The following is a 115,343-nucleotide window of genomic DNA, read 5'->3' as shown; positions in this document are numbered from 1 at the left end:
ACACCACGTCCACGGACTGCCTGCCCCACGACCACCGAGCCAGCTCGCCCTTGTTGTCCGGCCGCAACAGCTTCCTCAACTCCCGTCCGTCCCCGGCTCGTTCGCTGACGAAGCGCAGCAGATCCGGCGTGACGCGTGTGATGTCCAGCTGTCGGAGAAGGGCATCCTCGAAGGCCATCTCGCCGACACCCGTTATCTCGACGGGAGTCGGTCCGTGAACTCCTGTGACGTCCAGCCATTCGGCCACGAGGCGGGCCGAGTTGACGGGCCGGACACCGAGCGCGTCGCCCGCCTCGTACGTCAGCGGGGCCTCGCTCTCCCGGGTGTCGAAGGTGAACCGGCGGACTTCCTTGCCGGCGCCCGGCAGGCTGAGCAGCCGGTTGCCGGTGAGCCGGGCGGTGCCGGCGGCAGGCCCGGACCGGGGCGCTCGGCCCGACTTCGACGTCTCCTCGTCATCGCCGCGAGCGGACTCCGCCCGCGCGCCGGGAGTGGGCTCCGGTCCCGCGCCGGGTCCGGACTCCGCCCCGGCGGCGGCTCCTTGGTGTGACCCCGCGTCGGGTGCCGGGGCCGCCCTAGGGCCGGGCCCGGTGGGTGCCCCCGCGCCGAGTGCGGTGAGGATCCGCTCCAGCCAGGCGTCCGCGGACGGTTCGTACTCCGGTTCGCAGTCCGTACGGGGAGCCAGCCGCAGGGCGCCCAACTCGTCGAGCCGTGCGTCCAGTCGACGGCCGTGCCCGCAGAAGTCGTCGTACGAGGAGTCGCCGAGCGCCAGCACCGCGTAGCGCACCCCGTCCAGGCGCGGGGCCTGTCGCCCGGACAGCGTGTCCCACAGGCCGGACCCGTTGTCGGGAGCGTCGCCGTCCCCGAACGTGCTGGTGACGAAGAGCAGATCGGCGCCGCGGGTGAGGGAGCCGACGTCCGCGTCGTCCATGCCGACCAGTCGTGCCCGGTGCCCGTGCGCGCCGAGGCGCTCGGCGGCGGACGCGGCGCAGTCCTCCGCGTTCCCGGTCTGCGAGGCCCACAGCACGACGACCTCACGGCCTGCCGACCCCGACCCCGATGCCTGCGTCGGGGCAGCCGACGCCGATGCCGACGCAGGGGGCGGCACCGGTGCCGGTGTGGGGGCGGCCAAGGGCGCGGAGCGGGAGTACATCCCGGCGAGCGCGCCGTTGATCCAGAGCGCGTGCTCGGGCGTGAGGGGAGCGTCCGGCGGGAGGACGGGTACGCCGGGCAGGCCGGAGCCGAGTCCGGCCAGGAACCCGGTGAGGTAGTGACGTTCGGCGGAGGACAGGACGGGCGGCGGCGCGGGCTCCAGGCCGATGTCGCGCGGCGAGACCTCCCGGGGGAAGGCGCCCGGGGGAGAGACGGCGGGACTCGCGCGCACGCCGGCATCCCCGTCCTCGACCGGCTCCGCGGGCTTCCCTGCCGGATCCCCATGGACCTCGGCGGGATCCCTCGGCAGCTCGGCGGGATTCCCCGGCTTTACGAGGGGATCGCCCACCCCCACGTCGGCCGCGGCACGCGTCCGCGTCAGCGACACCGCGCACACCTTGAACTCCGGCTGGAACGACACCGGATCCACCGCGTCGCCGGTCACCGCGTTGATGCTCAGGTACTCCCCGAACAGGTCGTTCCAGTGGAAGGGCGCGAACACGCACCCCGGCAGGACCCGATCCGTCACCACCGCCGGGAGCACCGCCCGCCCGCGCCGGGACGCGACCTCCACCGGGTCGCCCTCCGCGATCCCGAGGGACTCCGCGTCCCGCGGGTGCAGTTCGACGAACGGGCCGGGATTCAGCCTGTTGAGCTTCGCCACCTTCCCCGTCTTGGTCAGCGTGTGCCACTGGTGCGGCAGCCGTCCGGTGTTGAGAACGAACGGAAAGTCGTCGTCGGGCATCTCGGCGGCGGGCAGATGCGGCCGGGCGTGGAACACCGCCCGCCCGCTCGCGGTGGGAAACGACAGCCGCCCGTCCTGCCGGTACCGGACCGGACTGCGCCGCGGTCCGTCCGTCCGGGCGACGGGCCACTGCACGGGCCCGCCCCGCAGCCGCTCGTACGACGCGCCCCGCAGATCCCAGCCGGTCCTCGGGTTCCAGGCCCGCTTGATCTCCTCGAAGACCTGCTCGGCGCTCTCGTACGTGAACCCCTCCTCGTAGCCCATCGCCCGGGCGACGGCCGCGATGATGCGCCAGTCCGCCATCGCGTCGCCGGGTGGGTCGACGGCCTGCCTGGCCAGGGTGAGCGTGCGTTCGCTGTTGACGAGGACGCCCTCCGCCTCCGTCCACAGCGCGCCGGGCAGGACGACATCGGCGTACGCGTTGGTCTCGGTCTCGGCGAACACGTCCTGGGTGACGACGAATTCGGCGGTCTCCAGTGCCTCGACGACCGTGCGGCGGTTGGCGACGGAGGCGACCGGGTTGGTGCAGATGATCCAGCAGGCCTTGATGTCACCGTCGGCCATCCTCCGGAACATCTCGACGGTGCCCCGCCCCACCCCGTCCTCGCGGATGGTCCCCTCGGGCAGCCCCCACAGTTCCTCGACGAAGGCCCGCTCGTCGTCCACCAGGACCGATCGCTGGCCGGGCAGCCCCGGCCCCATGTACCCCATCTCGCGCCCGCCCATGGCGTTGGGCTGCCCGGTGAGGGAGAACGGCCCGCTTCCCGGACGGCATATGGCACCCGTCGCGAGGTGCAGGTTGACCAGGGCGTTGGTGTTCCAGGTGCCGTGCGTGGACTGGTTGAGCCCCATCGTCCAGCAGCTCGTCCACTCGCCGGCCTCGCCGATCAGCCGCGCCGCCGTCCGGATGTCCTCCTCGGGGATGCCGGTGATCCCGGCGACCACGGCGGGCGGATAGCCGGCGAGGAACGCGGGCATCGCCTCCCAGCCCTCGGTGTGCCGGGCGATGAACGCCTCGTCCGTGTGCCCGCCCTCGTGCAGCACGTACAGCAGACCGTTGAGCAGCGCGAGGTCGGTGCCCGGCCGGATCCGCAGGAACAGATCGGCCTTCGCGGCGGTCGTCGTGCGCCGCGGGTCGACGACGATCAGCCGGGCGCCCGCCTTGACACGCTCCATGAGCCGCAGGAAGAGGACGGGGTGACAGTCGGCCATGTTCGAGCCGATGACCAGGAAGACGTCGGCGCGGTCGAGATCGTCGTACGACCCCGGAGGGCCGTCGGCGCCGAGGGACAGTTTGTATCCGGCGCCCGCGCTCGCCATGCACAGCCGGGAGTTCGACTCGATCTGGTTCGTCCGTACGAAGCCCTTGGCCAGCTTGTTCGCCAGGTACTGCGCCTCCAGGCTCATCTGCCCGGAGACGTAGAACGCGACCGCGTCCGGCCCGTGTTCGTCGATGATCGCGCGCAGCCGCCGCGCGGTCTCGGCGAGCGCCGCGTCGACGGGCACGGGCTTCGGCTCCTCCCCTCGCCGCGCCCGCGCGAGCGCCGTGGTCAGCCGTCCGGGAGCGGCGAGCATGTCGGCCGTCGTCGCGCCCTTGGTGCACAGCCGGCCCGCGTTGGCGGGGTGCGCCTTGTCGCCGGACGCCTTCAGGACCGTACGCCGTCCGTCAGGACCCGCGCCGATGTCGAGGACCAGACCACAGCCGACACCGCAGTACGAGCAGACGGTCCGCACCCGCGCGGTGCCGGCCTGCGGACCCTGTGCCGCCACGGACGGCCCCTCTCGTCTCTCGCCGGTTCGCGCTACGTCTCTTGCCGTTGCGCGATGCGTCTCTCGCCGGTTCGCGTTGCGGCCGAGCGTACGAATTGCCCGTTACGTCGATGTCACGGCCCTTGATCGCGAGGGGTTACGCGCGCTGCACAGCGGGACGACGGGCCTTGTGAGGGCCCGGAAATGACGGCCGGCTGAGTGGCGGACCGTGTCGCTGTTGGGCCGAACGGGTGACCATGCGTAAGAATTGCCCGGTGCAGACAATGAGTGCGAGCCAGGACGGGGTGGGCCAGTGAGCGGCCACGACGTCACCGACGAACAGTGGGAGGGGCTCGCCCAGGTCGTTCCGTTGCGGGGGCGGGACGCCTGGCCCTCGGCGGTGGGCCACCGGTCGATGCCCGAGGCCGCGACCGAGACGCGCCGCCGTTTCGTGGTCCTGCGGGTCAACGTGTTCGCGGACGCCCGCGACGTCGCCGAGACACTGATGTCCGGCATCCCCGTCCTGCTGGACCTGACCGGCGCCGAGACCGAAGTGGCCAAACGGGTCCTGGACTTCAGCACCGGAGTCGTCTTCGGGCTCGCGAGCGGGATGCACCGGGTCGACCGGAACGTGTTCCTGCTGACACCGCCCGGCACCGAGGTGCGGGGGCTGATGGAGGGCACGGGCGTTCCCGGGATCTGAGCCGGGCGATGCGGAGGACGCGGTTCCCTCGATCGTAGGAAGGTCGTCGGGGTGTAACGGTTCCCCTGGGAACGGGGTCCTACCGTCCACATATGACCCTGTCATCCCTGGCGGCCGAGGCCCCCGCGCGGGCCGCGTCGCCCCACGCCCAGCCCGAGCCGTACGGCGCGCCCGCCGCGTCGCCTCCCGACCGGCCCGGCGCCACCGAGCTGCGGCTCGCGGCCTTCGCGGCGCACCGGCGCGCCCGGTTCCCGCTCGGACCGCTCACAGTGTTCGCGGGACCCAGTGGCAGTGGCAAGTCCACCGTCCTGCGCGCGTACGAGGCACTGGCGCGCCTCGGCGGCGGCGCCGAACTGGGCGAGGTGTTCCCGGACCCGGTCGCCTGCGTGCCCGAGCGGGCCCGGCCCGACGCCCAGCACCGCCGCGGCTTCCGCATCGGCTGCACGGCGGACGGCCCGCTGGGACCCGTACGCCTCGACGTCGCCGTACAGGCCGAGCCCGAACTGCGCATCGTCGGCGAACGGCTGTCCGCCGGCGGGCTGACCCTGCTGGAGACGGCGCTGCGGGACCCGGGGCGCCCCGTGGTCCAGGCGGCCTGGCACACGGCGGGCTCGTCCGCGGTCACCCGGGCCCCGCTCCCCGACGACCGACTCGGCACCGCACTGCTGCCGCTGCGCCTCGCGGGCCGTACCGAGGGCGAGCGCCAAGTCCTCGCCGCCGCCGAGCAGATGGTCGTCGCCCTGCGGTCCGTGTACGCCTGCGACCCGAGCCCCCGGCGGATGCGGGCCGCCACCCCGCTCGGCGCGGGCCGGCTGCTCCGTGGCTGCGACAACCTCGCCGACGTCCTGTGGCGGACCCGCTCGGAGTGCGGCCACCGGTACGCGCACCTGGTCGCCGCGGTCCGGGCCGGATGCGCGGGCCCCGTCGCGGACGTCCTGGCCGAGCGGCTCGGCGACGGTACGGTTCGCGCCCTCCTCGACCGCGGTGACGGTGTCCGTACGCACCTGGGGCTGCTCGGGGACGGCGAGTTGAGGTATCTGGCGCTGGCCCTGGTGCTGCTCACGGGCCCCGGGGTGCTGGAGGTCGACGCGGTGGGGGAGGTCCCGGCCGCGCTGCAGACGCTGACCGTGCTGGCCGACGGACTCGATCGCGGGCTGGACGTCCGGCAGACCGGTGAACTGGTCCGGCTGGCGGCGCGGATGTGCGAGCGGGGGCACATCCGGCTGGTGGGCGCGGTGAGCGATGCCGTGCGGGTGTGCGGGGCCGATGGGCTGGACGGGGTGGAGGGCGTCACGGTGGTAGACCTGACGCCGTGAGTGAAAGTGAGAGCGGGAACGGGAATCCGGGTGCGGGTGCGGGTGCGGGTGCGGATGAGGGCGTGGGTGCGGGACTCGGTGCCGGTGCCGGTCCTGGTGTCGGAGTCGGTGGGCTGGACGTGCCGAAACTCCAGCGGCGGCTGGCCGCCTTCGCGGCCGCGCGGCACTGGGAGCAGTACCACACCCCGAAGAACCTGGTCGCCGCGCTGAGTGTGGAGGCGTCCGAACTCGTCGAGATCTTCCAGTGGTTGACGCCCGAGGAGTCGGGCCGGGTCATGGACGACGCGGACACCGCGCACCGCGTCAAGGACGAGGTGGCGGACGTCCTGGCCTATCTCCTTCAGCTGTGCGAGGTGCTCGGCATCGACGCGCTGGCGGCGCTCGACGCGAAGATCGACCGGAACGAGCGGAGGTTTCCGGCGCCCGAGGGGCCGTAGCCGCGTGGCCTCGGCGGGAGCCCGCGGCGGGCGCGATGCCTCCGGGGGACGGATTCCGGCGGAGCGTCACGCCGAATGTCACTCTCCGGAGTCGTTGAGTTGTCTACATTCGATTCTCTGTCCACAGATTTCGGGCTTCCTCTGGCTTTTCGTCGCGCGAGAACTCACTCTGGGTAGTGGACAAGGGAGTTCGGGCGGACGTGCGACGAGCACGTCGCGACAGACGGGGGCAGCGCATGGAAGCGGTGCGGCTCATCGTGGCGAGCAGACGTGCCCTGGCCGGGACCGGGGACACGGACGAGGTGGTTGCGGAGGCGTGGCAGGCGCAGGCCCTCGCCCAGGCCATAGGCAGTCGCTTCGCCGTCTCGGGGCCACCCGAGCTGCGGGGCGAGGCCCTCGGGCTGACCGAGCTGGCGGGGCGGGGGTGCGGCGTCCTCGACGCGGCGCCGCGCGACATCGCCGATCTGCGCGCCGCCCGGCTCACCGAGCTGGGTGATGCCCGCGAGGCGCTTCTGTGCCTCGCGGGACTTCTGGCCGAGGTCGGCATCGCCCTCGTGGGTGTCGCCTGCGCGGCGGACGAACAGGGGACGTACTGGCAGTGCATGGAGGCGATCGACGCGGCGGACGAGTCCCGGGACCGGGTCCTGGAGATGCTGAGACGGCTGGCCGACCGGGATCAGGGGGTGGTGGAGCGAGGGTGGGCGACGGGGTAGGGTCTCGGCCCCGCCGCCCCTACGGACTCTCACCTCACCTGCGGCATCACCGCGGACGCGATCAGCTCCAGGTGGTCCAGGTCGTCGAGGTCGAGCATCTGGAGATACATCCGCTGCGAACCGACGCCCTGGAACTCGGCGATCCTCTCGACGACCTCCGCGGGTGAACCCGCGAGACCGTTCGCCTTCAGCTCCTCGACGTCACGCCCGATGGCGTCCGCCCGACGCTTCACCTCCAGGTCGGTCCTGCCGACGCAGGCGACGAGCGCGTTGGAGTACACCAGGTCGTCCCCCTCGCGCCCGGCCCGCTCGGCCGCCGCCCGCACCCGCTGGAACTGCTGCTCTGTGTCCGCGAGGGAGGCGAAGGGGATGTTGAACTCGTCGGCGTACCGCGCCGCCAGTGCCGGCGTCCGCTTGGCCCCGTGTCCGCCGATCAGGACCGGCACCTTCGACTGCGCGGGCTTCGGCAGCGCGGGGGAGTCCTTGAGCTGGTAGAACTCCCCCTCGTAGGTGAACTTCTCACCGACCGGCGTGTTCCACAGGCCGGTGACGACGGCGAGTTGCTCCTCCAGCCGGCCGAACTTCTCCTTGGGGAAAGGAATCCCGTACGCCTCGTGCTCGGCCCCGTACCAGCCCGAGCCGAGTCCGAGCTCCACCCGCCCGCCCGACATCTGGTCGACCTGTGCCACCTGGATGGCGAGGACACCGGGGAGGCGGAAGGTGCCGGCCGTCATGAGGGTGCCCAGGCGGATCCGGTCCGTCTCACGTGCGAGGCCGGCCAGCGTGATCCACGCGTCGGTGGGCCCGGGGAGCCCGTCGGCCGACCCCATGTGCAAGTAGTGGTCGGAGCGGAAGAAGGCTCCGTAGTGGAGGTCTTCGGCGGCCTTGGCGACGCGGAGCAGCGTCTCGTAGGTCGCCCCTTGCTGCGGTTCTGTGAACACTCGAAGATCCATGTATCCATCATGCACCGGTCACATCAACCGTCCCACCTTGAACCGCTGTCACTCCTGTGACCGACCGTGCCGATCCGGACACGGGATGCCGTGACCGTCGGACCGCTGCTGGCCCCCGCGGCCCGCCCTGGGTCGCCACCAGCGGAAATTCCCGGCTCCGTCCGAGACGTTCGCTGTAGGTTGGGCAGGCGCGCCGAGGCACGGGACGGCGCGCTCTTCCCCCGCCGCGGTCCACCGGTGTCCGGCACCGGACACCGGGAGCACCCGCACCCGGAGCACGTGTTCCCGGAGTGCGCGGTCATGCCCGTACGGAAGCTCCGCGGCTCAGATGACGTTTCGAGGCAGACCCAAGTGTTTCTGACGATCAGCACCACAGGCGACCCGGAACGCCCCGCGACCGACCTCGGATTCCTGCTGCACAAGCACCCCGACAAGGCGCAGGTGTTCTCGACCTCCTACGGCACGGCACACGTCCTCTACCCCGAGGCGTCCGCCGAGCGGTGCACGGCCGCGCTGTTGCTGGAGGTCGACGCGGTGGCGCTGGTCCGGCGGGGCAAGGGCAAGGGCCGCGGCGGCGCACCCGACGCCGCGCTCGCGCAGTATGTCAACGACCGCCCGTACGCGGCCTCCTCCCTGCTCGCCGTGGCGCTGAGCGCGGTGTTCTCCAGCGCGATGAAGGGCCGGTGCGCCGCGAAGCCCGACCTTCCCGCGCGGGTGCTGCCCCTGCGGATCGAGGTGCCCGCGCTTCCCGCGCGAGGCGGCGCGGACCTCGTGCACCAGTTGTTCGAGCCGCTCGGCTGGACCGTGGAGGTCGAGGCCGTGGCGCTGGACGCCCGGTTCCCCGAGTGGGGTGCGTCGCGCTACGTCCGTCTCGTCCTGGAGTCGGCCCGGCTGACGCTCGCCGAGGCGCTGCGCCACCTCTACGTCCTGCTCCCGGTGCTCGACGACGCCAAGCACTACTGGGTGTCGTCCGACGAGGTCGACAAGCTGCTGCGGGCGGGCGAGGGCTGGCTGCCGGACCACCCCGAGCAGAAGCTGATCACCAGCCGGTATCTGTCCCGGCGCTGGTCGCTGACCCGTGAGGCGATGGAGCGGCTGGAGCTCGTCCGGCTCGCCGAGACCGACGACACCGGGGTCGAGGACGTCGACAACGCCGTCGACGAGGAGACCGACACCGAGGACAGGCCGGTGCCGCTCGCCGTGCTGCGCCGGGACGCGATCCTCGCCGCGCTGCACGACCGAGGCGCCGGGCGTGTCCTCGACCTCGGCTGCGGACAGGGGCAGTTGGTACAGGCGCTGCTCAAGGACGTGCGGTTCACCGAGATCGTCGGCGTGGACGTGTCGATGCGCGCGCTCACCATCGCCGCGCGCCGGCTCAAGCTGGACCGGATGGGCGAGCGGCAGGCGGCACGCGTACACCTTCTGCAGGGCTCGCTCGCCTACACCGACAAGCGGCTCAAGGGGTACGACGCCGCCGTGCTCAGCGAGGTCGTCGAACACGTCGACCTGCCCAGGCTGTCGGCCCTGGAGTACGCGGTGTTCGGCTCCGCGCGCCCCGGGACCGTCCTGGTGACCACCCCGAACGTCGAGTACAACGTCCGCTGGGAGAGCCTCCCGGCCGGACACACCCGGCACGGCGACCACCGCTTCGAGTGGACCCGCGAGGAGTTCCGGAGCTGGGCGCGCGGGGTGGCCGAACGGCACGGATACGAGGTGGAGTTCACACCCGTGGGTCCCGACGACCCCGAGGTGGGGCCGCCGACCCAGATGGCCACCTTCTCCCTGACCACGACCACCGCGGACACGATCACCCCAGCCGAAACCACCCCTGACGCGAAGGAGGAGGCCGCATGAGCACCGACGACACCACCCAGGGACGGGTCCTGCCCGTCACCGACCTCTCCCTCGTGGTCCTGATCGGCGCGTCCGGCTCGGGCAAGTCGACCTTCGCACGCAGGCACTTCAAGCCGACCGAGGTCATCTCCAGCGACTTCTGCCGCGGTCTCGTCGCCGACGACGAGAACGACCAGAGCGCCAGCGGTGACGCCTTCGACGTCCTCCACTACATCGCGGGCAAGCGGCTCGCGTCGGGCCGGCGCACGGTCGTGGACGCGACGAACGTCCAGCAGGAGAGCCGGCGTCAGCTGATCGACCTCGCGAGGAAGCACGACGTGCTGCCCATCGCGATCGTCCTCGACGTGCCCGAGGAGGTGTGCGCCTGGCGCAACGCGTCCCGGACCGACCGGGCCGACATGCCGCGGCGTGTCATCCAGCGGCACATCCGCGAACTCCGGCGCTCCCTGCGGAGCCTGGAGCGTGAGGGCTTCCGCAAGGTGCACGTGCTGCGCGGCGAGGCCGAGATCGAGGACGCCGCTGTCCGCACCGAACGGCGCTTCAACGACCTGACCCATCTGACCGGCCCCTTCGACATCGTGGGCGACATCCACGGCTGCGCCTCGGAACTGGAGATCTTGCTCGGCAAGTTGGGCTATAACGACGGTGTGCACCCGCAGGGCCGTACGGCCGTCTTCGTCGGCGACCTCGTCGACCGGGGACCGGACACGCCCGGCGTGCTGCGCCGCGTGATGTCCATGGTCGGGTCGGGCAACGCCCTGTGCGTGCCCGGCAACCACGAGAACAAGCTCGGCCGTCACCTCAAGGGCCGCAAGGTCCAGCACACCCACGGACTCGCCGAGACCGTGGCGCAGTTGGCGGGGGAGAGCGAGGAGTTCCGAGCACAGGTACGGGAGTTCGTCGACGGTCTGGTCAGCCACTACGTCCTGGACGGCGGACGGCTCGTCGTCTGCCACGCCGGTCTGCCCGAGCGGTACCACGGCCGCACCTCGGGCCGGGTGCGTTCGCACGCGCTGTACGGGGACACGACCGGGGAGACGGACGAGTTCGGCCTGCCGGTGCGGTACCCGTGGGCGGAGGACTACCGCGGTCGCGCGGTGGTCGTCTACGGCCACACTCCGGTGCCGCAGGCGACCTGGCTGAACAACACCCTGTGCGTCGACACCGGTGCCGTCTTCGGCGGCAAGCTCACCGCGCTGCGCTGGCCGGAGCGCGAACTGGTCGACGTACCCGCGGAGCGGGTCTGGTACGAGCCCGCCAGACCGCTGGCCTCCGAGGCGCCCGGCGGACACGAGGGGCGGCCGCTCGACCTCGCGGACGTGCACGGCCGGCGTGCCGTGGAGACCCGGTACGCGGGGCGGGTGGCGGTGCGCGAGGAGAACGCGGCGGCGGCCCTGGAGGTCATGAGCCGTTTCGCGGTCGACCCGCGGCTGCTGCCCTACCTCCCGCCGACGATGGCGCCGACCGCGACATCCCGGACGGAGGGGTATCTGGAGCACCCCGCGGAGGCCTTCGCCCAGTACCGGGAGGACGGGGTCGGCCGCGTCGTGTGCGAGGAGAAGCACATGGGTTCGCGGGCCGTGGCGCTGGTCTGCCGGGACGCCGGGGTCGCGCGCGAGCGGTTCGGGGTGGCCGGCGGTCCCACCGGGTCGCTGTACACCCGTACCGGCAGGCCCTTCTTCACCGACGCCGCGGTCACCGAGGAGATCCTCGGACGGCTGCGGGACGCCGCGGAGGAGGCGGGTCTGTGGGAGGAACTGCGGACGGACTGGCTGCTGCTCGACGCCGAGCTGATGCCGTGGTCGCTCAAGGCGTCCGGGCTGCTGCGGACGCAGTACGCGGCGGTCGGCGCCGCGTCCGGGGCGGTGTTCCCGGGGGCGCTGGCCGCGCTCGAAGGGGCGGCGGCGCGCGGTGTCGACGTGCGGGAACTGCTGGACCGGCAGCGGGAACGGGCCTCCGACGCGACGGCGTTCACCGACGCCTACCGGCGGTACTGCTGGACGACGGACGGCCTGGAAGGGGTGCGGCTCGCGCCCTTCCAGATCCTGGCGGTGCGAGGGCGCAGCCTGGCCGGGCTCCCGCACGACGAGCAGCTCGCGCTGCTCGACCGGCTGGTCGAGCACGACGGGAGCGGGCTGCTGCGCACGACCCGCAGGCTGTTCGTGGACACCGGGGACGCGGAGTCCGTGCGGGCCGGCGTGGACTGGTGGCTGGAGATGACCGGGCGCGGCGGTGAGGGCATGGTCGTCAAGCCCGTGGAGGCGGTCGTCCGGGACGCGCGGGGTCGGCTGGTGCAGCCCGGCATCAAGTGCCGGGGGCGGGAGTACCTGCGGATCATCTACGGACCGGAGTACACCCGGCCCGAGAACCTGGCGCGGCTGCGGGGGCGGTTCCTCAACCACAAGCGGTCGCTCGCGATCCGGGAGTACGCGCTGGGACTGGAGGCGTTGGAGCGGCTGGCCGAGGGGGAGCCGTTGTGGCGGGTGCACGAGGCGGTGTTCGGCGTCCTGGCACTGGAGTCCGAACCGGTGGACCCGCGTCTGTAGGGTTTTCGCCCCCGCCGCCCTCACCCGTCCCGTCCCTGGGGCTCCGCCCCGGACCCCGCCGGGAGCGCTGTGCTCCCAGGTACGGATGGGACGGCTGAGGGCGGCGGGGGCGAGACCCCTCAGGTCAGCAGCCGCAACCGGACCCCCGCCACCCCCACCCGCACCGTCTGCCCCCACACCAACTCCACCGCGTCCCCCTCCATCCCGTCCCCGAACGCGATCAGCCGATCGGACTCGACGGTGAGCGACAACCGGCCGGACCCCCCGAGCTCGCCGGCCACGAGCGACGTACCGGTGACCGGCGACGGCCAGGCCTCGCGGACGAACCAGATCAGCCGCTCGTCGGTGGGGCGGGGCAGCGGCAACTCGCCGCCCCGCCCCTGCCACACCGAGCGGAGCCACCCGCTCGCCCCCGTCCCGGTGCCCACCAGCACCCCGGACGAGGCCTGGGACTCGACGGCACCCCCGTACTCGTCGAGCCCCAGCCGATAGCGGGCCGTCTGATGGCCCACGGCTCCCAGATAGATCTCGTTGAGCGCCAGCAGCCGCTGCGTGTCGTCCGCGACCGCCTCGACCATGGTCAGCTCCTCGGCCCGGCCCCCGTGCGCCGACGCGAGCAACGCGGCCGTGTCACGGGGCCGGTGCCGCACCAGCACCCCGGGATTGCGCCCGGGATCGGTGTCGATCCCGATCACCGGCTGCCCGGACAGGTACTTGGCGACATTGGCGACGAGCCCGTCCTGGCCCACCACGACCACGACGTCCTCGGGGCCGAACAGGAACCGGTCCAGGTCGCCGCGCTCGACCCTGGCCTGACGCCACGTCAGAGGCACCGCCGAGGCGACCTCCGCCAGCGCCCGCCGGTTGCGGCGGCCGCGCTCCGCGACCTCCTCGATGTCCCGGCCGCGTGAGGTGAGGAAGAACGCGGCCTGCCCGTGCGTCCCGTGCCGCGCGACCAACTCCTCGTACTCCGTGGTGCGATGGACGAGCACGACCCGCGGGGCGAGACTCACGCCGGCTCTCCCGGCGCCCCGCCGAGCCGCGAGAGCAGGCCGGTCAGGACGTCGGGCGACACGGTGACGCTGTCGATGCGCGGCAGGTTCTCGGCGAGCCGCGTGCCCGTCAGGGCGTGCAGCGTGGCCACGTCCACGTCCGAGTGGACCCGCAGCCAGGCGGCCTGGGCCACCGCCCGCGCCTCGCCGATCTCGCGCGCGGCCTGCGCCTCGGCCTCGGCCAGCCGCACCACGCGGGTGCCCTCGGCGTCCGCGAGGCGCACCGTCCGCGCCGCCTCCGCCCCGGCCCGTACCGCGTCCGCCGCCGCGTGCTCCTCCGCCTCACGCCGCGCGTTCGTGCCGCGCTGGTCGACCAACTGCTCCTCGCGCCGGGCGAGTTCGATCTGACTGGCGAGCTCGTTCTCGGCGATCGCGCGCTCCCGCTCGACCGCGACGGCCCGCCGTTCGTACGTCGCCCGGTCCGCCTCCTGCTGGATCTGCTCGCGGGCCGGGGTGCGCAGGGCCCGCTCCACCTCGGGCTCGGGGCGCAGCGCCACGACACGTACGGCCACGACCTCGATCCCCGTGGAGGGGAGCCGGGGTTCGGCGGCCAGGCCGCCCGCGATCCGCTCGCGCACCGAGGCGACACCGTCCACCAGGGCCGCCGCCAGGGGCGTACGGGCGAGTACGTCCAGGGCGTGCTGCTGAGCCGTCTCGGTCAGCAGCGTCCCCAGCTGTTCGAGGGGGGTGCCGCGCCAGACGCCCGTGTCGGGGTCGATGGAGAAGTCCAGGCGCGCTGCCGCGATCCCCGGGTCGCTGATGCGGTAGGTGACGGTGGCCTGCACCGCGACGTCCTGGAAGTCGGACGTACGGGCGTGGAAGGTCATCGCCAACTCGCGGTCGTCGACCGGTACTTCGGAGAGAGCTGCGGTCAGGGAGCGGTACCAGAAGCTGAGCCCGGGGCCGTCGTGCACGAGTCGGCCCGACCGGTGGTGGCGGATGTGGGCGGTCGGCGCCCCGCGCAGATGGCGCCGGCCGAGGCGCCGGGTGATGTCGGCCATGGGGACCCCCTTGTCGCCGGGCGTTCCCGGCGACCCTTCGTTCGTCATTGTCGTCAGTAAGACGATAATCGGTCCTCCGGTTATCGTCAAGGGGACGAAATCAAGTGGTCCGCGTCGGCTCGAACCGTGGGTGAACAGGCGTCCGGATGGTCAGGATGGAGACATGGGATTCCATGTCGACTCCGAGGCCGGGCGGCTGCGCCGCGTCATCCTGCACAGGCCTGATCTGGAGCTCAAAAGGCTCACGCCCAGCAACAAGGACGCGCTGCTCTTCGACGACGTGCTGTGGGTGCGCCGGGCCCGTGCGGAGCACGACGGGTTCGCGGACGTGCTGCGCGACCGGGGGGTCACCGTCCACCTCTTCGGTGACCTGCTCGCCGAGGCGCTGGAGATCCCGGCCGCCAGGTCGCTCGTCCTGGACCGGGTCTTCGACGAGAAGGAGTACGGGCCGCTGGCGACCGACCACCTGCGGGCCTCCTTCGAGACGCTGCCCGCCGACGAGTTGGCCGCCGCGCTCGTCGGCGGCATGACCAAGCGGGAGTTCCTGGACGCCCATCTGGAACCCACGTCCGTGCGCTTCCACGTCATGGACCTGGACGACTTCCTGCTCGGTCCGCTGCCGAACCACCTCTTCACCCGGGACACCTCCGCCTGGATCTACGACGGGGTCTCCATCAACGCCATGCGGTGGCCGGCCCGGCAGCGCGAGACCGTGCACTTCGAGGCGATCTACCGGCATCACCCGCTCTTCCGGGACGAGTCGTTCCACCTCTGGTCGGAGGGGCAGGCTGACTACCCGTCGACCATCGAGGGCGGTGACGTCCTGGTCATCGGCAACGGCGCGGTCCTCATCGGCATGAGCGAGCGGACCACCCCCCAGGCCGTCGAGATGCTCGCGCACAAGCTGTTCGCCGCCGGCTCGGCCCGCACCATCGTGGCGCTCGACATGCCCAAGCGGCGGGCCTTCATGCACCTCGACACCGTGATGACGATGGTGGACGCGGACACCTTCACCCAGTACGCGGGGCTCGGCATGCTGCGCTCGTACACCATCGAGCCGGGCGTGGGGGAGAAGGAACTGAAGGTCACCGACCACCCCCCGGAGCACATGCACCGCGCGATCGCCGCGGCGCTCGGGCTCACCGCGATCCGCGTCCTGACCGCCACGCAGGACGTGCACGCCGCCGAGCGCGAGCAGTGGGACGACGGATGCAACGTCCTCGCCGTCGAGCCGGGTGTCGTGGTCGCCTACGAACGGAACGCGACCACCAACACGCATCTGCGCAAGCAGGGCATCGAGGTCATAGAGATCCCGGGCAGTGAGCTCGGCCGCGGCCGGGGCGGACCCCGCTGTATGAGCTGTCCGGTCGAACGGGCGGCCGTATAGGCTCCGGCACCGCTCCTCGCTCCCTCGGCCGCGTCGGCTCCGTATAGAAATGTTGGGCATCGTATAGAATTCCAAAAGTCCCCGCCCGCGTGACCCCTTTTCGTCCCACAGCCCCCAGGAGCGCCCCCATGGCGACAGTCCCGACCGCCCTCGCCGGCCGCCACCTCCTCAAGGAGCTGGACCTCACCGGAGAGGAGTTCCGGGGTCTGATCGAGCTGGCCGCCGAGCTGAAGGCGGCCAAGAAGGCCGGGACCGAGACCCCGTACCTGCGCGGGCGGAACATCGCGCTGATCTTCGAGAAGACCTCGACCCGGACGCGCTGTGCCTTCGAGGTCGCCGCAGCGGACCAGGGCGCCTCGACGACCTGCCTGGACCCGTCCGGCTCGCAGATAGGCCACAAGGAGTCCGTGAAGGACACCGCGCGCGTCCTCGGCCGGATGTTCGACGCGATCGAGTACCGGGGCGACAGCCAGGCCTCGGTCGAGGAGCTCGCCGCGTACGCCGGTGTGCCCGTCTACAACGGTCTGACCGACGACTGGCACCCCACCCAGATGCTCGCGGACGTACTCACGATGACCGAGCACTGCGCCAAGCCGCTCGGCGGGATCGCCTTCGCCTACCTCGGTGACGCCCGTTTCAACATGGGCAACTCCTACCTGGTCACCGGCGCGCTCCTCGGGATGGACGTCCGCGTCGTCGCCCCGCGGGCCTACTGGCCGGCCGACGAGATCATCGCGAGGGCCCGCGGACTCGCCGAGACCACCGGTGGCCGCGTCACCCTCACCGAGGACGTGGGCGAGGGCGTCCGGGGAGCCGACTTCGTCGCCACCGACGTCTGGGTGTCCATGGGTGAGCCCAAGGAGGTGTGGGACGAGCGCATCGCCGCCCTGTCCCCGTACGCGGTGACCATGGACGTGCTGCGCGCCACCGGCAATCCGGACGTGAGGTTCCTCCACTGCCTGCCGGCCTTCCACGACCTCGGCACCAAGGTCGGCCGCGAGATCCACGCCACCCACGGCCTCGACTCGCTCGAAGTGACCGACGAAGTGTTCGAGTCGGCCCACTCGGTCGTCTTCGACGAGGCGGAGAACCGGCTGCACACCATCAAGGCTGTCCTGGTCGCGACCCTGGCCTGACCGGCGTCGCCGCAGGCCATCTCCCGACCGGCGGTGCGGAGCCACCCCTTCCGCGGCCGCCACGTGACGGGCTGGACGACCTGCTCCAGTTCGCGGCGTTCTTGCCGGCCGGAGTCATCGTGTACGCCCTCTACGGACGCCGTCGCTCGCTGCTCGCCCGGCCGGGGCTACGCGGGCCGCCGCTGAGCCGGCACCACGGGAAGCCTGAACCAGACCGCCTTGCCGGAGTCGGTCGGGCGGTGGCCGCAGGACGAGCTGAGGGTGCGGATCAGCAGGAGGCCGCGCCCGTGCTCCTGCCAGGGGTCCGGCGGCTCGACCGGCCCGGGGACGGTGAGATTGCCCGGCGGTGCCGGGTCGGGGTCGTGCACCTCGACCTGGCACCCGGTCGCCATCAGTTCCACGACCAGCTCTATGGGACCGTCCCCGGCGGTGTGCTCCACGGCGTTGGCCACCAGCTCCGCGGTGAGCAGTTCCGCGGTGTCGCTGTCGGCCGAGTGCTCCAGCTCGGCCATCGCCGTGCGGACCAGGGCGCGCGCGACGGGCACGGCCGCGGCGGTGTGCGGCAGCGCGATGCGCCAGGAGGCGGGGGCGGGGGTGTCGTGCAAGGTGGGTCCGTTCATGGAGCAGGCTGTCCTGCTTTCAACTTTACGAATGGTACGGCGCGGCCGGGCAGAGGCGCTCGGCGGGCGCTGCGCGGGACGTTCGGCAGGGTCCTCCCGGGACGTTCGGCCGGCATGAGGGTGCTACCCAGGTCGACGGCTCGTCTCCCGTCGAACGCTCCTGTCGTTACGGGCCCATCGAGGTTCCGTTACTCGGTGACGGGCGGGGGACGGAGGCGGCGGCCGACGACCGGTTCACGCCCGGGTTATCGCGCACTCGTGACGACAGTCACAGACAGGTGATAACTTCGTGAGGGAGCGCGGGCGGTCCCGCCGCGCAGACCGCCGCCCCGCCCGAGGAGGCCGTCCGTCATGAGTCCCTTCACCGGCTCAGCCGCCCGCACCTCCGACTGGCGCCACCTGAGGTACGAGGTCGCCGACGGGGTCGCCACGGTCACCCTGGCCCGGCCCGAGAAACTCAACGCCCTCACCTTCGGCGCCTACGCCGACCTGCGTGACCTGCTCGCCGAGCTCTCCCGGGAACGGTCGGTGCGGGCCCTGGTACTGGCCGGTGAGGGCCGCGGCTTCTGCTCGGGCGGCGACGTCGACGAGATCATCGGCGCCACACTCTCCATGGACACCGCCCAGCTCCTCGACTTCAACCGGATGACCGGACAGGTCGTGCGCGCCGTACGGGAGTGCCCCTTCCCGGTGATCGCGGCGGTGCACGGCGTGGCCGCCGGCGCCGGAGCGGTGCTCGCGCTGGCCGCCGACTTCCGGGTGGCCGACCCCAGCGCCCGCTTCGCCTTCCTCTTCACCCGTGTCGGACTGTCCGGCGGCGACATGGGCGCCGCGTATCTGCTGCCCCGCGTCGTCGGGCTCGGCCACGCGACCAGGCTGCTGATGCTCGGCGACCCCGTGCGCGCGCCCGAGGCCGAGCGGATCGGCCTGATCAGCGAGCTGACCGAGGAGGGGCACGCCGACGAGGCCGCGCGGGCACTGGCCCACCGCCTGGCGGCCGGACCGGCCCTCGCGCACGCCCAGACGAAGGCGCTGCTCACCGCCGAACTGGACATGCCGCTCGCCGCCTCCGTCGAACTCGACGCCTCGGCACAGGCCCTGCTGATGAACGGCGAGGACTACGCGGAGTTCCACGCCGCCTTCACCGAGAAGCGGGCGCCGAAGTGGCGGGGGCGATAGCCGTGCGCGCCCCCCGCGATCCGGGCGACCCGCAACCGGCCGGCGCCGCCCCGCCGCACCCGGGCACCACGCCGCCCTCGCCGACCGCGGCCGCGAGGCCCGGCGCACCCCTGCGTGTCGCCGTCGTCGGCGGCGGCCCCGGCGGACTGTACGCCGCGGCCCTCCTCAAACGGCTCGACCCCGGCCGTGAGATCACCGTGTGGGAGCGCAACGCCCCCGACGACACCTTCGGCTTCGGCGTCGTCCTGTCCGACGAGACGCTCGGCGGCATCGAGCACGCCGACCCGGTGGTGTACGCGGCGCTCCAGGACGAGTTCGTACGCTGGGACGACATCGACATCGTGCACCGAGGTGTCCACCACACCTCCGGCGGCCACGGCTTCGCGGCGCTCGGCCGGCGCCGGCTGCTGGAGATCCTGCACGAGCGGTGCCGCTCGCTCGGTGTGGAGCTGTGTTTTCGGGCCGAGGCCCCGGACCCGGCCGAGCTGACCCGGACGTACGACCTGGTCGTCGCCGCCGACGGGGTGCGCAGCCCGACGCGGGAGGCGTACGCGGACGTGTTCGGGCCGTCCGTCGAGGAGCACCGGTGCCGCTACATCTGGCTGGCGGCCGACTTCGCCCTGGACGCCTTCCGCTTCGAGATCGCCGGTACCGAGCACGGGGTGATGCAACTGCACGCCTACCCGTACGCGGCCGACGCCTCCACCGTCATCGTCGAGATGCGCGAGGAGGTGTGGCGGGCCGCCGGGTTCGAGGACCTCGACGCGCGGGAGTCCGTCGAGCGGTGCGCCAAGATCTTCTCCGACGCCCTCGGCGGACGGCCGCTGCGGTCCAACAAGTCGGCCTGGACCACCTTCCGCACGGTCGTCAACGACCGCTGGTCGCACGGCAATCTGGTGCTCCTGGGCGACGCCGCGCACACCGCGCACTTCTCCATAGGCTCGGGCACGAAGCTCGCCGTCGAGGACGCGCTCGCGCTCGCCGCCTGTCTCCAGGAGCGGCCCACGCTCGACGAGGCCCTCGCCGCCTACGAGCGGGAGCGGCGCCCGGTGGTCGCGTCCACCCAGCGCGCGGCCCGCGCGAGCCTGGAGTGGTTCGAGAACGTGGGTCTGTACGTCGGCCAGCACCCACGCCAGTTCGCCTTCAACCTCCTCACCCGCAGCCGCCGGGTCACACACGACAACCTGCGGCTGCGCGACGCGCACTTCACGGCCGCCGTCGAGCGGGAGTTCGGCTGCCCGCCCGGTACACCCCCGATGTTCACACCGTTCCGGCTGCGCGGACTGACCCTGCGCAACCGGGTCGTGGTCTCCCCGATGGACATGTACTCGGCCGTGGACGGCGTCCCCGGGGACTTCCACCTCGTGCACCTGGGAGCGCGGGCGCTCGGCGGCGCCGGCCTGGTGATGACGGAGATGGTGTGCGTGAGCGCCGAGGGCCGGATCACGCCGGGCTGCGCGGGGCTCTACACGCACCGCCAGGCCGAGTCCTGGCGGCGGATCACCGACTTCGTGCGCGCCCAGGCGCCCGGCACCGCCATCGGCGTGCAGCTCGGCCACTCCGGCCGCAAGGGCTCCACGAAGCTGATGTGGGAGGGCATCGACGAACCGCTGGAGGAGGGCGGCTGGCCCCTGGTGGCCGCGTCCCCGATCCCGTACGGGCCGGCCAGTCAGTCACCCCGTCACCTCTCGCGCGCCCAACTGACCGATATTCGGGAACAGTTCGCGTCCGCCGCCTGGCGCGCCGCACGCTGCGGCTTCGACCTCCTCGAACTGCACTGCGCCCACGGCTATCTGCTGTCCGGCTTCCTCTCGCCCCTGACCAACCGGCGCACCGACGCCTACGGCGGCTCCCTGGAACGCCGACTGCGCTTCCCGCTGGAGGTCTTCGACGCCGTACGGGCGGTATGGCCGGAGGAACGCCCCATGACCGTCCGTATCTCCGCCACCGACTGGGCCGAGGGCGGCACCACCGGGGACGACGCGGTCGCCGTCGCGCGGGCCTTCGCCGCACACGGCGCGGACGCGGTGGACGTGTCGACGGGCCAGGTGGTGGCGGACGAGCAGCCCGAGTACGGACGCTCGTACCAGACGCCGTACGCCGACCGGATCCGCCACGAGACCGGCCTGCCGGTGATCGCCGTCGGCGCGATCTCGTCCTGGGACGACGTCAACTCGCTGATCCTGGCCGGGCGCACGGACCTGTGCGCACTCGCCAGGCCACACCTCTACGACCCGCACTGGACCCTGCACGCGGCGGCCGAGCAGGGTTACGAGGGACCGGGCGTCGCCTGGCCGAAGCCCTACCGTGCGGGTAGCAGACGCCCGCAGACCGGGCGCACCGACGCTCCCAGACCCCGTCTCTCACTCGGGAGTCGAGAGCAGCCGAGCACAACCCCGGTGAAGCCCGCGTGAGTTACGCGGGTACCTCGGTGAAGCCCGCCCCCGCGTCGCGCAACCGCTCGTGCAGAGCCCGGAAGACGGCGGCCGAACGGGCGCCCGGCCAGCCCGGGGGCAGCAGCGCGCCGGGAAGTCCCGGGTCGGCGTACGGGAGGTGGCGCCAGGTGTCCAGGGCCAGCAGGTAGTCGCGGTACGCGTCCTCGGGAGGGGTGTCCGCGCGCCGCTCCCAGGCGCGCAGCACGGGCGCGTGCCGGTCGAGGAACTCCTCGTGCTCCTTGGCGATCGAGCCCAGGTCCCACCAGCGCGCGACCGCGTCCGCCGTCGCCGCGAAGCCCAGGTGCTCCCCGCGGAACAGCTCCACGTACGGATCGAGCCGCAGCCGCGCGAGGGTGTGCCGTGTCTCCTCGTACAGCCGGGCCGGAGCGAGCCACACCCCCGGTGCGGCCGTCCCGAAGCCGAGGCCGGCCAGTCGCGAGCGCAGCACGTGCCGCTTCTGGCGTTCCGACTCCGGCACGGAGAAGACGGCGAGCACCCAGCCGTCGTCCTCGGGAGGAGCCGTCGCGTACACCCGCCGGTCGCCGTCGTCGAGGAGCTGGCGCGCGTCGGGCGACAGCCCGTACCCCGCCGCGCCCGCCGGGGTGCGGGCCGGTTCGAGCAGCCCCCGGCGCTTGAGCCGGGAGACCGACGAACGCACGGAGGGCGCGTCGACACCGACAGCGGCGAGCAGCCGGATCAGCTCGGCCACCGGCACGGGACCGGGCATGAAACGGCCGTACGCGCCGTAGAACGTGACGATGAGGGACCGGGGGGCGCGCTGCTCTGACACATTGATCACTCTAGTGCTCGAAGATCACTTGGATCCGCCGCCGGTGGACAACTCGCCTCCGGGGGACACCTCACCCCCGGTGGGCGGCTCGTCCCCGGCGGCGCCCTGTACGGGGACGGCCGTGCGCAGCCGGAAGCGCTGCAGCTTCCCCGTCGCCGTGCGCGGCAGCACGTCCAGGAAGACGAACTCGCGGGGGCACTTGTACGGCGCGAGCTCGGACTTGAGGAAGACCCGCAGCGCCTCCGGGTCCCGTGGCGCGCCCGTGCGCAGGACCGCGTACGCCACCACGACCTGGCCGCGCGCCTCGTCGGGGCGGCCCACGACCGCCGTCTCGACGACATCCGGATGGCGCAGCAGGGCGTCCTCGACCTCCGGCCCCGCGATGTTGTACCCGGCCGAGACGATCATGTCGTCGGCGCGGGCGACATAGCGGAAGTAGCCGTCGGCGTCGCGGACATAGGTGTCACCGGTGATGTTCCAGCCGTCGCGCACGTACTCCCGCTGCCGCGGGTCGGCGAGATAGCGGCAGCCCACCGGGCCGCGTACGGCGAGCAGGCCGGGTTCGCCGTCCGGGACCGGATCCCCGCCGGGGCCGACCACGCGTGCCTGCCAGCCGGGGACGGGCAGGCCCGTGGTGCCGGGTCTGATCCGCTCGTCGGCCGCCGAGATGAAGATGTGCAGCAGCTCGGTGGCGCCGATGCCGTTGATGATGCGCAGCCCGGTGCGGGCGTGCCAGGCCTGCCAGGTCGCGGCGGGCAGGTTCTCGCCGGCCGACACACAGCGCCGCAGCGACGTCGTGTCATACCCGTCCAGTTCCGTCAGCATCGCCCGGTACGCGGTCGGCGCGGTGAACAGCACGGAGACACGGTGCTCCGCGATCGCGGGCAACAGCTGCCTGGGGCCCGCCTGTTCGAGCAGCAGGGAGCAGGCGCCCGCGCGCATGGGGAAGATGACGAGTCCACCGAGCCCGAAGGTGAATCCCAGCGGGGGGCTGCCGGTGAAGACGTCGTCCTCGTGCGGCCTCAGTACATGGCGGGAGAAGGTGTCCGCCGTCGCCAGCACATCGCGGTGGAAGTGCACACAGCCCTTGGGGCGGCCGGTCGTGCCCGAGGTGAACGCGATCAGCGCGACGTCGTCGGCGGCCGTGTCCACGGCGGTGAAGGGCTCGTCGGGCGCGCCCGTGATCCGCAGCAGCAGATCGTCGGACGCGTCACCGCCGTACGTCGTGATCCGCAGCCCCGGGATGTCCGCGGCGGCCAGGTCGTCGACCGACCGTATGTCGCACAGGGCGTGGGTCACCCGGGCGATCGTGCCCATCGTGGTCAGCTCGTGCGGGCGCTGCTGGGCGAGCACGGTGACGGCGATCGCGCCCGCCTTCAGGACCGCCAGCCAGCACGCGGCGAGCCAGGGCGTGGTGGGCCCGCGCAGCATGACCCGGTTTCCGGGCACCACGCCCAGCTCGGTGGTCAGCACATGGGCGATGCGGTCGACGCGCGCGAGGAGTTGTCCGTACGTCCACAGGTCGCCGGACGGCGTGCGGAAGGCGGGGCGCTGCGGATCCCGGCCGTCGAGGAGCTCGGCCGCGCAGTTGAGCCGGTCCGGATAGCGCAACTCGGGCAGATCGAAGGGGAGTCGGGGCCACTGTTCCGGGGGCGGGAGGTGGTCGCGGGCGAAGGTGTCGAGGTGGGCCGAGATCGTCGGCTCCAGGGTGTCGCCGGGGTCCATGGAGGTTCGCCCCCTTGTCGTGGTGGGCTCGCGGCTCTCAACCCGCGGCTTGTGGCGCGTGGTTGATGGCACATGGTGCGCGGTGCGTGGCACGTGGTGCGCGGTGCTTGGCGCATCGTGCGCGGTCGGTGGCTCAGCTCTCGGTTGCGCACAAGGAGCGTATCGTGTTGGTGACGACAGTCAACGTCCCGCGATAACCTGAAGTCCTCAAGGGAGAGGGGACCGGCCGTGACCGTTTTCTCGCTCGACACGGCGCAGACCGCCTGGTGCGCCGAGCTGCGCACGCTCGCCGCGGAGCGGCTGCGCCCGCTGGCCGAGAAGGGCGAGCCTGGCCACGTCAACCGCCCCCTCGTCGCCGAGCTGGGCCGACTGGGTCTGCTCACGCGGCTGTTCACCTCCGGCGCGCTCGACCTGTGCCTGATGCGGGAGTCCCTGGCACAGGTCTGTACGGAGGCCGAGACCGCGCTCGCCCTCCAAGGTCTCGGCGCGCATCCGGTGCACGCGTACGGCACCCGGGCCCAGCGCGCGTACTGGCTCCCGCGCGTCTCGGACGGCACCGCGGTGGCCGCCTTCGCGCTCAGCGAGCCGGCCGCGGGCTCCGACGCGGCGGCGTTGGCCCTGCGCGCGGACCGGGCCGCCCCGCACACGCCGGGCCCACCGCCGGGCACCGCGCCCGGCGCGGATTCCGGGACGCTCGCGGCCGAGCGGGCCGGGGCGCCGGCGGTCGCGGAGACCGGGATGCCCGCCGAAGCCGCGCCCGCGGGTTCGCCGGTGTCCGGGGCGGAGGTCCGGGCCCTGCCCGCCGACGAGGCCGGCACCGGGGCCGTCGCCGAGGCCGACGGCGCCGGGCGCTGGCGGCTCACCGGGGAGAAGTGCTGGATCTCCAACGCGCCCGAGGCCGACTTCTACACCGTCTTCGCGCGGACCACGGCGGGCGCGGGCGCCCGGGGTGTCACCGCGTTCCTCGTCCCCGCCGACCGGCCCGGCCTCACCGGGGCCCCGCTCGACATGCTCTCGCCGCACCCGATCGGGAACCTCGCCTTCGACGGCGTACCGGTCACCGCGGACGACGTGCTCGGTGAACCCGACCGCGGCTTCCGGGTCGCGATGGGCACCCTCAATCTCTTCCGCCCGAGCGTGGGCGCCTTCGCGGTCGGTATGGCGGGAGCGGCCCTGGAGGCGGCCCTCGCGCACACCGCCCGGCGAGAGGCGTTCGGAGGGAAGCTGAAGGACCTGCAGACGGTGGCCCACCAGGTCGCCGAGATGGCGCTGCGCACGGAGGCGGCCCGGCTCATGGTGTACGCGGCCGCGGCGGCGTACGACGAGGGGGCCCCGGACGTGCCCCGCCGTGCGGCGATGGCGAAGCTGCTGGCGACCGAGACGGCCCAGTACGTGGTCGACGCGGCGGTCCAACTGCACGGCGCCCGTGCCCTGCGCCGCGGTCATCTCCTCGAACACCTCTACCGGGAGGTCCGCGCCCCCCGTGTCTACGAGGGCGCGAGCGAGGTCCAACGGGCGATCATCGCCAAGGAGTTGTACGCGTCGTGGGAGGCATCGTGAGCACCGAGCGTCTCAATCCGCCCGAACTCTCCCCGCCCGCGGGGTTCTCGCACGCCGTCGTCGCCACCGGCACCCGCGTCGTCTTCCTGGCGGGTCAGACCTCGCTCGACACGGACGGGAAGGTGGTCGGCGAGAGCCTTCCGGAGCAGTTCGAGCGGGCGCTGGCCAACCTGCTCACCGCGCTGCGGGCCGCGGGGGGAACCCCGGCCGACCTCGCGCGGGTCACCGTCTACGCCACCGACGTCGCGGACTATCGCGCTCACGCCGCCGAACTCGGGCGCGTCTGGCGGCGGTTGGCGGGGCGCGACTATCCCGCCATGGCCGTCGTCGGCGCCGTGCGCCTGTGGGACGAACGCGCCCTGGTCGAACTCGACGGCTTCGCGGTCCTGGCGTAGCGCGATGCCGGCGCGGCAGGGGCGGTGGTCAGGCGGCGACGGTGAGCCGCTCCGCGAACACCCGGTGCGGAGCGATCACGCTGCCGTCGGGGAGCAGCTCGCCGCTGTCGTCGAAGACGATCGCGCCGTTGCACAGCAGGCTCCACCCCTGCTCGTGGTGGGCCGACACCACGTGCGGAAGCCTGGAGTCCGCGGACGGGCACAGAGCCTGGTGGGAACACATGGCGCACCTCCACGTCGGATGCGATGAGTGCCTGCGGCGCTGTCGCCGCCTCGCATGGTTAAGACCATGCTCCCGCGGCGAACTCATCGGAACCGCCGGTCGAGAAGCGTGACAACACACGGACAACTCTCGAACGTTCCCATGACGCCTGGGGCGGACTCGCCACCAAAGGGGTGACGATCACCGTCCCGGGCGCGCGGGGCCGGTACCTGTGGAGCCTTCCACGTTTCAGGAGGTACTTCCATGTCCTTGCGCCAGGTCATCGGCGCGGCCACCGGCGCCGCGTTCCTGCTGCTCGTGCCGCCCGCCGTCGCCGCGTCCGCCGCCGGTCTGTCGGACCCGTACGAGACCGTCACCGTCGACTCCACCGGTCATCTCGCGACGGACGGCACCATCACGCTCTCCGGCACCTACCGGTGTCTGACGGGCACCGGTCCGGTGCTCGTGTCCTCGTCGGTGTGGCAGCGCGACTCCACGGCGCGGCAGGGCATCGGAGGCACCTCGGCCGTCTGCGACGGAGCGGCGCACCGCTGGAACAATTCGGAGAAGCGCGAGCCCGGCACCCTCCGGCCGGGAGCCGCCCATGTCGAGGCCACGCTGATGGAACTGAGCCCCGGCGCGGGCGGCCTGCCGCTGCCGAAGTTCCACGCGGTGCGGCAGCAGGACATCACGCTCATGGAGAGCTGAGCCCGCCCACGGGACGGCACACGACGGGGCCCGCCGGCCGACGCGAGGGCGTCCTTTGGCGGGCCCCTACGGCCGTGCGGGGGATCAGATGTCCCGGAACGTCTCGATCTGCGCCCCGAGTGAGTTGAGCCGCTCGGCCAGGTCCTCGTAGCCGCGGTTGATGACGTACACGTTGCGCAGCACGGACGTACCGTCGGCGGCCATCATCGCCAGCAGGACGACCACGGCGGGCCGCAGCGCGGGCGGGCACATCATCTCGGCGGCGCGCCAGCGGGTCGGGCCCTCCACCAGCACCCGGTGCGGGTCGAGGAGCTGGAGACGCCCGCCGAGGCGGTTGAGGTCCGTGAGATAGATGGCCCGGTTGTCGTACACCCAGTCGTGGATCAGCGTCTTGCCCTGCGCGGAGGCCGCGATGGCCGCGAAGAACGGGACGTTGTCGATGTTCAGGCCCGGGAAGGGCATCGGGTGGATCTTGTCGATCGGCGCCTCCAGCTTGGAGGGCCGGACCGTCAGGTCCACCAGCCGCGTGCGGCCGTTGTCGGCGAAGTACTCCGCCGTGCGGTCGTGGTCGAGGCCCATCTCCTCCAGGACCGCGAGCTCGATCTCCAGGAACTCGATGGGCACCCGGCGCACCGTCAGCTCCGACTCGGTGACGACCGCGGCGGCGAGCAGGCTCATCGCCTCGACCGGGTCCTCCGAGGGCGAGTAGTCCACGTCCACGTCGATGGTGGGCACGCCGTGCACGGTGAGCGTCGTGGTGCCGATGCCCTCCACCCGTACGCCCAGGGCCTCCAGGAAGAAGCACAGGTCCTGGACCATGTAGTTGGAGGAGGCGTTGCGGATGACGGTCACGCCGTCGTGGCGGGCGGCGGCGAGCAGCGCGTTCTCGGTCACCGTGTCGCCGCGCTCGGTCAGGACGATCGGGCGGGCGGGGGAGACCGAGCGGTCCACCCGGGCGTGGTAGAGGCCCTCGGTGGCGGCGATGTCGAGACCGAAGCGGCGCAGCGCGATCATGTGCGGCTCGATGGTCCTGGTGCCCAGGTCGCAACCGCCCGCGTACGGCAGCTTGAACTGGTCCATGCGGTGCAGCAGCGGGCCGAGGAACATGATGATGGACCGCGTGCGGCGGGCCGCCTCGGCGTCGATGGCCTCCATGTCCAGCTGGGCCGGGGGCACGATCTCCAGGTCGACGCCGTCGTTGATCCACCGGGTGCGGACGCCGATCGAGCCGAGCACCTCCAGCAGGCGGTAGACCTCTTCGATCCGGGCGACCCGGCGCAGCACCGTGCGGCCCTTGTTGAGGAGGGTCGCGCACAGCAGCGCGACACAGGCGTTCTTGCTGGTCTTCACGTCGATCGAGCCGGACAGCCGCCGTCCGCCGACCACGCGCAGATGCATCGGACCCGCGTAGCCCAGGGACACGATCTCGCTGTCCAGGGCTTCGCCTATACGGGCGATCATCTCAAGGCTGATGTTCTGATTGCCGCGCTCGATGCGATTGACGGCACTCTGGCTGGTGCCGAGAGCCTCGGCGAGTTGCGACTGGGTCCAGCCCCGGTGCTGACGGGCGTCACGGATGAGCTTGCCGATGCGTACGAGGTAGTCGTCTGCCATGGCGCGACCGTATATCTCATGTGAGATAAAGAGAAATGGAGTACGCCCAATCGGGTGATGGTGGTCAGCGGGGCAGACTCGCAAGGGAGTTCGGGCGGTCGGGCGTCCGCCTCGCTCGCGGCCCGGGGTGGTTCGGGCCGTCTCGCGGAGAAAGGTGGAGTGTGGCCGCCTTGCTGGATTCTCCCGTCATGCCCGTCTCGTCCGTCTCACCTGTCTCGTCTCTGTCTCCTACCTCATATGCCTTTCGTATCTGTCGTGCTCTTTCTGCCCTTACGTCCCGCTCGCGTGCGCGGGACAGTTCGAGGACGCGGCACGCCGGCCGCCGTGAGCGTCAGTGCCGTCACGGCGGCCGACCGGCGTGCTCTCCCCTTCACGGGGGTGGGAGCGGACCGGTGGGGTCAGTGGTCCCGCCGCCGCGTGGTGCGGCGCCAGCCGAAGGGGCCCGGCAGGTCCATCGACGTGGTCTTGCGTCCGGTGCTGCTGTGCGTCTGCCGCGGCCCGTGCCGTCCGCCGGTGGTGATCGACCACGAGTGCCGGTTGATGTTCAGCCGCACCCCGGGAAGGATGCGGAAGCTCTTGCGGAAGGTGATTGCCATCGAGGGCCCCCTGGAGGCGGTTCGCGACGCCGGGCGGGTCCCGGCTGGGACACCGTGTACCCCGTAATCGGCCCTTGGCCGCCTGTGGACCCGCGATATCCGTGAAAACGCCACCTCGGCTGAACGGCCTTGCGCGCCGGTCCCGTTCAGGCCAGGGTCTGGGTGCCGACCACACCGAGCAGCGCGACCCGTTCGGCGTCCTGTGTGCCTGGTTCGGCCGTGTAGACCATGATGCGCAGATCGCTTCCGGCGACGCTGAGGATGTCGCAGTCCAGTGTGAGGGGGCCCAGTTGGGGGTGGTCGACGGTCTTGCGCGAGGCCTCCTGGCGGCCCACGGCTCCGGCGTCCCACAGCTCGGCGAACCGGCGGCTGTCCGACCGCAGTTCGGCGACCAGCCGTCGCACCCGACGGTCGGCCGGATACCGGGTCGCGGTCGCACGCAGGTCGCTCACGAGCGCGGTCTCCAGCGTCCGCCGGGACTGCGGTGTGTGCCGGACCCGGCCGGCCGGACCGAGGAAGGCACGCCACACCCCGTTGCGCTCCTGGCCGCGCCACCCCGAGGGGTCGCCCAGCAGGGCCGCGTACAGCGGGTTGGCCACCATCAGCGTCCACGCGGCGTCGTAGGCCGCCACGGGGGTCCCGGTCAGGCGGTCCAGCAGTCGCTGCACGCTCGGTGTGAGGTAGCCGGGTACGGTGCCCCGCCCCGGCGGGACCAGCCCGGCGGCGTGGAAGAGATGCTCGCGCTCGATGCCGGACAGCCGCAGGGCCCGGCCGAGCGCCTCGACGACCTGCTCGGACGGGTGGGCGGCCCGGCCCTGTTCGAGGCGGGTGACGTAGTCGACCGAGATCCCGGCCAGCAGGGCGAGTTCCTCGCGGCGCAGACCGACCGCCCTGCGCTGTCCGCCGACAGGCAGCCCGGCCGCCTCCGGAGGGACCCGGTCACGCCAGCGCCGTACCGTCCGCCCGAACTCCGTGCTCGCCATGCCTCCACTGTGCACCGCGCGGCGCGGACCTGCCTGGTACCAGGAGTCCCAGGAAGACGGGACTCCTGGCTGACCGCGCCGCCCCGCCGCAACCTGGAGCCATGACGACCACACTGATCACCGGAGCGAACAAAGGTCTCGGCTTCGAGACCGCCCGCCGCCTCGTCGCCGCGGGCCACACCGTCTACCTGGGCAGCCGGGACCCGGAACGCGGCCGCCGGGCAGCCGGGGAGCTGGGGGCGCGCGCGGTCGTCCTCGACGTCACCGACGACGCCTCCGTCGCCGCCGCGGCGAAGGCCATCGAGGCCGACGGCGGGCTCGACGTACTGATCAACAACGCCGGCGTCGAGGGGCGCACGCCGGAGGGAGGTGTCATCGGCGCCGCGGACCTGACCGCCGACATGATGCGGTCGATCTTCGAGACGAACGTCTTCGGGGTCGTCCGCGTCACCCACGCCTTCCTGCCCCTGCTGCGGCGCTCCGCGGCCCCGGTCGTGGTGAACGTGAGCAGCGGACTGGCGTCGCTGACCCGGGTCAGCACCCCCGACACGCCCACGTACGCCTACCCCGGGGTCGCCTACCCGGCGTCGAAGGCCACGGTCAACATGATCACCGTGCAGTTCGCGAAGGCCTTCCCGGAGATCCGTGTCAACGCGGTGGAGCCCGGCTACACCGCGACGGACCTGAACGGGCACACGGGCACGCAGACCGTCCAGGAGGGCGCGGAGATCATCGTCCGGACCGCCCAGCTGGGCCCGGAGGGCCCGACCGGCGGCTACTTCGACATCGAGGGTCCCCTTCCCTGGTGACCGGGGCCCCGGTCACCGCCGGGCGCAGCGCCCTCCTCCCCGTCGCCCCCGCCGGTTTACCGGCGGTCGGTCGGAGGCGTCTCCCCGGCCGGAGCGGGGCCCGTCCGGGTGCGCGCGGACGTCACGGGCAGGCCGGGCATGACCAGCCCGCCCCCATGTACTAGAGTTATCTCGACATCGAGATATCTGCCGAGGCGCACCGCAGCCGCCACCTCGGTAAGGCTTGCCTAACTTAGCCTCACCTTAGCGGATCGGCCAAGACGTCGTGGCGGCAGGATGCGGTGGGAACGCGCACATCAATGAAGGAGACTGTCGTGTCGGCGAACAGCTTCGACGCCCGCAGCACGCTGCAGGTGGGCGACGAGTCGTACGAGATCTTCCGGCTGGACAAGGTGGAAGGCTCGGCTCGCCTTCCGTACAGCCTGAAGGTGCTGCTGGAGAACCTGCTCCGCACCGAGGACGGCGCGAACATCACCGCCGGCCACATCCGGGCCCTCGGCGGCTGGGACTCCCAGGCGCAGCCCAGCCAGGAGATCCAGTTCACGCCGGCGCGCGTGATCATGCAGGACTTCACCGGCGTGCCCTGCGTCGTCGACCTCGCCACCATGCGCGAGGCCGTCAAGGAGCTCGGCGGTGACCCGGCGAAGATCAACCCGCTGGCCCCGGCCGAGCTGGTCATCGACCACTCCGTCATCGCCGACAAGTTCGGCACGCACGACGCCTTCGCGCAGAACGTCGAGCTGGAGTACGGCCGCAACAAGGAGCGCTACCAGTTCCTGCGCTGGGGCCAGACCGCGTTCGACGAGTTCAAGGTCGTCCCGCCGGGCACCGGCATCGTCCACCAGGTGAACATCGAGCACCTGGCCCGCACGGTCATGGTCCGAGGCGGCCAGGCGTACCCCGACACCCTCGTCGGCACCGACTCGCACACCACCATGGTCAACGGCCTCGGTGTGCTCGGCTGGGGCGTCGGCGGCATCGAGGCCGAGGCCGCGATGCTCGGCCAGCCGGTCTCCATGCTCATCCCGCGCGTCGTCGGCTTCAAGCTGACCGGTGAGCTCACCCCGGGCACCACCGCCACCGACCTGGTGCTCACGATCACCGAGATGCTGCGCAAGCACGGCGTCGTCGGCAAGTTCGTCGAGTTCTACGGTGAGGGTGTGGCCGCCACCTCGCTGGCCAACCGCGCCACCATCGGCAACATGTCGCCGGAGTTCGGCTCCACCGCCGCGATCTTCCCGATCGACGACGAGACCATCAAGTACCTGAAGCTGACCGGCCGTTCCGAGCAGCAGCTCGCGCTCGTCGAGGCGTACGCCAAGGCGCAGGGCCTCTGGCTCGACCCGGCCGCCGAGCCCGACTTCTCCGAGAAGCTGGAGCTCGACCTCTCCACGGTCGTCCCCTCGATCGCCGGCCCGAAGCGCCCGCAGGACCGGATCGTCCTCGCGAACGCCGCCGAGCAGTTCACGGTCGACGTGCGCAACTACGTCGACACCGACGACGAGGCGGGCAAGGAGTCCTTCCCGGCCTCCGACTCCCCGGCCGCCGCCAACGGCGTGCCCTCCAACCCGGTCACGGTCACGGCCCCCGACGGCTCGACCTACGAGATCGACCACGGCGCGGTGACGGTCGCGGCCATCACCTCCTGCACCAACACCTCGAACCCGTACGTCATGGTCGCCGCCGCGCTCGTCGCGAAGAAGGCCGTGGAGAAGGGCCTGACCCGCAAGCCGTGGGTCAAGACCACCCTCGCCCCGGGCTCCAAGGTCGTCACCGACTACTTCGACAAGGCCGGGCTCACCCCCTACCTCGACAAGGTCGGCTTCAACCTCGTCGGCTACGGCTGCACCACCTGCATCGGCAACTCCGGCCCGCTGCCGGACGAGGTCTCCAAGGCCGTCAACGACCACGACCTCGCGGTCACCTCGGTCCTCTCCGGCAACCGGAACTTCGAGGGCCGCATCAACCCCGACGTCAAGATGAACTACCTGGCCTCCCCGCCGCTGGTCGTCGCCTACGCCCTCGCGGGTTCCATGAAGGTGGACATCACCCGCGACGCGCTCGGCACCGACACCGAGGGCAAGCCGGTCTTCCTGGCCGACATCTGGCCCTCCGAGGCCGAGGTCAACGACGTCGTGGCGAACGCCATCGGCGAGGACATGTTCAACAAGTCCTACCAGGACGTCTTCGCTGGCGACGCCCAGTGGCAGGCGCTGCCGGTCCCCGAGGGCAACACCTTCGAGTGGGACCCGCAGTCGACGTACGTCCGCAAGCCCCCTTACTTCGAGGGCATGACGATGGAGACCACCCCGGTCTCCGACATCGCCGGCGCGCGCGTCCTCGCCAAGCTCGGCGACTCGGTCACCACCGACCACATCTCCCCGGCCGGTGCGATCAAGGCCGACACCCCCGGAGGCAAGTACCTCACGGAGCACGGTGTCGAGCGTCGTGACTTCAACAGCTACGGTTCCCGCCGCGGCAACCACGAGGTCATGATCCGCGGCACGTTCGCCAACATCCGCCTGCGCAACCAGATCGCGCCGGGCACCGAGGGCGGCTACACCCGCGACTTCACGCAGGCCGACGCGCCGGTGGCGTTCATCTACGACGCCTCGCGCAACTACATCGAGCAGGGCATCCCGCTGGTCATCCTGGCCGGCAAGGAGTACGGCTCCGGCTCGTCCCGCGACTGGGCCGCCAAGGGCACCGCGCTGCTCGGCGTCAAGGCCGTCATCGCCGAGTCCTACGAGCGCATCCACCGCTCGAACCTCATCGGCATGGGCGTCCTGCCCCTCCAGTTCCCGGAGGGCGCCACGGCGGAGTCCCTCGGCTTGACCGGCGAGGAGACCTTCTCCTTCACCGGTGTCGAGGAGCTCAACAACGGCAGCACGCCGCGCACGGTGAAGGTCACCACCGACAGCGGCGTCGAGTTCGACGCGGTCGTCCGCATCGACACCCCCGGCGAGGCGGACTACTACCGCAACGGCGGCATCATGCAGTACGTGCTGCGCAACCTGATCGCCAAGTAGCCCCCGCGGCTGGCGATCCGGCAGACCGGTCGGGCCGCACTCCTCACCACGAGGAGTGCGGCCCTTCGCCGTTTCGGCCTCTTGCGCGCGGAACTTCCGCGGTCGTCCCGGCCGACGGCCCTCGCGGACAAGGGAATCGGGAAACGCCGCACCCGCACGGCAGGGGTCGCGGCCGTCGTACGGACAGGGACACGGCCCCCGCGTCGCACGTGGGCACGGAGGGCCCGCGCGCTGTCCGGGCGCCAAGTCCCGTTACGACGGCCGGATGTGATCGCCGAACGCGACGGCCGGGCGCGACGTCCCGGGTCCCGGGCGGTGATCACTCCACCACGCTCGTGCCCGCCGGGCCGGCCGATCCGCTCAGGGCGGACCGGGTGGCTGTTGGGAGGCTCACCCGGTCCGCGAGCCCGGACCGGCGGGGGGAGTGCCGGCCCGGGATGGTGCGTGGCTTGTGACGACCATGGCGTGCGACAACGTTGTCTGATGGTCTGCACCCGACTCTACCGTCTCAACAGACAACGATGTCAAGCATGTTGACCCTGCGAAGCTGGTATCGGGCGGGGTCGGCGGGCAGATCGCCGGCTGGGCCGGCGGGGTGGGGGCCGTGCGCGCCTGCCGCGTCGGACGCGGTCTTCCGTGGTACGGGTGGCGCACGTTACTGTCCCTGCGGCTTGTGCGACCCGTGGTGCGCGACCCGTCCGAAGGAGGAGGGGCCGCGTCATGCGTTTCCGTCCGTCATCCGTTCTGTTCGCCGTCGTCCTGGCGGCCGGCGGGATCACCCCCGCGGTGGCCGCCACCGCCGCGCCGCCCGACCTGGTCCGGGATCCCACCACCTACGTCGATCCGCTCATCGGCACCAAGAACGGCGGCAACGTCTTCCCCGGCGCCGTCGTGCCCTTCGGGATGCTCTCCTGGAGCCCGGAGAACACCCGCGGGGACGCCACCCGCACGGCCGCGCCCGGCGGCTACCAGTACGACGCCACCCGCGTCCGGGGCTTCAGCCTCACCCACATGTCCGGCACGGGCTGCGCGGGCGGCAGCGGCGACATCCCCTTCTTCCCGTACGCGGGCGAGGTCACCTCCTCCCCGGCGAGCGACACCAAGGACGCGGTGTACGCCGCCGACTTCGCGCACGCGGACGAGACCGCCGAGCCCGGCCACTACAAGGTCGGTCTCTCCTCCGGCGTCACCGCCGACCTCACGGCGACCGCGCGGACCGGCTCGGGCCGTTTCACCTTCCCGTCCGACAAGCCGGCCTCGCTGCTGATCCGCACCGCCAACTCCGAAGTGGGCTCGACGGCGTCGGACGTGCGCATCGACCCGGCGACCCGGACGGTCTCGGGCTCCGTGACCTCCGGGAACTTCTGCGGCTACCTCGATCCGGAGGGTCAACGCGCCTACTACACCCTGTACTTCACCGCCCGTTTCGACCGCGCGTTCAAGGCGGCCGGCACCTGGCAGGACGACCGGCTGAGCCCGGGATCCACCCGGGCGAGTGGCGGTACCGGCGGCTTCTCCGACGGCGGCCGTCCCGCCGCGGGCAAGGGAGCCGGTGGCTACGTGGAGTTCGCGCCCGGCACCGACCCGGTGAACGTCAAGGTCGGTATCTCGTACGTGAGCCGGGCGGGCGCCGCCGCCAACCTCGCGGCCGAGAACCCGCCGTCCCGTTCCTTCGGCGCCGTCCGGTCCGCCGCCCACCGCGCCTGGCAGGACCGGCTCGGCGCGATCCGGGTCGGCGGTGGCGGCGACACCGACCGCACCACGTTCTACACCGCGCTCTATCACGCCCTCCTGCACCCCAACGTCATCAGTGACGCCGACCGCAGATACCGGGGAAGCGACGACAAGGTCCATGTCGTCGGCCGCGGCCACCGGGCGCAGTACGGCACCTTCTCGGGCTGGGACGTCTACCGTTCCCAGGTCCAGCTGCTCACCCTCCTCAGCCCGGACACCGGCTCCGACATCGCCCAGTCACTGCTCGAACTGGCCCGGCAGAACGGGGGAGTCTGGGACCGCTGGCTGCACGGCGCGAGCGGCACCCACGTCATGAACGGCGACCCCTCACCGACCGCGCTCGCCGGCATCCGGGCCTTCGGCGGCACCGGCTTCGATCTGCGCGGCGCGCTGAAGTCGCTGGTCGAGGCGGCGACCGTGCCGACCGAGCAGGACCTGTCCTCGTCGGGCAAGCCGGTCCTGTCCGTGGGCCAGCGCCCGTCGCTCGACAAGTACCTCCAGCAGCACTACATGCCGTCCGTGTCCAACGCCTGGGGCGGCGCCGCCGAGACCCTGGAGATGTCCGGGGCGGACTTCGCCCTCTCCCAACTGGCCACGGCGGCGGGGGAGAAGCGGACGGCCGCGGACTTCGCCGCACGCTCCCAGTGGTGGCAGAACAACTTCAACATCGCGGCCGACCGGACCGGTGGCTACATCGCCAACCGCAAGGCCGACGGCAGCTGGGTCACCGGCTTCACCCCGGCCACCGGCAACGGTTTCGTCGAGGGCACAGCGGCCCAGTACACCTGGATGGTCCAGCACAACCCGGCCGGGCTCTTCGCGGCCATGGGAGGCCGTGACAAGGCACTCGACCGCCTCGACACCTTCTTCCACGACGCGGACGGCGGCTGGGCGTTCACGGGCAGCGGCGGCGACAAGTCGGAGCTGGACAACGAGCCGTCGATCAACGTCCCCTACCTCTACGACTACGCGGGCGCGCCCTACAAGGCGCAGGAGACCGTCCGCGCGGCGATGAGCCGGCTGTGGTCGACGCAGCCCGGCGGCATCCCCGGCAACGACGACCTCGGCGAGATGTCGTCCTGGTACGTCTTCTCCGCGCTCGGTATGTACCCGCAGGTTCCCTCCCGAGCCGAACTCGTCCTCTCCTCACCCCTGTTCAGCCGCGTCAAGATCGACCGTCCGGGCGGCAACGACATCGAGATCCGTGCGGCCGGCGCGGCGGCGGACGCCCCGTACGTGCAGTCACTCAAGGTCAACGGGCGTACCAGCGGGCGCCCTTGGCTCCCGGCCTCCTTCGTCCGCGACGGCGGCACACTCGACTACACGCTCTCCGGCACCCCCAACCACAGCTGGGGGAGCGATCCGGCCGCGGCTCCGCCGTCCTTCCGCGACGGTGAGCAGCCCTATCAGATCGGCGTCGGCCCCACCGCGGCGACGCTCGCACCGGGCGGCAGTACACGGATCGACATCCGCGCGCTGTCGCTGAGCGGCGGCACGGGTCCCGAGGTCCGCTTCCACGTGGACACGCCCGACGGAGTGACCGCGACCCCCGCGGAGGGGACGGTGACCGACGGCTCCCGGTCGATCACCCTGGCCGCGGGCGACACGGCGCGGCAGGGCTTCTACGACGCCAAGGTCACCGTGACGTCGGGGAGCACCTCGTACGAGCAGCCGGTGGCGCTGACCGTCGCGGCTCCCGGGTCCCTGCTGGCCGGCTACAACAACACCGGCGTCTCGGACGACGCCGGGGACCACGACGAGGCCGACTACGACGGAGGCGGCTGGAGCTACTCCCGGCAGGCCCTCGCGGACGCGGGCCTGACCCCGGGCGGCCAGGGCACCGTGGACGGGCTCACCTACACCTGGCCCGACTCGCCCGCGGGCCGTCCGGACAACGCCGCGGCGACCGGCCAGGTCATCGAACTCACGCGTCCGGCGTCCCAGTTGTCGTTCATCGGCAGCGCGGTCAACGGAAACCAGCGGGCCGCGGCCACCGTCACCTACACCGACGGCAGCACCGACCAGGTCGACCTCTCCTTCACCGACTGGACGGTCGGCGGTGGCGGCGGCACGGTCCAGTACGGCAACGAGACCGTCGCCAGGGCCGCGTACCGCAACGTCGCGGGCGCGGACAAGGACCCCGTCGCCACCTACGTCTTCGCGACGAAGCCCTTCGCGGCCCCGGCCGGCAAGACCGTCAAGAGCGTGAAACTGCCCGGCAACGCGGATCTGCACGTCTTCACCCTCGCGGTGGACTGAGCGCACGAGGAGGGCGGCCGCCGGGCAGCGGGTCCGGCGGCCGCCGTGTGTCCGGGGCCCGGTGCCGGCGTTCCCGGCCGCTCCGGGTTCCACGTCCACGGAACGGTCGGGAACGCCGGGCCGGGACGGCGGAGCGGGCGCGGAGAGTGATCTCCGCGCCCGCTCCCGTGTGCGATGTTGCGTCAGGCCAGGAGTTCCACCTCCGCGAGCGTCGCCGAGCCGTCGAGGACCAGTCGGTAGTGCGCGTACGAGCCCGGATGCGCCACCGAGAACGCCCGGGTCTGCTTGTCCCAGGCGAAGGACTCGCCGGAGCGCCGGTCGAGGTCTGTCCACGTGGTGCCGTCGGACGAGCCCTGCAGGACCCAGCCGGCCGGAGCCTTCGTGTGGTCCCCGGACGACGTCAGGGTGTACTGGAGGCCCTTGGCGGAGGCGGCCGTGGGCAGATCCACCGTCGTGACGGTGGCGTCCGTCGCCGAGGTGTTGTCGAAGAGCGCGCCCTCACCCTTCAGGACGTCGGCGCGCGGCGTGGGCGCCTTGTCGTCCTTGGTGATCGACACGGGCGCCGCGTTCTTGCCGCTGCCCCACGAGGACGGCTTGGAACCCATGTCGAACTCCAGCACACCGCCACGGGAGATGAGCGAGTGCGGGAGCGAAGTGGAGTTCCACTTCTTGCCGTTGAACCGCACGCCCTGCACGTACACGTTCTTCGCGCTGTTCCTGGGTGCCTTGACGACCAGGTCCCGGCCGTTCTCCAGGTGGACCGTCGCCTTGGTGAACAGCGGCGAGCCGATGGCGTATTCGCCGCTGCCCATCACCAGCGGGTAGAAGCCGAGCGAGGAGAAGAGGTACCAGGCCGACTGCTCGCCGTTGTCCTCGTCGCCGTGGTAGCCCTGCCCGATCTCACTGCCGGTGTAGAGCCGGGAGAGGACCTCACGGACGTCCTTCTGCGTCTTCCACGGCTGGCCGGCCGCGTCGTACATGTAGGTGACGTGGTGGGCCACCTGGTTGGAGTGCCCGTACATGCCCATCCGTACGTCGCGGGCCTCGGTCATCTCGTGGATGACCCCGCCGTAGGAGCCCACGACGTCCTGCGAGGCCGTCTCGGGAGTGGCGAAGTAGGTGTCGAGCTTCTGGCCCAGCGCGTCCTGGCCGCCGTACAGATTGGCCAGGCCCCGCGAGTCCTGGGGTGCGGTGAACGCGTAGCCCCAGCCGTTCGTCTCGGTGTAGTCGTACCCCCACACGCGCGGGTCGTACTTCGCCGAGTCGACGCGCCAGTTGCCCTGCGCGTCGCGGCCCTGGAAGAACCCGGCCTTCTTGTCGAACAGGTTCACGTAGTCCTGGGCGCGGTTGAGGAAGTACGCGGACTCCTCCTTGTAGCGCTTCTTGCCGGTCTTCTTGTAGAGGGCCTCGCCCATCTTGGCGATGCCGTAGTCGTTGACGTAGCCCTCCATGGCCCACGAGAAGCCCTCGCCCGTCGCCGTGGACGTGTAGCCGAGGAAGGGCGAGGTCGTCATGCCCTTGCGGCCCACACCGGAGGCCGGCGGGACGACCGTGGCGTTCTTCACGGCCGCGTCGTAGGCCGCCGTCGCGTCGAAGTGCACGCCCTTCACGTACGCGTCCGCGAACGCCACGTCGGAGGAGGTGCCGGTCATCAGGTCCGCGTACCCGGGGGAGGACCAGCGCGAGGTCCAGCCGCCGTCCTTGTACTGCTGCACGAACCCGTCGACCATCTCACCTGCCTGACCGGGCGTCAGGAGGGAGTACGCCGGCCAGGTCGTCCGATAGGTGTCCCAGAAGCCGTTGTTGACGTAGACCTTGCCGTCGACGATCTTCGCCCCGGTGTGGGTCGGGGTGTCGGGACCAGGCATCGCGGAGAACGGCGACGCGTACTGGTACTTCGAACCCACCTTCTCGGAGCCGGAGTTGGGGTACAGGTAGAGCCGGTACATGCTGGAGTACAGCGTCGTGAGCTGGTCCGGCGTGGCGCCCTGGACCTCGACCTTGCCCAGCAGCTTGTCCCACTGCTTCTGGGCCCGCGCCTTGACGGTGCCGAAGGACATGCCGTCGGGGATCTCCTGGCGCAGGTTGTCCTTGGCCTGGTCGACGCTGATGAGTGAGGTGGCCAGACGCAGCGTGACACTGTGGTCGGCGCCGGGCTCGAACTTCAGATAGCCCTTGACCCCGGACGAGGAGCCTTCCGTCACCGGCGCGTCGAAGACCCCGTAGACGAAGAGCCGGGTCGCACCGGTCGACAGCCCCGACTTCACGTCGGAGTAGCCGGTGACCACCCCGTTCTCCTTGTCGAGGGTCAGTCCCGCCTGCTCGGTCACGTTGTCGAAGAGCACGCTCGCGTCCGCGCCCGGATAGGTGAAGCGCAGGGCCGCCGCGTGGTCCGTCGGGGCCATCTCCGCCTTGAGCCCGTTCTCGAACGTCACCCCGTAGTAGTACGGGCGCGCGGTCTCGTTCTCGTGCTTGAAGGCCAGCGCGCGGGCGGTGCGCGAGGTGTCCGGGGTGCCGGACGCGGCCGAGGGCATCACCTGGAAGGTCTGCCGGTCGCCCATCCACGGGCTGGGCTCATGGCTGGCGCTGAACGCCTGGATGGTCGGCAGGTTGTCCGTGTTGTTCGCACGTGCGTAGTCGTACAGCCAGCTGAGCGAACCCGCGTTGGTGACCGGGGTCCAGAAGTTGAAGCCGTGCGGCACGGCCGTCGCCGGGAAGTTGTTGCCGCGCGAGAACCCGCCGCTGGAGTTGGTGCCACGGGTGGTCAGCGCGTAGTCCGACAGATGCGCCGCGGGCTTCTCGCGCGCGACGGTCCGGAGCGAGACGTCGTCCAGCCAGCCACGGAACTTGGCCGGGCCCTTCGCGGAGTCGTAGCCCAGCAGGATCCGGTCGACCGTCTTCCCGGCGGCGACGGAGCCGATCCGCGAGGCGACGCTGTTCCACTGGTTGACGTAGAGGATCTTGGCCGCGCCCTGCCCCTGGGGCGTGAGCGAGAACCCGTGCCGGTCCAGCGGGTTCAAGTCGCTCAGATAGGTGCCGTCCGTGAACGCCAGGTCCACCGACACGTTCGTGGCGTCGTAGTCCCGGTCACCGTCCGCCATGGACGGGAAGATCTTGTACGCCAGTTCGGTGTCGCGCCCGACGGCCACGTTCACGTCGAAGATCTTGTTGTACGAGTAGGCCCGGCCGTCCCCCTGGTGCGTACCCGCGTAGCGCAGGGCCCGCTTGCCGGTGAAGCCGGCGCCCGCCTTCGCGGTGGGGGAGCCGCTCGGCCCGCGGTCCACGAGCGAGAGCATGTCCTTGGGGGTCGGGTCGTCGGAACCGCCCGTCGAGAACTGGACATCGGCGAGCTGGAGTATGTCCGCCCCGTTGTTCTTCGTGATGTCGAGCCGGAAGTGCTGGTACTCGACGGGGCTCGCGATGTCGTACGACTTGGTCTGGAACCGCTCGCCGAACGACTCGCCGGAGCGGGTGTCCAGGGTCTTCCAGTCCTTGCCGTCCGTGGAGCCCTGCAGGGTCCAGGCGCTGGGGTCGCGTTCGGCGAAGTCGTTGGCCGACGTCAGCGCGTAGGTGACCGCCTTGACGGGTGCGTCGAGGTCGAACTCCACCCAGCCGGTGGGCTCGAAGGTCAGCCACTTGCTGCTCGACTCGCCGTCGACGAGGTTCTCCTTGACCTCGCCGGAGCCGGAGTTCTCGGCGCTGGCGCGGACGTCCGTGACGTGGTCGGTGACGTTGCCGGGGATGCCGGTGCTGAACCCTCCGTCGACACCGGACGACCGCTTCTTCCCGTCAGGTCCCGTGTCTACGGTATTGATCCAGTCCGGTGCGGGATCACCCGATTCGAATGAGGAGGCGAACTGCCTCTCTGCGGTGACCGTCCGGGCCGGAAGGGCAACCGCGGTGCCCTGCGAGGCCACGATCAGAGAAAGCGCTGCCACCCCCATTGTCGTCGAGGAACTCCACCTCGGCCGGGCCGAGGAACTCCGTCTGAAACGAGCTCCGTACTGCATCCGCGAGGACCCTCCCTGCTGTATTGGCGCGTTCACCTCCGGGGCGCTCCAGCCGGATTCGGGAGTGCGGCGCCGTGGGCCCTCCAGGCCCGCGTGCACTCGCTCTTCCGAAACCCGCGCGCCCCTTCGGCTCACTCGCATGCGCGTGGACAACGTTGTCAATTCTGCTGCGCAAGGACCAGTAGGGAGTCAAGTTGTCAGCGGTGTCAAGGGTGTTGGATGCGGCATCCGGGGAGAATGTCACATGGTGAGGTGCGCATTACTCCCAAGGCGGGAGAATGACGCCGTGTCGATCTTCTGCCGGGGAGGGGTTGGTCGCCCCATATTTCCGGGAGGTCTCAACTCGGAAAAGACCCGCGGGCAAACCTGCATTCGATCTTGCTCCGCTGGCGGGAAGTGGACTATACCTGTCGGCATCCGCCCGGTCGTTCGACGGCCGCGGACAGGCATGTACCAGGGGGAATCGGGCGTCGGCGGCTGTTTACAAGGGCAGGGATCGCCGCGTTGACCCACTGAATCCCCCATGCACGACCCCAGCTTGACCTAACTGCGGTGCCGGGGAGGATCCGGTTCACCGCCTGAGTCCTGGAGAAGGCGAGGACTTGAGCATGGGATCCACTTCCGCCGAGAACAGCAGTGCTGAAGGTGTCGGCCGGCGCGATCTGATCAAGCGGTCGGCCGCACTCGGTCTGATCTCCGTACCCACGATGAGCTTCCTGTCCGCGTGTGCGAGCGGCGGAGGTGACGACAGCTCCGGTGACAAGGGCAAGGACAAGGGCAAGGGCAAGACCAGCAAGACCAACCCCTTCGGCGTGGAAAAGGGCGGAAAGCTCGACGTCGTCGTCTTCAAGGGCGGCTACGGCGACGACTACGCCAAGGCCTGGGAAGCCTCCTTCGACAAGAAGTGGGGCACCACCAGCGCCCACACCGGCACCCAGGAGATCACCGGCAAGCTCCAGCCGCGCTTCAACGGCGGCAACCCGCCGGACATCGTCGACGACTCCGGCGCCCAGCAGATCAAGCTGGACGTGCTCTTCAAGAACGGCAACCTGCTCGACCTGGCCGCCGTCCTCGACGCGCCGTCGATCGACGACCCGGCCAAGAAGGTCCGCGACACCCTGATCCCGGGCACGCTCGACCCGGGCCTGCAGGGCGGCAAGGTCGTGGCCCTCAACTACATCTACACGGTGTGGGGTCTGTGGTACTCCGGCAAGCTCTTCAAGGAGAAGGGCTGGGAGGTTCCGAAGACCTGGGACGACTTCCTCGCGATCTGCAAGGACGCCAAGTCGCAGGGCATCGGCGGCCTCGCGCACCAGGGCAAGTACCCGTACTACATCAACGTCGCCATCATGGACCTGATCGCCAAGCAGGGCGGCCTGGACGCCATGAAGGCGATCGACAACCTCGACCCCAAGGCGTTCGTCGGCAGCGACGCGGCCGCGGCGGCCATCGACGCGATCTACGAGGTCGTCGAGAAGGGGTACCTGATGCCGGGTACCAACGCCCTGACCCACACCGAGTCCCAGACCCGCTGGAACCAGTACAAGGCCGCGTTCATCACCTGTGGCTCCTGGCTGGAGAACGAGCAGCTGAAGCAGACCCCGACCGACTTCGACATGAAGTTCATGCCGATGCCGAGCCTGTCCGGGGACAAGCTGCCGTTCGAGGCGATCCGGGCCGGCTCGGGCGAGCCCTTCATCATCCCCGCGAAGGCCGGAAACCTGCCTGGCGCGCAGGAGTTCATGCGCTCCATGCTCTCCAAGGAGTGGTCGACGCTCTTCGCGCAGAAGGCCAACTCGCTCACCATCCTCAAGGACGGCGTGAGCGACGGCGTGCAGCTGCGCCCCGGCACGCAGTCCACCGTGGACGCCTCCAAGGCGGCGGGCGACAACACCTTCAACTACCTGTACCCCAACTGGTACAGCGAGATGGACGTCTCCATTCAGAACGCGTCCAACGAGCTGATGTCCAAGCGAATTCAGCCGAAGGAATGGCTGAAGCGGGCCCAGGCGGCCGTCGACAAGGCGGCCAAGGACCCGGCGTCCAAGAAGAACCACCGCGACTGATCACGCACACCCGGAACACCAGGGGCAGGATGCCATGCGAAAAGGGCAGTACCGGTTCGTCGCGGGGTTTCTCCTCGCACCTTTGGCGCTGTATCTGATCTTCGTGATCTGGCCTTACGTACAGACCATCGGTTACTCCTTCACCGACTGGAAGGGCCAGTCCCAGACGTTCAGTTTCGTCGGCCTGGACAATTACAAGGCGTTGTTCCAGGACGACGTGTTCATGGGCGCCATCTGGCACAACATCCTGTTCCTGGTGTTCATCCCGGTGATCACCATTCTGCTCGCCCTCTTCTTCGCCTTCATGGTGAACGCGGGCGGCCGGGGCCGCGCCGGCGGTGTGCAGGGGGTCGCCGGATCCGGCTTCTACAAGATCGTCTATTTCTTCCCGCAGGTCCTGTCGCTCGCGATCGTCGCGGTGCTCTTCGGGGCCCTCTACCGCAGTGACAGCGGAGGTCTGCTCAACGGCATCCTGATCAAGCTCGGGCTGGTCGACGCGGACAATCCGATCGAATGGATGAACGAGCCCCATCTGGTGCTCTGGTGCCTGATGGCGGTCGTCGTCTGGCACGGCGTCGGCTTCTACCTGGTGCTGTTCTCCGCGGCCATGCAGTCCGTCCCGAGGGACATCTACGAGGCCGCACTGCTGGACGGCGCGAGCCGCACCCACACCTTCTTCCGGGTCACCCTGCCGCTGCTGTGGGACACCGTGCAGACCGCCTGGGTCTATCTCGGGATCATCGCGATGGACATGTTCGTCCTGGTCTCGACCATGACCCAGGGCACGGGGTACGGCGGCGGACCCGACCACCACAGCGAGGTCATGGCGAACGTCATGATGCGCAACTTCCTCTACTACGGGAAGAGCGGCTACGCCTGCGCCATGGGCGTCATCATGCTCCTTCTCACCCTGGTCCTGTCCGTGGTCACGCTGCGCGCCACCCGCCGCGAGCGCATCGAGTTCTGAGCGGGAGACAGACGACTATGAGCGCACCCATCACCGAGCCGACGAAGGTCGGCGGCGCCGGCGTACCCCCGCAGCGGGCGGTCGGGAAGACACCCCCGCGCCCGGGCGACCGGCGCAGCGAGGGCCTGACCCTCAACGTGTTCTCGCACGGGTTCCTGGTCCTGTGGGCCGTGCTGATCATCCTGCCGCTGCTCTGGCTGGTCCTGAGCTCCTTCAAGACCGACGCGCAGATCGGCGGTTCGGCCCTGGGCTGGCCCTCGCACTGGCAGTTCGACGTCTTCCAGCGGGCCTGGAGCAAGGGCATCGGCGACTACTTCGCGAACACCCTGATCGTGCTGGTGTTCTCGGTCCCGCTGACCATGCTCCTGGGCTCCATGGCGGCGTACGTCCTGGCCCGCTACGAGTTCCCGGGCAACCGGCTCGTGTACTACTTCTTCGTCGGCGGGGCCATGTTCCCCGTCTTCCTCGCCCTGGTCCCGCTGTTCTTCATGGTCAAGCGTCTCGACATGTTGAACACGTACCAGGGGCTGATCCTGGTGTACGTCGCCTACTCGATGCCGTTCACCGTCTTCTTCATGCACTCGTTCTTCCGCACGCTGCCCACGGCGGTCTTCGAGGCGGCGGTGCTCGACGGGGCCTCGCACTCCCGGGCGTTCTTCCAGGTCATGCTGCCGATGGCCAAGCCGGGCCTGCTCAGCGTCGGCATCTTCAACGTGCTGGGCCAGTGGAACCAGTACATCCTGCCGTCCGTGCTGATGCAGCCACAGACCAGCTCGGATCCCGAGCGGTACGTCCTGACCCAGGGGCTCATCCAGCTCCAGCAGCAGCAGGGGTACGCGACCGACCTGCCCGTGCTCTTCGCGGGCGTGACCATCGCGATGGTGCCCATGCTGATCGTGTACCTGTCCTTCCAGCGTCAGGTCCAGGCGGGTCTCACCTCGGCCACGCTCAAGTAACGATCCGGTCCCTTCGCGCACCCGCCACCTCCGACTCGGGGGTGGCGGGTGCGTGTCGGGGTGGTAACGGAAACGGAACGGGGCTTGTCGTCCCGGATTTCCCTCAAGGACTTGACTGCGGTAACCCGTTCAGCGGAGCTTGGAGTTCACAACTTGTAAGTGACCCGGGTTCCGTTGCTGTGACCCGGATCACACGGGCGGCATCGGGGCCGTCCGGCTGAGGGCAGGAGTGGATGAGTCGATGGAGACTCCGGGGTCGCAGTCGTCGCTGCACCGAGCCAATCTGGAGCGCGTCGTGCGAGCGGTGCGCCTTGCCGGATCGCTCACGCAGGCGGAGATCGCGAGGACGACGGGCCTGTCCGCCGCGACCGTTTCCAATATCGTCCGGGAGCTGAAGGACAGCGGAACGGTCGAGGTCACACCCACCTCGGCGGGTGGCCGCAGGGCCCGCAGCGTGTCGCTGAGCGGCGACGCCGGCATCGTCATCGGAGTCGACTTCGGTCATACGCATCTGCGTGTCGCGATCGGCAACCTCGCCCACCAGGTGCTGGCCGAGGAGTCCGAGCCGCTGGACGTGGACGCCTCGGCCGCCCAGGGCTTCGACCGGGCGGAGGAGCTGGTCAGCCGCCTGATCGCGGTGACCGGGGTGGACCGCACCAAGATCGCGGGCGTGGGGCTCGGAGTGCCCGGTCCGATCGACGTCGAGTCGGGGACCCTGGGGTCCACCTCGATCCTGCCGGGCTGGACGGGCGCACGGCCCGCCGAGGAGCTGCGGGGGCGGCTCGGCGTGCCCGTGCACGTGGACAACGACGCCAACCTGGGCGCGCTCGGGGAGCTGGTCTGGGGCAGTGGTCGCGGGGTCAGGGACCTGGCCTACATCAAGGTCGCGAGCGGTGTCGGCGCGGGCCTGGTGATCAGCGGCAAGATCTACCGCGGGCCGGGCGGAACGGCTGGTGAGATAGGGCACATCACCCTCGACGAATCGGGGCCCGTCTGCCGCTGCGGCAACCGGGGCTGCCTGGAGACCTTCACGGCGGCCCGGTACGTGCTGCCGCTCCTCCAGTCCAGCCACGGCACCGACCTGACCATGGAGGGCGTGGTCAGGCTGGCGCGGGACGGAGACCCGGGCTGCCGGCGGGTGATCGCCGATGTCGGACGTCACATCGGGAGTGGTGTGGCGAATCTCTGCAATCTCCTCAACCCGAGCAGGGTGGTGCTCGGCGGCGATCTCGCCGAGGCCGGAGAACTCGTCCTTGGGCCCATCAGGGAGTCTGTCGGGCGCTACGCGATCCCCAGCGCCGCACGCCAACTCTCGGTACTTCCAGGGGCACTTGGCGGTCGTGCGGAAGTTCTCGGGGCGCTCGCCCTCGCGCTCAGCGAGATGGGCGATTCGACCCTTTTGGACGGATCGCTGTCCGCAGTTACCCCTGCCTTCACTTAGAGAACGCATGGCACCGTTGCCATCTCGTTAAGTATTTACTTCTTGACGTCGCACGTGTGGCCGAGTTGACTTCCAGCCACCTCGGCCGCAACGACGCGGCCTCGTCAGGGAGGTTTCTGAAGTGAACACGCGTATGCGTCGTGCCGCCGTTGCCGTTGCCGCTGGTGCGATGGCCGTATCGCTGGCCGCCTGTGGCAGTGCCAAGGAGTCCAGCGACAAGAGCGACAGCTCTAGCTCCGCCAAGAAGGGCGACGCGATCAAGGTCGGTCTGCTCCTTCCCGAGAACCAGACCGCGCGTTACGAGAAGTTCGACAAGCCCCTGATCGAGAAGAAGATCAAGGAGCTCACGAACAACAAGGGCGAGGTCGTCTACGCCAACGCCAAGCAGGACGCCAGCACGCAGAACCAGCAGGTCGACACGATGGTCACCAACAAGGTGGACGTCCTGATCGTCGACGCTGTGGACGCCGCTGCGATCAAGAGCTCGGTCCAGAAGGCCAAGGACGCCGGCATCCCGGTCGTGGCCTACGACCGTCTGGCGCAGGGTCCGATCGACGCCTACACCTCGTTCGACAACACGACGGTCGGCAAGACCCAGGGCCAGGCCCTGCTCGACGCCCTCGGCGCCAAGGCCAAGTCCGGCAAGATCGTGATGATGAACGGGTCGTCCACCGACCCGAACGCCGCCCAGTTCAAGGCCGGTGCCCACTCCGTCCTCGACGGCAAGGTGAACGTCGGCAAGGAGTACGACACCAAGGACTGGAAGCCGGAGAACGCCAACGCCAACATGGAGGGCGCCATCACCGCCCTCGGCAAGAAGAACATCGTCGGCGTCTACTCCGCCAACGACGGCATGGCCGGCGGTATCATCACCGCCCTCAAGGCTGCCGGCATCTCCGTCCCGGTCACCGGCCAGGACGCCGAGCTCGCGGGTGTGCAGCGCATCCTCGCGGGTGAGCAGTTCATGAGCGTCTACAAGCCGTACGCCCCCGAGGCCGACGCCGCCGCCGAGATGGCCGTCGCGCTCGCCCAGGGCAAGTCGCTCTCCACGGTCGCCAAGGACAAGGTCGACAGCCCCACCACGAAGGCCGTCCCCTCGGTGCTCGTCCCGGTCACCTCGCTGACCAAGGACAACATCAAGGACACCGTCATCAAGGACGGCGTCTACTCGATCAGCGAGATCTGCACGGGCGCCTACAAGGCCAAGTGCGACGCGCTCGGCATCAAGTAAGCCGCCGCAGGTATCCCACCGTGTAAGGGAATTCGAACCGAATTCCCTTACCGGACCTGCGTGATCTAAAGCCCCTCCGGCGCCCCGCATCCATCAGCCCCGCAAAGCTAGGGCGGGGCGCCGGACGGAACACTCCACAAACTTCTGCACAACCTCCCGCCGGGTCAGGCGGCGAAGGAGATGGTTAACGTGTCCGCTACGCCTGTTCTGGCGTTGCGCGGGGTCTCCAAGCGATTCGGTGCCGTCCAGGCGCTCACCGATGTCGAGCTTGAGGTCCACGCCGGCGAAGTGGTCGCCCTGGTGGGCGACAACGGTGCCGGAAAGTCCACGCTGGTGAAGACGATCGCCGGTGTGCACCCCATCGATGAAGGCGCCATCGAGTGGGACGGCAAGTCCGTCCACATCAACAAGCCGCAGGACGCCCAGGGCCTCGGGATCGCGACCGTCTACCAGGACCTCGCGCTCTGCGACAACATCGACGTCGTCGGCAACCTCTACCTGGGCCGCGAGCTGAAGAAGCGCGGCATCCTGGACGAGGTCGAGATGGAGCGCCGCTCGCGCGAGCTGCTGGACACGCTGTCCATCCGCATTCCCAGCGTCCGTATCCCGATCGCCTCGCTCTCCGGCGGTCAGCGCCAGACCGTGGCGATCGCCCGTTCGATGCTCGGTGAGCCCAAGCTCGTCATCCTCGACGAGCCGACCGCCGCCCTCGGCGTCGAGCAGACCGCCCAGGTCCTCGACCTGGTCGAGCGGCTGCGCGAGCGCGGCCACGCGGTCATCCTCATCAGCCACAACATGGCGGACGTCAAGGCCGTGGCCGACAAGGTCGCGGTCCTGCGCCTCGGGCGCAACAACGGCATCTTCGAGGTCAAGTCGACCTCGCAGGAAGAGATCATCTCCGCCATCACGGGCGCCACGGAGAACGCCGTGACCCGTCGTGCGGCGCGCAGCAATGGGGAGGCTCAGAAGTGAGCATCGACAAGACCTCTGAGACCCCCGAGGACCACGCCGTGGAGAACCCCGAGGCGGCCGCCGCGGCGGTCACCGCGGTCGACCCCCGGCTCCTCGTCCGCGAGCAGGGCCTCGCGGGGTACGTGTCCGAGTTCAAGCGGAAGATGAAGGCCGGCGACCTCGGCTCGATGCCGGTCGTCATCGGCCTGATCATCATCTGGATCATCTTCCAGAGCCTGAACTCCAACTTCCTCACCGCGGGCAACCTGTCCGACATCTCCGTGGCCATGGTCGGCACGGGCATGATCGCGGTCGGTATCGTCTTCGTCCTGCTGCTCGGCGAGATCGACCTGTCGGTCGGCTCGGTCTCCGGTGTGGCGGGTGCCGCCTTCGCGGTACTGAACGTCACGCACGGCATGAACGAGTGGCTGGCCTTCGTGCTCGCCATCCTCACCGGCACGGTCGCCGGCGCGATCCACGGTTTCGTCTTCGCGCGCATCGGTGTGCCGGCGTTCGCCGTCACCCTGGCGGGTCTGCTGTTCTGGAACGGCTTCATGCTCCAGATCCTCGGCAGCAGCGGCACCATCAACCTGGACAGCGAGGGCCTCGTGGCCAAGCTGACCAGCTACTACTTCACCGACGTGGCCGCCGCCTACGTGCTCGCCATCGGCGTCACCGCGGTGTTCTTCCTGACCTCGTTCTTCAGCAACAAGCGCCGTGAGGCCGCGGGCGTACCGTCCCAGCCGCTGAGCGAGATCATCCTGCGCACCGTCCTGCTGGCGATCGTCGCCTTCGCCGTGGCGATCACCTACAACCAGTACAAGGGTCTTCCGCTGGCCGTGGTGATCTTCATCGCGGTGCTGCTGGTCACGGACTTCGTGCTCCGCCGCACCGCGTACGGCCGGAAGATCTTCGCGCTCGGTGGCAGCGTCGAGGCCTCCCGGCGTGCGGGTATCAACGTCGAGATGGTCCGGATCTCGGTCTTCGCGATCTCCGGCACCTTTGCCGCCATCGGCGGTCTCTTCATCGCCTCCAAGATCGCCTCCGCCAACCAGGGCGCGGGCGGCGGTGACCTGCTGATGAACGCCATCGCGGCGGCCGTCATCGGTGGCACCAGCCTCTTCGGTGGCCGTGGCCGCACCTGGAACGCGCTGCTCGGTGTGCTGGTCATCGTCTCGATCCAGTACGGCCTGGCCCTGCAGGGCATCGCCTCGCCGGTCCAGTACATGATCACCGGTGGTGTGCTGCTCGCCACCGTCGTCATCGACGCGGTGACCCGCAAGACCCAGAAGTCGGCCGGGCGCGCGTAGCGGCTGACGGGGAGGGCCCGTCAGCGCGGCCCTCCCGGACCTGTGCCCGGCACCACTGGTGCCGGGCACAGTCGTGTTTCCCCAGCCGGTACTCCGAACGGGTGACATGGACCCCCGGGGCCGGGCGTCGGGCGAAAAGGCGGAACATTAGACTCGACAAGCCCGGCAAAGCTCGAACAGCTCTACCTGCAAGGAGGCACGGGTGCCGCTGCTGACCCGCATCACGGGACCGCGCGATCTGGACCGGCTCAGCCTGGAGCAGCTGGACCAGCTGGCCGGCGAGATCAGGACCTTCCTCGTCGACGCGGTCTCCAAGACCGGCGGCCACCTCGGCCCCAACCTCGGTGTCGTGGAGCTCACCATCGCGCTGCACCGCGTCTTCGAGTCGCCCAAGGACAGGGTGCTGTGGGACACCGGTCACCAGTCCTACGTCCACAAGCTGCTCACCGGCCGACAGGACTTCTCGAAGCTGAAGATGAAGGGCGGCCTGTCCGGCTACCCCTCGCAGGGCGAGTCCGAGCACGACGTGATCGAGAACTCGCACGCCTCCACGGTCCTCGGCTGGGCCGACGGCCTGGCGAAGGCCAACGAGGTGCTCGGGAAGAACGACCACGTGGTCGCCGTCATCGGTGACGGCGCGCTCACCGGCGGCATGGCCTGGGAGGCGCTGAACAACATCGCGGACGCCAAGGACCGCCCGCTGGTGATCGTCGTCAACGACAACGAGCGTTCGTACGCCCCCACGATCGGCGGCCTCGCGAACCACCTGGCGACTCTGCGCACCACGGACGGCTACGAGCGCTTCCTCGCCCGCGGCAAGGACCTCCTGGAGCGCACGCCGGTCGTCGGCAAGCCGCTCTACGAGACCCTGCACGGGGCCAAGAAGGGCCTCAAGGACTTCATCGCCCCGCAGGGCATGTTCGAGGACCTCGGCCTGAAGTACGTCGGCCCGATCGACGGCCACGACATCGAGGCCCTGGAATCGGCGCTCGCCCGCGCCAAGCGCTTCGGCGGCCCGGTCATCGTGCACTGCCTCACCGAGAAGGGCCGCGGTTACCAGCCCGCCCTTCAGGACGAGGCGGACCGCTTCCACGCCGTCGGCAAGATCCACCCCGACACGGGTCTGCCGATCGCCTCCTCCGGCGCCGACTGGACCTCCGTCTTCGGCGAGGAGATGGTCAGGCTCGGCCAGGAGCGCAAGGACATCGTCGCCATCACGGCGGCCATGCTCCAGCCGGTCGGCCTCGACAAGTTCGCCAAGGCCTTCCCCAAGCGGGTGTACGACGTCGGCATCGCCGAGCAGCACGCCGCCGTCTCCGCGGCCGGCCTCGCCACCGGCGGCCTCCACCCCGTCTTCGCCGTCTACGCGACCTTCCTCAACCGCGCCTTCGACCAGGTCCTGATGGACGTGGCCCTGCACAAGTGCGGTGTCACCTTCGTCCTCGACCGCGCGGGCGTCACCGGCACCGACGGCGCGTCGCACAACGGCATGTGGGACATGTCGATCCTCCAGGTCGTCCCCGGCCTCCGGCTCGCCGCACCGCGCGACGCCGACCAGGTCCGCGCCCAGCTGCGCGAGGCCGTCGAGGTCGACGACGCGCCGACGGTGGTCCGCTTCTCCAAGGGCGCGGTCGGCCCGGCCGTGCCCGCCGTGGGCCGGATCGGCGGCATGGACGTCCTGCGCGAGTCCGGCACCGACATCCCGGACGTGCTGCTCGTCTCGGTCGGCGCGCTCGCGCCGATGTGCCTGGAGATCGCCGGTCTCCTCGACAAGCAGGGCATCACCACGACCGTCGTCGACCCGCGCTGGGTCAAGCCGGTCGACGAGGCCATGGCACCGCTCGCCGAGCAGCACCGGGTGGTCGTCACCGTCGAGGACAACTCGCGCGTCGGCGGTGTCGGCTCGTCGATCGCGCAGGCCCTGCGCGACGCCGGCGTCGACGTCCCGCTGCGCGACTTCGGCATCCCGCCGCGCTTCCTCGACCACGCCTCCCGCGCCGAGGTCATGACGGAGATCGGGCTGACCGCCCCGGACATCGCCCGCCAGGTCACCGGCCTCGTCTCCAAGCTCGACGGACGCTTCGAGCGCACGACCGCGCACGCCGTGGACTCGGTGGAGCCCGCGCGCGACTGACGTCCCGGCAGCAGGCCCATCGGGCCGGTTCCAGCACCCTGTACGGGTGGTGGAACCGGCCCGTTCGCGTGAACGACTCCGCGCCGGGGCATCCGCCGTACACGCCCCCTCGATCAGGTCGAGGACGTCAAGCGTGGAGGTAGGCCCGTGAGCAGCAACCTCTTCAGGACCAAGAAGATCGAACAGTCGATCCTGGACACCGAGGAGCCGGAGCACGCACTCAGGAAGTCGCTGTCAGCCCTGGACCTCACCGTCTTCGGCGTCGGTGTCATCATCGGCACCGGCATCTTCGTCCTCACCGGCAAGGTCGCCAAGGAGAACGCGGGCCCCGGGGTGTCGCTGGCCTTCGTCGTGGCGGGCGTCGTCTGCGGCCTGGCCGCGCTGTGCTACGCGGAGTTCGCGTCCACGGTCCCGGTGGCGGGGTCCGCGTACACCTTCTCGTACGCCTCGCTCGGCGAACTGCCCGCCTGGATCATCGGCTGGGACCTGGTGCTGGAGTTCGCGCTCGGCACGGCGGTGGTGGCGGTCGGCTGGTCCGGATACGTGCGCTCGCTCCTGGACAACGCGGGCTGGCATCTGCCCGACTACCTCGGCGGGCGCGACGGGGCCACCGGGTTCGGGTTCGACGTCCTCGCCGCCGCGCTGGTGCTGGTGCTCACCGCCATCCTGGTCATCGGCGTGAAGCTGTCCGCCCGGGTCACCACGGTCGTCGTCGCCATCAAGGTCACCGTGGTGCTGATCGTGATCGTCGCGGGCGCCTTCTTCATCGTCGGCGACAACTACGCGCCCTTCATCCCCGAGGCGCGAGCCCAGGAGGCGGGCAGCAGTCTCCAGGCCCCCCTCATCCAGCTGCTGTCCGGGTACACGCCGACCGACTTCGGTGTGATGGGCATCTTCACCGCCGCATCCGTCGTCTTCTTCGCCTTCATCGGCTTCGACGTCGTGGCCACCGCCGCCGAGGAGACCAAGAACCCGCAGCGGGACATGCCGCGCGGCATCCTCGGCTCCCTGTTCATCTGCACCGCGCTCTACGTCGCCGTGTCGGTCGTCGTCACGGGCATGCAGAAGTACACCCGGCTGTCGATCGACGCCCCGCTCGCCGACGCCTTCAAGGCGACCGGGCACCCCTGGTACGCGGGCGTGATCAGCTTCGGCGCCGCCGTCGGGCTGACCACGGTCTGCATGATCCTGCTCCTCGGCCAGACCCGGGTCTTCTTCGCGATGAGCCGCGACGGACTGCTGCCGCGGTTCTTCTCCCACGTCCACCCGAGGTTCCGCACCCCGCACCGGCCGACCATCCTGCTCGGCGTGATCATCGCGATCCTCGCGGGCTTCACGAGCCTGAGCGAACTGGCCGAACTGGTCAACATCGGCACACTCTTCGCCTTCGTCGTCGTCGCGACCGGCGTCGTCATCCTCCGCCACACCCGCCCCGACCTGCACCGCGCCTTCCGCACCCCGCTGGTGCCGCTGGTCCCGGCGCTGTCGGTGCTCGCCTCGCTGTGGCTGATGGTGAACCTGCCCACGGAGACCTGGCTGCGGTTCCTGATCTGGATGGCGGTCGGCTGCTTCGTCTACTTCCTGTACGGACGCTCGCACAGCCGTCTCGGACTGCAGCGGAAGGCCGCGGCGGGCGAGGAGGGGAAGGCGGAGGGATCCCACGGACCCTGACCCGCCCGTTTCAGGACTCCGGCCCCGTATGTCCCGCTCAGGTGGGGAGTGCGGGGCCGGATAGCGTGCACCGTATGCGCGCCGGGCTCCTGGACACACGACGCACCGCCACCGGGTCACGGGTGCCGGGCGGCGGCTACTGGAGACGGCTGCTGCCCGTTCTCGCGGTGCTGGTCGCCCTCACCCGGGTCCCCTCCTTCGTACGGCCCCTGTGGAGCCCGGACGAGGGCTATCTCGCCGTGCAGGCGCGGATACTGGCGGGCGGGGGAGAGCTGTACCGGACGGTCGTGGACCGCAAGCCGCCGCTCGTGCCCTGGCTGTACGAAGGCGCGTTCGCGGTGTTCGGCTCCGGGTCGCTGACCTCGGTCAGGGTGCTGGCGGTGGTGGCCCAGCTGTCGACCGCCGTGCTGCTGGCCTCCCTGGCCCGGCGCCGCTGGGGCGACCGGGCCGGGCGCACGGCGGGCGTGCTGTACGCCCTGGTGTCGATCGGACTCAACCCCGAGGACGCGCAGGCCGCCACGTTCGAGGTGTTCATGCTGCCCTGCACGGCCGCCGCGATGTGGTGCGCCGACCGGCGCCGCTGGGGTGCGGCCGGCGCGGCCGTCGCCTGCTCGTTCCTGGTCAAGCAGACCGGCGCGGCCGTACTCGTACCCGTGCTCTGGCTGCTGTGGCACCAGGCGGAATCCCCTCGAAGAGGCCTGCTGAGGACGGGAGTCGGGGTTCTCGCCCCGGTGGCGGCCGTGGCACTGCTCACCGACCCGGCGGGCCTGCTGTTCTGGACCGTCACCGGCTCGGGTGCCTACGCCTCCCTCACCGGCTCGGAACTCCACGTCCTGGGCCGGGGGCTGGTCAACGCGGCGATCCTGGCGGTGGCCTGCGCGGGGCTGATCCCGCCGGTCGCGGGGGCGCTGCGGGCCGGCCGTCCGGGCTCGGCCGACCTGTGGCTGTGGCTCGGCTCGGCGACGGCGGCCGTACTGACCGGCTTCCACTTCTTCGGCCACTACTACCTGCAACTCCTGCCGCCCGCCGTACTGTTGGCGACCGCCGCGCTGCGGACGCTGCCCCGAGAGCGGGTATCGGCCGCGGTCGTGACCTCCGTCTGCTGCTGTGCGCTGTTCCTGAGCTGGGGGCTGCTGGCGCCACGCCCCGAACTCGCCCACTCCCAGCGCCTCGCCGCCGCCGTGGCCCACCGCACCCGGCCCGGGGACCGCGTGCTCGTCTGGGGCATACACCCGGAGACGTACTGGCTGGCCGGCCGTGCCCCCGCCACCCGCTATCTGACCGCGGGTCTCCTCACCAACTACAGCGGCGGGCGCGACGGACCGGAGGTCGGCGAGAAGTACGCCGTCGAGGGCACGTGGTCGGTGTTCCGGGCGGAGCTGACGGCCCGCCCGCCGGTCCTCGTCGTCGACGACTCCCGCGGCCGGCCCTACGCGCCGGACAGGGTGCCGTCACTGCGCCGGCTGCTCACCGCGGGATACGAGGAGGCGGGCACCGTCGACGGGGCGGTGCTGTACACGCGTACGGACGCCCAGGACTGACCGTGCGCCGGGGGCGCCGCCGGGGAGCCGGCACACCACGCCGCGCATCCGGGCCGCGTACGGGCGTCAGGGCGCCCACGGGGCTCCGCGGAAGGGCGTCCCGGGCCGGCGGGGCCACGGGCGGGAGACAGGTCCTCAGGAGCGGCCCCGGTGCGCGTGCGGGTGCCGCAGGCCGGCACCGGCCCCGCACCCTGTCCGGTCCCGCGGTTCAGGTCCCGTCCCGTACCGCACGCGGCCCCGTCACCCCGGCGCCGGCCGCGGTGACCCTGCGCCGCAGTTCACGGTCCGCGGTGACGACCAGGCGCGGGCGGTCAGGGGCCTCCTCCACCAGCGCCACGATGTGGTCGTCCCCGCTCCCGGGGGCCGTCTCGACCCGTACGCCCGCCACCGGCTCCACGCCCCTGGCCGCGCCCTCGACCACGAGGACGAGTTCCACCGGTCCGTCGTGTCCCGGCAGTCCCTCGCGGGCGAGCCGGTCCCGCAACCGCTCCGCGGCTCCCCGGCGGTCGCGCCACCAGCCGTCGGGCACGGAGCCGACGACATTGGCACCGTCGATGATCACGAGCAGGGGGTCGTCCATGGGGCCAGGGTCGCACGCGCCGCCGTCGCGCACGGACGGCCGCCGGGCCCCTGGCGAAGGCCACAGGGCCCCGGCTTAGAGTGAACCGGTGAACGGCGAATGGCTCAGACGCGGTCGCGACGGCAGGCTCAGTGTGTACCTGCTGTCGGATGCCGCCGTCCTCTGCCGGGCGGAGCGCGGGCCCGGCGGTTCCTGGGACCCCGCGCGCACCGTGGGCGGCGACCAGCGCCTGCACCCCGCCCTCGCGCTCGGCCAGGGCGCCGACGGCTACACGCACCTCGTCTCCTGGCGTCCCACGGTGACCGGGGAGTCGGGGCTCGTCCACTCCGCGCACTTCCGGCCACGGCTGTCCGCCCTCGACTGGACCCCGATCGGACACCCCGACAAGAAGGGTGACCGGACCGGCGAACCGGCCGTGACGGTCGATGCCCGGGGCCGTGCCCACGTCTTCGTGCGCAACAAGGGTGGCGGGGTCGGCATGGTCGCCCAGAAGGAGAAGGGCGGCTGGGATCCGTGGCGCGACCTCGGGGGAAGCGCCGTACAGGAGGGTCTGGCGGCCGTGACGGGGGAGTCCGGGCTCGTCGAGCTGTTCGCGGCCGTCCCGGACGGGATCCTGCACTGGCGCCAGGAGGAGCCGGGTTCGCGGCCGGTCATGGAGGAGGCGCTGGAGGCGTCGGTACGTCCCGGCACGCTCCGGGCGCTCGCCACGTCCGCCGGGTCCAGCACGCTCTTCTACACCGACGCGGCGGGCGAACTGTGCGCCTGGCGGCCGGGTGCCAAGCCCGTACCGCTGCTGCCGTCCGTCGGACCCGGTCCCGTGTCCGTGATCCGCTGCGAACTCGACGGCTACGACTGCACGTTGCTCGCGCAGCGCTCCGCGAGCGGACGGATCGTGTTCGCGGCCTACCCGACCGAGCAGGAGACGGCGGGAGCCTGGTGGACCGAGTCGGGCCCCCGGCTGCCCGCCGGCGCCACGGTGTCGTTGGCGCGGGACGAGGAGGGCCGGGTGGTGGCGGCGGCCCTCACACCGGGCACGGACGAACTCCTCCTGACCCGCCGCAAGGACGAGCCGGGCCTGGCCCTGGAGGCCTGGCAGCCGGTCTGACGCCCACTGCACCCAGAAGTGCGGAGGCGGCCGGGGCGCGACCACCCACGTCCCGGACCGACGAACGCACACCGGGCCCCGTCAGGGGGCGCGGGGAACTGCGCGCCCAGCCGCCCGCCCTCCCGCACCCGGAAAACAGCCCGCGGCGGCAGCGCGGCACTGGCGCCCGCGGCGGCAGGGCGGCACTGGCGGCCGGGCCGCGAACGCCCGAGTGCCCCGCACACCGAAAGGCGTACGGGGCACCCACGAAAACCGGCGGAGGGCTACGCGGGGACGGAAGCCACGCCCGTCTCCAGGAACCGCTTGCCGTTCACGCGCTCGGAGACACCCTCACGGTCCAGGTACGGGGTGAGCCCGCCCAGGTGGAAGGGCCAGCCCGCACCGGTGATGAGGCAGAGGTCGATGTCCTGCGCCTCGGCGACGACACCCTCGTCGAGCATGAGCCCGATCTCCTGGGCGACGGCGTCCAGGACGCGGTCACGGACCTGCTCCTCGCTGAGGACGACGTCGCCCTGCTGGAGGAGCGCGGCGACCTCCGGGTCCAGCTCCGGCTTGAAGCCGTTCTCGGCGGAGTACACGTAGAAGCCCCGCTTGCCCGCCTTGACGACGGCCGCGAGGTTCGAGGAGACCGTGAAGCGGTCCGGGAAGGCCCGGTTGAGGGTCTCCGAGACGTGCAGGCCGATCGCGGGACCGACCAGTTCGAGCAGGACCAGCGGGGACATCGGCAGGCCCAGGGGCTCCACCGCCTTCTCCGCGACGACGACGGGGGTGCCCTCGTCGATGACGTTCTGGATCTCGCCCATGAAGCGGGTGAGGATGCGGTTCACGACGAACGCCGGGGCGTCCTTCACCAGGACCGCGGTCTTCTTCAGCTTCTTGGCGACGGCGAACGCCGTGGCGAGCGAGGCGTCGTCCGTCCGCTCGCCGCGCACGATCTCCAGGAGCGGGAGGATCGCGACGGGGTTGAAGAAGTGGAAGCCGACGACCCGCTCGGGGTTCTTCAGCTTCGACGCCATCTCGCTCACCGACAGCGAGGAGGTGTTGGTGGCGAGGATCGCGTGGGCCGGGGCGACCGCCTCGACCTCCGCGAACACCTGCTGCTTGACGCCGATCTCCTCGAAGACGGCCTCGATGATGAAGTCGGCGTCGGAGAAGCCCTCGGCCTTGTCCAGCACACCGGAGACCAGGGCCTTGAGGCGGTTGGCCTTGTCCTGGTTGACACGGCCCTTGAGGAGCAGCTTGTCGATCTCGGCGTGGACGTAGCCCACACCCTTGTCGACGCGCTCCTGGTCGATGTCGGTCAGCACGACCGGCACCTCCAGCCGGCGCAGGAACAACAGCGCCAGCTGGGAGGCCATCAGGCCCGCGCCGACGACGCCGACCTTGGTGACCGGACGGGCCAGGGACTTGTCCGGGGCGCCGGCCGGGCGCTTGCCGCGCTTCTGGACCAGGTTGAACGCGTAGATGCCCGACCGCAGTTCGCCGCCCATGATCAGGTCGGCGAGCGCCATGTCCTCGGCGTCGTACCCCTTCTGGAGGTCGCCGTCCTTGGCCGCCTCGATGATCTCCAGCGCGCGGTACGCGGCCGGGGCCGCCCCGTGCACCTTGCTGTCGGCGATGGACCGGCCGCGCGCGACGGCCTGGTCCCAGGCCTCGCCGCGGTCGATCGCCGGACGCTCGACGGCGATCTCGCCCTTGAGGACGGCGGCCGTCCACAGCAGCGACTGCTCCAGGAAGTCCGCGCCCTCGAACAGCGCGTCGGCGATGCCGAGGTCGTAGACCTGGCCGCCCTTGAGCTGCTTGTTCTGGTTGAGCGAGTTCTCGATGATGACCGAGACGGCCTTGTCGGCGCCGATCAGGTTCGGCAGGATCGTGCAGCCGCCCCAGCCGGGGACCAGACCGAGGAAGACCTCGGGCAGCGAGAACGCCGGCAGGGCCGCGGAGACGGTCCGGTAGGAGCAGTGCAGACCGACCTCGACGCCACCGCCCATCGCCGCGCCGTTGTAGTACGCGAACGTCGGGACCGCGAGGCCCGACAGACGCTTGAAGACCTCGTGGCCGCCCTTGCCGATGGCGAGCGCGTCCTGGTGCTCCTTGAGCAGCTCGACACCCTTGAGGTCGGCGCCGACCGCGAAGATGAAGGGCTTGCCGGTGACACCGACACCGACGATCTCGCCGGCCGCGGCCTCCTTCTCGACCTGGTCGACGGCGGCGTCGAGGTTCGCCAGCGAAGCCGGGCCGAAGGTGGTCGGCTTGGTGTGGTCGAAGCCGTTGTCGAGGGTGATGAGCGCGAAGCGCCCGGCACCGAACGGCAGGTCGAGGTGGCGTACGTGCGCGGACGTCACGACCTCGTCGGGGAACAGCTCGGCCGCGCCCTTGAGGAGTTCAGCGGTGCTCACTTGTCGCCTCCGGCGTCCTTGTGGTGCGGGTTCTCCCAGATGACCGTGGCGCCCATGCCGAAGCCGACGCACATGGTGGTCAGGCCGTAGCGGACCTCCGGCTGCTCCTCGAACTGGCGGGCCAGCTGCGTCATCAGGCGGACGCCGGAGGAGGCGAGCGGGTGGCCGTACGCGATGGCGCCGCCGTACTGGTTGACGCGCGCGTCGTCGTCGGCGATGCCGTAGTGCTCCAGGAAGGCGAGGACCTGGACGGCGAAGGCCTCGTTGATCTCGAAGAGGTTGATGTCCTCGATCGACAGGCCGGCCTTGGCGAGGGCCTTCTCGGTGGCCGGGATCGGGCCGTAGCCCATGACCTCCGGCTCGACGCCCGCGAAGGCGTACGAGACCAGGCGCATCCGTACCGGCAGGTCGTGCTCGCGGGCGAAGTCCTCGGAGGCGATGATCGACGCGGTCGCACCGTCGTTGAGACCGGCCGCGTTGCCCGCGGTGACCCGGCCGTGGACGCGGAAGGGCGTCTTGAGGCCCGCCAGGTTCTCCAGCGTCGTACCCGGGCGCATCGGCTCGTCGGCGGTGACCAGGCCCCAGCCCGTCTCGCCGACCTCCGCGTTGGTGTTGCGCACCGAGACCGGCACCAGGTCCTGCTGGATCTTGCCGTTGGCGTACGCCTTGGCGGCCTTCTCCTGCGAGCGCACCGCGTACTCGTCGGCGCGCCGCTTGGTGATGGCCGGGTAGCGGTCGTGCAGGTTCTCGGCGGTCATGCCCATGAACAGGGCGGACTCGTCGACCAGCTTCTCGCTGACGAAGCGCGGGTTCGGGTCCACGCCCTCGCCCATCGGGTGGCGGCCCATGTGCTCGACACCACCGGCGATGACGGCGTCGTAGGCGCCGAAGGCGATGGAGCCCGCGGTGCTGGTGACGGCGGTCAGCGCGCCCGCGCACATGCGGTCGATGGAGTAGCCGGGGACCGACTGGGGGAGTCCGGCGAGGATGCCGGCCGTGCGGCCCAGCGTCAGACCCTGGTCACCGATCTGCGTGGTCGCGGCGATGGCGACCTCGTCGATCTTCTTCGGGTCGAGGCCCGGGTTGCGGCGCAGCAGCTCCCGGATGGCCTTCACGACGAGGTCGTCGGCGCGGGTCTCGTGGTAGATGCCCTTCGGGCCCGCCTTGCCGAACGGGGTGCGGACGCCGTCGACGAAGACGACGTCCCTGACGGTACGAGGCACGATGGCTCTCCTCCAGATGCGGGATGGCACTGCTGCGCGGCGCACACGCCTGAGCGCGCGCTCACCTCTCCATGCTACTTACGAGTAACCACCCTGCCCAGTCCCGGCGCCGGGAGCGGCGAACGTCACACGGGGACAAGGTCGCGCGGGAGTGGTCTCCGGGGGCCGGAACCCACGAGCGGGGCCGTCGCTCTCGTGCGGGGGCCGGCCGTGGCGACGAGGGGATCGCCCCTTTCGGCCGCTCGCCGGCCGGAGATCTTGGCGTGATTTCGATGTCGCCGTTCCGGTTCGCGGGACCGTTCGGCGGGCTCCGAAGGGCGATCACGGCACGGCCGGAGCCCGGCGGGGGGTGGAGGCCGGTGCGGGCGGGCCCGCGCTCCGGGGAAGCGCGGGCCGGTCTCGCGTGCGGTCCCGGTCCGTCAGTCCTCGGCGGACAGCGAGGTCACCAGTACCGGAGTCACCTGTTCGACCTGCCAAGCCCGGGCGCCGTACCCGGCGAGCGCGGCGGCCACGGCCCCCGCGTCCGGCGTCGTCGGCGGCTCCCAGCACACCCGTCGCACGGTGTCCGGGGTGATCAGGTTCTCCTGCGGCATGTTGAGCTGTTCGGCGAGTGCCGAGACGGCGGCGCGCGCGGCGGAGAGCCGGGCGGCGGCGGCCGGGTCCTTGTCGGCCCAGGCGCGCGGCGGCGGCGGGCCGGTCACCGGCTGCCCCGGCTGCGGCAGCTCGGCGTCGGGCAGCGCCTTGGCGCGGTCGACCGCGGCCTGCCACTGCTCCAGCTGGCGCCGCCCCATGCGGTGCCCGTAGCCGTTCAGCGCGGACAGGGCGTGCACGTTGGGCGGCAGGGAGAGCGCGGCCTCGACGATCGCCGCGTCCCCGAGGACCTTGCCCGGCGAGATGTCGCGGCGCTGGGCGACCTGGTCCCGGGCCTCCCACAGCTCCCGTACGACCGCCATCTGCCGACGGCGGCGCACCTTGTGCATCCCGGACGTACGGCGCCAGGGGTCCTTGCGCGGCGGCGCGGGCTCGGCCTGCGCGATCGCGTCGAACTCCTGCTGGGCCCATTCCAGCTTGCCCTGCCGGTCGAGCTCCTTCTCCAGGGCGTCGCGCAGGTCGACGAGCAGTTCGACGTCGAGCGCGGCGTAGCGGAGCCACGGCTCCGGGAGGGGGCGCGTGGACCAGTCGACCGCGGAGTGCCCCTTCTCCAGGGTGAAGCCGAGGACGCTCTCGACCATCGCGCCGAGGCCCACCCGGGGGAACCCGGCGAGACGGCCGGCCAGCTCGGTGTCGAAGAGCCGCGTCGGCACCATGCCTATCTCGCGCAGGCAGGGCAGGTCCTGGGTGGCGGCGTGCAGCACCCACTCCACTCCGGTGATCGCCTCGCCGAGGCCCGACAGGTCGGGGCAGGCGACGGGATCGATCAGGGCGCTGCCCGCGCCCTCACGGCGCAGCTGCACCAGGTAGGCGCGCTGGCCGTACCGGTAGCCGGACGCGCGTTCGGCGTCGACGGCCACGGGCCCCGATCCGGCGGCGAACGCGGCGATCACCTCGGCGAGCGCGGTCGCGTCGGCCACGACGGGCGGAATGCCCTCCCGGGGCTCAAGCAAAGGGATCGGCGCCGATTCGACGTCGTCCGGAGGGCCGCCTCCGGTGGTTCGCAGTGAGCTGTCTGCTGCGGTCTCTTGGGCGTCGGTCACCTGTCAAGGGTATCCGTGTATGGACTACGCCCGCCGACGGAACGTTCCGTCGACGGGCGTATGAGGGTCGTAAACCAGTCAGGTCGGTGAAAGATCGCGTTCACGAACGGGTGGACGGGGTGTGGCTGGGCGTTCGCGTACGCGGGGTCAGTGGATGATCCCCGTCCGCAGGGCCACCGCCACCATGCCGGCACGGTCGCCCGTGCCGAGCTTGCGGGCGATACGGGCGAGGTGGCTCTTGACGGTCAGCGCGGACAGGCCCATCGAGACGCCGATGGCCTTGTTCGACTGGCCCTCCGCGACCAGCCGGAGCACCTCGACCTCACGGCCGGAGAGCTCGCGGTAGCCGCCCGGGTGGCTCGGGGCACCCGGGGGGCGGCGGTGCATACGGGCGGCGGCCGAGCCGATGGGCGCGGCGCCCGGCCGGGTGGGGAGCCCGACGTTGGTACGGGTGCCGGTGACGACATAGCCCTTGACGCCGCCCGCGAGTGCGTTGCGTACGGCGCCGATGTCGTCGGCGGCGGAAAGGGCGAGGCCGTTGGGCCAGCCGGCGGCCCGGGTCTCGGACAGCAGGGTGAGCCCGCTGCCGTCGGGAAGGTGGACGTCGGCGACACAGATGTCGCGCGGGTTGCCGATTCGGGGGCGGGCCTCCGCGACGGACGACGCCTCGATGACGTCGCGCACTCCGAGCGCCCAGAGGTGGCGTGTGACGGTGGAACGGACCCGTGGGTCGGCCACGACCACCATGGCGGTCGGCTTGTTCGGGCGGTAGGCGACCAGGCTTGCGGGCTGCTCGAGGAGAACGGACACCAGGCCTCCTGGGGTGCGGGACGGGACCGGCTCTGGGGATGAAGCCGGGACGAACCGTGCTTTCAAGGTCACAGACGTCTTCGGCACCAAACCCGTTCTCCTTTAGAGAATGATCACGATTTGGTGAGTAACAATCCGTGCAATTCGGACACGCGATCGATCATCCGAAGATCGAACCGAGTCGTTCCGTGTCGCGACACGGCTGAAAGTGGCCGTATCGACAAAGCCTCGGCAACGAATTCGGAAAGGTGTGTGGCGCTCGCGCGTCCGTCCGCGTACCGACGGAGCGTCGGCCCGCGCGGCGCCCCGTGCGCCGGCCCGCGCGACGGTCCGCGCACAAGAAAGTGCCGCCCGGCGTGGGGGCGGTGAGTGCTTGGCCGCCCGGGGCCGAACGGTGAGGGTCGAACGGTGAGGGGGATGACGGGGCGGGTGCTGAGGGGGCGGGTGCTGAGGGGGTGGCGGGGTGCGCGGCTCGGTGAGTGCCTGGGGGAGCGCTCACCGCCGCGTGCTCAGCGCGACTGGGGACCGCGGCGCTGCGGCAGCGTCACCACCGAGGCGTCGCCCGGCCCGGCCGGCGGCAGACCGGCGATCTGACAGAGCAGATCGCACCAGGCGGCGAGGTGCGCGGCGGTGTCCGGTACGCCTCCCAGCCCCTCGCGCGGCGTCCAGGAGGCGCGGATCTCGATCTGGGACGCGGACGGACGCTCGGACAACCCCCCGAAATAGTGCGAGCTCGCCCGGGTGACGGTGCCGCTCGGCTCGCCGTACGACAGACCGCGGGCCTGCAGCGCGCCGGTCAGCCACGACCAGGAGACGTCGGGGAGCAGCGGGTCGGTGGCCATCTCCGGCTCCAGCTCGGCGCGGATCAGTGTCACCAGGCGGAAGGCGCCCTGCCAGGCCTCGTGGCCCGCCGGGTCGTGCAGCAGGACCAGCCGGCCGTCCGCGAGATCCTCGTCCTCGGCGACGACCGCGGCCTCCAGCGCGTACGAGTACGGGGCCAGGCGCTGTGGCGGACGCGTCGGGTCGATCTCGATCTCCGGGCGCAGCCGGGCCCCCTTCAGCGCGTCGACGGCGGCCCGGAACGGCAACGGAGAAGTCTCCTTCGCATCTTGGTCCCCCTCCTTGGCATCGTCCATTCCCCCAGCGCCGTCCGACAGTCGTCCCTGAGCCGCAGCCATGCGGGGAAGATTAAGGGGAACTGGGCCCGCGCGCAGGGAGAGACACCCGTGCGTGGGACCACTGTCCGGTTCGTGCCGCGCGAACGAGCCGGTCCCGGTGCCGGGGCCGGGGTGCGCGCCCGCGCCGGAGCCCGGCACTTGAGGGCACGCGGGGCGTGGGAGACTTTCCGTCGTGAGTGCCAATGACCGCCCCGCCGCGGGCCAGCCGCCGACAGCCACGTACGAGTCCGCCTTCCTCAAGGCGTGCAGGCGCGAGCCCGTGCCGCACACGCCGGTGTGGTTCATGCGGCAGGCCGGTCGCTCGCTGCCCGAGTACCTCAAGGTGCGCGAGGGCATTCCGATGCTGGAGTCCTGCACGCGGCCGGAGCTCGTCGCCGAGATCACCCTCCAGCCGGTGCGCCGGCACGGCGTCGACGCGGCGATCTACTTCAGCGACATCGTCGTCCCGCTGAAGGCGATCGGCGTCGACCTCGACATCAAGCCGGGCGTCGGTCCGGTCGTCGAGAAGCCGATCCGCACCCGCGCCGACCTGGCGCAGCTGCGCGATCTGACGCCCGACGACGTCTCGTACGTCACCGACGCGATCAAGCTCCTGACGGCCGAGCTGGGCGAGACGCCCCTCATCGGCTTCGCGGGCGCGCCCTTCACTCTCGCGAGCTACCTCGTGGAGGGCGGTCCGTCCAAGAACCACGAGCACACCAAGGCGCTGATGTACGGGGACCCGCAGTTGTGGGCCGACCTGCTCGACCGCCTCGCCGAGATCACCTCCGCCTTCCTCAAGGTGCAGATCGAGGCGGGCGCGAGCGCCGTGCAGCTCTTCGACTCCTGGGTCGGCGCCCTGGCGCCCGCCGACTACCGCCGCTCGGTGATGCCCGCGTCCACCAAGGTCTTCGAGTCCGTTGCCGGGTACGGCGTCCCGCGCATCCACTTCGGCGTCGGCACCGGCGAACTCCTCGGCCTGATGGGCGAGGCGGGCGCGGACGTGGTCGGCGTCGACTGGCGTGTGCCGCTCGACGAGGCCGCGCGCCGGGTCGGCCCCGGCAAGGCGCTCCAGGGCAACCTCGACCCGGCCGTGCTCTTCTCCTCGACCGAGGCCGTGGAGGCCAAGACCCGCGAGGTGCTCGACGCCGCCGCCGGTCTGGAGGGCCACATCTTCAACCTCGGCCACGGCGTCCTGCCGAGCATGGACCCGGACGCGCTGACCCGGCTCGTGGAGGACGTCCACACCCGGACGGCGCGCTGACGCCTCACCAGCCGTGCCGCGCCTGTCTGCCCCACAGCAGGCTGCGCGGCTCCGGCGGTGGCGGGGTGCCCCGGCGCAGCGGCCAGGCCAGCAGCATGCCCGCGAGGAAGCCGGCCACATGGGCCTCGTACGCGACGGTTCCGGCGGTGGGGACACCGCGGCCCGACGAGTAGACCGCCTGCAGCGCGAACCAGAAGCCGAGCACGAGCCAGGCGGGCAGTCGCAGCGGCAGGAAGACCAGGAACGGGACCAGGACCCACACCCTGACCCTCGGATAGAGCACCAGGTAGGCGCCGAGCACCCCGGCGATCGCCCCGGAGGCGCCGAGCAGCGGGTCCGACGAGCTGTCGTTGAGGAGCGCGAAGCCGTATCCGGCCGCGTATCCGCACGCCACGTAGAACAGCGCGAACCGCACATGTCCCAGGCGGTCCTCGATGTTGTTGCCGAAGATCAGCAGGAAGAGCATGTTGCCCAGCAGGTGCAGCCAGCTGCCGTGCAGGAACATCGCGGTGAGGACGGAGAGCGGCGGCGACTTGTCGTAGTCCGGGGCGCTCACCAGGCAGCCGGGCCCGTGCGCGCCGGCTCCGACCTCACCGGTGGGCACGAGCTGGGGCATCCGGTGGTGGATCAACTCCTGTGGCACCGCGGCGTAGTGGTCCAGGAACGCCTGCAGATGGCACAGCCGGGACAGACCGCTGTCGCCCGCCACCGATCCGGCGAGGCCGGGGGTGTAGAGGAACACCAGGACATTGGCGGCGATCAGGGCGTACGTCATATAAGGCGTGCCGCGTACCGGGTTCACGTCATGGACGGGTATGACCACAAGGAACTAGTGCCCTGGATGCGCCGCGGGTATCCGCACGTCCGCAGGGGGCAGGCACGCTCGGTCCGGCGGGGCGCGTGTCCCGGCGCGCGCTCCTCCTCGTGCCACTGAACGCTGTCGCGCTCCGGTGCGTATGTCTCGTCAACCGCCCGCGCCGCGACGAAGACGCGACGCGAGGAAGACGTGAGGACACAGGCGATGAACGACCGAGTTACTCCTCCGATGCACGCCCTGCCCGACGGTGAGGCGGAGATCGCCCTGGTGGTGCACCTCCCCTGGGAGGACGTGGCCGCGCTCGGCCAGGAGGCCGGACGGCTCGCGGCGCGCCTCCAGCGTCCGGTGACCCTCGACGAGGCCGTGAGTCACCGGTTGCGCTCCGTGCGGTCGGCCGCGCACGCGAAGCCGCCCACCACGCCGCCCGCCGCCGTCACCGCCTCGGGCTCCGTGTCCTCGCTGCCCGCTCGCCCGCCGGCCGAGCAGGCCCGGCAGGCGATAGACCGCATCAACCAGAACGCCGGTCACGAGTCCGCCTGAGGTCTGCCCCGCGATCCCCGGCGGGCACGCGACGACAGCGGCGGCACCCCGCGGTGTCACGGGATCGCCCGGACGCGCCCCGTACGAGGGGCCCCGCCCCGTGGCGCACCGCGTCCGACACCGCGCGCCGATCCACCGGGGATCACGGGACAGCCCTCCGGACGGCACGGCCCCCGGCGACGGCGACGGCGACGGCGACGCCCGATCGTGACGCCGGTCGTACGTGGTCCGGTCGTAGGTGGCCCGGTCGTACGTGACGCCGGTCGTACGTGGCCCCGGGTCGTGCGTCGCCCCGCTCGCGCGGTCCCCGCGCCGCTACCGGGCGCCTCGCCGTACCGCCGTGACCGCCTTGCGCGCCGCCACCAGGATCGGGTCCCACACCGGTGAGAACGGCGGGGCGTAGCCGAGGTCCAGGGCCGTCATCTGTTCCACGGTCATCCCGGCGGTGAGCGCCACCGCGGCGATGTCGACGCGCTTCGCGGCACCCTCGCGGCCGACGATCTGCACGCCCAGCAGCCGTCCGGTGCGGCGCTCGGCGAGCATCTTCACCGTCATCAGGGCCGCGTTCGGGTAGTAGCCCGCACGGCTGGTCGACTCGATGGTGACGGTCTCGAACTGCAGGCCCGCCCGCCGCGCGTCCTTCTCGCGCAGCCCGGTGCGCGCGATCTCCAGGTCGCAGACCTTGCTCACCGCCGTACCCACCACACCGGGGAAGGTGGCGTAGCCGCCGCCCACGTTGCTGCCGATGACCTGCCCGTGCTTGTTGGCGTGGGTGCCCAGCGCGATGTGCCGCTCGCTCCCCGAGACCAGGTCGAGGACCTCGACGCAGTCGCCGCCCGCCCAGATGTTCTCGTGTCCGCGCACCCGCATCGCCAGGTCGGTGAGCAGCCCGCCGTGGTCGCCCAGCGGCAGCCCGGCCGCCCTGGCGAGGGTGGTCTCGGGGCGCACCCCGATGCCGAGCACCACGACGTCCGCCGGGTACTCCCCCTCCTGGGTGGCGACGGCCCGGACCCCGTCGGCGCCGGTGACGATCCCGGTCACGGTGGCGCCGTCGACCATGGTGATGCCCAGGTCCGACATGGCCGTGCGCACCAGCCGGCCCATGTCGGGGTCGAGCGTGGCCATCGGTTCGGCGCCGCGGTTGACGACCGTCACCTCGTACCCGCGGTTGATGAGTGCCTCGGCCATCTCCACGCCGATGTAACCGGCGCCGACGACCACCGCGCGCCGGCCCCGTGTCGCGGCCAGCGTGTCCAGGAGCGCCTGGCCGTCGTCGAGGGTCTGCACGCCGTGCACACCGGGAGCGTCCATCCCCGGCAGGTCCGGGCGGACCGGACGGGCGCCGGTCGCGATCACGAGCTTGTCGTACGGCGTCCACGCCTCCGCCCCGGACTCCAGGTCCCGTGAGCGCACCCGGGCGCCCGCGACGTCGATCTCCGTGACCTCGGTGCGCATCCGCAGGTCGATGTCCCGCTCCCGGTGCTCCTGCGGCGACCGTGCGATCAGCCGGTCCGGCCCGGGAACGTCGCCGCCCACCCAGTACGGGATGCCGCAGGCCGAGTAGGAGGTGAAGTGGCCGCGCTCGAACGCCACGATCTCCAGCTCGTCCGGACCCCGCATCCGGCGCGCCTGCGACGCGGCGGACATGCCCGCCGCGTCGCCGCCGATGACGACCAGCCGCTCGGCCGCCCCGCCGGTACCGCCTGTGCTGCCGGCGACGTTCGTCGCGCTCGTACGGTTCATGCTCATGCGAACACGCTACGGGGGCCCGGCACTTCAGGCGTCCTTGCCACCCTCCTCACGCACCGGCGGCGCCGTCGGCAGCGATCCGGTGACCGGCGCGACGGGTGCGGCGGCCGCCGGTGCCGGACGGCGCGGCAGCCGGGAGCGTCCGAACCGCAGCCACAGCACCACGAGCACCGCCGCGCAGACGGCGAACGGGAGCACCGCGCCCAGCACCATCGCGATCCAGCGCAGCGTCGCGACGAACGCGTCCCAGCCGCCCGCGAGGGCGTCCACGAAGCCGGGCTCCGAGTCCTTCTCGGCGGCCTTGCGCACCGGCGTCTCGGAGAGGGAGAGCGTGATGGTGGCCAGACTGGTGCGGTCCTTCAGCGACGACTGCCGCGCGAGCAGGGCCTCCAGGTCGGACTCGCGGCTGCTCAGCTCCCCTTCCAGAGCGACCACGTCGCTGAGCTTGGTGGCCCGGTCCATCAGTCCACGGACCCGGGCCACGCTGGCGCGCTGCGACTTGATACGGCTCTCCACGTCGACGACCTGGTCGGTGACGTCCTGCGCCTTGGCCGTCCGCTCCAGGACCTTCCCCGCGCCGCCCAGATCGGAGAGCACCTGGTCGTAGCGGTCCGTGGGCACCCGCAGCACGACGCGGGTGCGCTCGTGGCCCCGCCCGTCCCGGGTGGTCGTCTCGTCCCCGACGAAACCGCCCGCGCCGGTGGCCGTGACGCGGGCCTCGTCCAGGGCCTTGGGGACGTCCTTGACCTGCACGGTCAGGAACGCGGTACGGATGATGCCGCTCGTCTCCAGCCTGGGCGCGGTGGCGGCCCGGGAACCGCCCGCGCCCGTGGCGGCCTTGTCCGAGGTGGTGCCGTCGGCGGCTCCCGGAACGGCCTCCTGGGCACCCGGGCCGGCCTTCTGGTCCCCGGACGCCGCCTTGTCGCTGCTGGACGTGGCGCCGTCCCCGGCGGAGCCGCACCCCGCCAGCGCGAGGGAGGAGACGAGCAGGACCCCGGCCAGGGCCCGGCCGGTCCGTGCGCCGTGTACGGAACGTGGTGTGTGCATGTGGGAGTACCCCCCGGGTCTCGCGACGGATGCTGACTCTTCGACGCCCGGACCCGGCAGGACGTTGGGGTGCTCCGGTCCCGATGAGGTCACGTTCGGGACTCGCACAGGACACCGGGGCCCGGCGGAGGTGCCCGCGGGGTCTGAGAAAGTGGAGGCATGCACGCACAGGACAGTCGTACGGGTACGGGGCATGTCGTCGTCGTCGGGGGCGGGATCGCCGGTCTGGCCGCCGCCCACCGCCTCCTCGGCCGCGGCGCCCGGGTGACCGTCCTGGAGGCCTCCGGCCGCGTCGGAGGCAAGCTGCTGCCCGGCGAGGTCGCGGGCGCCCGCGTCGACCTCGGCGCCGAGTCGATGCTCGCCCGGCGCCCCGAAGCGGTCGCGCTCGCCCGCGAGGTGGGCCTCTCCGACCGCCTTCTTCCCCCCGCCACCGCGACCGCCTCCCTGTGGACCCGCGGCGCCCTGCGCCCCATGCCCAAGGGACACGTCATGGGCGTCCCCGGCACCGCGGCCGCCCTCCACGGAGTCCTGTCCGACGAGGGCCTGCGCCGCATCGGGCGCGACGCCGAACTGCCCCGCACGGAGATCGGTGACGACGTCGCGGTGGGGGAGTACGTGGCGGCGCGCCTCGGCCGCGAGGTCGTCGACCGGCTGGTCGAGCCCCTGCTCGGCGGTGTCTACGCGGGCGACGCCTACCGCATCTCCCTGCGCGCCGCCGTCCCCCAGCTCTTCGAGGCGGCCCGCACCCACACCTCACTGACGGAGGCGGTGCGCGCCGTCCAGGCGAAGGCCGCCGCACAGCAGCAGACCGGCCCCGTGTTCATGGGAATCGAAGGCGGGGTCGGCCAACTCCCGCTCGCGGTCGCCGAGTCGGTGCGCGCGCGGGGCGGGGACGTCGTCACCGGCGCCCAGGTCACCGGGCTGAGCCGGACGCGCGGCACCGAACCCGGCTGGCACGTCGTGGCCGGAGACCGGGTGCTGCGCGCCGACGCCGTCGTCCTCGCCGTGCCCGCCCCGGCCGCCGCCGCCCTGCTGCGCACCGAGGCACCCGCCGCGGCCACCGAACTCGCCGCCGTCGAGTACGCCTCCATGGCGCTGGTCACCCTCGCCTACCGGCGCGCGGACATCACCCTCCCCGAGGGGAGCGGCTTCCTGGTCCCGCCCGTCGACGGACACACCATCAAGGCCTCCACCTTCGCCTCCCGCAAGTGGGGCTGGATCGACGCGGAGAACCCCGGCCTGCTCGTCCTGCGCACCTCCGTGGGCCGGTACGGCGAGAGCGAGGTGCTGGGCCGCGACGACGCCGGCCTCGTCGACGTGTCCCGCCACGACCTGCGCGAGGCGGCCGGGCTCACGGCCGAGCCCGTCGCCACCCGCGTCACCCGCTGGGACGACGGCCTGCCGCAGTACCCCGTCGGACACCACACGCGAGTGGCCCGGATCCGCGCGCATGTCGCCGAGGTCCCCGGACTCGCGGTCTGCGGTGCCGCCTACGACGGGGTCGGCATCCCCGCCTGTGTCGCGAGCGCGTACGCCGCCGTGGACCGGCTCGGCGGAGACCGCGCCGGGCTGGACGCGCTGACCAGGAACCCGGTGCAGAGTCTGCACGGCGGCGCGGGAGAATAGCCCCATGAGTGACGACGCCCCCGCCAAGATCCCGAACATCGGCAAGAAGGCCAAGGACCTCAACGAGGTCATCCGCTACACCCTGTGGTCCGTCTTCCGGCTGCGCGACGTGCTCCCCGAGGACCGTGGCGGATACGCCGACGAGGTCCAGGAGCTCTTCGACCAGCTCGCCGCGAAGGACGTCACCGTCCGCGGCACGTACGACGTGTCGGGGCTGCGCGCCGACGCGGACCTGATGATCTGGTGGCACGCCGAGACCGCGGACCAGCTCCAGGAGGCGTACAACCTCTTCCGCCGCACGCGGCTCGGCCGCGCCCTGGACCCGGTCTGGTCGAACATGGCGCTGCACCGCCCGGCCGAGTTCAACCGCTCGCACATCCCGGCGTTCCTCGCCGACGAGACGCCCCGCGACTACATCAGCGTCTACCCGTTCGTACGCTCCTACGACTGGTACCTGCTGCCCGACGAGGACCGCCGGCGCATGCTCGCCGACCACGGCAAGATGGCCCGCGGCTACCCGGACGTGCGCGCCAATACGGTCGCCTCGTTCTCCCTCGGCGACTACGAGTGGATCCTCGCCTTCGAGGCCGACGAGCTGTACCGCATCGTCGACCTCATGCGTCACCTGCGCGCCTCCGAGGCCCGGCTGCACGTCCGCGAGGAGGTCCCGTTCTACACGGGCCGCCGCAAGGACGTCGCCGAACTGGTCGCGGGTCTCGCCTGACCGCTGTCCGGCGCGGGGCCGGGCGGGCTACGAGGCCCGCCCGGCCTTCGCGTGCGGTGCCCGGCCGCCCGGCGCCGCCGGCTCCGGTTCCGCGCGCGGCGCGCACCGCGCGCGGAACTGCGGGAGGCCGCCCGTCAGCAGATACGTGTCGAGATAGTTGTTGACACAGGTGTTGGGGCCGCCGCCGATCCCGTGCGTCCCGGCCCCGTTCTCGGTCACCAGGACGGAACCGGACAGCCGCCGCTGCAGCTCCACCGCCCCCTCGTACGGCGTGGCCGCGTCCCGCTCGGCCGCCAGGATCAGGGTCGGCGCCAGCACCCCGGGCAGCGCCCGTACGTCGAGGGGCTTCTGCCGGGGCACCGGCCAGTACGCGCAGGGCAGGTTCATCCAGACGTTGTCCCACGTCTCGAACGGCGCCCTGCGCGCGAGCATCGTGTTGTCGCGGTCCCAGGTGCGCCAACGGGTCGGCCAGGACGCGTCGTTGCACTCGACCGCGGTGTAGACGGCGCCCGCGTTCTCCGCCCCGGCCGACGCCTCCGGACGCGCGGCCTGCTCGATCAGCGGCTTCGGGTCACCCTTCAGATAGGCGGAGAGCGCCAGGGCACGCCGCGGCCAGTAGTCGTCGTAGTACCCCGCCTCCAGGAACGCGTTCTGCAACTGCGCCGGCCCCACCTTGCCGCCGGCGGGCGACGCGGCCAGCTGCGCCCGTGCCTTCTCGTAGCTGTGCAGCACCTCTTCGGGTGTGGTGCCGAGCCCGTACACCTTGTCGTGCCGGGCGGTCCACGCGCGGAAGTCGGCCCAGCGGCTCTCGAAGGCCGCCGACTGGTCGAGGTTGTTCTCGTACCAGATCTGGCCGGGGGCCGGGTTCACCGCCGAGTCGAAGACCATCCGGCGCACGTGCGAGGGGAAGAGCGTCGCGTAGAGGGCGCCGAAGTAGGTGCCGTACGAGGCACCCATGAAGGTCAGCTTCCGCTCGCCGAGCGCGGCGCGCAGCACGTCGAGGTCACGGGCGTTGTTGAGCGAGTTGTAGTGCCGGATCGCCTGGCCGGAGCGCTTCAGGCAGCCGCGCGCGTAGGCCTGCGCCTCCGCGATGCGCTCCTTCTTGTACGACTCCGAGGGATGCGTCGGCGACTGCGTGGGCCCCTTCACGGAGCGCTTGGGGTCCTTGCAGGACAGCGGGGCCGAGCCGGCGACCCCGCGCGGGGCGTAGCCCACCAGGTCGTACGCCGCCGCGATCCGCTTCCACTCGGGCAGGGCGCCGAACAGCGGGAAGTACATGCCGGAGGCGCCCGGACCGCCGGGGTTGTAGACCAGGGCGCCCTGCCGGGGCACCCTGTGCTTCGCGTTCCGCGTGTCCTTGCCGGTGGCAGCCGACCGGCTGACGGTCAGTCTGATCCGCTTGCCGTCGGGACGCGCGTAGTCGAGCGGCACCTCGACCGTGCCGCAGCGCAGGCCGGCGGGGAGCCCCGTCGCCTTGGCGCACGCCCCGAAACGGATGCCCGCGGCGGCCGCGCGCGCGGCGGCGACGGCGGTGCCGCGCATCAGGTCCGGCGCGGTGAGACCGGCGGGGTCCGGCCGGGCCGGTGCGCCGCCCGCGGGGGCGCCGGCGAAGGCGGTCAGGAGCAAGGATCCGGCGGTTCCGCAGAGGACGGCAGCTCTCATCGCGTATCCCTTCAGCGCACGGCAGCGACAAAGGGGATGTTTCGTTCGGGAGTTGGTGAAGTAAAGCACCGAATGCCGGTGTCGGCGCCAATGACCCCTATGCGCCCCTTCGGGCGCCGGTCAGCGCTGCCGTCCGGCCGCCCGGTCGCGGTGGGCGAAGGCCGCGCGCAGATCCGGCTCGCCGACCGCGCGGATGCCACGGACGGCGACCGAGGTGAGGTACGTGCGGTCGTCGGCGGTGGCGTCGGTGTGCCGCGCGAGGGTGCCGAGCAGCCGCTGGCCGGCCGGGGAGGCCCAGCGTGTGTAGGGGTGGACCTCGATGCGGGCGATGGCGAGGCAGCTCAGTGTGAGGACGAGGGGGAGGGCGAACCAGACGGCGACCGGTACCTCGTCGGTCCGCGGCTGAGAGGGCATCAGGACGGCCATGGCGCCGAGCGCGAGGACGGCCGCCGAGGCGGCCCGGACCTGGCGGACGGCGTCCGCGACGGTGGTACGGGCCCCGTCGGGCACGGCGAGGCCGGCGGCGACGAGACGGTCCGCGAGGCGGCGCACCGAGTCCGCGGCGGCCGTCGTCGCGCGTACGGGAGCTATCCGGGACTGTCCCTCTGGGCCTATCGCGCCGATCACCGAACGCTCCATGTCGTCCCGGCCGCGCGGGTCCACGACCGTCGCCCAGCCCGTGTGCGCGAGCAGCAGGCGGCGCTGACGGGCCATCGACACCAGGGTCAGATCGGCGACCCGGGCCGGGCCGCCGGACAGGAACGCGGCCTCGTAGAGCGTGAGGTGGTGTCCGGGCGCCGCGTCGGCGTCGACCGCGGCGGCCCGTACGGCGGCCAGGCACAGCCGGACGCAGGACGTGCCGGCCGCGGCCCAGGCCAAGAGCAGGAGGAGGACCCAGAACATGGCGTGTTTCTATGCGACCCGGGCACCCCGGCGCCACGGTCTGTTCACGATGTGGACGGAGCGTTGTGGGTCTGTGACGTCCGGGTGCCGCGTCGCGGTGCGTGCCGTTCGTTGCTGTTGCTGTTGCTGTTGCTGTTGCTGTTGCTGTTGCTGTCGCTGTCGTGGTGCGTGCGGCCCGGCCGCCGCGCGCGGCCCGCCGGCTCCGGACGAGGGCGGCGACGACGAGTCCTGTCCCGGTATCGAAGACCGCGTTGCGTTGTCCGGTCGGCCGGGGCGCGGTGTCAGTCCCGGCGCGCCTTCGGGAGGCGGACCGGCCGGCGGTGGGACGGGACGGTTCAGCGGCGCAGCAGTGCCCGGCGGGTGACGCGGGCCAGCCGGGCCGCCGGCCGTTGTGAGCGGGGTGCCGGGCCGGAGCGCTCCAGCCACCAGTCGCGCAACAGATGGCGTGTCCGTGCGTCCCGCGGGTGCCCGGCGAGCAGCAGGTGCTCGGCGAAGTCCAGTGCGTCGCGACGGTAGCCGCCGGTCATCGGACGACCCCGCGCGTACCCGAGGAAGGCGGCCCGGTAGCCGGCGCCGAGCAGCTCCGGCAGCTCCGCCGCCACCTTCGCGACGACATCCGCGCGCTTGGCGGCGAGGGCCCGCGCCTGCACTCCCGTCCGCACCCGGTCGAACCCCTCGGGAACCGGGGTCCCCGCGACGAGCGCGGAGAGCAGTGCGGCCTGCGCGAGGGCCAGGCGCTGACGGGCGGGCGGGAGGCCTGGGTCGGGGTCGGGGTCGAGGTCGAGGGTGACGAGGGGTGTGGAGCCGAGGTCCGGGCCGGGGCCGGGAAGGGGGGCGCGGCCGGGGTCGGCAGGGGGCGCGGGGGTGGGTGTGGGAGCGAGGGCGAGGGCGAGAACAGACGTGCCGGAGGTGCCGGACGTGCCGGACGTGCCGGAGGTGCCGGACGCGGCCGGCTGCGGCGACGGCGCGCTCGTCGCCGCGGCTTGGCTCCTCGGCGTCGCTCCGGCCTTCGCCAGCGTTTCCCTGATCGCGGCCAGTTCCCTCTCCAGTTCGCCCGGCCGGGGAAAGTTCTCGTCGCGTTCCAGGAGGACTCCCGGTGGGGTCACCCGGGACGCCAGATCGGCCAGGATGTCGAGGACCGGGCGGGGCACCGGGTGGGCGTGGCTGTCGTGCCAGACGCCGTCGCGTTCGACGCCACCGGCGACATGCACGTAGGCGATGGCCTCGACGGGGAGTTCGGCCAGGGCCCTGGCCGGGTCCTCGCCGCGGTTGACGTGGTTGGTGTGGAGGTTGGCGACGTCGATGAGCAGGCGTACGCCGGTGCGGTCCACCAGGTCGTACAGGAACTGCCCCTCGGTCATCTCCTCGCCCGGCCAGCGCAGCAGCGCGGCGATGTTCTCCACGGCCAGCGGGACGGGCAGCGCGGCCTGGGCGATCCGGACGTTCTCGCACAGCACGTCCAGCGCGTCCCGGGTGCGCGGCACCGGCAGCAGGTGCCCGGCCTCCAGCGCCGGCGACGCGGTGAGGGCGCCCCCGGCCCGTACGAACGCGATGTGCTCCGTGACCAGCGGGGCGCCCAGCGCCTCGGCGCGCTCGGCGAGGGCGGCGAGGCGCGACTCGTCGGGGCGGTCCGCGCCGCCGAGACCGAGCGAGACGCCGTGCGGCACCACCGTGACGCCCCGTTCGCGCAACCGCCGCAGTGACTCGGGAAGATGCCCGGGACACAGGTTCTCCGACACGGCCTCGACCCAGTCGACGCCCGGCATGTGCTCCACGGCCTCGGCGATCTCCGGCCGCCACCCGATTCCCGTTCCCAGCCGTCCCAGTCGCGTCATGTCCCCTCCTCCGTCACGTCCTGCCAGGCCGTGCCGTCGTCTCCCCATGACGGACCCGTCCCGCGGTGTGACGGGGTCATGGCCCCGGGAGCGCGGGCCCAATCCGACAGGGCGGACGTTCAGAGCAACATTTGAGGTTCGGCCGGGTGCGCGGCACCGCCCGGGCCCCGCCCCGGCTACCCCAGCAGGCTGTCCGGGTCGGAGGGCTCCGGCCGGGCGGTGTCGACCTGGCCCGGCGCCGCGGGCGACGGGTCCGACGAGGTGGTGACGCCGGGGTCCGGCCGGACCGGCGGCGCGGAGGGCACCGTCGCCCCGGCGGCCGGTGCGGCGGGCCCGGTCGGGCTGGCGGTCGAGAGGGCCGCCGTGTCGTTGGCGATGGCGTCGAAGTCGACGCTCCCGGTCTTCTCCAGCACCGTGATGTGGTCGAGCACGGTCTGGTTGGCGTCCGTGGCCAGTTGCCGGACCAGCGAGTTGCGGGTGCTGTTGCGCACCGCGCCGATGGCCGGGAAGATCTTGCCGTGCGCGGCCCGCAGGAGGTTCGCGAACTTCCGCTCGTACTCCTTGCCGGTCGCCGCCGTCAGCTCCTGCAACCAGCCCTGCTGCTGGGCGTTGGGCTGGTTCGGCAGTTCGACGTTCAGCTGGGCCGCGATGACCCGCACCCGCCTGTCGAGGTCGGTGTGGCCGACGATCAGGTGGTCGCCCGCCTCCTTGACGGCCTTGGTGGGGGCCCGTTCGACCGCCTGCTGTCCCGCCGGCAGTTCCCAGAGACCCGCCAGGCGCACTCGTACGATCAGATCGCGGTCGGAGGCGGACAGGGGCCCCCACCGTGTGTTCACCGTCCCCGCCGCCAGATTCGCCTGTCCGGTGCCCGCGCGGTCGGCGTACGACCACACGGGGAACGCGAGCGCGCCGACCGTGGCGACGAGTGCCGCGATGACGAGCGCCGAACCGTTGACACGCCGCAAGATGAGCCTCCCCGGGGGACACCGACCGGTCGTCGGACACCCGCACCCGGCCAGTGCCCTGAGATACGTGAGGGACGGCCGGAATGTTCAAGCGCATCTAAAGCGATTACTCGGAAACGGTCAAGTCCGCAGGTCACCACCGTCGGTGAGGGTCGGCGCCGACGGATCACGTCAGACGGTCGAGCCGGCGGACGCGTGAAGCGTGCGGCGGACGGCGTCGCGGAGCCAGTGGTGGCCTCCGCCGGCCGCGGGGCGGGGGTGCCATGCCGTGCCGATGGTCAGGGGCGGCAGGGGGAGCGGGATGTCGAGGAGGCGCAGACCGAGGACGGCGGCGGCGTCGGCCAGGGGGGAGGGGGCGGCACCGGAGGGTGCGGTGGGGACGAGACGGACGACGTCGCTGCGGGCGGCGAGGGGCATCGCGGCCAGGTGGCCGGGGAGGACGACAGCGACCCGCCGGTGGAGGTTCCGCTCGGCGAGGCGTTCGTCCACGGCGTCGTCGGCTCCTGCGGCTCCACCGGGCCCGGGGGCGTCGGCGCGGGGTGGGCGCGACGCGGAGCGGCCGTCCGGCGGCCCCGACCGTCGTCAGCGCGCGAGGGACCTGACGCGGTCCACGCCTTCGACCACGACGGTTTCCCCGGGCGCGATCTCCGTGAAGCCCGCGTCCCGGACCAACGGCATTCCGGAGACGACGAGTTCACCCCAGCGGTCCTTGTCGGCGGTACGGACCGCGAGCGGCAGACCGGCGTCGCGCCAGGCGGCCCGCTCCTCGTCCGACAGCTCCCACCAGGCCAGTTGGGCACCGTGCCCGGCCTGCGCCATCGTCTTGCCGGCGGACATGCCGACATGGGGGTTGAGCCACAACGTCGGCGCCGTGGTGCCGGCGTCCAGCGGCGGCCGCGGGTCGTCGAGTTCCGTACCGGAGACCTGGAGCCGGGCGAGATCCTTCGGCCATCCGTCCAGCGGGACCGGCGGGAAGACCCGTACCTCGGCCGACTTCCCGGTCACCGTGATGCCGGGCAGGGCCTCGGCCCGCCGCCACTCCGCGCCGCGCGCCCGCCGTACGACCTTGCGGATCCGCGCGTCCTGCCAGTCCCGCATGGCCTGCGCCCACTCGCCGTCCCCCAGCGACCGCTCGTCGGCGAGGATCGTCAGCACGGCGCGGGCCGCGGTCTCCAGCGCGTCCGTACGGGCCGGGGGAGCGGCCTTCTCGATACGCACGACCATGGGCAGCACGAACTGCGGTGCCTCGTCGCGTGGCATGGGCTCGTCGCGGAAGGGACTGTCGTCGGAGGGGGTGGGGTCGCTGGTCACCTCCCCAGTGTGCCAGGCGGAAGATCCGTTCTCCGGCGCGTGCCGCCCCGCCCGCGCGAGGATGACCGCATGAACAAAGGTCTACGACTGGAGGGCGTCGGGCGCCGCTACGGGCTCCGGGGCTCCTGGATCCTGCGCGGTGTCGACCTCGACGTCACCCCCGGCACGCTGGTCCGCGTCGAGGGCGCCAACGGCACCGGGAAGTCCACCCTCCTGCGTCTCCTCGCCGGGATCGACGCACCCACCGAGGGGCGGATCACCGGGCGCCCGCGCACGGCCTACGTCCCCGAGCGGTTCCCCGCGGCGCTCCCCTTCACCGCGTCGGACTACCTCACCCACCTCGGCGCCGTCCACGGCCTGGCCCGCCCGGCCGCCGCACGCGCCGCCGGGCAGTGGCTGGAGCGGCTGGGCGCCGCCGCCCACGCCGGTACGCCGATGGAGGAGCTGTCCAAGGGCGGCAGCCAGAAGGTCGCCGTCGCGCAGGCCCTGCTCGCCGCGCCGGAACTGCTCGTCCTGGACGAGGCCTGGACCGGCCTCGACGCCGCCGCCCGCGCCGAACTCGAACGCGCCGTCGCCGAACGCACCGCGGCCGGGGGAGCGGTGGTGTTCGTCGACCACGACCCACGGCGGCTCGCCGGGTCCCCGGACGCGACGTACACGGTGGCCGGCGGCGCCCTCGACCGCCGCCCGCGGCCGGCCGCCGCGACGCCGGGGGGACCGCACGTCGTCGTCGAGGTCCAGGGTCCGCCGGACGCCGAACCGCCGGCCGACGTGGTACGTCTCGTCACGGCGGCCGACGAGACGGCACCGGGTACCGTACGGCTGACCGTGCCGGCGTCCCGCTCGGACGTCGTGCTGCGCGCCCTGCTGACGGCACACCCGCCCTGGCACGTGGTGAGCGTGGCGCAGGGAAGCGTGGAGTCGGGAGACAAGGAGCCCGGGGGCGTGGAGCGTGGAGACCCGGCGTCCGGGGGCGTGGAGCCTGGCGACCTTGCACCCGGGGGCGTGGGGCCGGCGGACGTGGCGCCGCGATCCGTGCCCGACGTACCGCGGGACGAGGTCCCGCCGGACGACGTCCCGCGGAACGACGTACCGCCGCTGGGAACCGGAAGCCGCCGATGACCGCGCTGCTGCGCTACCAGACCTCCCTGCTGCTGCGCTCCCAGCGCTGGCTGCCCCCGTTCGTCCTGTACGCGGCCTTCCTCGGGATCGGCGTCCAGAGCGGGCAGCCGGTGCTCGACTCGCTCGGCTACGCGGCCGCCGCGGTGCTCCCCGTCGCCGCCTGGCTGGTCCGGGTCTGCGCCACCAACGAGCCGCCCGCGGCCCGCGGTTGTACGAGCGCGGCGGCCGGACCCGGCCGGGCGCACCTCGCCTGTCTGCTCGTCGCGCTGGCGACGGCCGTACTCATCGGCGCCGCGGCCACCCTGGTCGTCACGCTGATCAGCGACCCGACGAGCACGGACCACCAGAAACGGGTGCCGGTGCTCGCCGCGGCCGGTGCGGGGCTGCTCGTCGCGCTGGTGTGCGCCCTGATCGGTACGGCGGTCGGCGCGCTCACGACCTGGCCGCTGCTGCGCACGCCGGGACGCGCGGTTCCGGCGCTGCTGCTGGTGGTGCTGCTCGCCCTGGTGGCGCCGGGCTCACCGGCGCGGGCGGCGCTGACGGACCTGGTCAGCGGCTCGCGGACGGGTACGGTTCCCGCTCCGCTGCTGCCGCTGGCGGGTGCCACGCTGCTCGCGGCGGCAGCGGTCGCGGCGGCCTGCGCGCTCACCTCACGCCGGTCGCCCTGAACGCACGGACACGACCGGAACGACCGGGACCACCGTGACCGGGGCCACCGTGACGGGGGCCACCGCGACCGGGACCACCGTGACGGGGGCCATCGTGACGGGGGCCCCACCAGAGGCACCCCGGCCAGGGGCAGCCATCAACCGGCGGGGGCGGACGTGGCGGGCGTACCGGGCTTCACCCGGAGCAGGCCGTCCGCTGTGCCTCCTGCCACGCGCAGACCGGGCACAGCGTGACGCCCTTGTGGGACTCGGGGTACTCGGTCGGCTTGCGGCACAGCACGCACTCGGCGAACGGTGGGCCGGTCACGGAGGGGGCGGCCGGCGCGCCCGGGGTGCTGCGGTGGTCCTCGCTCATGGGCCCAGCGTAAGGCGGACCGCCGGGGCTCCTACGGATGCTGGTTCGCCGCCCCGATCAGTTCGGACACCTTGACGAAACGGAAACCCCTCTTCCGCAGTTCGGGGACGATCGTCCGCAGCGCCCGCTCGGTCGCCGGAGCCGCACTGCGGGTGCAGTGCATGACGACGACGGACCCGGGCTTCACGCCCTCCAGCACCTGCCGTGCCACGGCGTCGGAGTCGGTGGCGAACGCGTCCCCGCTCACCACGTCCCACTGCACGGCGGTGACTCCGACCGCGCTCAGGGTCCGCAGCGCCTGCTGGTCGTAGCACCCGCCGGGGAAGCGGAAGTACGGCATGGCGTGGGGCACGCCCGCCTTCGTGAACGCGGCGTACGCCCGCTCCACGTCCGCCCGCATCCTGTCCTTGGAGACGGTCGGCAGTCCGTAGCAGTCCTTGGTGAAGGCGTAGTGGCTGTACGAGTGGTTCGCGACCTCGAAGAGGGGGTCCCGCCCGAGGGCCCTCGCCTGCGCCGGGTACTGGTCGGCCCAGCGCCCCGTCATGAACACGGTCGCCGGGACCTTGAACGCGCGGAGCGTGTTGATCAGCCGCGGATTGTCGAAGTGCTCCCCGCCCGCCGCCCGGGGGCCCTCGTCCGCCGTCATGTCCGCGTCGAAGGTCAGGGCGACGGTCCTGCCCCGGGTGCGCGGGCCGTTCGTGAAGACCGGGGTCAGCCCGCCGGGGCCCGGGGCCAGCGTGGGCGGCCGTGAGGGGACGGCGCTGCCGGAGGCCGACGCCGGGGGGCCCGGCGGGGCCGGCTTCGGGGTCCCGGGGGGCCCGGAGGTCCCGCAGGCGGAGAGGGCGACTCCCAGGGCCCCGAGGGCGCAGGTCGCGACGATACGGCGTACTGGAATCATCACGGGACGAAGATATCGATGTAAATCTGACTATACGGACAATAGCGAGTGCGTCGAACGGATGCTGCCCGGAAGCCACCCGTCCGGCCGCCCCGGCCGCCCCGGCCGCCCCGGGCCGCCCCGGCCGCCCCGGCCGCCCCGGGCCGCCCCGGCCGCCCCGGGCCGTCCGGCCGCCCCGGACCGTCCGGGCGCCGCTCAACCCTGGGCCAGCTTCGCCACCTGCTGCCACTTCTCCCACGTGGCGAGGCGCTGCTCGTAGTCGGCCTTCGCGATGCCCAGCGGCGCGGTGCCGAAGAAGCAGCGCAGGGGCGGCTCGTCGGCGTCCACGAGTTCCAGCACGGCCGCGGCCGACGCCTGCGGGTCGCCCGGGGTGCCCACGCGCTCGCGGCGCTGTGCCTGTACCTGCTCGTGGTACTCGGCGTACGCCGGCAACTGCCGCGACGTGCTCGACGAGGAGCCGGCCCAGTCGGTGGCGAACCCGCCGGGCTCGATCAGAGTGACCTTGATGCCGAAGGGGGCCACCTCCTGGGCCAGCGACTGGCTGATCCCTTCGAGCGCCCACTTCGACGCGTGATAGATGCCGACCAGCGGGAACGCGCTGATGCCGCCGATGGAGGAGACCTGAAGGATGTGACCGGCGCCCTGCTCGCGCAGGAACGGCAGTGCGGCCTGGGTGACCCACAGCGCCCCGAACAGGTTCGTCTCCAGCTGCGCGCGGGCCTCCGCCTCCGTGATCTCCTCGACCATGCCGAAGTGGCCGTAACCGGCGTTGTTGACCACTACGTCGAGGCGCCCGAACCGCTCGTGCGCCCGGCGCACGGCGGCGAAGTCGGCGTCCCGGTCCGTGACGTCGAGCCGCAGGGGCAGGAACCGCTCCCCGTAGGCCGCGGAGAGATCGTCCAGGGTGGAGAGGTCACGGGCGGTGGCGGCCACCGAGTCGCCGCGTTCCAGCGCCGCGATCGCCCACTCCCGGCCGAAGCCCCGTGAGGCGCCGGTGATGAACCAGATCTTCCGCGTCATGGTGTGCTCCTCGTGAGACCCGGCGCCCACATGGTCGAGACGCCGTGGTGCTTCCCGCGTCAGCGAACACCCTGGAGTGCGCTCCATGGCAACCCCGGCCGCGCGCGGCGACCGCGGAATACGCCGGGCAGTCCCCGCGGGTGTGGGGGTCAAACGCTCTTCAGCAGCAGTTTCCGGTACTCCGTCACGTCGAAGTCGGCCTTCGGGTACCGCGGGTCCAGCGCTTCCAGGTGCTCCAGGAGCAGCGTGCCGATCGCCCAGTTCCGGTACCACTTGCGGTCGGCGGGAACCACGAACCACGGCGCCCGGGGCGTGGAGCAGCGCTCGAGCGCGATCTCGTAGGCCTTGCGGTACTCGGGCCACAGTGCGCGGTCCTCGATGTCCCCGGCGCTGAACTTCCAGTGCTTGGCCGGATTGTCGAGACGTCGCAGCAGGCGGCGGCGCTGCTGGTCGTAGGAGATGTGCAGGAAGCACTTCAGGACGGTGACGCCGTCGTCGGCGAGGGACTCCTCGAAGCGGTTGATCTCCCGGTAGCGGCGGGTGATCTCTCTGTGCGGGGCCAGCTCGCGGACGCGGGCGACCAGGACGTCCTCGTAGTGCGAACGGTCGAAGATGCCGATCTCGCCCGCCTCGGGGAGCGCCCGCCTGATCCGCCACAGGAAGGAGTGCTTGTTCTCCTCGTGGGTCGGCGCCTTGAAGGCGCGGACACGGCAGCCGGCCGGGTTGAACATCCCCGCGACGTGCTTCACGGTGCCGCCCTTACCGCTGGTGTCCATGCCCTGGAGGATCAGCAGCACACGCCGCCGGTCGCCCGCCGTGCTCGCCGCCCACAGGCGTTCCTGCAGGTCGGCGAGGTCTTCCCGCATGTCCGCGATGGCGGCCAGACCGGCGGTCTTGCCGTCCTGCCAGGCGGGGGTGTCCCGGGCGTCGTAGGAGGCCAGATCGATGTCGTCGCCGTCCGGAAGGCGCAGCAGCGTACTGAGCCGGGCGGACTCCTTGTCCTTTTCGTGTCGCTCATGCCCGTCCGGCCTGCCGCCCTGTGTGCCGTCCTTCTCTCCCACCGCGCACCCCTTCCGGCTGTATACCTCTCGATGGTGCGTCGGGAGTCCGGACCCCGCTACTCACGGTCCGGGATCCCGGCACGGTGCGGAAGATGCGCGTCGGTGAGCTGATGGCCCGCACGCGGGTGCGGGCGCTGAGTACGCCGGACAGCTCCGAGCGGTACATCCTGCCCAACTCCGCCGTAAGTGGTGGAAGTTCGCGTCGGCGGTGCGGGCGGGCGCGGCGGACGAGGCAGGGTGCTGAGCCCGGGCCCGGGCTCAGGCCCTGGCGCGGCACCGCCTGATCACCGCCGATTTCCACCGGCCGGAACAGGCCCTGTGGAAGAGGTCCGATTCGGGGCCGGGCCCACGGTGGTCGTGCGCGGCGGGTTCCTCGCCGGGGGAGGGGTGAGCGGACACGGCGAATCCCCGGGGTGCTCGCCCCGCAAGGGGGGCTTCGGGCTTGGTGGGCAGTCGGCGCGCCGGGACACTCCCCGGCGTGGTCGCCCTCAAGGCGACACGCTGCGCGGCCGTGACGGTCGCGGTGGGGCGTCCGGGCCGGCGACGCGATTATTTCGGAGCTGTCGGGCCCGTTCTCCGCGCCCCCCAATTGCGCGACGGAGCAGGTGAATTAGGCGCCGACCGTAGGCCCGGTTCCACGGCACAGGAGGCCTATTCGCTCGGTTTGACTTCCATGTCGCGTATGTCTAGGTTGGATGGAGATCGAAAGAGATAGACGCCTTTCCCTGGTATGAGGCGGACAATTTCAACTTCGGATCGACGGCCGGCCAGGTCGCCGAATTGTTCGACGGACGGGTGACCCGCCGCGAGGTCCGCTGACGCGGCAGCTTCGGTGGGCCCGATGCCACGCTTTTCGCGTGTGAGTCGACGACGGCAACTCCCGTTCATTCCATGGCCGATGTACCGGGCCCTTTCGCGGACGCAATCAGTGCCTCACCGGCGCCGGCGTCATCGCGGTCACCAGGACACGGACCCGTCAACGCTCCCTGGAAGGGAAAGCACCATGCGGGTAAGCAAAGTAATGATCTTCAGGCTGCTGGCCAGCCTGTTCGCCACTGCGGCTCTGGCCATTGGCGGAGCGGGCATAGCGAGCGCAGCAACCACCAGCCACACCCAATCGGTGGCTTCCGGCTACAGCGACCACGGCGGCGGTGGCTGGGGCGGCGGTGGCCACGGTGGCGGCTACGGCGGTGGCGGCTGGGGCGGCGGCTACGGTGGCGGCGGCTGGGGTGGCGGCGGCTGGGGCGGTGGCCACGGCGGCGGCTGGGGTGGCGGCGGCTGGGGCGGTGGCCACGGCGGCGGCTGGGGTGGCGGCGGCTGGGACGACGACTGCTGACACCTGAGAGAGACAACGCACAAGGAGCCGGAGTCGGCGACGACTCCGGCTCCTGCCTGTGCCGTTCCTGCCTGTGCCCGGCCTGATCTGTGCCCGGCACGGCCTGCCTGTGCCCGGCCTGATCTGTGCCCGGCACGGCCTGCCTGTGCCCGGCCTGATCTGTGGGGCCGAACAGGTCTGTGGCGGCAGGGCGGTTCCGGGGCGCACGTTCTCGCGGCGAAGACCGCCGCGGGAGACGGCGAGGACCGTCACGACCATGCGTGTCGCGTGCATCACTCCATGTCACGTGGTTCGTCGGGGAGTTCATCGGGTTCATCGCGAAGTTCGGTCGCGGGAGCCGAAGTTGGAGGCGGGGGCGACGGCGGTGTCGCCGGTGACCCCGGCTGGTTCTGGGCCCGTTCCAGGAACCGCAGGAGTTCGACGGGGAAGGGCAGGACGAGCGTGGAGTTCTTCTCCGCGGCGACCGCCACCACCGTCTGCAGCAGCCTCAGCTGCAACGCGGCCGGCTGCTCGGACATCACCCCGGCGGCCTCCGCCAGCTTCTTCGACGCCTGAAGTTCCGCGTCCGCGTTGATGATCCGGGCCCGCCGCTCACGGTCGGCCTCGGCCTGCCGGGCCATCGACCGCTTCATCGTCTCCGGCAGCGAGACGTCCTTGATCTCCACCCGGTCGATCTGCACGCCCCAGCCCATGGCCGGGCTGTCGATCATCAGCTCCAGGCCCTGGTTGAGCTTCTCGCGGTTGGAGAGCAGGTCGTCGAGGTCGCTCTTGCCGATGATCGAACGCAGCGAGGTCTGCGCCATCTGCGAGACCGCGAAGCGGTAGTCCTCGACCTGGATGACCGCGTCGGCCGGGTCCACCACCTTGAAGTAGATGACGGCGTCCACCCGCACCGTGACGTTGTCCCGGGTGATGCCGTCCTGCGCGGGCACCGGCATCGTGACGATCTGCATGTTGACCTTGCGCAGCTTGTCCACGCCCGGCACGACCATGGTGAACCCCGGCGGCCGCACACCACCCGTGAGCCGCCCGAGCCGGAGCACCACGCCCCGTTCGTACTGCTTGACGACCCGGGCGGCCGCCGCGACGTACACGAGTCCCGCGGAACCGACCGCCACCCCGGCCACCAGGAGTTCCTGGAGCACGACGACCCCCTTTCGAGTCGCCCGCCGCGCCTGAGCGCACCAAGCCCGATACCGGAATTTTACGCCGGTGGGGCCGGGAACTACGCCTCCACGAGCCCCTTGGCGTCCCGCGCGAGGGCGGTCAGCCGGGAGATGGCGCGGAAGTACTTCTTGCGGTAGCCGCCGTTCAGCATCTCCTCGCTGAAGAGGGTGTCGAAGGGCATGCCGGAGGCGAGGACGGGCACCTCACGGTCGTAGAGCCGGTCGGCGAGCACCACCAGCCGCAGCGCCGTCGACTGGTCCTTGACCGGCTGGACGTCCGTGAGGCAGACGGCCCGGAGGCCGTCCGTGAGCGCGCCGTAGCGGCTGGGGTGCACCCGGGCGAGGTGGTCGAGCAGGTGCGGGAAGTCGTCGAGGGACGCGCCGGCGGTGGCGTACGCGGCCTTCGTGACCTGCTCGTCGGTGAAGGGCGCGGGGGCCTCCGGGAGCCCCCGGTGGCGATAGTCCTCGCCGTCGATGCGCAGCGGACGGAAGTGCGCGGACAGGCCCTGGATCTCCCGCAGGAAGTCGGCGGCGGCGAAGCGGCCCTCGCCCAGTTTGCCCGGCAGGGTGTTCGACGTGGCCGCGAGCGCGACCCCCGCGTCGACCAGCTTGCCGAGCAGCGTGGAGACGAGGACGGTGTCGCCCGGGTCGTCGAGCTCGAACTCGTCGATGCACAGGAGCCGGTGCCCGGAGAGCGTCTGCACGGTCTGCTGGAAGCCGAGCGCGCCGACCAGGTTCGTCAGCTCCACGAAGGTGCCGAAGGCCTTGAGCGAGGGCTCCGCCGGGGTCGCGTGCCACAGGGAGGCCAGCAGATGGGTCTTGCCGACTCCGTAGCCGCCGTCGAGGTAGACGCCGCGGGGGCCGGCGGGGGTCCTCGGTGCCCTGCTCCTGCCGAAGCCGAAGAGGCCCCGTTTCGCGCCGCTCACGGCGTGCGCCCCGCCGAGCCCGGCCGCGAAGCCGCCGAGGACGCGTACGGCCTCGGTCTGGCTGGGCTGGTTCGGGTCCGGGATGTACGTTTCGAAGCGCACCGAGTCGAAGCGCGGCGGCGGCACCATCTCGGCGACGAGCCGGTCCGCGGGCACGCGCGGCTCGCGGACACACAGGGACAGGGGGCCTGCTTCGGGTATCGGATCGATCCCGGAGGCGGCGGTGGAGGACGACACGAACAACCACTCTAAGCGCCGTGCCACACTGCACGACATGCGACGCCTGTTCCCTGTGACCTACGAAACAGCAGTCCAGGGCGCGACCGGGGCTGCCGTTCTCCCTGGTGCGCCCGGTGCTCGCGGTGCGGACGCGGCGGATCGAGAGTGGGGACTCCTGGAGCTGGCGGAGGCGTACGCCTACCCGGAGGCCCGTACGGACGGCGTCCGTACGCCCTGGCTGCGGGCGAACATGGTCTCCACCCTCGACGGCGCCGCCCAGCACGAGGGGAAGTCCCAAGGCATCTCCAGCGCCGCCGACATGCGGATCTTCGGGGTGCTGAGGGCGCTCGCGGACGTCGTGCTCGTCGGTGCGGAAACGGTACGCCAGGAGGGTTACCGCCCGGCACGCGCGCGGGCGGAGTTCGCGGCGTCACGGGAGGCGTCCGGGCAGGGTCCCGCGCCCGCGATCGCGGTCGTCACGGCGGGCCTGGACCTGGACTTCTCGCTCCCGCTCTTCACCGCGCCCCTGGTGCCCACCCTGATCCTGACGGGGGCCGCGGCGGCGCCGGACCGGGTGGCGGCCGCCGGGAAGGCGGGCGCCGAGGTGGTGTTCGCCGGGGAGGGCGCCGGAGTGGACCCCGCCCGGGTCGTCAGGGCCCTCGCCGACCGCGGACTGACCCGGCTGCTCACGGAGGGCGGCCCGCGGCTGCTGGGCCAACTGGTGGCGGCCGGAGTGCTCGACGAACTGTGCCTGACGATGTCCCCGACCCTCACCGCGGGCGGCGCGCAGCGGATCGCCGGCGGCCCCTCGACGGAGGTCCCGAAGCGGTTCGAACTGGCGTCCTTGCTGGAAGAGGCCGGGTTTCTGTTCACCCGATACCGTCGATCCTGACAAGTCGTCGGAAGATCCAGTTCCGTTTATCTTCCACCGGGCACACTGAATCTCGCAGACCCCGTGCGATCACGGGGCAGGATGGTTTCCGCAGGGGGCCAGGGGTCCCACGGAGGAGAAGGGCGTCTGTCGTGTTCACAAGCGTATTGATGATCGAGAAGGCCCTGACATCCGCCGATATCGAATTCGTCACCACCTTGCACGGTGATGAGGCGGTCGCCTTCCACGTACTGCTCCAGCCGCGGGGCGACCAGGCGGACCGGCTGCTGAGGGCCATCGACGACGTGGCGCTGGGCGAGCTGGACGAGGCGGCCCACGAGCGCGACACCCCGGAGGGCGAGGAGGCGGCCGGACAGGGGCAGCGCGCGCTGGAGGTGTCGCTGGTGGCACTGCGCGCCTCCGGCAGCGAGGCCGAGGGCCGGCTCATCGAGGACCATCCGCTGGACGCGCTGAAGGGGCTGGTCGACGAGATCGGCGCCGACGAGGTCATCGTGCTGACCGACCCGCACTACGTGGAGGAGTTCTTCCACCGGGACTGGGCCTCGCGCGCCCGCCACAAGGTCGGCGTGCCGGTGCTGAAACTGTTCTCGCACAGCAAGGCATAGGCTGGGACCTCACCGGCGTACCCCGCCGGACGCACCGCGGCGGCGGTCGCACGACCCGTCGCACCCTTTCTTTTCACACTTCTTGTCGCACCACCTGGGGAGAGACACGCATGGCACCCGGCCTTCCTACCGCCATGGACCGACCGCACTTCATCGGGATCGGCGGAGCCGGGATGTCGGGCATCGCGAAGATCCTGGCGCAGCGCGGGGCGAAGGTGACGGGCAGCGACGCGAAGGAGTCCGCGACCGCCGAGGCCCTGCGCGCGCTGGGCGCGACGGTCCACATCGGGCACGCCGCGGACCACCTGGCCTCCGACGCGACCTGTGTGGTCGTCTCGTCCGCGATCCGCGCCGACAATCCGGAGCTCGCCCGCGCGGCCGAGCTGGGTGTGCCGGTGGTCCACCGTTCGGACGCCCTCGCCCGGCTGATGGACGGCCTGCGCCCGATCGCCGTCGCGGGCACGCACGGCAAGACCACGACGACGTCGATGCTGGCGGTGTCGCTCTCGGAGCTGGGGCTGCGGCCCTCGTACGCGATCGGCGGCGACCTGGACGCCCCGGGCTCGAACGCGCTGCACGGCGAGGGCGAGATCTTCGTCGCCGAGGCCGACGAGTCGGACCGCAGTTTCCACAAGTACGCGCCCGAGGTGGCGATCGTCCTCAACGTGGAGCTGGACCACCACGCCAACTACGCGTCCATGGACGAGATCTACGAGTCCTTCGAGACGTTCGCGGGCCGGATCGTCCCCGGCGGCACCCTGGTGATCTCCGCGGACAACGAGGGCGCGCGTGAGCTGACGCGACGGCTGCCGGCCGGCGTGCGCGTGGTGACGTACGGCGACTCGGCGGACGCGGACGTCCGGGTCCTGTCCGTCGTCCCCCACGGCCTGAAGAGCGAGGTGAAGGTGGACCTCGACGGCTCGGAGCTCACCTTCACGGTGTCCGTCCCCGGCCGCCACTACGCGCACAACGCGGTGGCCGCGCTGGCGGCCGGTGTGGCGCTGGGTGTCCCGGCGTCCGAGCTGGCCTCCGCGCTCGGCTCCTACACCGGGGTGAAGCGCCGCCTCCAGCTGAAGGGCGAGGAGGCGGGGGTGCAGGTCGTCGACTCGTACGCGCACCACCCGACGGAGATGACGGCGGACCTGGAGGCGATGCGCGCGAGCGTGTCCGGCCGCATCCTCGTCCTGTTCCAGCCGCACCTGTTCTCCCGCACCCAGGAGCTGGCCAAGGAGATGGGCGAGGCCCTGTCGCTGGCGGACGCCTCCGTGGTCCTCGACATCTACCCGGCCCGCGAGGACCCGATCCCGGGCGTCACCAGCGAGCTGATCGTCGAGGCGGCGCGGGCGGCGGGCGCGGACGTGACGCCGGTCCACGACAAGGCGGAGGCCCCTTCGGCCGTCGCGGGAATGGCGAAGCCCGGTGATCTCGTTCTCACCATGGGCGCGGGTGACGTGACCGATCTCGGACCCGGGATCCTGGCCCGTCTGTCGAAGCAGTCACAGCGTTTGTAAGGGGTTGAGCTTCATGTCGTACGACATCGAAAAGCCGGACGAGCAGTGGCGCGCGGAGCTGACCCCGGCCGAGTACACCGTTCTGCGCCGTGCGGGCACGGAGCCGGCGTTCACCGGGGAGTACACCGACACCAAGACCAAGGGCGTGTACTCCTGTCGCGCCTGCGGCGCCGAGCTCTTCACCTCCCACGAGAAGTTCGAGTCGCACTGCGGCTGGCCGTCCTTCTACGACCCGAAGGACACCGAGGCCGTCGAACTGATCGAGGACCGCGCGCACGGGATGGTGCGGACCGAGGTGCGGTGCTCCCGCTGCGGATCGCACCTCGGGCACGTCTTCGAGGGTGAGGGGTACGCGACCCCCACCGACCAGCGGTACTGCATCAACAGCATCTCGCTGCGACTGGCGGAGGACGAGGGCTGAGTCCGGTCCTCTTCGAGGTGCGGGGCCGGCCCGTCGGGCCGGCCCCTTCGCCGTACGGCCGCGGACGATCGGCGGCAGTACGGCGAGAGCCGGTGACACGGAGTGGCGGGTGGTCCGGCCCGGGTCCGGTTCAGCCGGCCGCCTGAAGGTCCACCCGGAACATGGCCGGCGGGGTCCGCGGCAGCGCCCTGCGCGGCTCGTAGATCCCCGCGACCCGCCGTGCGACGAACGCCTCCGCGTCGAAGGTGCCGGCCACAGCGGTGCTGTCCGGGGGGAGTTCGGCGACAGCGACGGTCTGGGTCCGCTGCGGTACGAGCGGAGCGCCGTCCTGGGCCTGGAAGGTCCAGCCGAATCCCGCCGGGCCCTCGTCGACGCCCGTGACGACGGGGAGCCGCTCGACACGGCTGACGCCACCGGAACGCGTGTGTGTGACGCCCATCCGGAGAAGCCTGGTCAGCAAGGGCCGGAACTCCGAACTGAAGCCCCGCGTGGCGTGGGAATCGGTGTACGTCAGATGGGGTCGCAGCAGCATCAGCGGTGGCTGGGGCCGCAGCACGATCCGTACCCGGGCCGTTTCGTACCGGCGCCCCGCGGGCAGCTCGCGCAGCATGAAGGTGAACTTGAGCAGTTCGAGCCGTCGCCACTCGGAGCCGGCCCGTCTGCCCGCCATCGCGGGGAAGTCGGCCGCGGTGACGCGGTAGTTGTCCACCTTCAGCAGCATCACCCCGCCCTCCCGCACGAAGCGGCTGTGGCCGCCCAGCAGCGGCTCGCCGACGAACAGGTCGCGCACGGCGACCGCCGGGCCGTCCGCCAAGGGCCCGGCGGACCCGGAGTGTTCGGACGGCGGGGTCCCCTCGCGCAGGAACCGCAGCCACTTCGGGGAGTCCGCCCCCGTGGAGCCGTCTTCGGTCATCGCGCTCACCCCAGTCCGTACAGCAGGAACGGCGACCACTCGTGCGGCCGGTACCCCTCGGCGGCCAGCTCCCGCTGCACCCGGCACAGGGCGAGCGCGGGAGAGCATCCGCCGGCCGCGAGGAGGCGGTGCAACCCGTGGGAGATCTCGAAACCGGCGGCTTCCTCCACCTCGCACAGGGTGAGGACGAGCGTCGTCGGCCCGGCCGCGAGGAAGGACCGGGACAGCCCGATCACGCCGTCCGCGCCGACCCGTCCGGCGCCGGTCCGGCACGCGGACAGCACGACGACATCCCCCGGTACCCGCAGATCCAGGACGTCCCGCGCGCGCAGCCGGCCGTCGTGCCCGCCGGTCGCGGCGAGCGCCACGAAGGAGTCGAGGGCGTCGTCGTCCAGGGTCACCGCGTGAGTGCCGAAGTGCACGACGGAGGGCGGCCGACGGTGGCCGCCGAGCGCCGTGACGGCGGCCTCCTCCCCGGTGCGCACCTCGGCCCGCGGATACAGGGAGGCGATCGCGGGGAAGCGACGCCGTGTCCAGGTCAGCGGGGCGAAGGGGACGCCGCCGTCGGGCGGGTCCGGCAGCGGCGCCGGATCGACCAGCGCGAGCAGCCGTGGCGACGGCGGCGGCCGGGACGCACGCCGCTCGTGCAGGGCGGGGAGCACCCCCAGCGCGGGCAGCAGCGCGACCGGGTGCCGCTCGACCAGAAACCGTCCGTCCGCCGTCCGCAGCGCCGGGAACGGCACGCGCAGGAGGTCCCCGTGCGGCACCACGGTCACCGTCTCGTCGGGGTCGGACGGCAGCCAGGAGCGGGGGACGGGGTCCCACAGGAGCGCGCCGAGTCCGCGGAGCACCTCGTCCAGCGCGCGGACGGAGTCGTCGTCGACCACGTCGGGCGCGAGAGCGGACCAGCGCGCCGTGAGTTCCCCCAGTCCCGTCGCGGGCAGTGGCCCGAGCGCGCGCAGGGTGCCGTCGGGCCGGGCCACCCAGATCAGCAGGAGGTCGCCGTGCACGGCGTACTCCACGACCGTACGGCCGTGCCGGGCCAGCACCGACCGCAGCGCGGCGCGGGTCAGCCGCGGCGCGGCGGACGCCCCGGCCCGCGACGGCCACCGTGAACCGGACGCGGAGAGCAGGTCGGCGAAGGCACGGGCCCGGCCCGCCTCGGAGGCGACCAGGGCGTCCTCGTGGGCACCCTGCTCGAAGAGGTACAGGGTGAGGGCCGCGTGGAACGGACGGCTCGCGTCGACGGCGTCGATCCGCGCGGTGTCCTCCGCCAGCCGGGACCGCCAGGCCTCCACGAACCCGGGCAGAATCCGGGCACCGGCGCGCACCTCCTCCTCGTGCCCAGGGCCGTACCCGGACGCCGAGGACACGGCCGTCAGCGTCCGGCGCACGTCCACGGCCGCCAGAAGGCAGTCCAACAGACCGTCGTAGTCGCCGAGTTCGAGGGCGCACAGGGCCTGGTAGGGAGTCATGAAGGCCAGGCTCGTCAGATCGGACACGACCCTTCCCGGCCAGGCGCCCGGGCGGCTCGCGGACGCCGCGTACGACGCGGCCGCGCGGGCCAGCAGGGGCCACGCCTCGGCGTACCGGCGCTCCAGGACCAGGGACTGGGCCCGCGACCGCAGCTCCATACGGTCCTCGGCGGTGACCCGGGGCGCGACGGCCGGGACGGCCGGAACGGGAGGCGAAGCCGTGACGCCCGCCGGCGTGGGGCCGGCCGGCGTACGGGTCCCGGTGACCGTCGCCGTGTACCGCCGCGGTCGCGGCCACCCCGCCCTCGGGTCCGCCCACAGGCGCACGGTGCCGGTGACCCGGTCGCCGTCCAGCCGGAAACCGGCGGTGCCCGTGTCCGCCTCGCGGGGCAGCAGCAGGCGCGGCACGGGGTCCGGTCCGGGCCACGCCTCCGCCTCCGGCCACATCATCCAGTGCGGCAGCACACCGCCCCGGTGCTCGGGGCCGACCCGGACACCGACCGCGCCGGGCGTGTACCGGACCTCCCCGTCACCGTCGCCCGCCACCATCCAGAACGGCGCCCCGGGACGGGCCGCACCCTCGGCGGCCAGGGTGAACACCTCTCCCAGGATCAGCGTGCCCGGGAGTTCCGGCAGCGCCGTGCCGTCCAGCTCCGGCCGGATCAGGACCGCGTACGACACCTCGTACCCCGCCGTCCCGTGTCCGTACGGCCTCACCACAGGTCGTAGGGCCGGTCGCCGTCGAGCGTGTCGGCGACCGGCGTCACGCCGGGGGCGTCCTGGCTCCGGTCCCGCGCGGGGGCGGGGCCGCTGTCGCCGCCCGGCACGAAGAGCCAGCCGTGGGCCTCGAAGAGTTTCACGCGCAGCAGGTGCGGTACGAAGGAGTCACCGGGGATGCCGTGATGGCCGTGACGCAGCACGTCCTGGTAGAGCCGGTCGGCCGCCACGAGAACCAGGTCCGCCGCGGGATTGCGGCGCAGCGCGTCCCTGACCGGGCCCGCGTCGCACATCCGGAACGACTCCACCACGGCGTCGCCCACATATCCGTGGTCCGCGCGGTAGACGACCCCTTCGTGCAGGGCCATCCGCAGTCTGATCCGGCTTCCGGCGTCCCGCAGGCCGTTCACGCCGCCCAGTCCGGCCGTCACCGTCCGCAGGAACGCGGCGATCAGGCGCGGCTCGTCCACCTTGCCGCCGGTCGGCAGCAGCGCGAGCCCGCCGTCCCCCTGCGGCTGCACCTCGTACTCGCCCGGCGACAGACCCGCACGATCACAGGCACCGTCGATGAGCGCCCGCAGCCGGCGCTGCACGTCGAACTGCGCCTCCTGGCCGAGCCCGCTGTACCCCTCCACGTCGTACGCCACACACACCCGACGGTTCCCCGGCGCTTCCAACCCCACTGCCCCCCAGGTCCGGTGGTGCAAGCCACGGTAGCCCAACGCCACATGGCCCAAGAGGAGTTGGGGGAGTCGGGTCGGCCGTGGGATTCCGGAGCCGGGAGGACGGCGGCCGGGCCGGTGTCAGTGGGGCGCCCTACTGTGGTGCCGCAGGCGATCCACGACGAGAGACAGGAGGTTCTCATGACGAACCTGCCCGACCGGCCGCACACCGCACTGCTCGTCATCGACGTCCAGAACGGGGCGATGGCGGGAACCCACGGCCGCGACGAGGTGGTCGCGAACATCAACACCCTGGTCGACAGGGCCCGCGCGGAGGACGTGCCGGTGGTCTGGGTGCAGCACTCCGACGACAACCTCGTCCGGGACAGCGAGAGTTGGCGGTACGTGCCGGAGCTGGTCCGGCGGGACGGGGAGCCCCTCGTCCACAAGACCTACGGCGACTCCTTCGAGAGCACCGAGCTGGAGGAACTGCTCGCCGAGCGCGGCGTGGGCCGGATCGTGGTCACGGGCGCGCAGACCGACGCGTGCATCCGCGCCACCCTGCACGGGGGTCTGGTGCGTGGGTACGACGTGACGCTGGTCGGCGACGCCCACACGACGGAGGACCTCACGGCGTACGGCGCGCCGTCCCCGGACCAGGTGATCGCGCACACCAATCTCTACTGGCGCGAGTCGAGCGCGCCCGGACGCCGCGGAGGGACCGTCGACACGGCGGAGGTGACGTTCGCGGCGTACTGAGCGGGGGCGCTAGCGCCGGTCCCGTGCGGAGGACGCGATCAACTCGTCGATCAGGGTGATCAGCACGTCCCGGCACGACCCGCGCTCCCGCGCGTCGCAGAGCAGCACCGGGGTCCGCTCGGGCAGGGCGAGGGCGTCCCGGATCTCCTCCGGCGTGTACGGGTGCCGTCCGTGGAAGCCGTTGACGCCCACGACGAACGGGATACCGCGGCGCTCGAAGAAGTCGACGGCGGCGAAGCTGGACTCGGGCCGGCGCACGTCGATGAGGACCACGGCCCCGAGCGCGCCGACGGCGAGGTCGTTCCACATGAACCAGAACCGCTGCTGGCCAGGGGTTCCGAAGAGATACAGGACCAGTTCGGGGCTGAGCGTGATGCGGCCGAAGTCCAGGGCCACGGTGGTCGCCCGCTTCTCCTCGATGCCGTCGAGGTCGTCGACGTCCAGACCGGCGGAGGTGAGGGGTTCCTCGGTGCGCAGCGGGGCGATCTCGCTGACCGATCCGACCATGGTGGTCTTGCCGACACCGAATCCTCCGGCGATCAGGATCTTGACCGCTTCGGGCGCGTCGTTCCCTTCGGACGCTTGCGGTGTCTCCGGTGTCTCCGGTGTCTCCGGTGCTTGCGGTGCTTCGGGGGCTGAGGTCCCTCGCGTGGCGGGGTCAGAGCCGGCCAAGGCCGTCCCTCACTTTCTGCAGCAGGTCCAGATCCGGGGTGCGGGAGACGGGACGCGGCGCCCGGACCGTGATCCGGCCCGCCTCCAGCAGATCGCAGAGCAGGATGACGACGACGCTCACCGGAAGGTCGAGCTGGGCGGCGAGTTCGGCCACCACGACCGGCCGCGCGCACAGCCGCACGATGCGCTGGTGCTCGGGCTGCGACCGGGCGGGCCCCTCGGGCGGCGGATCCACCGCGGTCACCGACGTGATGAGGGTGAAGTCGGCGCGGCTGGGCCGGGTTCGGCCTCCGGTCAGTGTGAACGGCCGTACCAGACGGCCGGCCGCGTCGCCCTCGGTCACCTCACTCGCCGTCGTCGGCGACGGCGCCGCCCGCACGGGGCGCTGCCCTGAGGTGCTCGCCGATCTTCTTCACCAGCATGTTCATCTGGTAGGCCACCACGCCGACGTCCGCGCCCTTGTTGGTGAGCACGGCGAGATGGGCACCGGGTCCCGCGGCGGTGAGGATCAGATAGCTGTCACGCATCTCGATGAGCGCCTGCCGTACGGGTCCGCCGCGGAAGTCCATGCTGACCCCCCTGCTCAGGCTCATCAGCCCCGACGCGGTCGCCGCCAGCCGCTCGGCGTCGTCGCGGACGAACGCCGTGGACTTGCTGACGACCAGTCCGTCCTCGGACAGCACGACGGCGTGGTTCACGTCGGCCACCCGTTCCACCAGTCCGGTGAGCAGCTGGTCGAGCTGGCTGTGTGTGGCGGGGCTGGGGCGTGTCATCTCTCAGTCCTTCAGGAGCGGTCTGCGGGCGGAGTCGGCGAGCGGTGCGAGGGCGGGTCCGGCGAGTGGCTCGCGGGTGGGGTCGACGAGCGGTCCGGGAGCGGGGTCGGCGAGCGGTCCGCGGGTGGGGTCCGGGAGAGGGCCGCGACGGGGACCGGGCCATCCGGCCCTTCGGGCGCGTCCCCCTCCTCCTCCCGTCCGTTCGGTTCGTCCGGGCCGCCCGGTGCGCTCGGTTCGCCTCGGCCGTCCGCCGCCTCGTCGTCGGTGTCGCGGGCCCGGAGTGTGCCGCGCTGGAAGCCGGCGAGTGAGGAGGCCGCCCGCTCCGCGGTGAAGTCGGTGAAGTCGGTGAAGCCGTCGGCGTCGTGGTCGCCGCTGCCGGCCGGCCCGGTGTCGTCCCGCAGCTCGGTGGCCAGGCTGGTCTGCGGCACCCGGCGCGGCAGCGGGGTGAGTCCGTCCCGCCGGACGGCGGGCGCGGCCGGTCCGGCGCCGGTGCCGCCGGCCCGGGAGGCGGCCGGGTCGGCCGTACGGGTCCGGGCGGCGGGCCGCGCCACTCCCGTGCGCTCGTGCGACGGCCGGCCCTCGGCGGGAGCGGTGCCGGGGCCCGTCGCGGCCGTCGCCGGTTCGGGTACGCCGGCGTCCGCCGGAGACTCGGCGTCCGTGTCCGTGTCCCGAGCGGACGGCCCCGGTGTCCCGCGCACCACGATCTCGTGCGGGATCAGCACGATCGCGGTGGTCCCGCCGTACGGCGACGACCGCAGCGTGACGGCGATGCCGTGCCGGGTGGCGAGCCGGGCGATCACGAACATGCCGAGCCGCAGGTCGTCGGCGAGTGCCACCACGTCGAACTGCGGAGCCACCGTCAACTGGGAGTTGAACGACGCGTAGTCCTCCTCGGACAGGCCAAGACCCCGGTCCTCGATCTCCACCGCCAGCCCCTTGGCCACCATCGCGGCCCGCACACCCACCGGGCTGGGCGCGGGGGAGTAGGCGGTGGCGTTGTCGATGAGCTCGGCCAGCAGATGGATGACGTCCGCCACCGCGGGCGGGGTGAGATACACCTCGTCGTCGGCGTGCACCTCCACCCGCTGGTACTGGGCGACCTCACCGACGGCGCTGCGCAGGATGTCGATCAGCGCGACCGGTTCGGTCCAGCTACGCCGGGGCTGCTCGCCGCTGATGATGACGAGGTTCTCCTCGTAGCGCCGCAACTGGCTTGCCGTGGAGTCGAGTTCGTAGAGACCCTTGAGAATCCGCGGGTCCTGGTGCTCGCGTTCCAGCGCGTCGAGCTTGCTGAGTTGCAGGTTGACGAGGTTCTGGCTCTGCCGGGCGATGCCCAGGATCACCTTCTGGAACCCGCGTCTGGTGTCGGCGAGTTCCACCGCGGTGTGCACCGCCGTGCGCTGCGCGGTGTTGAAGGCCTGTGCCACCTGTCCGAGTTCGTCGCCGCCGTAGTCCAGGGGCGGGGTGGCGAGATCCACGTCCACCTTCTCGCCCCGGTCCAGCCGGGAGACCACGTCGGGCAGTCGCTCCTCGGCGAGACTGAGCGTGGCCAGTCGCAGACCGCGCAGCCGCCGGGAGAGGGAGCGCGTGATGCGCCACGACATCACGACGCACAGCAGCAGGGCGACGAGCCCGCCGGCGCTCAGCGCGGCCGCCTTGACCAGCAGTCCGTCCGCCTTGTCGGCGCTGCGGTCCAGCAACGCCGCGGTCTGTTGCCGGATCAGGTCCGAGTACTGGCCGGAGATCCTGGTGAGCGCGGCGTTCCAGCGCCGGCCCGCGTCCGGCAGTCCGACCGTCCGGGCCACGGCGCCGTGTGTCGTCCGGGCCGCGATCACCTGGTCCTCGACGGCCTCCAGCGTCTTCCAGTCCTCGCTCTGCAGCATCCCTTCGACCCGCGCCTTCACGGCGCCGTCCAGCGAGGAGAGGACCTGGCGCCGGAACACCCAGCGCCGTACGTCGACGAGTTGCGCGAACCGGGTCCACGCCTTCTCGTCGAGTTTCCCCGACGGCCAGGCCAGCGCGAGTTCGGCGTCCTCCTGGGCGACCAGCTCCGCGCCGCTCCCCAGCGTGATCAGCGGTCCGGCCTGCGAGGTGAGGTCGCCGTCGTCGACCTGGGAGAGCTCCTGGAAAGCCTGGATCTGGCCGTCGATGATCGCGGTGTACTGGTCCAGCGCCTGCTGGGCGGTGATGTCGGTGGGGTGGTCCACCTGTCCCCGGTAGTACTCCAGGCTTCCCACCGACGCCAGGACCGAGTACAGCCGGTCCCCGATCCGGGCGGGCGCGTTCTTGATGTCGTCCGAGCGGCGCACCAGTTTCGCGACGGCCTGGTCCGTCCTTCCGCGCTGCTGGTCCAGCGCGGTCCGCGAGCCGTGCGGCGAGGCCAGCCACGCCGCCGACAGACTGCGCTCCTGCTGCAGCGCGAGCGTCGCGTCCGTGCCCATGGCGCCGGTGGACCTGCTCAGTTCGGTCTGTGACCGCAGCCGCAGCCCCTCCGAGAAGATCTGAGTGGTCGTCACACCCCACATGGCGGCGAGGGTGACGCTGGGCACCAGCGCCAGCAGGATCAGGGAGAGACGTATGGAGCCGAGACGGCGCCGGGCACCTGTCCGTGGAGACATCGTCGTCCTAGTGCGATCAGCGAGGGGGGAGCGGTTCGGCGGACGGGCGGTGGATGACCACGTGTCCGGTACGGCACTGGGGGTGCGCAGGATGCTATCCGTACAAGTGCCCGTACGCACCGTGAGTGTCCGAAAACCTTGGGGCCCGTGGTGCGGCGGGCGAGCGGCGGGACGGGTTCAACGGGTCCCGTCGGCGGCGAACTTCGCGACCGAGGCGACGTTCTCCTTGGTGACGAACGCCGGTCCGGTGAGCACGGGTGCCGTTCCGCCGCCGCTGAAGTTGCCGTTGGACCGGTAGAGCCAGAGCGAGTCCACCGCGAGATAGCCCTGGAGATAGGGCTGTTGGTCCACCGCGAACTGCACGTCCCCGCTCTGCACCGCCTTCACCAGGCTGCTGTTGAGGTCGAAGGTGGCGACCGCGGCCCTGCTGCCCGTCTGCTTGACGGACTTCACCGCACCGAGGGCGAACTGCGCGCCCATCATGACGACTTCGTCGATGCTCGGGTCCTGACGCAGTCTGGTCGCGACGGAGGCGGTGACCGCCTTCATGTCGGTGCCGTCGACGTAGAGCAGGTCGGTGTCGCCGGCGAACGCCTTCTTCACACCGGCGCAGCGCGCTTCCAGGGCGACGTTGCCCTGCTCGTGGATGACGCAGAGGGCGTGCTTGGCCTCGAGCTCGTCCAGCTTGTCGCCGAGCGCCCGGCCCGCGACGCTCTCGTCCTGGCCGAAGTACTCCAGCAGGCCCTCGGACCGCCAGGCGTCGATACCGGAGTTGAGGCCGACCACCGGTATGCCCGCGGCCTTGGCCGCCGTGACGGCGCCCTTCATCGCCTCCGGTTTGGCCAGGGTCACCGCGATGCCGTCGACGCGGTCACGGACCGCGTCCCGCACCAGGCTCGCCTGGCCCGCGGAGTCGGAGTCGCTCGCGTAGGTGAGGTCGATGTCGTCCTTGGCGGCCGCCGCCTGCGCGCCCTTCCGCACCATTTCCCAGAAGGCGTCCCCGTCGGCGCCGTGGGTGATCAGGGCGACCTTCATGTGGCCGGAGCCCGCCTTCTCCGCCGCTCCGGCGCTCGCGTCCGGTCCGCCGGAGCAGCCGGCCAGGAACAGGGCGCCGACGACGAGGACCGTGCCGTACGTGGATCTGGGGGAGTGGTGAGGTGTGGGGGACGTGTTCATCGGAGTGCGGCACCTCGCTGTGCGGCCCAGCAGAAGGACGGGGGGGGGAGTGAAGTCGGCGCGACCATCGGGCTGTTGCGCACGGGCTGTCGGACTTTCGTTGGGCCGGAGCCAATCGTGTGTGACGCGCGGCCGTCAAGTGAGCGGTCATGAGCGGGGAGTGCGCACGGTCGAGTCCAGGCCTTGCCGGACTCCTCAACGTCACCCCCTTGACAGGTGACGGGCAGCGTGTGAGGATCGGCCGAAACGTTCATGACGGGGAGGTTCGGGATGACGGGTGAGAAGCAGCGGCCGGGCGCGGCCGAGGCGGCGGTCCGGCGGGTCCGGTTCGGCGCGCTTCCGGAGCGGATCCGCCTGGAGGACACGGTCGAGGAACGGCCGGCCACGGTGCCGGACCCGGCGAGGGACGCGTACAACGAGGACGAGTGGCTCGTCCGCACGTGCCTGTGAGGCCACGGCGCGATGCAACGGCGCGGTGTCGCCCGTCGGCCCCGAGCGACGTCCCGTACGGGGCCGACGGGCGCCGTGGCGGCTGAGTGGTCCTGGACGCGCTGGGTACGCCAGGGCGTCGGCGCGCCCCGGGCCGCTGATCGGCACCGGGGCGCGCGGTCGTTCCGGGCCGCCGGTCGGCTCCGGGCCACGTGTGTGGGTTCCGGGCCGCCGGTCGGCTCCGGGCCGCGTGTGCGTTCCGGGCCGCCGGTCCGCCCAGGAGTTCCGCGGTCCGCGGTGCCGCGCCGGCGGACGCCACTGCGGGCATCGTCGTCCGGACGAGCCCGAGGCGGTGGCCTGCCCACCCCCGCACCCCGCACCCCCGTAGGACCCCACAGGGCCCCGTGAGACACGGCACGGGCCGGGTGGGACCGTCGCGTGGCGACGCCGTGGGCGCGGTCAGCCTCCGGCGAGGCCGTCCGCTTCGACGACCGCCCTCGCGAAGGCCTCCGGCGCTTCCTGCGGCACGTTGTGACCGGCGTCCGCCAGGCTCCTGTGCGCGTACGGCCCCGAGAACCGGTCGCGGTACGACGATCCGTCGCCGGCCGGGGTGAAGGGGTCCTTCCGCCCGTCGAGGGTGACGGTGGGCACCGCGACGGCGGGCCCCGCGGCGAGCTGTCGCTCCAGCCGGTCGTAGCGCGGGTCGCCCTGCGCCAGGCCGAGCCGCCAGCGGTAGTTGTGGATCACGATCGCGACGTAGTCCGGGTTGTCGAAGGCCTTCGCCGTCCGGTCGAACGTGGCGTCGTCGTAGTGCCACGTCGGGGAGTTGAACGTCCAGACCAGGCGTGCCAGGTCGGCCCGGTGCTCCTGGAGGCCGAGCCGTCCCCGCTCCGTGGCGAAGTAGAACTGGTACCACCACGCCCACTCGGCCCTCGGCGGCAACGGCAGCTTGTTGCGCTCGCGGTCGGTGATCAGATACCCGCCCACGGAGACCAGGGCCTTGCACCGCTCGGGCCGGAGCACGGCGATGATGTCGGCCGTCCGCGCTCCCCAGTCGAAACCGGCCAGCACCGCCTTCTCGATCTTGAGCGCGTCCATCAGCGCGACGATGTCGAGCGCGACCACCGACTGCTGGGCGTTGCGGAAGGTGTGGGCGGAGCGGAAACGCGTGGTGCCGTGGCCGCGCAGGTACGGGACGATCACCCGGTGGCCGCGTGCCGCCAGCAGCGGCGCGACCTCGACGAAGCTGTGGATGTCGTAGGGCCAGCCGTGCAGCAGGACGACCGGGGGGCCGTGGACGGGGCCGGCCTCCGCGTAGCCGATGCTCAGCTCACCGGCGTCGATCCGCCGGAGCGGGCCGAAGGACGCGTGCCCCGGCGGCGGTGCCGGCGAGGGCGCGGGCGTCGCCGTGGGATCCCCCGCCGCCCCGTCCGCGGCGGCGCCGGTGCCGGGCCACCCGATGAGCGACGCGCCGGCCGCGCCCGCTCCCACGATCTTGCCGAAGTTCCGTCTGTCGACCATCCGAGACCTTCCCGTCGCGGTCAGGGGACCGGCAGCGTCTGCTCGGCCCAGATCGTCTTCCCGGCGGAAGTCGTGCGGGTGCCCAGCGGTCGGTGAGCTGGGCGACGAGGAGCAGGCCGCGACCGCCCTCGTCGTAGGTGCGGGCTCTGCGCAGATGAGGAGAGGTGCTGCTGGTGTCGGTGACCTCGCAGATCAGGGCGCGGTCACGGATGAGCCGGAGCTGGATCGGCGCGCCGCCGTAGCGGATAGTGTTGGTGACCAGTGCGCTGACGACCAGTTCCGTCACACAGGCGATCTCGTCGAGTCCCCAGCGGGCCGGCCGCTCGGTCGCGCACTGCCGGGCGCCGGCGACCGCCGCCGGATCGGCGGGCAGGTCCCACACGGCCGCTCCAGGGCGAGCACGGGGCGGGCAGACGCGCAGGGCCAGTTCGCTCCGGCGCCCGTCCCAGTGCCGTACGGATACGATCGCGCCGCAGCTCGTGCGCAGGATCCGCCAGGCCGCGGCGGCGTCCCCGTCCACCAGGGCCGACACCGGACGTCCGGTGATCTCCGCGGCTGCGTAGCCGGTCAGCAGGCGGGCGCCCTCGCTCCAGCCCCTGACGATGCCGTGGGCGTCGACCACCGCCATGGCGTCGCCCCTTGCGGCCGCGCGCCCCGCATCGCTCGGCGATATCACCATATGTACAAGGATGCGGTGATCGGGCGGCCGCATCAACCCAGAGGTTGGAGCGGGCGCCGGGCGGTCCCGGGGGGCGCTCCGGGTGCGCCCGGGCCCCCGAAAGGCTTCCCCCGGGGACGGCGCGCTCTCGCGAGGACGCACCCTCTCGCGGCGGCGTGCCGTCCCGCGTGACGCGTCATCCCGCGTGATGCGTCATCGCGCCTGATGCACCGGCCCACGGGATGCACCGTCCCACGGCCACGTGCCGGCGCCGTGGAGGGTGTACCCCGTATCCCTGGATGTGCCCCGTATTCCTGCCGGAGGCCCCTGTCCCTGCCGGACCCCCCGCCCCGGCCTTCCGCCGCCTTGGACCCGGCCGGGGCGGGCTCTGCCGCCGGCCCCTTCCGGGCCCCGGGCTACGCCTTCGTCGCGGTCGTGTGCCGTTGCCGGCGCCCGCGCAGCAGACGCCGGCGCGGCTCCTGGTCGGGAAGCCAGCCGAAGGCCATGCAACTGCCGACCGCCCCGAGGAGCAGGCCGAGGAAGAAGCCGCCGAGGTTGGAGGTGAGCCAGGTGCCGAGCGAGAGGAGGATGCCGAGCAGTGAGTAGAACAGGCGCTGCGCCGGGTTGAAGAGGATCAGCAGACCGCACACGAGCATGACCGTCGGCAGCAGATAGCCCGCCACGCCCTGCATGCCGATGTGCATGACGACCTTGAGGGACGCCTTCTCGGTCAGGAGGATCTCCGCCCCTCCCAGGGTGAGCAGCAGCCCGCCCCAGAAGGGGCGGCGGGCGCGCCACCGCCGGAAGTCCGACCTCGGATTCCGGGGCCGGGTCATCAGCAACCCGTGCCGCTGAAGCGGAGCTTGAGGCCCGGGAGCTTGAACACGGCAGCGGTGGTGGCGTAGTTGGTCTGCCGGAGGTTGCCGATGTGGACGGTGTCGGCCTGCTGGCTGAAGACGCCCTTGTTCCCCTGGACGCCGGCCTTGTCGAGCGTGCTCGCGTCGTTGCCGATCTCGATGTTCCCGAAGGACGCGTCGCCCGACAGCTCGGTCGAGTCGGTGGTCAGGTTCGTCGCCTGCACCTTGTCGGCGCCGCCGCCCGCGGTGATGACCAGGTTGGTGCCGCCCAGGTCGACGCTCTGGCACAGCTTGGTGAGCGTCGCGTTCTTGATGGCGGAGGTGACGACCAGGACCTGGCCGCCGGTGTCGCCGGCGTTCGGGCTGTCCTCGGCCATGTTGTCGAGGTTCCCGAACTGCTCGAAGCCGGTGCCGTTCAGCTCCGTGGCCGTCACGACGAACGGCATCCCGGAGATCGCGAACTGCACGCCCAGGGCGCCCTGGGCGGTGAGGATCATCAGTCCCGCGGCGATCGCGGTGGCGGGCACCGCCATCACCGCGGCGCGGCGCAGGCGGACCCGCCCGCGCCTGTCGGAACCGCTTTCGGGGTTCACGGGGGTGGGACCGGTGGACGCCGTGGCGTCCGAGGACGAGGCCATGTTCTGCTCCCTGGACATAGTCAACGCAGGTGCGGCTTGAGCGGCACGTGTCCTGGCGCGGACAGGGCTGCGGCGTACGCCTCCTCGCGACTCCCGGCGATCGCAAGGGCTTTCTCGTTACGCAGCAGTAGCCTTCCCGGAAGTTACCGGGGGTTACATGCGCGGGTCAAGGGACTTGTGGCAAGCGGATGTCGATTGTGTGGCATCTGTGTGCACGGCTTCCCCGTGATGACCCGCTGACCTCCAACTTCCGTACTGCGCCTTGACGTTGAGCATCCATCAGGTCTACAACTCAGCCTTGTTTCCGATGGATCCGTGGCGCCGGGTCCGTCAGCACGGCGCATGTCACCCTCCCGGCCCCGCCCCCTGCGGCGGGGCGTGCGTGACACCTTTGGACGTCCCGTGCGCATCCTCGTCACCGTCGTCACCCCCCACGGCACCGACACGGCCGCCTCCCCCCTCGGGGTCGTGCCCGGTAGCCCCTCGCCACTGCCGGTCCGTCGCGTACGGAGAAGGCGTCACGGGCCGGCAGTGGTCTCCAGCTCCGCGTCCACCGGGACGGCCAGGACCACGCCTCCCCGGTGGGCCCGGGACCGCACCTCCGTCTGCAACCAGGCCCCGCACCCCCGTCAGATCAGAAAGAGGCACCCCCATGCGTACGCGATCCCTGTTCGCCCTCGTCGGTGTCGCCGCGGCCCTCTCGGTCTCCGCGATCTCCCCCGCCTCCGCCGACGACACCCCGGTGCTCACCGCGGGCGGCGCCGCCGTCGCGAGCGGCGATGTGCTGACCGCCTCGCTCGCGAGCGGCACCAAGGCCACCCTCTACTCCAGCAGCACCGGCACGAGCGGCGTCTCCTGTGCCGCCTCGGCCTTCACCGCCACGGCCACCGACAACCCGACGGCCCCCGGCGCCGCCACCGAGTCGCTCACCGGCCACACCTTCGGGAGTTGCACCAGCAACGTCATCGGTGTGCTCGGTGTCACCGGCGTCACGGTCAACAACCTCCCGTACACCACCACGGTCGCCTCCGACGGCACGGTCACCGTCACCCCGGCGGCCGGCTCGACCATCCAGACCACCGTCGTGCTGCGCACTCTTCTCGGCAGCATCACCTGCGTCTACCAGGCGCCCAGCCTGACCGGCACGGCGAGCAACTCCGACAACAGCATCACCTTCACCAACCAGCAGTTCGCGAAGGCATCGGGCTCGTCCCTGTGCTTCGGCAACGGCTACTTCACCGCCAAGTACGCCCCCGTCACCGACACCACCCAGTCGGGCAGCCCGGTGGTCACCGTCAACTGACCGGCCACCGGACCACCGGTCACCGCCGGCGTCGCAGCGTGAGCGCGACGCCCGCGGTGAGCAGGAGGGCCGCCGCTCCCCCCGCCCCCGCGACGAGGGGGAGCGAGCCACTGCCTCCGGACGAGTTGTCGGCGGCCGGAGCGAGGTGGTCGGGCGCGGACACCTGCGACGCGGACGGTGTGGCCGGCCGCGAGGGCGTCGGCGACGCTCCGGCGGGGGACTTCGCCGGACTCGTGGCCTTCCCGGCCGCGGTGGCGGATGCGGTCGTCCGCGCCACCGGTGCCGTGGTCGCCGCCCTGCCCCCACCACTTCCCGTGCCGCGGGCCGCGGCGGGGAAGACCACGTCCGAGCACGAGTAGTACGTGTCCGTCGTGCTCGTGTTCTGCCAGATCGTGTACAGCATCTGACGGCCGGTGCGGTCGGACGGCAGCGTGGCCCTGATCCGGTACGCGCCCTTCACCAGCGCCGGGTCGGTGGCCGTGGCGAACGGCTTCGCCGGCAGGTCGGACCAGGTCAGGGGTTTGGACGGGTCGTAACCGGGCTTGCTCAGATACAGCTTGAAGGTTCCCGTGTGCGGAATCGTCGAACTGTAGGACAGGGTGAAGGCCGCTCCCGGTGTCATCCGGGTCGAGGGCCAGTCGGCGCGGGCGAGGTCGAGACCCTTGTAGGCGGGCAGGTTCCCGCTGCACAGCTTGCCGTCGGGGATCACCTGCCGGTCCCTGCCGTTGACGCCGGCGACCCGGAGGTTGTCCCACGCGGTGAAGGGCGCGCCGTTCGCCGCGATCGCCGCCCGGCAGGCCGCGGTGCGGTTGTCGCCGCCGCCCTCGGGGGAGCAGGCCACCACCCGGCTGACCGGATCCGTCGGCGCTCCGTGCGCCTGGGCCGGTCCCGCGGCCCACGTCAGCAGGAGCAGCGGGGCCGCCGCGGCGACTGCGGCCGCGGTGGCGGTGCGGTGTGCGGTCATCCGGTGGGTCTCCTCGACGGCTGGGATGCGGGTGGGGCCGTACCGCGACTCGCGGCGACGGTCACAGGGCTGCGACACGGAACGGCCGAAGGGCCGCACCGCACGGTGGAGTACGGGTGCGCACGGCCGTGTGTTCAGATCCGGGAGGCGAGGGCGCGACCGTGTGGCCGGATCCGGTGGGCGGTGCGGGCCGCCGGACGTCCGGATCCGGGGTACGGGGGTGTGACGCGGAGTCGGGGAATCGGGGAATCGGGGAAGTGGACACCCCGGCGCGCGGGGACCTTCGCGGGGCCGGGCGCGGACGTGCGGGGACCCCATCGCGGTGCCGGGCGCGGACGTGTGGGAAGCATCGCCGGGTCGGGGCGCGGACGTGCGGGGACCATGCCGGGCCGGACCTCGACGCGCCGCCGCGGCCCGCTGCCGGCTCGGCGGGTACCGAGGACCCAGCCGGTACGGTGAGCCGCATGCCTGAGCCCGCCGATTCCGCCGAACCCCCCGCTCGCGCCGACGCGCCCGTGATCCTCGGCGACGTACCGGGCTCGTTCCCGCGGAGCGTGCTGGCCGAACGGCATCCGGCACTCATCCGGAAGGTGCGGGACGCCTTCCCGTACGGCCCCGATCGGCAGCGCGCGCTCGACGCCCTGCTGAAGAACTCCGCGGAGGGCGTCCTCGAACCGCTCGACGCGGGGGCGGCGGACCGCGAGCGGTGGGAGGTCTGGGGCGGCTCGGAGCACTTCGGCCGGTCCTGGTTCGACGTGCCCTTCCTCTGGTCGGAGAGCTACTTCTACCGTCGGCTCCTCGACGCCGTCGGCTACTTCGTGCCCGGCCCCTGGCAGGGTGTCGACCCCTTCCGGCCGTTCAAGCTCGCCGAGCTCGACACCCCGGAGGCGGAAGCGGAACTCGTCGCGCTCGACGAGCTCGCCGAGCGGCCCGCGGCGGACCGGGAGGAGGCGCTCCTGCTGGGCTCGCTGTGGGGCAACCGCGCGGACCTCGGCTTCCGGCTCGGGGCCGGGGGTGACGGGACGGCCACCGACTCCCCACTGGTGGTGGACGAGGGCGAGGCGCTGCGGTCCCTGTTCGCCGGCGGCACCCTCTGTCTGGTCGCCGACAACTCCGGCCGGGAACTCATCCCCGATCTGCTGCTCATCGACCACCTGCTGAGCGGTCGTCGCGTCGAGCGGGCCGTCCTGCACGTGAAGCCGTACCCCTACTACGTCTCCGACGCCACGACCGCCGACGTGGTCGACGCCCTGCGCCGCCTCACGGCCGCGACCGGGGCGGCCGGGGCGTCGGGCCACCGCCTGTGGTCGGCGATGACCGACGGCCGCCTCACGGTCCGGGCGCACCCCTTCTCCTGCGCGCCCCTTCCCTACGCCGACATGCCGGACGACCTGCGCCGGGAGTTCGCCGGGGCCGACGTCACGATCATGAAGGGCGACCTGAACTACCGCCGCCTCGTCGGTGACCGGCACTATCCGGCCACCACCCCGTTCGCCGGCACGACCGCTTACTTCCCCGGCCCGGTGGCCGCTCTGCGCACGCTCAAGTCCGACGTGGTCGTCGGCCTCGACCCCCGCACCGAGACCGCGCTCGTCGCGGACCGGGACCAGCGCTGGCGCACCGGCGGCACCCATGCGCTGATCCAGGTCAGGCGCTGAGACGTCAGGCTCGGCCCACCCGCACGGGAAGGGACTTGAGGCCGTTGATGAAGTTCGAGAGGAGACGGCGCGGGGCTCCGGCCGTGGTCAGTGACGGCAGGGCGCGTGACGACTCCTCGTAGAGCACGCGGAGTTGCAGCCGCGCGAAGTGCGCGCCGAGGCAGACGTGCGGCCCGTCGCCGAAGGAGACGTGAGGGTTGGGGGAGCGGGCCAGGTCGACCCGGTGCGGGTCGGTGAAGACGCGCTCGTCGTGGTTGGCCGAGGCGTGGAAGACGACCACCTTGTCGCCCGCGCGGATGCGCCGTCCCGCCAGCTCGGTGTCGACGGCGGCGGTACGGCGGAAGGTGAGGACGGGTGGGTGCAGGCGCAGCAACTCGTCGACGGCCGTGTCGAATCCGACCCTCCCGGCGCGCAGGGCGGCGTACGCGTCCGGGTGCCGGGCGAGCGTCAGTAGCCCGCCCGGGGCCGCACCGCGCACGGTGTCGTTGCCCGCGATCGTCAGCAGGAAGAAGAACATCTCCAGTTCCTCGGGGGCGAGTTCGGGGTCGTTGGCGAGCGTGGTCATCACGTCGTCGCCCGGATGGGTCCTCTTGTGGAGGGCCAGCCGGTGCGCGTAGGCGAACATGTCCCGCAGCAGGGCCGGGGAGCGCGGATCGACGGGCCTGCCGTGCGCGTCGAGGACGGGATCGCCCGCCTCGTCGGGGTCCTGGTAGCCGATCACGCGACGCGTCCAGTGCAGCAGCAGGCCGCGGTCGCACTCCGGTACGCCGAGCAGGTCCGTGAGGTTGAGCAGGGCGTAGTCGTCGGTGACGGAGGCGACGAGGTCGCACCGTCCGTCACCCGCGCGGGCCTCGCGGACCGCGCCTTCGAGCAGGGAGCGGGCCCGTCCGCGGACGACCGAGGTGAAGTGTTCGATCCGGCGGGGCGTGAAGGCGCGACTGACCAGACGTCTCAGCCGGCCGTGGTCCGGGGGATCCTGATTGAGCATCATCCGGCGGATGAACGGCAGGTCGTCCGGGTCGGGGTCCCGGATCTGGGTCGCTCCGAGACGCGAGGAGTACGTCGCCGCGTCCTTGAGCACCCGGACGACGTCCGCGTGCCGGGTCACGGCCCAGAACCCGGTTCCGGCGGGCCAGCCGAGCACCTCGGTTTCGTCCTGCCAGGCCACGGGGTGGTGGTCGCGCAGCGTGCGGTAGGCGGCGTACGGGACCCCGTCGGCGTACTGCCGGGGGTCGAAGACGTCGGGGACGGGCGGCGCGGTGTCCCGTACGCTCATGCCTCGCTCCCGGCCCTGGCGGTGTCCGCTTCCTCGGTGCGCGGGAACGGCTCCATCACGCGGGCCGGGTGGAGCGGGCTCGCGACCGTCGCGCGGTACCTGGTCCGGGCCGGTTCACGGAGTTCCGCGCCCGGGTACCAGCGCGTCCGGGTCTCCCGCGTCCGGGTCTCCCGCGGCGGGGCCGCCAACAGCGCGGGGGCCGGCGCGCCGGCCGTGTCCCTCGTCCCCCCGGGGCCGCGCGGGCCGGCGAGCGTGTACGGGAACGCGGCGCGGTCGGGGCCGGCCGGCACGGCCGCGCACGCGGACCAGCCGTGCACGGCGGTCACCCGGTGGGCGCCGTCGCCGTGCACTTCATGGGGGAGTACGAAGGAGGTCATGCGTCCACGCTGACCTCCGGCGCACGGGTCGGCAAGAGTGCCCAAGGCGGTCCGGCCCGGCCCGGCCTGACATGACGGGACCGGATGAGACCGGATGAGACCGGATGAGACCGGATGGGACCGGGCGGGACCCGACGGGGTTCGAAGGGGTTCGACGGGACCGGACGGGCCATTTCGTAGGGATTCACGCGATGGTGTGATCATGTCCCGTTGGGTGGATGTGCCCGGAGGGCCCTGGGTAGGGCCCGGCCATGACGCAGCCGTTCGAACTCCCGCACTTCTACATGCCGTATCCCGCGCGGCTGAACCCGCACCTCGACGAGGCACGCGCCCATACGGTCGAATGGGCCCGGGGGATGGGCATGCTGGAGGGTTCCGGCATCTGGGAACAGTCCGACCTCGACGCGCACGACTACGGCCTGCTGTGCGCGTACACACACCCCGACTGCGACGGCCCGGCCCTCTCGCTCATCACCGACTGGTACGTGTGGGTCTTCTTCTTCGACGACCACTTCCTGGAGACCTTCAAACGCACCCAGGACCGCCAGGGCGGCAAGGCCTACCTGGACCGGCTGCCCCTGTTCATGCCCCTGGACCTCTCCGCCCCCGTGCCGGAGCCGCAGAACCCGGTCGAGGCGGGGCTGGCCGACCTGTGGGCACGCACCGTGCCCTCGATGTCGCTCGGATGGCGCGAGCGCTTCGCCGTCTCCACCGAGCACCTGCTGAACGAGTCGATGTGGGAGCTGTCCAACATCAACGAGGGGCGGGTCTCCAACCCCGTCGAGTACATCGAGATGCGCCGCAAGGTGGGCGGAGCCCCCTGGTCGGCCGGGCTCGTCGAGTACGCGACCGCCGAAGTGCCCGCCCCGGTGGCCGGGTCGAGGCCGCTGCGGGTGCTGATGGAGACGTTCTCGGACGGCGTGCACCTGCGCAACGACCTGTTCTCCTACCAGCGGGAGGTCGAGGAGGAGGGCGAACTCAGCAACGGCGTCCTCGTCCTGGAGACCTTCTTCGGCTGTACCACCCAGCAGGCCGCCGAGACCGTCAACGACATCCTCACCTCGCGCCTCCACCAGTTCGAGCACACGGCCCTGACCGAGGTCCCGGCGCTCGCCGTGGAGAACGGACTCACCCCGGACCAGGTCGCCGCGGTCGCCGCGTACACCCAGGGGCTCCAGGACTGGCAGTCGGGCGGCCACGAGTGGCACATGCGCTCCAGCCGGTACATGAACGAAGGCGCCCTGGAGGAGGACCGGCCGTTCGGAGGCGGTGTGCTCGGCACCTCCGCGCTGGACGTCGGCGCCCTGCTCTCCGCCGCCGGGGCGGAGCGGCTGCGCGCGTACACCCATGTCCCGTTCCAGAAGGTCGGCCCGTCGCGACTGCCCGATTTCCTCATGCCGTTCGAGGTGACGCTCAGCCCCCACCTCGACGGGGCCCGGCACCGCCTCACCGACTGGATGTACGCCATGGGCATGCTCCAGGAGGGCGTCTGGGACGAGGACAAGCTGGACGCGTACGACCTTCCGCTGTGCGCGGCCGGCATCCATCCGGACGCCACCGCGGACGCCCTCGACATCAGCTCGCAGTGGCTGGCCTGGGGGACGTACGGGGACGACTACTATCCGCTCGTCTTCGGCAACCGCCGCGACCTGGCCACGGCCAAACTGGTCACCGCGCGTCTGTCGGCCTGCATGCCCGTGGACGGTGAGGAGGTCCCCGTCCCCGCCAACGGCATGGAACGCGGCCTCATCGACCTCTGGCAGCGCACCGCCGCCGGCATGAACACCGACGAGCGGCGGCAGTTCCGGTCCGCGATCGACGTGATGACGGAGAGCTGGGTGTGGGAACTGTCCAACCAGATCCAGCACCGCATCCCCGATCCGGTCGACTACCTGGAGATGCGCCGGGCCACCTTCGGCTCGGAGCTCACCATGAGCCTGTGCCGCCTGAGCCACGGCCGGAAGGTCCCGCCGGAGGTCTACCGCAGTGGCCCCGTCCGGTCGCTGGAGAACGCGGCGATGGACTACGCGATGCTCCTGAACGACGTCTTCTCGTACCAGAAGGAGATCGAGTACGAGGGCGAGATCCACAACGGCATCCTCGTCGTCCAGAACTTCTTCGGCTGCGACTACCCGACCGCGCTCGGTGTCGTCCACGACCTGATGACCCAGCGCATGCAGCAGTTCCAGCACGTCGCCGCCCATGAACTCCCCATCCTGTACGAGGACTTCAAGCTCTCGGAGGAGGTGCGCGAGATCATGGAGGGCTATGTCGGGGAGCTGCGGAACTGGTTGGCCGGAATCCTCAAGTGGCACCAGGAATGCCGCCGTTACGGCGCCGAGGACCTCGCCCGCCGCTCCCACGGCTTCGTGCCGGACCTGGTACCCGGGGTTCCGTTCGGCGGTCCGGGCCACGGCCCCGCGCCGGTCCTCACCGTTCCTTCCGCTCTCCCCGCCCCCTTCGTCCCGTCCGCTCACCTGGTGTCGGCGCCGGTACCGGCGCCGGCGGTGGAGACGGAGACCGCGCCCGCGATCCGTCTGCCCGCCGGGGTGGGAGCCGGGGGCATCGGGGGAGCGGGGGAGTTCAGGCTTCCGAAGGGCACGGGAGCGGCCGCCGAGTTCACCCTGTCCCCGGGTCCCGAAGCGTCGCCCGCCTCGCCCGCGTCTCCGGAATCGCTTGATCCCATCGAGTCGACCGACCGGGTGGGGGCCTGGAAGGCACCGTCCGCGCCGACGGTGCCGTGGCCGAGGTGACGCCCGGTCGCCTGGTGCCGCGACGGGGCGATCGTCCCCTGCCGCGGCGCTAGGCGCGGCTCCGCCCGGCGGACGCCCTGCCCGCCGCGGAGAGGCTCGTGAACAGCTCCGCGGCGGCCGCGGTGACCTCCCGGACCTCCTTCGTGAGTGACGCGTCGTCGCCGGCGGCTTCGGCGGCGGCGCGGGCGAGCGCGTGGTGCTCCTGGACGACGTACACGCCCAGGTTGGTGTCCCGCCACCGCGCCGTCGTGTCGTCGGCGGGGTCCGCCAGGGTGTCGCGCAGTGCCGCCAGCGTGTCGGCGGCCTGACCGAAACGGCCCTCCTCCCGCTCCAGCCGGGCGAGTCCAAGGAGCGCCGAGACACGGTCGCGGGCCGTGGTCCGCAGCGGCAGGCACAGACGCTGGGCGCGCAGGGCCTGGAAGGTGTCCCCCAACTGCTCGAACTCGTGGACGAGGGAACCCAGTCGCCCCGCGAGGAGGCGGTCCGGGGTTCCGCCGTCGCGCTCGGCGGCGTACGCACGCAGGTCGATGTCGTCCAGCGCGCGGATCAGCGCGGCGCGGGCGAGTTCGGCCAGGCCCTGGTCGCGGGCGAGGCCGGTCCAGGTGAACAGCGGCTCGTCCGCCGGATCGGCGCCGAAGAACGAGTCGTCCAGATCGCGCGCCCACCTGAGCAGTTCGGCCGGTTCCGCGCCCGGCTCGGGCATGCCTCCCAGTCCGCACCAGGTGTCGAAGTCCGACTCCCGCACCTCCAGCAGCAGCGGCAGATCCTCGGGGAGACCGCGCAGGCCCACCAGGACGGCGGCGAGACGCAGTTCGTCGGTCATGGACGCCTCGGCCTCGTGACGCAACAGGTGCCGCAGCAGCGGCAGATCACCCTCGCGCCGGTCGAACTGGGCGGCACGCAACGCGAGCGCGCGCCGCGTCCGGTCCCCGGCCACCTCGTCCCACGCGGCGCCCGCCCGCAGCAGCGCCAGATCGGCGCGGCCCCGCGCGAGGACCGTCTCCCACAGCGCCGGACGGGGGTGCGGGTCCAGGAGGTCGTGGGCGCCGCCCTCCTCGGCGTCGAGCAGCAGGAAGTCGGGCTCCGTCCGGAGCAGGGCGGCGTGCAGCAGGCCGACGAGCCGGGTCGGGGAACGCTCGGGCAGGCCGAGTCCGGCGCGCAGTTCGGTCCGCTCGTCGTCGATCGCGCGGTACTCCCGGATCTCCCCCTCCGTCCGGGCGACCGCCGCGAGGACGCGCTCCTCCCCGTCGGCCGGCGCGAGCCCCAGGTGGTCGTGCCAGCCGGGCAGACCGACCAGCACCTCCAGCGCCTCGTCCACGCTGTCGCCGATGACTCCGGCCGAACCCTCGGAGTCCGCGTACAGCACGGAGCCGTCCCCGCACACGAAGTACGTGCCTCCCGTGTCGTCGCCCGCTATCGGCTCCAGCGGACCGCCGGAGGCGAGCCGCACGGCCTCGGCGTGCTCGGCCCGGCCGAGGTCGAAGCCGAAGGGGAACGCGGCCAGTCCGGCCAGGCGGGGGTTCTCCCGCAGCAGACGCAGAGCGTGATCGGTCATGTCACCGAACGTAACAGCCGCCACCGACAACGGGACTTCGCTCGCACACGGGTGTCAGTCTCACTCGTTCGTGAATCGTCGTGCGCCGGGGCGCGGGGTAGCAACAGCCGGGGGGCGGTCCGCAGAGCAGAGCAGGTGCCGGAGGCGATCCATGGAACAGACCGCGTTGCGTCCCAAACCGATGCCCGGTCAGGAGCCGGACGGCGACGGCCGTCCGGCACCGGCCGTCCGGCGCCCGCACGCCGTGCGACGCCGCGGCAGGCGGCTGATGTCGCTGCTCTTCGGCCTCTTCGTCGGGACCGTCCTGGTCCTGTCGGGCGT

90 protein-coding genes and 4 pseudogenes (2 of these 94 cut by a window edge) are annotated in these 115,343 nt (G+C 71.8%); 44 read left to right on the top strand and 50 right to left on the bottom strand.

Annotated features, from left to right (window positions below; all coding sequences use genetic code 11):
• A protein-coding gene (locus GFH48_RS11215) for a bifunctional nitrate reductase/sulfite reductase flavoprotein subunit alpha (protein WP_153288125.1) crosses the window boundary here: on the bottom strand, positions 1–3,664 show its 5' portion. Its footprint begins 707 nt before the window's first position; the window shows 3,664 of its 4,371 coding nt (coding positions 1–3,664); the start codon lies at positions 3,662–3,664; its stop codon lies off the left edge, out of view.
• A gap of 292 nt (positions 3,665–3,956) precedes the next feature.
• Here GFH48_RS11215 and GFH48_RS11210 point away from each other — a divergent pair, with 292 nt between their 5' ends.
• From GFH48_RS11210 to GFH48_RS11195, 4 genes are all read left to right on the top strand, one after another.
• A complete protein-coding gene (locus tag GFH48_RS11210; RefSeq protein WP_153288124.1) occupies positions 3,957–4,346 on the top strand; it encodes a cell division protein SepF in 390 nt (129 codons plus the stop codon).
• A gap of 92 nt (positions 4,347–4,438) precedes the next feature.
• Entirely contained in the window at positions 4,439–5,662 is a 1,224-nt protein-coding gene (locus GFH48_RS11205) for an AAA family ATPase (RefSeq protein ID WP_153288123.1), read from the top strand.
• Between the two features lie 62 nt (positions 5,663–5,724).
• Entirely contained in the window at positions 5,725–6,099 is a 375-nt protein-coding gene (locus tag GFH48_RS11200; protein ID WP_194280556.1) for a nucleotide pyrophosphohydrolase, read from the top strand.
• A 236-nt stretch (positions 6,100–6,335) separates the two neighbouring features.
• A complete protein-coding gene (locus GFH48_RS11195; RefSeq protein WP_153292856.1) occupies positions 6,336–6,812 on the top strand; it encodes a DUF6099 family protein in 477 nt (158 codons plus the stop codon).
• Between the two features lie 29 nt (positions 6,813–6,841).
• Here GFH48_RS11195 and GFH48_RS11190 read toward each other — a convergent pair whose 3' ends face one another.
• Positions 6,842–7,765 carry an LLM class F420-dependent oxidoreductase gene (locus GFH48_RS11190; RefSeq protein ID WP_153288122.1) on the bottom strand — a complete coding sequence of 308 codons (924 nt, stop codon included), beginning with the start codon at positions 7,763–7,765 and terminating at the stop codon, positions 6,842–6,844.
• Positions 7,766–8,116: 351 nt separating this feature from the next.
• On the opposite strand from GFH48_RS11190, the gene GFH48_RS11185 reads away from it, so the two are divergent.
• Both GFH48_RS11185 and GFH48_RS11180 read left to right on the top strand, forming a co-directional pair.
• Positions 8,117–9,619, top strand: coding sequence for a 3' terminal RNA ribose 2'-O-methyltransferase Hen1 (locus GFH48_RS11185; RefSeq protein WP_153288121.1), 1,503 nt, complete (start codon positions 8,117–8,119; stop codon positions 9,617–9,619).
• Positions 9,616–12,165 carry a polynucleotide kinase-phosphatase gene (locus tag GFH48_RS11180; RefSeq protein WP_153288120.1) on the top strand — a complete coding sequence of 850 codons (2,550 nt, stop codon included), beginning with the start codon at positions 9,616–9,618 and terminating at the stop codon, positions 12,163–12,165. Before GFH48_RS11185 ends, GFH48_RS11180 begins: the two co-directional genes overlap by 4 nt.
• 119 nt (positions 12,166–12,284) lie before the next feature.
• Here GFH48_RS11180 and GFH48_RS11175 read toward each other — a convergent pair whose 3' ends face one another.
• Both GFH48_RS11175 and GFH48_RS11170 read right to left on the bottom strand, forming a co-directional pair.
• Positions 12,285–13,178: a ferredoxin reductase domain-containing protein gene (locus GFH48_RS11175; protein ID WP_153288119.1), complete on the bottom strand. Its 894-nt coding sequence runs from the start codon at positions 13,176–13,178 to the stop codon at positions 12,285–12,287.
• Positions 13,175–14,218: an SPFH domain-containing protein gene (locus GFH48_RS11170; RefSeq protein WP_153288118.1), complete on the bottom strand. Its 1,044-nt coding sequence runs from the start codon at positions 14,216–14,218 to the stop codon at positions 13,175–13,177. The genes GFH48_RS11175 and GFH48_RS11170 overlap by 4 nt, the downstream gene beginning before the upstream one ends.
• Before the next feature lie 163 nt (positions 14,219–14,381).
• On the opposite strand from GFH48_RS11170, the gene GFH48_RS11165 reads away from it, so the two are divergent.
• Both GFH48_RS11165 and argF read left to right on the top strand, forming a co-directional pair.
• Positions 14,382–15,605: an arginine deiminase gene (locus GFH48_RS11165; protein ID WP_194280555.1), complete on the top strand. Its 1,224-nt coding sequence runs from the start codon at positions 14,382–14,384 to the stop codon at positions 15,603–15,605.
• 128 nt (positions 15,606–15,733) lie between these two features.
• On the top strand, positions 15,734–16,741 hold the full coding sequence (argF, locus tag GFH48_RS11160) for an ornithine carbamoyltransferase (RefSeq protein WP_153288116.1): 1,008 nt from the start codon (positions 15,734–15,736) through the stop codon (positions 16,739–16,741).
• Positions 16,742–16,908: 167 nt separating this feature from the next.
• On the opposite strand, the gene GFH48_RS11155 is transcribed toward argF, so the two are convergent.
• Entirely contained in the window at positions 16,909–17,361 is a 453-nt protein-coding gene (locus GFH48_RS11155; RefSeq protein ID WP_153288115.1) for an ATP-binding protein, read from the bottom strand.
• A 351-nt stretch (positions 17,362–17,712) separates the two neighbouring features.
• On the opposite strand from GFH48_RS11155, the gene GFH48_RS11150 reads away from it, so the two are divergent.
• Both GFH48_RS11150 and GFH48_RS11145 read left to right on the top strand, forming a co-directional pair.
• Positions 17,713–18,540, top strand: a complete 828-nt coding sequence (locus GFH48_RS11150) for an enoyl-CoA hydratase family protein (protein ID WP_153288114.1) — start codon at positions 17,713–17,715, stop codon at positions 18,538–18,540.
• Positions 18,541–18,542: 2 nt separating this feature from the next.
• Positions 18,543–20,954: a bifunctional salicylyl-CoA 5-hydroxylase/oxidoreductase gene (locus GFH48_RS11145; protein WP_456114884.1), complete on the top strand. Its 2,412-nt coding sequence runs from the start codon at positions 18,543–18,545 to the stop codon at positions 20,952–20,954.
• Between the two features lies 1 nt (position 20,955).
• Here GFH48_RS11145 and GFH48_RS11140 read toward each other — a convergent pair whose 3' ends face one another.
• Entirely contained in the window at positions 20,956–21,774 is an 819-nt protein-coding gene (locus tag GFH48_RS11140) for a PaaX family transcriptional regulator (RefSeq protein WP_153288113.1), read from the bottom strand.
• 15 nt (positions 21,775–21,789) lie between these two features.
• Entirely contained in the window at positions 21,790–23,490 is a 1,701-nt protein-coding gene (locus GFH48_RS11135) for an AMP-binding protein (protein ID WP_153288112.1), read from the bottom strand.
• A 228-nt stretch (positions 23,491–23,718) separates the two neighbouring features.
• On the opposite strand from GFH48_RS11135, the gene GFH48_RS11130 reads away from it, so the two are divergent.
• Entirely contained in the window at positions 23,719–25,050 is a 1,332-nt protein-coding gene (locus tag GFH48_RS11130; RefSeq protein WP_153288111.1) for an acyl-CoA dehydrogenase family protein, read from the top strand.
• Positions 25,047–25,445 (top strand): RidA family protein, encoded by a 399-nt coding sequence (locus tag GFH48_RS11125; protein WP_153288110.1) that lies wholly within the window; start codon positions 25,047–25,049, stop codon positions 25,443–25,445. Before GFH48_RS11130 ends, GFH48_RS11125 begins: the two co-directional genes overlap by 4 nt.
• Before the next feature lie 28 nt (positions 25,446–25,473).
• Here the strand turns inward: GFH48_RS11125 and GFH48_RS11120 are convergent, their stop codons facing one another.
• Positions 25,474–25,668, bottom strand: a complete 195-nt coding sequence (locus GFH48_RS11120; RefSeq protein WP_153288109.1) for a DUF5999 family protein — start codon at positions 25,666–25,668, stop codon at positions 25,474–25,476.
• 243 nt (positions 25,669–25,911) lie between these two features.
• Between GFH48_RS11120 and GFH48_RS11115 the strand changes: the two genes are divergently transcribed.
• On the top strand, positions 25,912–26,355 hold the full coding sequence (locus GFH48_RS11115) for a DUF6299 family protein (RefSeq protein ID WP_153288108.1): 444 nt from the start codon (positions 25,912–25,914) through the stop codon (positions 26,353–26,355).
• 84 nt (positions 26,356–26,439) lie between these two features.
• Here GFH48_RS11115 and GFH48_RS11110 read toward each other — a convergent pair whose 3' ends face one another.
• The 3 genes from GFH48_RS11110 to GFH48_RS11100 all read right to left on the bottom strand — a co-directional run bounded on the left by GFH48_RS11110 (position 26,440) and on the right by GFH48_RS11100 (position 29,548).
• The gene (locus GFH48_RS11110; RefSeq protein WP_153288107.1) at positions 26,440–27,969 is read right to left on the bottom strand and encodes a helix-turn-helix domain-containing protein; all 1,530 of its coding nucleotides are present in this window, start codon (positions 27,967–27,969) and stop codon (positions 26,440–26,442) included.
• 398 nt (positions 27,970–28,367) lie between these two features.
• Positions 28,368–28,565: a DUF4236 domain-containing protein gene (locus GFH48_RS11105; RefSeq protein WP_153288106.1), complete on the bottom strand. Its 198-nt coding sequence runs from the start codon at positions 28,563–28,565 to the stop codon at positions 28,368–28,370.
• 146 nt (positions 28,566–28,711) lie between these two features.
• Positions 28,712–29,548: a helix-turn-helix transcriptional regulator gene (locus GFH48_RS11100; RefSeq protein WP_153288105.1), complete on the bottom strand. Its 837-nt coding sequence runs from the start codon at positions 29,546–29,548 to the stop codon at positions 28,712–28,714.
• Between the two features lie 101 nt (positions 29,549–29,649).
• Between GFH48_RS11100 and GFH48_RS11095 the strand changes: the two genes are divergently transcribed.
• The 3 genes from GFH48_RS11095 (at position 29,650) to GFH48_RS11085 (ending at position 37,379) form a co-directional block, all read left to right on the top strand.
• A complete protein-coding gene (locus GFH48_RS11095) occupies positions 29,650–30,357 on the top strand; it encodes an SDR family NAD(P)-dependent oxidoreductase (RefSeq protein ID WP_153288104.1) in 708 nt (235 codons plus the stop codon).
• A 314-nt stretch (positions 30,358–30,671) separates the two neighbouring features.
• The gene (gene acnA / locus GFH48_RS11090) at positions 30,672–33,386 is read left to right on the top strand and encodes an aconitate hydratase AcnA (RefSeq protein WP_153288103.1); all 2,715 of its coding nucleotides are present in this window, start codon (positions 30,672–30,674) and stop codon (positions 33,384–33,386) included.
• A 720-nt stretch (positions 33,387–34,106) separates the two neighbouring features.
• Entirely contained in the window at positions 34,107–37,379 is a 3,273-nt protein-coding gene (locus GFH48_RS11085) for a GH92 family glycosyl hydrolase (protein WP_153288102.1), read from the top strand.
• Between the two features lie 182 nt (positions 37,380–37,561).
• Here GFH48_RS11085 and GFH48_RS11080 read toward each other — a convergent pair whose 3' ends face one another.
• Positions 37,562–41,323 carry a GH92 family glycosyl hydrolase gene (locus GFH48_RS11080; protein ID WP_194280554.1) on the bottom strand — a complete coding sequence of 1,254 codons (3,762 nt, stop codon included), beginning with the start codon at positions 41,321–41,323 and terminating at the stop codon, positions 37,562–37,564.
• 674 nt (positions 41,324–41,997) lie between these two features.
• On the opposite strand from GFH48_RS11080, the gene ngcE reads away from it, so the two are divergent.
• The 10 genes from ngcE to GFH48_RS11030 all read left to right on the top strand — a co-directional run bounded on the left by ngcE (position 41,998) and on the right by GFH48_RS11030 (position 55,657).
• A complete protein-coding gene (ngcE, locus tag GFH48_RS11075; RefSeq protein WP_153288101.1) occupies positions 41,998–43,455 on the top strand; it encodes an N-acetylglucosamine/diacetylchitobiose ABC transporter substrate-binding protein in 1,458 nt (485 codons plus the stop codon).
• Between the two features lie 34 nt (positions 43,456–43,489).
• Entirely contained in the window at positions 43,490–44,422 is a 933-nt protein-coding gene (locus tag GFH48_RS11070) for a carbohydrate ABC transporter permease (protein ID WP_153288100.1), read from the top strand.
• Positions 44,423–44,439: 17 nt separating this feature from the next.
• Positions 44,440–45,378: a carbohydrate ABC transporter permease gene (locus GFH48_RS11065; protein ID WP_153288099.1), complete on the top strand. Its 939-nt coding sequence runs from the start codon at positions 44,440–44,442 to the stop codon at positions 45,376–45,378.
• Positions 45,379–45,619: 241 nt separating this feature from the next.
• Complete coding sequence (locus tag GFH48_RS11060; RefSeq protein WP_153288098.1) at positions 45,620–46,819, top strand: ROK family transcriptional regulator; 1,200 nt, start codon at positions 45,620–45,622, stop codon at positions 46,817–46,819.
• Positions 46,820–46,952: 133 nt separating this feature from the next.
• The gene (locus tag GFH48_RS11055; RefSeq protein ID WP_194280840.1) at positions 46,953–48,050 is read left to right on the top strand and encodes a substrate-binding domain-containing protein; all 1,098 of its coding nucleotides are present in this window, start codon (positions 46,953–46,955) and stop codon (positions 48,048–48,050) included.
• A gap of 180 nt (positions 48,051–48,230) precedes the next feature.
• The gene (locus GFH48_RS11050; protein WP_168530652.1) at positions 48,231–49,022 is read left to right on the top strand and encodes an ATP-binding cassette domain-containing protein; all 792 of its coding nucleotides are present in this window, start codon (positions 48,231–48,233) and stop codon (positions 49,020–49,022) included.
• Positions 49,019–50,311: a sugar ABC transporter permease gene (locus tag GFH48_RS11045; protein WP_153288095.1), complete on the top strand. Its 1,293-nt coding sequence runs from the start codon at positions 49,019–49,021 to the stop codon at positions 50,309–50,311. Before GFH48_RS11050 ends, GFH48_RS11045 begins: the two co-directional genes overlap by 4 nt.
• Before the next feature lie 202 nt (positions 50,312–50,513).
• Positions 50,514–52,445 (top strand): 1-deoxy-D-xylulose-5-phosphate synthase, encoded by a 1,932-nt coding sequence (dxs, locus tag GFH48_RS11040; protein ID WP_153288094.1) that lies wholly within the window; start codon positions 50,514–50,516, stop codon positions 52,443–52,445.
• A gap of 147 nt (positions 52,446–52,592) precedes the next feature.
• Positions 52,593–54,116 carry an amino acid permease gene (locus tag GFH48_RS11035; RefSeq protein WP_153288093.1) on the top strand — a complete coding sequence of 508 codons (1,524 nt, stop codon included), beginning with the start codon at positions 52,593–52,595 and terminating at the stop codon, positions 54,114–54,116.
• 74 nt (positions 54,117–54,190) lie between these two features.
• Complete coding sequence (locus tag GFH48_RS11030) at positions 54,191–55,657, top strand: ArnT family glycosyltransferase (protein WP_153288092.1); 1,467 nt, start codon at positions 54,191–54,193, stop codon at positions 55,655–55,657.
• A 208-nt stretch (positions 55,658–55,865) separates the two neighbouring features.
• Here GFH48_RS11030 and GFH48_RS11025 read toward each other — a convergent pair whose 3' ends face one another.
• A complete protein-coding gene (locus GFH48_RS11025) occupies positions 55,866–56,237 on the bottom strand; it encodes a PIN domain-containing protein (RefSeq protein WP_153288091.1) in 372 nt (123 codons plus the stop codon).
• Positions 56,238–56,325: 88 nt separating this feature from the next.
• On the opposite strand from GFH48_RS11025, the gene GFH48_RS11020 reads away from it, so the two are divergent.
• Positions 56,326–57,342 carry a hypothetical protein gene (locus GFH48_RS11020; RefSeq protein WP_153288090.1) on the top strand — a complete coding sequence of 339 codons (1,017 nt, stop codon included), beginning with the start codon at positions 56,326–56,328 and terminating at the stop codon, positions 57,340–57,342.
• A gap of 263 nt (positions 57,343–57,605) precedes the next feature.
• Here GFH48_RS11020 and GFH48_RS11015 read toward each other — a convergent pair whose 3' ends face one another.
• From GFH48_RS11015 to GFH48_RS10995, 5 genes are all read right to left on the bottom strand, one after another.
• On the bottom strand, positions 57,606–59,741 hold the full coding sequence (locus GFH48_RS11015; protein WP_153288089.1) for a 3-hydroxyacyl-CoA dehydrogenase NAD-binding domain-containing protein: 2,136 nt from the start codon (positions 59,739–59,741) through the stop codon (positions 57,606–57,608).
• Entirely contained in the window at positions 59,738–60,964 is a 1,227-nt protein-coding gene (locus tag GFH48_RS11010) for a thiolase family protein (RefSeq protein WP_153288088.1), read from the bottom strand. Before GFH48_RS11010 ends, GFH48_RS11015 begins: the two co-directional genes overlap by 4 nt.
• 419 nt (positions 60,965–61,383) lie before the next feature.
• The gene (locus GFH48_RS11005) at positions 61,384–62,658 is read right to left on the bottom strand and encodes a ribonuclease D (protein WP_153288087.1); all 1,275 of its coding nucleotides are present in this window, start codon (positions 62,656–62,658) and stop codon (positions 61,384–61,386) included.
• Between the two features lie 147 nt (positions 62,659–62,805).
• Positions 62,806–63,468 carry a response regulator transcription factor gene (locus tag GFH48_RS11000; protein ID WP_019073943.1) on the bottom strand — a complete coding sequence of 221 codons (663 nt, stop codon included), beginning with the start codon at positions 63,466–63,468 and terminating at the stop codon, positions 62,806–62,808.
• Between the two features lie 509 nt (positions 63,469–63,977).
• Positions 63,978–64,604: a DUF3000 domain-containing protein gene (locus tag GFH48_RS10995; RefSeq protein WP_194280839.1), complete on the bottom strand. Its 627-nt coding sequence runs from the start codon at positions 64,602–64,604 to the stop codon at positions 63,978–63,980.
• Between the two features lie 214 nt (positions 64,605–64,818).
• Between GFH48_RS10995 and hemE the strand changes: the two genes are divergently transcribed.
• A complete protein-coding gene (gene hemE, locus GFH48_RS10990) occupies positions 64,819–65,889 on the top strand; it encodes a uroporphyrinogen decarboxylase (protein WP_153288085.1) in 1,071 nt (356 codons plus the stop codon).
• A gap of 4 nt (positions 65,890–65,893) precedes the next feature.
• Here the strand turns inward: hemE and GFH48_RS10985 are convergent, their stop codons facing one another.
• Entirely contained in the window at positions 65,894–66,712 is an 819-nt protein-coding gene (locus tag GFH48_RS10985; protein WP_153288084.1) for a rhomboid family intramembrane serine protease, read from the bottom strand.
• A gap of 198 nt (positions 66,713–66,910) precedes the next feature.
• Here GFH48_RS10985 and GFH48_RS10980 point away from each other — a divergent pair, with 198 nt between their 5' ends.
• Positions 66,911–67,246, top strand: coding sequence for a hypothetical protein (locus GFH48_RS10980; RefSeq protein WP_153288083.1), 336 nt, complete (start codon positions 66,911–66,913; stop codon positions 67,244–67,246).
• A 315-nt stretch (positions 67,247–67,561) separates the two neighbouring features.
• On the opposite strand, the gene GFH48_RS10975 is transcribed toward GFH48_RS10980, so the two are convergent.
• Together GFH48_RS10975 and GFH48_RS10970 are read right to left on the bottom strand one after the other, a co-directional pair.
• Entirely contained in the window at positions 67,562–68,989 is a 1,428-nt protein-coding gene (locus GFH48_RS10975; RefSeq protein ID WP_153292853.1) for an FAD-dependent oxidoreductase, read from the bottom strand.
• A gap of 33 nt (positions 68,990–69,022) precedes the next feature.
• Entirely contained in the window at positions 69,023–70,042 is a 1,020-nt protein-coding gene (locus tag GFH48_RS10970) for a DUF4349 domain-containing protein (RefSeq protein ID WP_153288082.1), read from the bottom strand.
• Positions 70,043–70,201: 159 nt separating this feature from the next.
• Between GFH48_RS10970 and hemG the strand changes: the two genes are divergently transcribed.
• Positions 70,202–71,668, top strand: coding sequence for a protoporphyrinogen oxidase (gene hemG, locus GFH48_RS10965; protein ID WP_153288081.1), 1,467 nt, complete (start codon positions 70,202–70,204; stop codon positions 71,666–71,668).
• A gap of 4 nt (positions 71,669–71,672) precedes the next feature.
• On the top strand, positions 71,673–72,392 hold the full coding sequence (hemQ, locus tag GFH48_RS10960; protein ID WP_153288080.1) for a hydrogen peroxide-dependent heme synthase: 720 nt from the start codon (positions 71,673–71,675) through the stop codon (positions 72,390–72,392).
• A 27-nt stretch (positions 72,393–72,419) separates the two neighbouring features.
• Here hemQ and GFH48_RS10955 read toward each other — a convergent pair whose 3' ends face one another.
• The 6 genes and pseudogenes from GFH48_RS10955 to GFH48_RS10930 all read right to left on the bottom strand — a co-directional run bounded on the left by GFH48_RS10955 (position 72,420) and on the right by GFH48_RS10930 (position 79,068).
• Positions 72,420–74,054 (bottom strand): alpha/beta hydrolase, encoded by a 1,635-nt coding sequence (locus tag GFH48_RS10955; protein ID WP_153288079.1) that lies wholly within the window; start codon positions 74,052–74,054, stop codon positions 72,420–72,422.
• A gap of 120 nt (positions 74,055–74,174) precedes the next feature.
• Complete coding sequence (locus GFH48_RS10950) at positions 74,175–74,957, bottom strand: TIGR04222 domain-containing membrane protein (protein WP_153288078.1); 783 nt, start codon at positions 74,955–74,957, stop codon at positions 74,175–74,177.
• Between the two features lie 335 nt (positions 74,958–75,292).
• The gene (locus GFH48_RS10945; RefSeq protein WP_153288077.1) at positions 75,293–76,792 is read right to left on the bottom strand and encodes a DUF692 domain-containing protein; all 1,500 of its coding nucleotides are present in this window, start codon (positions 76,790–76,792) and stop codon (positions 75,293–75,295) included.
• A gap of 176 nt (positions 76,793–76,968) precedes the next feature.
• On the bottom strand, positions 76,969–77,757 hold the full coding sequence (locus GFH48_RS10940) for a DUF4142 domain-containing protein (RefSeq protein WP_194280553.1): 789 nt from the start codon (positions 77,755–77,757) through the stop codon (positions 76,969–76,971).
• A 171-nt stretch (positions 77,758–77,928) separates the two neighbouring features.
• Positions 77,929–78,246, bottom strand: a pseudogene (locus tag GFH48_RS10935) (LysR family transcriptional regulator); the annotation flags it as partial.
• A gap of 93 nt (positions 78,247–78,339) precedes the next feature.
• The gene (locus GFH48_RS10930; protein WP_153288075.1) at positions 78,340–79,068 is read right to left on the bottom strand and encodes an aminoacyl-tRNA hydrolase; all 729 of its coding nucleotides are present in this window, start codon (positions 79,066–79,068) and stop codon (positions 78,340–78,342) included.
• Positions 79,069–79,137: 69 nt separating this feature from the next.
• Between GFH48_RS10930 and GFH48_RS10925 the strand changes: the two are divergent.
• Together GFH48_RS10925 and GFH48_RS10920 are read left to right on the top strand one after the other, a co-directional pair.
• A pseudogene (locus tag GFH48_RS10925) lies at positions 79,138–79,977 on the top strand (ABC transporter ATP-binding protein); the annotation flags it as partial.
• A 209-nt stretch (positions 79,978–80,186) separates the two neighbouring features.
• On the top strand, positions 80,187–80,858 hold the full coding sequence (locus GFH48_RS10920; protein ID WP_153288073.1) for an ABC transporter: 672 nt from the start codon (positions 80,187–80,189) through the stop codon (positions 80,856–80,858).
• Between the two features lie 175 nt (positions 80,859–81,033).
• Here the strand turns inward: GFH48_RS10920 and GFH48_RS10915 are convergent, their stop codons facing one another.
• From GFH48_RS10915 to GFH48_RS10900, 4 genes are all read right to left on the bottom strand, one after another.
• Entirely contained in the window at positions 81,034–81,213 is a 180-nt protein-coding gene (locus GFH48_RS10915) for a hypothetical protein (protein WP_153288072.1), read from the bottom strand.
• Positions 81,214–81,244: 31 nt separating this feature from the next.
• Complete coding sequence (locus GFH48_RS10910; protein WP_153292852.1) at positions 81,245–82,111, bottom strand: polysaccharide deacetylase family protein; 867 nt, start codon at positions 82,109–82,111, stop codon at positions 81,245–81,247.
• Positions 82,112–82,306: 195 nt separating this feature from the next.
• Complete coding sequence (locus GFH48_RS10905) at positions 82,307–83,131, bottom strand: SDR family oxidoreductase (RefSeq protein ID WP_153288071.1); 825 nt, start codon at positions 83,129–83,131, stop codon at positions 82,307–82,309.
• A gap of 149 nt (positions 83,132–83,280) precedes the next feature.
• Entirely contained in the window at positions 83,281–84,192 is a 912-nt protein-coding gene (locus GFH48_RS10900; RefSeq protein ID WP_153288070.1) for a PPK2 family polyphosphate kinase, read from the bottom strand.
• A 1,003-nt stretch (positions 84,193–85,195) separates the two neighbouring features.
• Here GFH48_RS10900 and GFH48_RS38515 point away from each other — a divergent pair.
• On the top strand, positions 85,196–85,528 hold the full coding sequence (locus GFH48_RS38515) for a hypothetical protein (RefSeq protein WP_194280552.1): 333 nt from the start codon (positions 85,196–85,198) through the stop codon (positions 85,526–85,528).
• A 272-nt stretch (positions 85,529–85,800) separates the two neighbouring features.
• Here GFH48_RS38515 and GFH48_RS10890 read toward each other — a convergent pair whose 3' ends face one another.
• Positions 85,801–86,673, bottom strand: coding sequence for a slipin family protein (locus GFH48_RS10890; RefSeq protein ID WP_153288069.1), 873 nt, complete (start codon positions 86,671–86,673; stop codon positions 85,801–85,803).
• A gap of 80 nt (positions 86,674–86,753) precedes the next feature.
• Complete coding sequence (zapE, locus tag GFH48_RS10885) at positions 86,754–87,857, bottom strand: cell division protein ZapE (RefSeq protein WP_153288068.1); 1,104 nt, start codon at positions 87,855–87,857, stop codon at positions 86,754–86,756.
• 37 nt (positions 87,858–87,894) lie between these two features.
• On the opposite strand from zapE, the gene GFH48_RS10880 reads away from it, so the two are divergent.
• The 4 genes from GFH48_RS10880 to msrB all read left to right on the top strand — a co-directional run bounded on the left by GFH48_RS10880 (position 87,895) and on the right by msrB (position 91,268).
• Complete coding sequence (locus GFH48_RS10880) at positions 87,895–88,731, top strand: pyrimidine reductase family protein (RefSeq protein ID WP_153288067.1); 837 nt, start codon at positions 87,895–87,897, stop codon at positions 88,729–88,731.
• A gap of 131 nt (positions 88,732–88,862) precedes the next feature.
• Positions 88,863–89,336, top strand: coding sequence for an indole-3-glycerol phosphate synthase (locus GFH48_RS10875; RefSeq protein ID WP_194280551.1), 474 nt, complete (start codon positions 88,863–88,865; stop codon positions 89,334–89,336).
• Positions 89,337–89,446: 110 nt separating this feature from the next.
• A complete protein-coding gene (gene murC, locus GFH48_RS10870; RefSeq protein WP_153288066.1) occupies positions 89,447–90,847 on the top strand; it encodes a UDP-N-acetylmuramate--L-alanine ligase in 1,401 nt (466 codons plus the stop codon).
• 13 nt (positions 90,848–90,860) lie between these two features.
• Positions 90,861–91,268, top strand: a complete 408-nt coding sequence (gene msrB, locus GFH48_RS10865) for a peptide-methionine (R)-S-oxide reductase MsrB (RefSeq protein ID WP_153288065.1) — start codon at positions 90,861–90,863, stop codon at positions 91,266–91,268.
• A 130-nt stretch (positions 91,269–91,398) separates the two neighbouring features.
• On the opposite strand, the gene GFH48_RS10860 is transcribed toward msrB, so the two are convergent.
• Genes GFH48_RS10860 through GFH48_RS10850 form a run of 3 tightly spaced genes read right to left on the bottom strand, consistent with a single transcriptional unit; the run spans position 91,399 to position 95,020 of the window.
• Positions 91,399–92,181 (bottom strand): hypothetical protein, encoded by a 783-nt coding sequence (locus tag GFH48_RS10860; RefSeq protein WP_153288064.1) that lies wholly within the window; start codon positions 92,179–92,181, stop codon positions 91,399–91,401.
• A gap of 5 nt (positions 92,182–92,186) precedes the next feature.
• Positions 92,187–94,376, bottom strand: coding sequence for a CHAT domain-containing protein (locus GFH48_RS10855; RefSeq protein ID WP_153288063.1), 2,190 nt, complete (start codon positions 94,374–94,376; stop codon positions 92,187–92,189).
• Positions 94,370–95,020, bottom strand: a complete 651-nt coding sequence (locus GFH48_RS10850; RefSeq protein ID WP_153288062.1) for a nucleotidyl cyclase domain-containing protein — start codon at positions 95,018–95,020, stop codon at positions 94,370–94,372. Before GFH48_RS10850 ends, GFH48_RS10855 begins: the two co-directional genes overlap by 7 nt.
• 216 nt (positions 95,021–95,236) lie before the next feature.
• On the opposite strand from GFH48_RS10850, the gene GFH48_RS10845 reads away from it, so the two are divergent.
• Positions 95,237–95,794, top strand: coding sequence for a cysteine hydrolase family protein (locus GFH48_RS10845; protein WP_153288061.1), 558 nt, complete (start codon positions 95,237–95,239; stop codon positions 95,792–95,794).
• Between the two features lie 9 nt (positions 95,795–95,803).
• On the opposite strand, the gene GFH48_RS10840 is transcribed toward GFH48_RS10845, so the two are convergent.
• From GFH48_RS10840 to GFH48_RS10820, 5 genes are all read right to left on the bottom strand, one after another.
• Positions 95,804–96,466, bottom strand: coding sequence for a GTP-binding protein (locus GFH48_RS10840; RefSeq protein ID WP_153288060.1), 663 nt, complete (start codon positions 96,464–96,466; stop codon positions 95,804–95,806).
• Complete coding sequence (locus tag GFH48_RS10835) at positions 96,453–96,809, bottom strand: DUF742 domain-containing protein (RefSeq protein WP_153288059.1); 357 nt, start codon at positions 96,807–96,809, stop codon at positions 96,453–96,455. Before GFH48_RS10835 ends, GFH48_RS10840 begins: the two co-directional genes overlap by 14 nt.
• A gap of 1 nt (position 96,810) precedes the next feature.
• Complete coding sequence (locus GFH48_RS10830; protein ID WP_153288058.1) at positions 96,811–97,239, bottom strand: roadblock/LC7 domain-containing protein; 429 nt, start codon at positions 97,237–97,239, stop codon at positions 96,811–96,813.
• Between the two features lie 11 nt (positions 97,240–97,250).
• The gene (locus GFH48_RS10825) at positions 97,251–99,857 is read right to left on the bottom strand and encodes a sensor histidine kinase (RefSeq protein ID WP_153288057.1); all 2,607 of its coding nucleotides are present in this window, start codon (positions 99,855–99,857) and stop codon (positions 97,251–97,253) included.
• A gap of 177 nt (positions 99,858–100,034) precedes the next feature.
• The gene (locus GFH48_RS10820; protein ID WP_153288056.1) at positions 100,035–101,033 is read right to left on the bottom strand and encodes a substrate-binding domain-containing protein; all 999 of its coding nucleotides are present in this window, start codon (positions 101,031–101,033) and stop codon (positions 100,035–100,037) included.
• A gap of 270 nt (positions 101,034–101,303) precedes the next feature.
• Here GFH48_RS10820 and GFH48_RS10815 point away from each other — a divergent pair, with 270 nt between their 5' ends.
• Positions 101,304–101,483, top strand: a complete 180-nt coding sequence (locus GFH48_RS10815; protein WP_194280550.1) for a hypothetical protein — start codon at positions 101,304–101,306, stop codon at positions 101,481–101,483.
• A 438-nt stretch (positions 101,484–101,921) separates the two neighbouring features.
• Here GFH48_RS10815 and GFH48_RS10810 read toward each other — a convergent pair whose 3' ends face one another.
• The 5 genes and pseudogenes from GFH48_RS10810 to GFH48_RS10790 all read right to left on the bottom strand — a co-directional run bounded on the left by GFH48_RS10810 (position 101,922) and on the right by GFH48_RS10790 (position 105,136).
• Positions 101,922–102,983, bottom strand: a complete 1,062-nt coding sequence (locus GFH48_RS10810) for an alpha/beta fold hydrolase (protein ID WP_153288054.1) — start codon at positions 102,981–102,983, stop codon at positions 101,922–101,924.
• Between the two features lie 20 nt (positions 102,984–103,003).
• Positions 103,004–103,368: pseudogene (locus tag GFH48_RS39080) on the bottom strand (ATP-binding protein); the annotation flags it as partial.
• Between the two features lie 180 nt (positions 103,369–103,548).
• Positions 103,549–103,611, bottom strand: a pseudogene (locus tag GFH48_RS40105) (hypothetical protein); the annotation flags it as partial.
• A 446-nt stretch (positions 103,612–104,057) separates the two neighbouring features.
• On the bottom strand, positions 104,058–104,477 hold the full coding sequence (locus tag GFH48_RS10795; protein WP_194280549.1) for a DUF6114 domain-containing protein: 420 nt from the start codon (positions 104,475–104,477) through the stop codon (positions 104,058–104,060).
• Complete coding sequence (locus tag GFH48_RS10790) at positions 104,477–105,136, bottom strand: DUF6230 family protein (RefSeq protein WP_153288052.1); 660 nt, start codon at positions 105,134–105,136, stop codon at positions 104,477–104,479. The genes GFH48_RS10795 and GFH48_RS10790 overlap by 1 nt, the downstream gene beginning before the upstream one ends.
• A gap of 652 nt (positions 105,137–105,788) precedes the next feature.
• Between GFH48_RS10790 and GFH48_RS10785 the strand changes: the two genes are divergently transcribed.
• The gene (locus GFH48_RS10785) at positions 105,789–106,439 is read left to right on the top strand and encodes a Tat pathway signal sequence domain protein (protein WP_153288051.1); all 651 of its coding nucleotides are present in this window, start codon (positions 105,789–105,791) and stop codon (positions 106,437–106,439) included.
• 19 nt (positions 106,440–106,458) lie between these two features.
• On the opposite strand, the gene GFH48_RS10780 is transcribed toward GFH48_RS10785, so the two are convergent.
• Positions 106,459–107,403, bottom strand: a complete 945-nt coding sequence (locus tag GFH48_RS10780; RefSeq protein ID WP_153288050.1) for a lytic polysaccharide monooxygenase auxiliary activity family 9 protein — start codon at positions 107,401–107,403, stop codon at positions 106,459–106,461.
• A 464-nt stretch (positions 107,404–107,867) separates the two neighbouring features.
• Between GFH48_RS10780 and GFH48_RS10775 the strand changes: the two genes are divergently transcribed.
• The gene (locus GFH48_RS10775; RefSeq protein ID WP_153288049.1) at positions 107,868–109,061 is read left to right on the top strand and encodes a damage-control phosphatase ARMT1 family protein; all 1,194 of its coding nucleotides are present in this window, start codon (positions 107,868–107,870) and stop codon (positions 109,059–109,061) included.
• Positions 109,062–109,065: 4 nt separating this feature from the next.
• Here GFH48_RS10775 and GFH48_RS10770 read toward each other — a convergent pair whose 3' ends face one another.
• Both GFH48_RS10770 and GFH48_RS39070 read right to left on the bottom strand, forming a co-directional pair.
• Positions 109,066–110,337 carry a cytochrome P450 gene (locus GFH48_RS10770; protein WP_153288048.1) on the bottom strand — a complete coding sequence of 424 codons (1,272 nt, stop codon included), beginning with the start codon at positions 110,335–110,337 and terminating at the stop codon, positions 109,066–109,068.
• Entirely contained in the window at positions 110,334–110,714 is a 381-nt protein-coding gene (locus GFH48_RS39070) for a hypothetical protein (protein ID WP_228120514.1), read from the bottom strand. Before GFH48_RS39070 ends, GFH48_RS10770 begins: the two co-directional genes overlap by 4 nt.
• A 251-nt stretch (positions 110,715–110,965) precedes the next feature.
• Here GFH48_RS39070 and GFH48_RS10760 point away from each other — a divergent pair, with 251 nt between their 5' ends.
• A complete protein-coding gene (locus GFH48_RS10760) occupies positions 110,966–113,467 on the top strand; it encodes a terpene synthase family protein (protein WP_228120512.1) in 2,502 nt (833 codons plus the stop codon).
• Between the two features lie 49 nt (positions 113,468–113,516).
• Here GFH48_RS10760 and GFH48_RS10755 read toward each other — a convergent pair whose 3' ends face one another.
• Entirely contained in the window at positions 113,517–115,022 is a 1,506-nt protein-coding gene (locus GFH48_RS10755) for a hypothetical protein (RefSeq protein ID WP_153288047.1), read from the bottom strand.
• 151 nt (positions 115,023–115,173) lie between these two features.
• On the opposite strand from GFH48_RS10755, the gene GFH48_RS10750 reads away from it, so the two are divergent.
• Positions 115,174–115,343 carry the 5' portion of a PDZ domain-containing protein gene (locus GFH48_RS10750; RefSeq protein ID WP_153288046.1) on the top strand. Its footprint extends 484 nt past the window's final position, so 170 of the gene's 654 nt are visible here — the first part of the coding sequence; it begins with the start codon at positions 115,174–115,176; the stop codon falls past the right edge of the window.

It is taken from the genome of Streptomyces fagopyri (genome assembly GCF_009498275.1).
GTDB lineage: Bacteria > Actinomycetota > Actinomycetes > Streptomycetales > Streptomycetaceae > Streptomyces > Streptomyces fagopyri.
Note: the sequence above shows the minus strand (reverse complement) of the source record. Positions and strands in the feature narration are given on the sequence as shown.

Excerpts from the sequence above, each read along its gene's own strand:
- GFH48_RS11205 (WP_153288123.1), top strand. The coding sequence starts at position 4,439 with ATGACCCTGTCATCCCTGGCGGCCGAGGCCCCCGCGCGGGCCGCGTCG.
- GFH48_RS11195 (WP_153292856.1), top strand. The coding sequence starts at position 6,336 with ATGGAAGCGGTGCGGCTCATCGTGGCGAGCAGACGTGCCCTGGCCGGG.
- GFH48_RS11190 (WP_153288122.1), bottom strand. The coding sequence starts at position 7,765 with ATGGATCTTCGAGTGTTCACAGAACCGCAGCAAGGGGCGACCTACGAG.
- GFH48_RS11180 (WP_153288120.1), top strand. The coding sequence starts at position 9,616 with ATGAGCACCGACGACACCACCCAGGGACGGGTCCTGCCCGTCACCGAC.
- GFH48_RS11170 (WP_153288118.1), bottom strand. The coding sequence starts at position 14,218 with ATGGCCGACATCACCCGGCGCCTCGGCCGGCGCCATCTGCGCGGGGCG.
- GFH48_RS11165 (WP_194280555.1), top strand. The coding sequence starts at position 14,382 with ATGGGATTCCATGTCGACTCCGAGGCCGGGCGGCTGCGCCGCGTCATC.
- argF (WP_153288116.1), top strand. The coding sequence starts at position 15,734 with ATGGCGACAGTCCCGACCGCCCTCGCCGGCCGCCACCTCCTCAAGGAG.
- GFH48_RS11155 (WP_153288115.1), bottom strand. The coding sequence starts at position 17,361 with ATGAACGGACCCACCTTGCACGACACCCCCGCCCCCGCCTCCTGGCGC.
- GFH48_RS11150 (WP_153288114.1), top strand. The coding sequence starts at position 17,713 with ATGAGTCCCTTCACCGGCTCAGCCGCCCGCACCTCCGACTGGCGCCAC.
- GFH48_RS11135 (WP_153288112.1), bottom strand. The coding sequence starts at position 23,490 with ATGGACCCCGGCGACACCCTGGAGCCGACGATCTCGGCCCACCTCGAC.
- GFH48_RS11120 (WP_153288109.1), bottom strand. The coding sequence starts at position 25,668 with ATGTGTTCCCACCAGGCTCTGTGCCCGTCCGCGGACTCCAGGCTTCCG.
- GFH48_RS11115 (WP_153288108.1), top strand. The coding sequence starts at position 25,912 with ATGTCCTTGCGCCAGGTCATCGGCGCGGCCACCGGCGCCGCGTTCCTG.
- GFH48_RS11110 (WP_153288107.1), bottom strand. The coding sequence starts at position 27,969 with ATGGCAGACGACTACCTCGTACGCATCGGCAAGCTCATCCGTGACGCC.
- GFH48_RS11105 (WP_153288106.1), bottom strand. The coding sequence starts at position 28,565 with ATGGCAATCACCTTCCGCAAGAGCTTCCGCATCCTTCCCGGGGTGCGG.
- GFH48_RS11100 (WP_153288105.1), bottom strand. The coding sequence starts at position 29,548 with ATGGCGAGCACGGAGTTCGGGCGGACGGTACGGCGCTGGCGTGACCGG.
- GFH48_RS11095 (WP_153288104.1), top strand. The coding sequence starts at position 29,650 with ATGACGACCACACTGATCACCGGAGCGAACAAAGGTCTCGGCTTCGAG.
- GFH48_RS11085 (WP_153288102.1), top strand. The coding sequence starts at position 34,107 with ATGCGTTTCCGTCCGTCATCCGTTCTGTTCGCCGTCGTCCTGGCGGCC.
- GFH48_RS11080 (WP_194280554.1), bottom strand. The coding sequence starts at position 41,323 with ATGGGGGTGGCAGCGCTTTCTCTGATCGTGGCCTCGCAGGGCACCGCG.
- ngcE (WP_153288101.1), top strand. The coding sequence starts at position 41,998 with ATGGGATCCACTTCCGCCGAGAACAGCAGTGCTGAAGGTGTCGGCCGG.
- GFH48_RS11070 (WP_153288100.1), top strand. The coding sequence starts at position 43,490 with ATGCGAAAAGGGCAGTACCGGTTCGTCGCGGGGTTTCTCCTCGCACCT.
- GFH48_RS11065 (WP_153288099.1), top strand. The coding sequence starts at position 44,440 with ATGAGCGCACCCATCACCGAGCCGACGAAGGTCGGCGGCGCCGGCGTA.
- GFH48_RS11060 (WP_153288098.1), top strand. The coding sequence starts at position 45,620 with ATGGAGACTCCGGGGTCGCAGTCGTCGCTGCACCGAGCCAATCTGGAG.
- GFH48_RS11055 (WP_194280840.1), top strand. The coding sequence starts at position 46,953 with ATGCGTCGTGCCGCCGTTGCCGTTGCCGCTGGTGCGATGGCCGTATCG.
- GFH48_RS11050 (WP_168530652.1), top strand. The coding sequence starts at position 48,231 with ATGGTTAACGTGTCCGCTACGCCTGTTCTGGCGTTGCGCGGGGTCTCC.
- GFH48_RS11030 (WP_153288092.1), top strand. The coding sequence starts at position 54,191 with ATGCGCGCCGGGCTCCTGGACACACGACGCACCGCCACCGGGTCACGG.
- GFH48_RS11025 (WP_153288091.1), bottom strand. The coding sequence starts at position 56,237 with ATGGACGACCCCCTGCTCGTGATCATCGACGGTGCCAATGTCGTCGGC.
- GFH48_RS10995 (WP_194280839.1), bottom strand. The coding sequence starts at position 64,604 with ATGGACGATGCCAAGGAGGGGGACCAAGATGCGAAGGAGACTTCTCCG.
- GFH48_RS10980 (WP_153288083.1), top strand. The coding sequence starts at position 66,911 with ATGAACGACCGAGTTACTCCTCCGATGCACGCCCTGCCCGACGGTGAG.
- GFH48_RS10975 (WP_153292853.1), bottom strand. The coding sequence starts at position 68,989 with ATGAACCGTACGAGCGCGACGAACGTCGCCGGCAGCACAGGCGGTACC.
- GFH48_RS10970 (WP_153288082.1), bottom strand. The coding sequence starts at position 70,042 with ATGCACACACCACGTTCCGTACACGGCGCACGGACCGGCCGGGCCCTG.
- hemG (WP_153288081.1), top strand. The coding sequence starts at position 70,202 with ATGCACGCACAGGACAGTCGTACGGGTACGGGGCATGTCGTCGTCGTC.
- hemQ (WP_153288080.1), top strand. The coding sequence starts at position 71,673 with ATGAGTGACGACGCCCCCGCCAAGATCCCGAACATCGGCAAGAAGGCC.
- GFH48_RS10955 (WP_153288079.1), bottom strand. The coding sequence starts at position 74,054 with ATGAGAGCTGCCGTCCTCTGCGGAACCGCCGGATCCTTGCTCCTGACC.
- GFH48_RS10950 (WP_153288078.1), bottom strand. The coding sequence starts at position 74,957 with ATGTTCTGGGTCCTCCTCCTGCTCTTGGCCTGGGCCGCGGCCGGCACG.
- GFH48_RS10945 (WP_153288077.1), bottom strand. The coding sequence starts at position 76,792 with ATGACGCGACTGGGACGGCTGGGAACGGGAATCGGGTGGCGGCCGGAG.
- GFH48_RS10920 (WP_153288073.1), top strand. The coding sequence starts at position 80,187 with ATGACCGCGCTGCTGCGCTACCAGACCTCCCTGCTGCTGCGCTCCCAG.
- GFH48_RS10915 (WP_153288072.1), bottom strand. The coding sequence starts at position 81,213 with ATGAGCGAGGACCACCGCAGCACCCCGGGCGCGCCGGCCGCCCCCTCC.
- GFH48_RS10910 (WP_153292852.1), bottom strand. The coding sequence starts at position 82,111 with ATGATTCCAGTACGCCGTATCGTCGCGACCTGCGCCCTCGGGGCCCTG.
- GFH48_RS10905 (WP_153288071.1), bottom strand. The coding sequence starts at position 83,131 with ATGACGCGGAAGATCTGGTTCATCACCGGCGCCTCACGGGGCTTCGGC.
- GFH48_RS38515 (WP_194280552.1), top strand. The coding sequence starts at position 85,196 with ATGCGGGTAAGCAAAGTAATGATCTTCAGGCTGCTGGCCAGCCTGTTC.
- GFH48_RS10880 (WP_153288067.1), top strand. The coding sequence starts at position 87,895 with ATGCGACGCCTGTTCCCTGTGACCTACGAAACAGCAGTCCAGGGCGCG.
- murC (WP_153288066.1), top strand. The coding sequence starts at position 89,447 with ATGGCACCCGGCCTTCCTACCGCCATGGACCGACCGCACTTCATCGGG.
- msrB (WP_153288065.1), top strand. The coding sequence starts at position 90,861 with ATGTCGTACGACATCGAAAAGCCGGACGAGCAGTGGCGCGCGGAGCTG.
- GFH48_RS10860 (WP_153288064.1), bottom strand. The coding sequence starts at position 92,181 with ATGACCGAAGACGGCTCCACGGGGGCGGACTCCCCGAAGTGGCTGCGG.
- GFH48_RS10845 (WP_153288061.1), top strand. The coding sequence starts at position 95,237 with ATGACGAACCTGCCCGACCGGCCGCACACCGCACTGCTCGTCATCGAC.
- GFH48_RS10830 (WP_153288058.1), bottom strand. The coding sequence starts at position 97,239 with ATGACACGCCCCAGCCCCGCCACACACAGCCAGCTCGACCAGCTGCTC.
- GFH48_RS10825 (WP_153288057.1), bottom strand. The coding sequence starts at position 99,857 with ATGTCTCCACGGACAGGTGCCCGGCGCCGTCTCGGCTCCATACGTCTC.
- GFH48_RS10820 (WP_153288056.1), bottom strand. The coding sequence starts at position 101,033 with ATGAACACGTCCCCCACACCTCACCACTCCCCCAGATCCACGTACGGC.
- GFH48_RS10815 (WP_194280550.1), top strand. The coding sequence starts at position 101,304 with ATGACGGGTGAGAAGCAGCGGCCGGGCGCGGCCGAGGCGGCGGTCCGG.
- GFH48_RS10810 (WP_153288054.1), bottom strand. The coding sequence starts at position 102,983 with ATGGTCGACAGACGGAACTTCGGCAAGATCGTGGGAGCGGGCGCGGCC.
- GFH48_RS10795 (WP_194280549.1), bottom strand. The coding sequence starts at position 104,477 with ATGACCCGGCCCCGGAATCCGAGGTCGGACTTCCGGCGGTGGCGCGCC.
- GFH48_RS10790 (WP_153288052.1), bottom strand. The coding sequence starts at position 105,136 with ATGGCCTCGTCCTCGGACGCCACGGCGTCCACCGGTCCCACCCCCGTG.
- GFH48_RS10785 (WP_153288051.1), top strand. The coding sequence starts at position 105,789 with ATGCGTACGCGATCCCTGTTCGCCCTCGTCGGTGTCGCCGCGGCCCTC.
- GFH48_RS10780 (WP_153288050.1), bottom strand. The coding sequence starts at position 107,403 with ATGACCGCACACCGCACCGCCACCGCGGCCGCAGTCGCCGCGGCGGCC.
- GFH48_RS10775 (WP_153288049.1), top strand. The coding sequence starts at position 107,868 with ATGCCTGAGCCCGCCGATTCCGCCGAACCCCCCGCTCGCGCCGACGCG.
- GFH48_RS10770 (WP_153288048.1), bottom strand. The coding sequence starts at position 110,337 with ATGAGCGTACGGGACACCGCGCCGCCCGTCCCCGACGTCTTCGACCCC.
- GFH48_RS39070 (WP_228120514.1), bottom strand. The coding sequence starts at position 110,714 with ATGACCTCCTTCGTACTCCCCCATGAAGTGCACGGCGACGGCGCCCAC.
- GFH48_RS10760 (WP_228120512.1), top strand. The coding sequence starts at position 110,966 with ATGACGCAGCCGTTCGAACTCCCGCACTTCTACATGCCGTATCCCGCG.
- GFH48_RS10755 (WP_153288047.1), bottom strand. The coding sequence starts at position 115,022 with ATGACCGATCACGCTCTGCGTCTGCTGCGGGAGAACCCCCGCCTGGCC.